Annotated in this window: 106 protein-coding genes (2 of these 106 cut by a window edge); 52 read left to right on the top strand and 54 right to left on the bottom strand. The window is 63.4% G+C overall.

The genetic code is table 11. From position 1 onward, the window contains the following. From AC1TXO_RS26620 to AC1TXO_RS26610, 3 genes are all read left to right on the top strand, one after another. Positions 1 to 502, top strand: partial view of a hypothetical protein gene (locus AC1TXO_RS26620; RefSeq protein ID WP_486404471.1) — the 3' portion only. Its footprint begins 239 nt before the window's first position; only the last 502 of its 741 coding nucleotides appear in the window; its start codon lies beyond the left edge, outside the window; it ends in the stop codon at positions 500 to 502. 72 nt (positions 503 to 574) lie between these two features. Then, positions 575 to 985, top strand: a complete 411-nt coding sequence (locus tag AC1TXO_RS26615; RefSeq protein ID WP_486404470.1) for a hypothetical protein — start codon at positions 575 to 577, stop codon at positions 983 to 985. 320 nt (positions 986 to 1,305) lie between these two features. Beyond that, positions 1,306 to 2,109 carry a GNAT family N-acetyltransferase gene (locus AC1TXO_RS26610; protein ID WP_486404469.1) on the top strand — a complete coding sequence of 268 codons (804 nt, stop codon included), beginning with the start codon at positions 1,306 to 1,308 and terminating at the stop codon, positions 2,107 to 2,109. Between the two features lie 295 nt (positions 2,110 to 2,404). On the opposite strand, the gene AC1TXO_RS26605 is transcribed toward AC1TXO_RS26610, so the two are convergent. Further along, positions 2,405 to 2,827 (bottom strand): hypothetical protein, encoded by a 423-nt coding sequence (locus AC1TXO_RS26605; protein WP_486404468.1) that lies wholly within the window; start codon positions 2,825 to 2,827, stop codon positions 2,405 to 2,407. A gap of 247 nt (positions 2,828 to 3,074) precedes the next feature. Between AC1TXO_RS26605 and tnpA the strand changes: the two genes are divergently transcribed. The 4 genes from tnpA (at position 3,075) to istB (ending at position 6,088) form a co-directional block, all read left to right on the top strand. Then, entirely contained in the window at positions 3,075 to 3,395 is a 321-nt protein-coding gene (gene tnpA / locus AC1TXO_RS26600) for an IS66-like element accessory protein TnpA (protein ID WP_486404467.1), read from the top strand. Further along, on the top strand, positions 3,392 to 3,700 hold the full coding sequence (gene tnpB, locus AC1TXO_RS26595; RefSeq protein WP_486404466.1) for an IS66 family insertion sequence element accessory protein TnpB: 309 nt from the start codon (positions 3,392 to 3,394) through the stop codon (positions 3,698 to 3,700). The genes tnpA and tnpB overlap by 4 nt, the downstream gene beginning before the upstream one ends. A gap of 92 nt (positions 3,701 to 3,792) precedes the next feature. Beyond that, complete coding sequence (istA, locus tag AC1TXO_RS26590; protein ID WP_486406806.1) at positions 3,793 to 5,292, top strand: IS21-like element ISPst3 family transposase; 1,500 nt, start codon at positions 3,793 to 3,795, stop codon at positions 5,290 to 5,292. After that, positions 5,285 to 6,088 carry an IS21-like element ISPst3 family helper ATPase IstB gene (gene istB, locus AC1TXO_RS26585; protein ID WP_486402275.1) on the top strand — a complete coding sequence of 268 codons (804 nt, stop codon included), beginning with the start codon at positions 5,285 to 5,287 and terminating at the stop codon, positions 6,086 to 6,088. Before istA ends, istB begins: the two co-directional genes overlap by 8 nt. 182 nt (positions 6,089 to 6,270) lie before the next feature. On the opposite strand, the gene AC1TXO_RS26580 is transcribed toward istB, so the two are convergent. Genes AC1TXO_RS26580 through AC1TXO_RS26570 form a run of 3 tightly spaced genes read right to left on the bottom strand, consistent with a single transcriptional unit; the run spans position 6,271 to position 11,426 of the window. Next, on the bottom strand, positions 6,271 to 8,949 hold the full coding sequence (locus AC1TXO_RS26580; RefSeq protein ID WP_486404465.1) for an AAA family ATPase: 2,679 nt from the start codon (positions 8,947 to 8,949) through the stop codon (positions 6,271 to 6,273). Between the two features lie 6 nt (positions 8,950 to 8,955). After that, positions 8,956 to 10,536, bottom strand: coding sequence for a hypothetical protein (locus AC1TXO_RS26575; protein ID WP_486404464.1), 1,581 nt, complete (start codon positions 10,534 to 10,536; stop codon positions 8,956 to 8,958). A gap of 17 nt (positions 10,537 to 10,553) precedes the next feature. After that, positions 10,554 to 11,426, bottom strand: coding sequence for a helix-turn-helix transcriptional regulator (locus AC1TXO_RS26570; protein WP_486404463.1), 873 nt, complete (start codon positions 11,424 to 11,426; stop codon positions 10,554 to 10,556). Between the two features lie 743 nt (positions 11,427 to 12,169). On the opposite strand from AC1TXO_RS26570, the gene AC1TXO_RS26565 reads away from it, so the two are divergent. Further along, positions 12,170 to 13,237 (top strand): NAD(P)/FAD-dependent oxidoreductase, encoded by a 1,068-nt coding sequence (locus AC1TXO_RS26565; protein WP_486404462.1) that lies wholly within the window; start codon positions 12,170 to 12,172, stop codon positions 13,235 to 13,237. 47 nt (positions 13,238 to 13,284) lie between these two features. Here AC1TXO_RS26565 and AC1TXO_RS26560 read toward each other — a convergent pair whose 3' ends face one another. Beyond that, positions 13,285 to 14,661, bottom strand: a complete 1,377-nt coding sequence (locus tag AC1TXO_RS26560) for an amino acid permease (RefSeq protein WP_486404461.1) — start codon at positions 14,659 to 14,661, stop codon at positions 13,285 to 13,287. Between the two features lie 375 nt (positions 14,662 to 15,036). On the opposite strand from AC1TXO_RS26560, the gene AC1TXO_RS26555 reads away from it, so the two are divergent. Continuing rightward, positions 15,037 to 15,297, top strand: coding sequence for a DUF2790 domain-containing protein (locus AC1TXO_RS26555; protein ID WP_486404460.1), 261 nt, complete (start codon positions 15,037 to 15,039; stop codon positions 15,295 to 15,297). 58 nt (positions 15,298 to 15,355) lie between these two features. Here AC1TXO_RS26555 and AC1TXO_RS26550 read toward each other — a convergent pair whose 3' ends face one another. Continuing rightward, the gene (locus AC1TXO_RS26550; RefSeq protein WP_486404459.1) at positions 15,356 to 16,306 is read right to left on the bottom strand and encodes an AraC family transcriptional regulator; all 951 of its coding nucleotides are present in this window, start codon (positions 16,304 to 16,306) and stop codon (positions 15,356 to 15,358) included. A 197-nt stretch (positions 16,307 to 16,503) separates the two neighbouring features. Between AC1TXO_RS26550 and rclC the strand changes: the two genes are divergently transcribed. The 4 genes from rclC (at position 16,504) to hcnC (ending at position 20,144) form a co-directional block, all read left to right on the top strand. Continuing rightward, complete coding sequence (gene rclC, locus AC1TXO_RS26545) at positions 16,504 to 17,076, top strand: reactive chlorine resistance membrane protein RclC (protein WP_486404458.1); 573 nt, start codon at positions 16,504 to 16,506, stop codon at positions 17,074 to 17,076. Positions 17,077 to 17,185: 109 nt separating this feature from the next. Further along, positions 17,186 to 17,500 carry a cyanide-forming glycine dehydrogenase subunit HcnA gene (gene hcnA / locus AC1TXO_RS26540; RefSeq protein ID WP_486404457.1) on the top strand — a complete coding sequence of 105 codons (315 nt, stop codon included), beginning with the start codon at positions 17,186 to 17,188 and terminating at the stop codon, positions 17,498 to 17,500. Beyond that, positions 17,497 to 18,891: a cyanide-forming glycine dehydrogenase subunit HcnB gene (gene hcnB / locus AC1TXO_RS26535; protein WP_486404456.1), complete on the top strand. Its 1,395-nt coding sequence runs from the start codon at positions 17,497 to 17,499 to the stop codon at positions 18,889 to 18,891. Before hcnA ends, hcnB begins: the two co-directional genes overlap by 4 nt. Before the next feature lie 2 nt (positions 18,892 to 18,893). Further along, the gene (gene hcnC / locus AC1TXO_RS26530; RefSeq protein ID WP_486404455.1) at positions 18,894 to 20,144 is read left to right on the top strand and encodes a cyanide-forming glycine dehydrogenase subunit HcnC; all 1,251 of its coding nucleotides are present in this window, start codon (positions 18,894 to 18,896) and stop codon (positions 20,142 to 20,144) included. 203 nt (positions 20,145 to 20,347) lie between these two features. Here the strand turns inward: hcnC and lpdA are convergent, their stop codons facing one another. Beyond that, positions 20,348 to 21,748, bottom strand: coding sequence for a dihydrolipoyl dehydrogenase (gene lpdA, locus AC1TXO_RS26525; RefSeq protein WP_486404454.1), 1,401 nt, complete (start codon positions 21,746 to 21,748; stop codon positions 20,348 to 20,350). 203 nt (positions 21,749 to 21,951) lie between these two features. Here lpdA and cfaB point away from each other — a divergent pair, with 203 nt between their 5' ends. After that, positions 21,952 to 23,136: a C17 cyclopropane fatty acid synthase CfaB gene (gene cfaB / locus AC1TXO_RS26520; RefSeq protein ID WP_486404453.1), complete on the top strand. Its 1,185-nt coding sequence runs from the start codon at positions 21,952 to 21,954 to the stop codon at positions 23,134 to 23,136. A gap of 40 nt (positions 23,137 to 23,176) precedes the next feature. On the opposite strand, the gene cls is transcribed toward cfaB, so the two are convergent. Then, positions 23,177 to 24,616 carry a cardiolipin synthase gene (cls, locus tag AC1TXO_RS26515; RefSeq protein WP_486406920.1) on the bottom strand — a complete coding sequence of 480 codons (1,440 nt, stop codon included), beginning with the start codon at positions 24,614 to 24,616 and terminating at the stop codon, positions 23,177 to 23,179. Between the two features lie 130 nt (positions 24,617 to 24,746). On the opposite strand from cls, the gene AC1TXO_RS26510 reads away from it, so the two are divergent. Beyond that, complete coding sequence (locus AC1TXO_RS26510; protein WP_486404452.1) at positions 24,747 to 25,277, top strand: DUF3617 domain-containing protein; 531 nt, start codon at positions 24,747 to 24,749, stop codon at positions 25,275 to 25,277. A 4-nt stretch (positions 25,278 to 25,281) separates the two neighbouring features. Here the strand turns inward: AC1TXO_RS26510 and folE2 are convergent, their stop codons facing one another. After that, positions 25,282 to 26,169 carry a GTP cyclohydrolase FolE2 gene (gene folE2, locus AC1TXO_RS26505; protein ID WP_486404451.1) on the bottom strand — a complete coding sequence of 296 codons (888 nt, stop codon included), beginning with the start codon at positions 26,167 to 26,169 and terminating at the stop codon, positions 25,282 to 25,284. 25 nt (positions 26,170 to 26,194) lie between these two features. Further along, positions 26,195 to 26,578, bottom strand: a complete 384-nt coding sequence (locus AC1TXO_RS26500) for a glutamine synthetase (protein WP_486404450.1) — start codon at positions 26,576 to 26,578, stop codon at positions 26,195 to 26,197. Positions 26,579 to 26,691: 113 nt separating this feature from the next. Between AC1TXO_RS26500 and zigA the strand changes: the two genes are divergently transcribed. From zigA to AC1TXO_RS26485, 3 genes are all read left to right on the top strand, one after another. After that, complete coding sequence (gene zigA / locus AC1TXO_RS26495; protein WP_486404449.1) at positions 26,692 to 27,900, top strand: zinc metallochaperone GTPase ZigA; 1,209 nt, start codon at positions 26,692 to 26,694, stop codon at positions 27,898 to 27,900. Further along, on the top strand, positions 27,897 to 28,529 hold the full coding sequence (locus AC1TXO_RS26490) for a DUF1826 domain-containing protein (protein ID WP_486404448.1): 633 nt from the start codon (positions 27,897 to 27,899) through the stop codon (positions 28,527 to 28,529). Before zigA ends, AC1TXO_RS26490 begins: the two co-directional genes overlap by 4 nt. 86 nt (positions 28,530 to 28,615) lie before the next feature. Beyond that, a complete protein-coding gene (locus AC1TXO_RS26485) occupies positions 28,616 to 29,590 on the top strand; it encodes a CobW family GTP-binding protein (protein WP_486404447.1) in 975 nt (324 codons plus the stop codon). Here AC1TXO_RS26485 and AC1TXO_RS26480 read toward each other — a convergent pair whose 3' ends face one another. Then, positions 29,591 to 29,983, bottom strand: a complete 393-nt coding sequence (locus tag AC1TXO_RS26480) for a DUF3301 domain-containing protein (protein ID WP_486404446.1) — start codon at positions 29,981 to 29,983, stop codon at positions 29,591 to 29,593. A gap of 120 nt (positions 29,984 to 30,103) precedes the next feature. On the opposite strand from AC1TXO_RS26480, the gene pdxY reads away from it, so the two are divergent. After that, a complete protein-coding gene (gene pdxY, locus AC1TXO_RS26475; RefSeq protein ID WP_486404445.1) occupies positions 30,104 to 30,976 on the top strand; it encodes a pyridoxal kinase PdxY in 873 nt (290 codons plus the stop codon). Position 30,977: 1 nt separating this feature from the next. On the opposite strand, the gene AC1TXO_RS26470 is transcribed toward pdxY, so the two are convergent. Then, positions 30,978 to 31,457, bottom strand: a complete 480-nt coding sequence (locus AC1TXO_RS26470) for an acyl-CoA thioesterase (RefSeq protein WP_486404444.1) — start codon at positions 31,455 to 31,457, stop codon at positions 30,978 to 30,980. Between the two features lie 326 nt (positions 31,458 to 31,783). On the opposite strand from AC1TXO_RS26470, the gene AC1TXO_RS26465 reads away from it, so the two are divergent. After that, a complete protein-coding gene (locus tag AC1TXO_RS26465) occupies positions 31,784 to 33,544 on the top strand; it encodes a cation:proton antiporter (RefSeq protein WP_486404443.1) in 1,761 nt (586 codons plus the stop codon). Positions 33,545 to 33,680: 136 nt separating this feature from the next. Here AC1TXO_RS26465 and AC1TXO_RS26460 read toward each other — a convergent pair whose 3' ends face one another. From AC1TXO_RS26460 to uvrD, 3 genes are all read right to left on the bottom strand, one after another. After that, positions 33,681 to 34,088, bottom strand: coding sequence for an SMI1/KNR4 family protein (locus tag AC1TXO_RS26460; RefSeq protein ID WP_486404442.1), 408 nt, complete (start codon positions 34,086 to 34,088; stop codon positions 33,681 to 33,683). A 117-nt stretch (positions 34,089 to 34,205) separates the two neighbouring features. Further along, positions 34,206 to 35,057 (bottom strand): Tim44 domain-containing protein, encoded by an 852-nt coding sequence (locus tag AC1TXO_RS26455; protein ID WP_486404441.1) that lies wholly within the window; start codon positions 35,055 to 35,057, stop codon positions 34,206 to 34,208. Between the two features lie 160 nt (positions 35,058 to 35,217). Beyond that, positions 35,218 to 37,401, bottom strand: a complete 2,184-nt coding sequence (uvrD, locus tag AC1TXO_RS26450; RefSeq protein ID WP_486404440.1) for a DNA helicase II — start codon at positions 37,399 to 37,401, stop codon at positions 35,218 to 35,220. A gap of 142 nt (positions 37,402 to 37,543) precedes the next feature. Between uvrD and AC1TXO_RS26445 the strand changes: the two genes are divergently transcribed. Continuing rightward, complete coding sequence (locus AC1TXO_RS26445; RefSeq protein WP_486404439.1) at positions 37,544 to 40,408, top strand: putative bifunctional diguanylate cyclase/phosphodiesterase; 2,865 nt, start codon at positions 37,544 to 37,546, stop codon at positions 40,406 to 40,408. A 33-nt stretch (positions 40,409 to 40,441) separates the two neighbouring features. Here the strand turns inward: AC1TXO_RS26445 and zwf are convergent, their stop codons facing one another. Next, positions 40,442 to 41,884 (bottom strand): glucose-6-phosphate dehydrogenase, encoded by a 1,443-nt coding sequence (zwf, locus tag AC1TXO_RS26440; RefSeq protein ID WP_486404438.1) that lies wholly within the window; start codon positions 41,882 to 41,884, stop codon positions 40,442 to 40,444. A 104-nt stretch (positions 41,885 to 41,988) separates the two neighbouring features. Between zwf and hexR the strand changes: the two genes are divergently transcribed. Both hexR and AC1TXO_RS26430 read left to right on the top strand, forming a co-directional pair. Continuing rightward, complete coding sequence (gene hexR / locus AC1TXO_RS26435; RefSeq protein WP_003253273.1) at positions 41,989 to 42,855, top strand: transcriptional regulator HexR; 867 nt, start codon at positions 41,989 to 41,991, stop codon at positions 42,853 to 42,855. Between the two features lie 157 nt (positions 42,856 to 43,012). Beyond that, positions 43,013 to 43,231 (top strand): PA3496 family putative envelope integrity protein, encoded by a 219-nt coding sequence (locus tag AC1TXO_RS26430; RefSeq protein WP_486404437.1) that lies wholly within the window; start codon positions 43,013 to 43,015, stop codon positions 43,229 to 43,231. On the opposite strand, the gene AC1TXO_RS26425 is transcribed toward AC1TXO_RS26430, so the two are convergent. Then, positions 43,173 to 44,135 (bottom strand): LysR family transcriptional regulator, encoded by a 963-nt coding sequence (locus AC1TXO_RS26425; protein WP_486404436.1) that lies wholly within the window; start codon positions 44,133 to 44,135, stop codon positions 43,173 to 43,175. The genes AC1TXO_RS26430 and AC1TXO_RS26425 overlap by 59 nt on opposite strands. A gap of 189 nt (positions 44,136 to 44,324) precedes the next feature. Here AC1TXO_RS26425 and AC1TXO_RS26420 point away from each other — a divergent pair, with 189 nt between their 5' ends. Both AC1TXO_RS26420 and oadA read left to right on the top strand, forming a co-directional pair. Beyond that, a complete protein-coding gene (locus tag AC1TXO_RS26420) occupies positions 44,325 to 45,740 on the top strand; it encodes an acetyl-CoA carboxylase biotin carboxylase subunit (RefSeq protein WP_402759951.1) in 1,416 nt (471 codons plus the stop codon). 11 nt (positions 45,741 to 45,751) lie between these two features. Next, entirely contained in the window at positions 45,752 to 47,560 is a 1,809-nt protein-coding gene (oadA, locus tag AC1TXO_RS26415; protein WP_486404435.1) for a sodium-extruding oxaloacetate decarboxylase subunit alpha, read from the top strand. A gap of 150 nt (positions 47,561 to 47,710) precedes the next feature. Here the strand turns inward: oadA and AC1TXO_RS26410 are convergent, their stop codons facing one another. From AC1TXO_RS26410 to AC1TXO_RS26400, 3 genes are read right to left on the bottom strand one after another with little or no spacing between them, the layout of a single operon-like run. Beyond that, the gene (locus AC1TXO_RS26410; RefSeq protein ID WP_486404434.1) at positions 47,711 to 48,376 is read right to left on the bottom strand and encodes a GNAT family N-acetyltransferase; all 666 of its coding nucleotides are present in this window, start codon (positions 48,374 to 48,376) and stop codon (positions 47,711 to 47,713) included. A 7-nt stretch (positions 48,377 to 48,383) separates the two neighbouring features. Then, complete coding sequence (locus tag AC1TXO_RS26405; protein WP_486404433.1) at positions 48,384 to 48,830, bottom strand: GNAT family N-acetyltransferase; 447 nt, start codon at positions 48,828 to 48,830, stop codon at positions 48,384 to 48,386. A gap of 11 nt (positions 48,831 to 48,841) precedes the next feature. Next, the gene (locus AC1TXO_RS26400) at positions 48,842 to 49,471 is read right to left on the bottom strand and encodes an FMN-binding negative transcriptional regulator (protein WP_486404432.1); all 630 of its coding nucleotides are present in this window, start codon (positions 49,469 to 49,471) and stop codon (positions 48,842 to 48,844) included. Positions 49,472 to 49,560: 89 nt separating this feature from the next. Between AC1TXO_RS26400 and pdxR the strand changes: the two genes are divergently transcribed. Next, positions 49,561 to 51,147 (top strand): MocR-like pyridoxine biosynthesis transcription factor PdxR, encoded by a 1,587-nt coding sequence (pdxR, locus tag AC1TXO_RS26395; protein WP_486404431.1) that lies wholly within the window; start codon positions 49,561 to 49,563, stop codon positions 51,145 to 51,147. A gap of 48 nt (positions 51,148 to 51,195) precedes the next feature. On the opposite strand, the gene AC1TXO_RS26390 is transcribed toward pdxR, so the two are convergent. The 4 genes from AC1TXO_RS26390 to aspA form a co-directional block, all read right to left on the bottom strand. Further along, positions 51,196 to 52,299 (bottom strand): extracellular solute-binding protein, encoded by a 1,104-nt coding sequence (locus AC1TXO_RS26390; protein ID WP_486404430.1) that lies wholly within the window; start codon positions 52,297 to 52,299, stop codon positions 51,196 to 51,198. 2 nt (positions 52,300 to 52,301) lie between these two features. Further along, positions 52,302 to 53,342, bottom strand: coding sequence for a histone deacetylase family protein (locus AC1TXO_RS26385; RefSeq protein WP_486404429.1), 1,041 nt, complete (start codon positions 53,340 to 53,342; stop codon positions 52,302 to 52,304). Between the two features lie 126 nt (positions 53,343 to 53,468). After that, on the bottom strand, positions 53,469 to 54,461 hold the full coding sequence (locus AC1TXO_RS26380) for an AraC family transcriptional regulator (RefSeq protein ID WP_486404428.1): 993 nt from the start codon (positions 54,459 to 54,461) through the stop codon (positions 53,469 to 53,471). 166 nt (positions 54,462 to 54,627) lie between these two features. Then, positions 54,628 to 56,052, bottom strand: a complete 1,425-nt coding sequence (aspA, locus tag AC1TXO_RS26375) for an aspartate ammonia-lyase (RefSeq protein ID WP_486404427.1) — start codon at positions 56,050 to 56,052, stop codon at positions 54,628 to 54,630. A gap of 181 nt (positions 56,053 to 56,233) precedes the next feature. On the opposite strand from aspA, the gene AC1TXO_RS26370 reads away from it, so the two are divergent. The 5 genes from AC1TXO_RS26370 (at position 56,234) to AC1TXO_RS26350 (ending at position 59,857) form a co-directional block, all read left to right on the top strand. Further along, a complete protein-coding gene (locus AC1TXO_RS26370; protein WP_486404426.1) occupies positions 56,234 to 57,175 on the top strand; it encodes a LysR substrate-binding domain-containing protein in 942 nt (313 codons plus the stop codon). 173 nt (positions 57,176 to 57,348) lie between these two features. Next, entirely contained in the window at positions 57,349 to 57,840 is a 492-nt protein-coding gene (gene purE / locus AC1TXO_RS26365; protein ID WP_486404425.1) for a 5-(carboxyamino)imidazole ribonucleotide mutase, read from the top strand. Positions 57,841 to 57,850: 10 nt separating this feature from the next. Continuing rightward, positions 57,851 to 58,933, top strand: coding sequence for a 5-(carboxyamino)imidazole ribonucleotide synthase (locus tag AC1TXO_RS26360; protein ID WP_486404424.1), 1,083 nt, complete (start codon positions 57,851 to 57,853; stop codon positions 58,931 to 58,933). Positions 58,934 to 59,029: 96 nt separating this feature from the next. Continuing rightward, a complete protein-coding gene (locus AC1TXO_RS26355; RefSeq protein WP_054892962.1) occupies positions 59,030 to 59,275 on the top strand; it encodes a GlsB/YeaQ/YmgE family stress response membrane protein in 246 nt (81 codons plus the stop codon). 48 nt (positions 59,276 to 59,323) lie between these two features. Beyond that, positions 59,324 to 59,857 carry a DUF3299 domain-containing protein gene (locus AC1TXO_RS26350; protein WP_486404423.1) on the top strand — a complete coding sequence of 178 codons (534 nt, stop codon included), beginning with the start codon at positions 59,324 to 59,326 and terminating at the stop codon, positions 59,855 to 59,857. A gap of 66 nt (positions 59,858 to 59,923) precedes the next feature. Here the strand turns inward: AC1TXO_RS26350 and AC1TXO_RS26345 are convergent, their stop codons facing one another. Further along, positions 59,924 to 60,820 carry a D-hexose-6-phosphate mutarotase gene (locus AC1TXO_RS26345; protein WP_486404422.1) on the bottom strand — a complete coding sequence of 299 codons (897 nt, stop codon included), beginning with the start codon at positions 60,818 to 60,820 and terminating at the stop codon, positions 59,924 to 59,926. A gap of 72 nt (positions 60,821 to 60,892) precedes the next feature. Then, a complete protein-coding gene (locus tag AC1TXO_RS26340; protein WP_003253317.1) occupies positions 60,893 to 61,291 on the bottom strand; it encodes an acyl-CoA thioesterase in 399 nt (132 codons plus the stop codon). 355 nt (positions 61,292 to 61,646) lie between these two features. Here AC1TXO_RS26340 and AC1TXO_RS26335 point away from each other — a divergent pair, with 355 nt between their 5' ends. From AC1TXO_RS26335 to AC1TXO_RS26300, 8 genes are all read left to right on the top strand, one after another. After that, complete coding sequence (locus AC1TXO_RS26335) at positions 61,647 to 62,936, top strand: MFS transporter (RefSeq protein WP_486404421.1); 1,290 nt, start codon at positions 61,647 to 61,649, stop codon at positions 62,934 to 62,936. A gap of 192 nt (positions 62,937 to 63,128) precedes the next feature. Continuing rightward, positions 63,129 to 64,109: a phosphate ABC transporter substrate-binding protein PstS gene (locus tag AC1TXO_RS26330; RefSeq protein WP_054892958.1), complete on the top strand. Its 981-nt coding sequence runs from the start codon at positions 63,129 to 63,131 to the stop codon at positions 64,107 to 64,109. A 144-nt stretch (positions 64,110 to 64,253) separates the two neighbouring features. Continuing rightward, complete coding sequence (locus AC1TXO_RS26325; protein ID WP_486404420.1) at positions 64,254 to 66,542, top strand: ABC transporter permease subunit; 2,289 nt, start codon at positions 64,254 to 64,256, stop codon at positions 66,540 to 66,542. Positions 66,543 to 66,559: 17 nt separating this feature from the next. Continuing rightward, the gene (gene pstA / locus AC1TXO_RS26320) at positions 66,560 to 68,230 is read left to right on the top strand and encodes a phosphate ABC transporter permease PstA (RefSeq protein WP_486404419.1); all 1,671 of its coding nucleotides are present in this window, start codon (positions 66,560 to 66,562) and stop codon (positions 68,228 to 68,230) included. Positions 68,231 to 68,280: 50 nt separating this feature from the next. Then, positions 68,281 to 69,114, top strand: a complete 834-nt coding sequence (gene pstB, locus AC1TXO_RS26315; RefSeq protein WP_486404418.1) for a phosphate ABC transporter ATP-binding protein PstB — start codon at positions 68,281 to 68,283, stop codon at positions 69,112 to 69,114. A gap of 61 nt (positions 69,115 to 69,175) precedes the next feature. Beyond that, entirely contained in the window at positions 69,176 to 69,946 is a 771-nt protein-coding gene (gene phoU / locus AC1TXO_RS26310) for a phosphate signaling complex protein PhoU (protein WP_486404417.1), read from the top strand. A gap of 162 nt (positions 69,947 to 70,108) precedes the next feature. Continuing rightward, on the top strand, positions 70,109 to 71,014 hold the full coding sequence (locus tag AC1TXO_RS26305; RefSeq protein ID WP_486404416.1) for a response regulator: 906 nt from the start codon (positions 70,109 to 70,111) through the stop codon (positions 71,012 to 71,014). A 152-nt stretch (positions 71,015 to 71,166) separates the two neighbouring features. Beyond that, complete coding sequence (locus AC1TXO_RS26300) at positions 71,167 to 72,057, top strand: M23 family metallopeptidase (RefSeq protein ID WP_486404415.1); 891 nt, start codon at positions 71,167 to 71,169, stop codon at positions 72,055 to 72,057. A 9-nt stretch (positions 72,058 to 72,066) separates the two neighbouring features. On the opposite strand, the gene AC1TXO_RS26295 is transcribed toward AC1TXO_RS26300, so the two are convergent. The 3 genes from AC1TXO_RS26295 to phoB form a co-directional block, all read right to left on the bottom strand. Then, complete coding sequence (locus AC1TXO_RS26295) at positions 72,067 to 73,407, bottom strand: hemolysin family protein (RefSeq protein WP_486404414.1); 1,341 nt, start codon at positions 73,405 to 73,407, stop codon at positions 72,067 to 72,069. 129 nt (positions 73,408 to 73,536) lie between these two features. Continuing rightward, positions 73,537 to 74,844: a phosphate regulon sensor histidine kinase PhoR gene (gene phoR / locus AC1TXO_RS26290; protein WP_486404413.1), complete on the bottom strand. Its 1,308-nt coding sequence runs from the start codon at positions 74,842 to 74,844 to the stop codon at positions 73,537 to 73,539. 45 nt (positions 74,845 to 74,889) lie between these two features. Continuing rightward, positions 74,890 to 75,579: a phosphate regulon transcriptional regulator PhoB gene (gene phoB / locus AC1TXO_RS26285; RefSeq protein ID WP_003253341.1), complete on the bottom strand. Its 690-nt coding sequence runs from the start codon at positions 75,577 to 75,579 to the stop codon at positions 74,890 to 74,892. A 170-nt stretch (positions 75,580 to 75,749) separates the two neighbouring features. Between phoB and AC1TXO_RS26280 the strand changes: the two genes are divergently transcribed. Then, entirely contained in the window at positions 75,750 to 76,121 is a 372-nt protein-coding gene (locus AC1TXO_RS26280) for a COG4315 family predicted lipoprotein (RefSeq protein ID WP_486404412.1), read from the top strand. Positions 76,122 to 76,166: 45 nt separating this feature from the next. Here the strand turns inward: AC1TXO_RS26280 and ubiA are convergent, their stop codons facing one another. Together ubiA and AC1TXO_RS26270 are read right to left on the bottom strand one after the other, a co-directional pair. Continuing rightward, positions 76,167 to 77,057, bottom strand: coding sequence for a 4-hydroxybenzoate octaprenyltransferase (gene ubiA / locus AC1TXO_RS26275; RefSeq protein ID WP_486404411.1), 891 nt, complete (start codon positions 77,055 to 77,057; stop codon positions 76,167 to 76,169). Continuing rightward, entirely contained in the window at positions 77,057 to 77,614 is a 558-nt protein-coding gene (locus AC1TXO_RS26270) for a chorismate--pyruvate lyase family protein (protein WP_486404410.1), read from the bottom strand. Before AC1TXO_RS26270 ends, ubiA begins: the two co-directional genes overlap by 1 nt. A gap of 176 nt (positions 77,615 to 77,790) precedes the next feature. On the opposite strand from AC1TXO_RS26270, the gene AC1TXO_RS26265 reads away from it, so the two are divergent. From AC1TXO_RS26265 to AC1TXO_RS26250, 4 genes are all read left to right on the top strand, one after another. After that, on the top strand, positions 77,791 to 77,958 hold the full coding sequence (locus AC1TXO_RS26265; protein WP_008091623.1) for a rubredoxin: 168 nt from the start codon (positions 77,791 to 77,793) through the stop codon (positions 77,956 to 77,958). Between the two features lie 31 nt (positions 77,959 to 77,989). Then, positions 77,990 to 79,138 (top strand): NAD(P)/FAD-dependent oxidoreductase, encoded by a 1,149-nt coding sequence (locus AC1TXO_RS26260; protein ID WP_486404409.1) that lies wholly within the window; start codon positions 77,990 to 77,992, stop codon positions 79,136 to 79,138. Between the two features lie 188 nt (positions 79,139 to 79,326). Next, positions 79,327 to 79,626, top strand: a complete 300-nt coding sequence (locus AC1TXO_RS26255) for an HU family DNA-binding protein (protein ID WP_016394014.1) — start codon at positions 79,327 to 79,329, stop codon at positions 79,624 to 79,626. A 152-nt stretch (positions 79,627 to 79,778) separates the two neighbouring features. Then, positions 79,779 to 80,156: a helicase gene (locus AC1TXO_RS26250; RefSeq protein ID WP_186670077.1), complete on the top strand. Its 378-nt coding sequence runs from the start codon at positions 79,779 to 79,781 to the stop codon at positions 80,154 to 80,156. Positions 80,157 to 80,168: 12 nt separating this feature from the next. Here AC1TXO_RS26250 and AC1TXO_RS26245 read toward each other — a convergent pair whose 3' ends face one another. From AC1TXO_RS26245 to exbB, 6 genes are all read right to left on the bottom strand, one after another. Then, positions 80,169 to 81,572 carry an HDOD domain-containing protein gene (locus AC1TXO_RS26245; protein WP_486404408.1) on the bottom strand — a complete coding sequence of 468 codons (1,404 nt, stop codon included), beginning with the start codon at positions 81,570 to 81,572 and terminating at the stop codon, positions 80,169 to 80,171. An 80-nt stretch (positions 81,573 to 81,652) separates the two neighbouring features. Next, the gene (gene recG / locus AC1TXO_RS26240) at positions 81,653 to 83,731 is read right to left on the bottom strand and encodes an ATP-dependent DNA helicase RecG (protein WP_486404407.1); all 2,079 of its coding nucleotides are present in this window, start codon (positions 83,729 to 83,731) and stop codon (positions 81,653 to 81,655) included. 4 nt (positions 83,732 to 83,735) lie between these two features. Beyond that, complete coding sequence (locus tag AC1TXO_RS26235) at positions 83,736 to 84,662, bottom strand: LysR substrate-binding domain-containing protein (RefSeq protein WP_486404406.1); 927 nt, start codon at positions 84,660 to 84,662, stop codon at positions 83,736 to 83,738. 93 nt (positions 84,663 to 84,755) lie between these two features. After that, the gene (locus tag AC1TXO_RS26230; protein ID WP_486404405.1) at positions 84,756 to 85,490 is read right to left on the bottom strand and encodes an energy transducer TonB; all 735 of its coding nucleotides are present in this window, start codon (positions 85,488 to 85,490) and stop codon (positions 84,756 to 84,758) included. Beyond that, a complete protein-coding gene (exbD, locus tag AC1TXO_RS26225; RefSeq protein ID WP_486404404.1) occupies positions 85,487 to 85,915 on the bottom strand; it encodes a TonB system transport protein ExbD in 429 nt (142 codons plus the stop codon). The genes AC1TXO_RS26230 and exbD overlap by 4 nt, the downstream gene beginning before the upstream one ends. A gap of 3 nt (positions 85,916 to 85,918) precedes the next feature. Further along, entirely contained in the window at positions 85,919 to 86,893 is a 975-nt protein-coding gene (exbB, locus tag AC1TXO_RS26220) for a tonB-system energizer ExbB (RefSeq protein ID WP_486404403.1), read from the bottom strand. A 192-nt stretch (positions 86,894 to 87,085) separates the two neighbouring features. Between exbB and AC1TXO_RS26215 the strand changes: the two genes are divergently transcribed. Then, positions 87,086 to 87,949, top strand: a complete 864-nt coding sequence (locus tag AC1TXO_RS26215; RefSeq protein ID WP_486404402.1) for an SDR family oxidoreductase — start codon at positions 87,086 to 87,088, stop codon at positions 87,947 to 87,949. A 68-nt stretch (positions 87,950 to 88,017) separates the two neighbouring features. Here the strand turns inward: AC1TXO_RS26215 and AC1TXO_RS26210 are convergent, their stop codons facing one another. From AC1TXO_RS26210 to AC1TXO_RS26190, 5 genes are all read right to left on the bottom strand, one after another. Then, positions 88,018 to 88,749: a hypothetical protein gene (locus AC1TXO_RS26210; RefSeq protein ID WP_486404401.1), complete on the bottom strand. Its 732-nt coding sequence runs from the start codon at positions 88,747 to 88,749 to the stop codon at positions 88,018 to 88,020. A gap of 55 nt (positions 88,750 to 88,804) precedes the next feature. After that, positions 88,805 to 89,185 (bottom strand): RidA family protein, encoded by a 381-nt coding sequence (locus AC1TXO_RS26205; RefSeq protein ID WP_029612280.1) that lies wholly within the window; start codon positions 89,183 to 89,185, stop codon positions 88,805 to 88,807. Between the two features lie 23 nt (positions 89,186 to 89,208). Next, positions 89,209 to 91,317, bottom strand: coding sequence for a bifunctional GTP diphosphokinase/guanosine-3',5'-bis pyrophosphate 3'-pyrophosphohydrolase (gene spoT / locus AC1TXO_RS26200; protein ID WP_486404400.1), 2,109 nt, complete (start codon positions 91,315 to 91,317; stop codon positions 89,209 to 89,211). Positions 91,318 to 91,376: 59 nt separating this feature from the next. After that, positions 91,377 to 91,640, bottom strand: coding sequence for a DNA-directed RNA polymerase subunit omega (gene rpoZ / locus AC1TXO_RS26195; protein WP_003253383.1), 264 nt, complete (start codon positions 91,638 to 91,640; stop codon positions 91,377 to 91,379). Between the two features lie 216 nt (positions 91,641 to 91,856). Further along, a complete protein-coding gene (locus AC1TXO_RS26190; RefSeq protein WP_486404399.1) occupies positions 91,857 to 92,729 on the bottom strand; it encodes a LysR family transcriptional regulator in 873 nt (290 codons plus the stop codon). 209 nt (positions 92,730 to 92,938) lie between these two features. Between AC1TXO_RS26190 and AC1TXO_RS26185 the strand changes: the two genes are divergently transcribed. The 3 genes from AC1TXO_RS26185 (at position 92,939) to AC1TXO_RS26175 (ending at position 96,759) form a co-directional block, all read left to right on the top strand. Next, the gene (locus AC1TXO_RS26185) at positions 92,939 to 94,321 is read left to right on the top strand and encodes a glutamine synthetase family protein (protein WP_486404398.1); all 1,383 of its coding nucleotides are present in this window, start codon (positions 92,939 to 92,941) and stop codon (positions 94,319 to 94,321) included. 4 nt (positions 94,322 to 94,325) lie between these two features. Then, entirely contained in the window at positions 94,326 to 95,099 is a 774-nt protein-coding gene (locus tag AC1TXO_RS26180; protein WP_486404397.1) for a gamma-glutamyl-gamma-aminobutyrate hydrolase family protein, read from the top strand. Positions 95,100 to 95,211: 112 nt separating this feature from the next. Beyond that, the gene (locus AC1TXO_RS26175) at positions 95,212 to 96,759 is read left to right on the top strand and encodes an APC family permease (RefSeq protein ID WP_486404396.1); all 1,548 of its coding nucleotides are present in this window, start codon (positions 95,212 to 95,214) and stop codon (positions 96,757 to 96,759) included. A 124-nt stretch (positions 96,760 to 96,883) separates the two neighbouring features. Here AC1TXO_RS26175 and gmk read toward each other — a convergent pair whose 3' ends face one another. Next, positions 96,884 to 97,504 (bottom strand): guanylate kinase, encoded by a 621-nt coding sequence (gene gmk, locus AC1TXO_RS26170; RefSeq protein ID WP_486404395.1) that lies wholly within the window; start codon positions 97,502 to 97,504, stop codon positions 96,884 to 96,886. Positions 97,505 to 97,516: 12 nt separating this feature from the next. Continuing rightward, positions 97,517 to 98,380 (bottom strand): YicC/YloC family endoribonuclease, encoded by an 864-nt coding sequence (locus AC1TXO_RS26165; RefSeq protein WP_486404394.1) that lies wholly within the window; start codon positions 98,378 to 98,380, stop codon positions 97,517 to 97,519. A 225-nt stretch (positions 98,381 to 98,605) separates the two neighbouring features. On the opposite strand from AC1TXO_RS26165, the gene rph reads away from it, so the two are divergent. Both rph and AC1TXO_RS26155 read left to right on the top strand, forming a co-directional pair. Then, positions 98,606 to 99,328, top strand: coding sequence for a ribonuclease PH (gene rph, locus AC1TXO_RS26160; RefSeq protein ID WP_486404393.1), 723 nt, complete (start codon positions 98,606 to 98,608; stop codon positions 99,326 to 99,328). A gap of 26 nt (positions 99,329 to 99,354) precedes the next feature. Continuing rightward, the gene (locus tag AC1TXO_RS26155) at positions 99,355 to 99,723 is read left to right on the top strand and encodes a DUF4870 domain-containing protein (RefSeq protein ID WP_486404392.1); all 369 of its coding nucleotides are present in this window, start codon (positions 99,355 to 99,357) and stop codon (positions 99,721 to 99,723) included. Positions 99,724 to 99,733: 10 nt separating this feature from the next. On the opposite strand, the gene AC1TXO_RS26150 is transcribed toward AC1TXO_RS26155, so the two are convergent. From AC1TXO_RS26150 to AC1TXO_RS26105, 10 genes are all read right to left on the bottom strand, one after another. Then, positions 99,734 to 101,692 (bottom strand): DUF7844 domain-containing protein, encoded by a 1,959-nt coding sequence (locus AC1TXO_RS26150; RefSeq protein ID WP_486404391.1) that lies wholly within the window; start codon positions 101,690 to 101,692, stop codon positions 99,734 to 99,736. Beyond that, positions 101,689 to 102,009: a DUF2388 domain-containing protein gene (locus tag AC1TXO_RS26145; protein WP_029612292.1), complete on the bottom strand. Its 321-nt coding sequence runs from the start codon at positions 102,007 to 102,009 to the stop codon at positions 101,689 to 101,691. The genes AC1TXO_RS26150 and AC1TXO_RS26145 overlap by 4 nt, the downstream gene beginning before the upstream one ends. Before the next feature lie 36 nt (positions 102,010 to 102,045). Next, complete coding sequence (locus AC1TXO_RS26140; protein ID WP_486404390.1) at positions 102,046 to 102,339, bottom strand: DUF2388 domain-containing protein; 294 nt, start codon at positions 102,337 to 102,339, stop codon at positions 102,046 to 102,048. Positions 102,340 to 102,422: 83 nt separating this feature from the next. Continuing rightward, positions 102,423 to 102,740, bottom strand: coding sequence for a DUF2388 domain-containing protein (locus AC1TXO_RS26135; protein ID WP_486404389.1), 318 nt, complete (start codon positions 102,738 to 102,740; stop codon positions 102,423 to 102,425). A gap of 310 nt (positions 102,741 to 103,050) precedes the next feature. After that, positions 103,051 to 103,263 carry a DUF1127 domain-containing protein gene (locus AC1TXO_RS26130; protein ID WP_054894859.1) on the bottom strand — a complete coding sequence of 71 codons (213 nt, stop codon included), beginning with the start codon at positions 103,261 to 103,263 and terminating at the stop codon, positions 103,051 to 103,053. A 364-nt stretch (positions 103,264 to 103,627) separates the two neighbouring features. Then, positions 103,628 to 105,121, bottom strand: a complete 1,494-nt coding sequence (gene scpC, locus AC1TXO_RS26125) for a succinyl-CoA:acetate CoA-transferase ScpC (RefSeq protein ID WP_402760035.1) — start codon at positions 105,119 to 105,121, stop codon at positions 103,628 to 103,630. Positions 105,122 to 105,310: 189 nt separating this feature from the next. Beyond that, positions 105,311 to 106,762, bottom strand: coding sequence for an NAD(P)(+) transhydrogenase (Re/Si-specific) subunit beta (locus AC1TXO_RS26120; RefSeq protein WP_486404388.1), 1,452 nt, complete (start codon positions 106,760 to 106,762; stop codon positions 105,311 to 105,313). After that, a complete protein-coding gene (locus AC1TXO_RS26115) occupies positions 106,759 to 107,079 on the bottom strand; it encodes an NAD(P) transhydrogenase subunit alpha part 2 (RefSeq protein ID WP_486404387.1) in 321 nt (106 codons plus the stop codon). Before AC1TXO_RS26115 ends, AC1TXO_RS26120 begins: the two co-directional genes overlap by 4 nt. A gap of 11 nt (positions 107,080 to 107,090) precedes the next feature. Further along, a complete protein-coding gene (locus tag AC1TXO_RS26110) occupies positions 107,091 to 108,212 on the bottom strand; it encodes a Re/Si-specific NAD(P)(+) transhydrogenase subunit alpha (RefSeq protein WP_486404386.1) in 1,122 nt (373 codons plus the stop codon). Between the two features lie 437 nt (positions 108,213 to 108,649). After that, positions 108,650 to 109,549, bottom strand: coding sequence for a LysR family transcriptional regulator (locus AC1TXO_RS26105; RefSeq protein WP_486404385.1), 900 nt, complete (start codon positions 109,547 to 109,549; stop codon positions 108,650 to 108,652). A gap of 165 nt (positions 109,550 to 109,714) precedes the next feature. On the opposite strand from AC1TXO_RS26105, the gene AC1TXO_RS26100 reads away from it, so the two are divergent. After that, positions 109,715 to 110,896, top strand: a complete 1,182-nt coding sequence (locus AC1TXO_RS26100) for an acyl-CoA dehydrogenase (RefSeq protein ID WP_486404384.1) — start codon at positions 109,715 to 109,717, stop codon at positions 110,894 to 110,896. A gap of 15 nt (positions 110,897 to 110,911) precedes the next feature. Beyond that, positions 110,912 to 111,903: the 5' portion of a CaiB/BaiF CoA transferase family protein gene (locus AC1TXO_RS26095; RefSeq protein WP_486404383.1), read on the top strand. It continues 229 nt past the right edge of the window; 992 of the gene's 1,221 nt are visible here — the first part of the coding sequence; it begins with the start codon at positions 110,912 to 110,914; its stop codon lies beyond the right edge, outside the window.

Raw genomic sequence — 111,903 nt, 5'->3', positions numbered from 1 at the left:
ATTTTGTGGGGGTTCATTCCAGCTCAGTCCGGCTCAAGTGCAAATTAATAATTATAGCGCCAGGTTGTCTGAAGATATTTCAGACACTGAAGCATTATCGGTCCTTGACACATTGAGGTATGCATTTTACTTGTTTGCCCGCAATGGACTTCATGAGCTGTTTACGTGCCAGGAAAATGTGGGGTGGTATCCCAAAGTAATTCTAAAAAAAGATTTAAGGCCGAACGACATTAGCGATCTGCCAAGCATGGTTACTCTATACAGAGGTACAGATATTGCCGAGCACAACACATCGAGCTATGGGCAGTCATGGACTACGTGCAAAGAGATAGCCCATCTTTTTGCTTTTAAGCATTACGTGGGCGAGCCTTCGTTTAAGGTTGGCAATAGAGTGATTTTGATAACAAGAATCTCAAAAGAGTATGCGTACTTTTCCAATCAATCCGGTGAGTTCGAGGTTGTTATAGACGTTGGAAAAATTTCATGCGTCGAAGTGGCCTAGTTATCATGCTCATCGCGTTGCCGTGAAAAAAGCCCGCGTCAGGAAGTTATTTTTATCGCAAGGAGGACTTTTATGAGTGGTATTGTTTCTCGAATCAATCAAGGAAGGTATGACTCTGAGCAGAGTCTACTGAATCTACGTGACAACGCCATTAAGAAGTGTAGAGTTGATGTTCTTGACTCGGTAAATCAGCGCCTTAAAAAATGCCATCCAAAAATCTACGAGCGACTCGTGGGGCCGCTTCATGAGCGCAATAGAGACAAGAAGTTCAAATGCTATTGTAATAATCCGCAGAGCCTGTACGAAATTTATCGAGATATCATAAATGACAACGTTCATTTTCATTCGTTAATGTGTGATGAGTGCTGGCAGAAAGATATTGCAAAAACTTGGGGTTACTATGGCTGGGCAAGCAAATTAATTCCACAGAAAACATGGGACGCTTTGTGTGAAAAACGTGCATATGAAAAGTTTGTTGAGTGAGTGTACCTAAATTTAGGTTTGGTTGAGCGACTTCTTCTGGCCGATAGCTGTCCCCCAACGAAGGGCAGAAATCGGTCAGAATTAGCCGGCCCTGCAGAGGTTTAAGATCCTTGATTTGGGGCCTGAAGGTATCTTGGTCATTCAGACGTGGAGATGTGTGGGACCAGAAGAACTCCCGGGTGGCGCAGTAACAGATCATAGAGTCTGGTCGAGGGGGAGACTATTCTTCCCACCACAACGAACGGTGATGCTTGTAAATAGCAACGCGTTACAACAGAACAGAGGTCCGCGCCTCTCTAACCCTTTGGATTTATTGAGTTATGACCAGCTCGACTGAACGATCAATAAAGAATCGACCAACTCAGCGCCGAGGCATACGAAAGGCTCGCAAGGATGACTTGCCGTTTATTAAGGAATGGCTTGCTCTAGAGGCTCGTGGTAGCCAAGGATTTATCCATAACTGGCGGATGATTGAGTCTGCCTGCGTTGAAGGTGAGATGCTGGTCTGGGTTGATAAAGAAGGCCCAGTCGGTTTCCTCACCCGAGGTATATCGCCAAGATCAATTCTCCAGGTTAAGACCGATCGGAAGCGGCATGGGATAGGCCGGGCACTAGTTCAGCGGGCGATAAAGATCGAAGAGGCACGAGACAATGCTGTCTTGATTGTCTTATGCGAACCCACTACTTCGATTGAGTTCTGGAAAAGCATGGGCTTTGAAACTCACCGAAATAGTCCGCATGACCGCGATGTATGGATGCAAAGGGTATCGACTAAACGCCACTCTCATGTCTCCGGGGATGAGATGGTCCTCATCACCATCCAAGTGTTCGCTGAGTGTGTCCTATACAACGAGAATGCACAGCGAGATGTCATCCCCGACCGCGTCTATCATGTGCATGGCCAATGCGATGAGAACACGTACGACATCGCCTTGGTCCACCGTGTCTCCATCAGCCACGAGCCAGCTCTCAAAGATCCGGTCGTTGAGATCAATATGGACGGTTTTGAGATCCTTCCCAAAATGAAGGTTAAGCGAGAAGCGGCCAAAGCTGCAGGGTTCATTAAAACTGATTACGGCTGGTACATTGACGTGATCAGGAGAACCGCTGAGCCAGAGGTGTAGGAAAGTTTATTGGGAAGGACAAACATGGTTGTGCTGCCAGAACACCGCAGTGAAGTGTCAGCTACCGGTCTGCTGACGTTGCTGACCATAGCCCTGGGTTTGATCTCGCAGAAACGGCGGAGGGCGTACACCTCTCCTCGTGCTAGCAATGCGCTGAGTAACTGAGCTACATGTTGAAGCGCCCGAACTCATTCGAAACGGGCGCTTCGCTTCATCTTTCAGCTAGTGATCGGTCAAAGTCGAGGTTTATTTGTGCTCGACATGTTATCCAGGTGATATGCGTTTGCGCCTGATTTTAGGAGCTCAGCTTCCTGACGCAACGCATCCAAACGCGCCGCTGCGCCTCAGCTGCAGCCCCTCGTATTTCAAGCTGCTTTTGGACTGTCTCAGCTTCAATCGTATCCATCTTCGCGTTTACCGCATCGTGCTTCGATTCGAAATAGTAGAACGATTGGTGAATAACGGTGCTCTGGTCGGCAATCAGAGGTCCCGGCGAGCGGAGCAACACAACCAATGCGAGAAATAGGATTCGGTTCGTTGGCGACGAAAACCGCAGAGCGGTTTTTGTAGCTGTTTTTTTTGCTTTGGTAGGCATACGTAAGATTCTCCTTGCACGTGACATGGCCTGATTCGTAAGCGCCATGACAAAGCGAATGCTCTGCAATGAGTATTTACAGTTTTGAATTTCAAGGTCTTTCGGTGTGTCTGAAGCGCTCAAGAACGCCACTTTTAACCCCTTCGATAGCTAATCGATCGTCCCAAACCGATGAGGAGAATCCAGCTCTGTTTCCCCTACGCTATGAATGTCATTCTCCGAATCGCTCGTTTCCAGCTCCAAAGGAGTTATCCCTCGCCCCAATAAAAGGTAAGCGTCCGGCGAACTCACCTTCCGAACTCCCGCTTTAAGGGCGATGGTGTCCGCGTATTTTTAAGCGGACGCGATCACCCTTATCGCCAGGATTTCCATGCGCCAACGAAGCTCTTATCCGAAACCGTTCAAAGCCCAGGTCGTTCAAGAATGCCTGCAACCTGGCGCATCCATTTCCAGTGTCGCCATCAGCCACGGCATCAATGCCAACGTCATCCGCAAATGGATGCCGCTCTATCGAGATCAGCCCGCAGCGACTTCACTGCCGGCATTCGTCCCGCTAAAAGCCGCACCTAAACGGCCAGTCGAAGCGTCAGTGACCATCGAGTTGCCCATGACTGGACAGCTGATCACGGTGAAATGGCCAGCCTCGGATCCCGAGGGCTGCGCGCAATTTATTCGGGCTGTCGCTCAATGATCCGCATCGATGCGATCTGGCTGGCCACCGAGCCGATGGACATGCGCGCCGGCACCGAAACGGCATTGGCCCGGGTGATTGCGGTGTTCGGTGCGGCGAAGCCGCACTGCGCTTATCTATTCGCCAATCGCCGGGCTAACCGGATGAAAGTGCTGGTGCACGATGGCGTCGGCGTCTGGCTCGCAGCGAGACGACTGAACCAAGGCAAGTTCCATTGGCCCGGCATGCGCCACGGCGGCGAGGTCGAACTCGACAGCGAACAACTCCAGGCTTTGGTACTGGTGTTGCCGCTGACCGAAAACTGACCCAGTAGAGGCTGTTCTGCCGACTGAAAACTGACCCAGGTGTTCAACTGCTTCTGCTCAATTTTTGAGCAGGAGAACACAGGGTGATCAGTATGGAAATGATGGGCAAAATCCGCCGGATGTATTTCCGCGACAAGCTGTCGCTGCATGAGATAGCCAAGCGCACCGGGTTGGCGCGCAACACGATTCGCAAGTGGGTCAGAGCACCTGAGGCCAAGCCGCCGGTCTACCAACGCCGCGCGATCTTCAACAAACTCAGCCCTTTTCACGCCACGCTGGAGCAGGCGCTAAAAGCCGATTCGCTGCGGCCCAAGCAACAGCGGCGCAGTGCCAAGGCGCTGTTGGCGCAAATCAAAGCCGAAGGTTATGACGGTGGCTACAGCCAGCTCACCGCGTTTATCCGTGCCTGGCGAGGGGGACAGGGCAAGGCGTCGCAGGCCTTTGTGCCGCTGACCTTTGCTCTTGGCGAGGCGTTTCAGTTTGACTGGAGCGAGGAAGGCTTGCTGGTCGGCGGCATTTACCGGCGTATGCAGGTGGCACATCTGAAGCTGTGTGCCAGCCGTGCGTTCTGGCTTGTGGCGTATCCGAGCCAGGGCCATGAGATGTTATTTGACGCCCATACACGCTCGTTCGGCTCCTTGGGCGGCGTGCCGCGCCGGGGCATCTACGACAACATGAAGACCGCCGTCGACAAGGTCAATAAGGGCAAAGGCCGGGCGGTGAATGCGCGCTTTGCGGTGATGTGCGCGCATTACCTGTTCGATCCGGACTTCTGCAACGTCGCCGCTGGTTGGGAAAAGGGCATCGTTGAAAAGAACGTGCAAGACAGCCGCAGGCGTATCTGGCTAGACGCCCAGGACTGCCAGTTTCACTCCTTCGAGGAACTCAATGCCTGGCTGGGCCAGCGCTGCCGCGCGCTTTGGAACGAGCTGACGCACCCTCAATACAGCGGTCTGAGTGTGGCCGAAGTGCTGGAGTTGGAGCGCGCTGAACTGATGCCTGTGCCAGCGCCATTCGACGGTTACGTCGAGCGGCCTGCGCGGGTCTCCAGCACCTGCCTGGTCAGCGTCGGGCGCAACCGCTACTCGGTGCCGTGTGAGTACGCGGGTAAGTGGGTCAGCAGCCGTTTGTATCCGACGCGAATCGAGGTGGTGGCTGACGACGCGCTGATCGCCAGCCATGTCCGCTTGCTGGATCGCGACCAGGTCAGCTATGACTGGCAGCACTACCTCCCGCTGATCGAACGCAAGCCCGGTGCGCTGCGCAACGGCGCGCCCTTTGCTGATCTGCCGGCGCCGCTGCGTCAGCTTAAGCACGGTCTGGGGCGTCATGCCGGCGGTGACCGGATCATGGCGCAAGTTCTGGCTGCCGTACCGGTCGCCGGGCTCGATGCGGTGCTGGTGGCTGTTGAGCTGGTACTGGAAAGCGGCAGCCTGAGCGCCGAACACATCCTCAATGTCGTGGCGCGCCTGGCCGCGACCGAACCACCACCCAGCGTCGAAACCCACTTGTTGCTCAAGGAAGCCCCCGTCGCTAACACGGCGCGCTACGACCGCCTGCGTGGCCAGACCGAGGAGGTCGGTCATGCGTGATTTGATGGCGGAACTCAAGGAGCTGCGCCTGCACGGCATGGCCACGGCCTGGGCGGAGTTAACTGCACAGGGTGAGTCGAACACAGCCTCGTCCAAGTGGCTGCTCGAACACCTGCTGGAACAAGAGCACACAGATCGCGCCATGCGCTCGGTGAGCCACCAGATGAACATGGCCAAGCTGCCGATGCACCGCGATCTGGCCAGCTTCGATTTCAACGCCTCTAGCGCCGACGCACGCCTGATCAGCGAGCTGGCCAGCCTGGCCTTTACCGGCACCGCGCAGAACGTGGTGCTGATCGGTGGGCCAGGCACCGGTAAAACCCACCTAGCCACCGCGCTGGCCGTGTCCGGCATCACCCGGCATGGCAAGCGCGTGCGCTTCTACTCCACGGTCGATCTGGTCAATCTGCTGGAGCGCGAAAAACACGACGGCAAAGCCGGGCGGATCGCCCAGGCACTGCTGCGCATGGATCTGGTCATCCTCGACGAACTGGGTTATCTGCCGTTCAGCCAGGCTGGCGGTGCGTTGCTGTTTCACCTGCTGTCCAAGCTGTACGAACACACCAGCGTGGTGATCACCACCAACCTGAGCTTCGCCGAATGGTCGAGCGTGTTCGGCGACGCCAAGATGACCACCGCCCTGCTGGATCGGCTGACCCACCACTGCCACATCGTCGAAACCGGTAACGAGTCCTATCGCCTGCAACACAGTAGCTTGGCGGCCCAGGCCAAGATCAAATCACGGGAGCGAAAGCGTAAGGGCGGCCAGGAACCGGAGGACGATGAGTCGTTCTGATTTCATGGCGACGACGGCCTGCTACATGGCTGCGTGTGGCAGGTCTTAAACAACTGAACTGGGCTAGCGAAGGAGTGGGGGCAACAGCAGCTGCGCTGGTAGACTTATCCACAGTTGCTGGTAACAAAATCAGCAATCCGCCCTGGGTCAAATTTCAATCGGCAGGGTGGGTCAATTTTCCATCAGCGCCAACAGTCTGTGGCCAGATGCCGCTGTACGCTCGGCGCGACCACATCGCGCCAGCGTACCAGGCGCTCGCGCACGTCGTCGTCCTCATCCTGCATCAGGGATTCAAGCAGGCTTTCGTCGAGGTTTTTGTTGCCTGCCAGGGCTTCGCGCACCTTGGCGCTGGGGTCCTTGACCAGCCGTGCCTGGACCTTGGCATTGAGCGAAGTGTTGCCTGCCAAGGCGACGCGCACCGGCTCGGACGGGTGCCGGCAGAGATCCATCTGCACTAAGGCAGATCCCAGGTGTTCATTGCCAGCCAGGCTGGACTGCACGGTGTCCTCGTCCGAAGTCAGGCATTGCAGCGCGGCGCTGGTGAGGTTCGGCTGTGCGGCCAGCACACGCCGTACTTCGGCACTGGAGTCGCGGGCCAGCAGCAACTGGGCGGGGGCACCGAGGTTGCCGTTACGGGCCAGGCACTCGCGCACCTCGGCATTGCATTTTACCAGTTCCAGCTGCACCGGGTCGGGCAGGGCGGTCGTGCCCGAGCGGCCAGCCAGGGCTTCGAGCACGTCCTGGTCTTCATCACGGGTCAGCAGCATCAGCACGGCTTCGCTCAAGTTATCCCGACGTGCGAGGCTTTCGCGCACTTCGTAGGATGTGTCGCGCGCCAGCAGTTCCTGTGCCTCGGGGTGGAGATTGTCATTGCTGACAAGGTAGTCGCGCACAGTCACGGCGGAGTCCTTGGCCAACTGCAACTGCAGGGCCTTGCCTACCGCCTTGTTGATCGCCAGCGCCCGGCGTACCTGTGGCTCCTGGTTGGCGTACAGGCGTTGCTGCAGCGACTCGTCGTCGGTCTTTCTCGCCAGCTGACGGCGCTGGTCGGCGTCCAGTTTCAGGCGTTCGAACTGCGCCGCGATGAGGTCGTGGGGCGCGTGGGCATGCAGGCAGGCCAGGTGCAGCAGCGCCAGGTCGAAGCCGGGCTGGCCTTCCTCGATGTTGATGCGCAGGGTCAGCAGCTTCTCCGGGCAATTGGGGTTGCCGTAGGCCGCCGTGCGCACCTTGCCGTCGGTGTCGCCGACCAGCTTGGCCAGCACATCGTCCGGGCAGTCTTCATGGCGGGCAACCTCCTCGCGGCGCAGGGCGTTGTGGCTGTCGGCCATCTGGATTATCTGCGCCACGCTCAGGCCGTCGCTGGCTGACGCTGGCTTGAGCTTGAGCTTTTCGAACAGCTCTTCGTACTTGGCCACCTGCTCGCGCAGGGTCTCGCGCAGCGGCACGGTCAGCTCGATGGCGGACTCAAGGTCTTCGAACTTGAGTGCGCGGTTGTCCAGGAAGGCCGCTTCCCGCGCTTCGTTGATCGCGTTCTGGATATCGGCGCCTGCGTAGTCACGGCACTGGGTGACCAGTTTGCTGCGCTGCGAGGTTTCCAGCTCCGCCTCGCCCTTGAGGTGGATGTCGAGGATGGCCGCGCGCTCCACGGCATTGGGGAAACCGACATAGAACACTTCGTCGAAGCGCCCCTTGCGCAGCAGTTCCGGGGGCAGGACAGTGATGTTGTTGGCGGTGGCGATGACGAACACGGCGCCGGTCTTTTCCTGCATCCAGGTCAGGAAGTAGCCGAACAGCCGCGACGACACTTCCGAGCCGCTGCCGCTGTTCATGCCGACAAAGGCTTTTTCCAGTTCGTCGATCCACAGGATGCACGGGCTGACCGACTCGGCCATGTTCAGGGCGCGGCGCATGTTGTGCTCGCTTTCGCCGACGTACTTGCCCAGCAGTGAGCCGATGTCCAGGCGCAGCAGCGGGAGCTGGAACAGGCCGGCGGCGGCCTTGGCCGTCAGCGACTTGCCGCAGCCTGGCATGCCGGCGATGAGCACACCTTTGGGCGCTTGCACTCGGGCTTCACGGGCTTCGCCAAGGCGCCGGAAGATCTGCGCGCGGCGGCCCAACCAAGCCTTGAGGTTTTCCAGCCCGCCGATGTCGGTGGCGTTTTCGTTGACTCGGAGCATTTCCAGGACGCCGCTCTTGGCGATGATCTGCTCCTTCTCGTGCTGGATCAGCGCAAGGGCGGCATCACTGATCTGCTCGTGCTGCTGGCGCACCATCGCCAGCGCCGAGCGGATCTCTTCCTGGTTCAGGCCGCTGCAAGCTGCGTGCAGGCGCTGGCGCAGCGCTTCCGGCACCAGCAGGTCGAGCGCCTGGCAGACCGCGTCGAGCTGGTTGCTGATTTCCTCGCCGCGAGGCAGCGGCAGGGGCAGCAGGGTAATCTGTGCTTCGATTTGAGCCGGTATATGCAAGGTCTCGGACACCAGCACCACGGCGGCCTTGCCGCGATGATGGCGTTGGATACGATTGAGCAACTGCTTCAGGCGGGCCACTGCCAGGGGCTGGTTTTCCAGCGCGCTGCGGGCATCCTTGATGATGAACAGCTTGTGGTCCAGGTCGTCGTCCAGCAGCGACGGCAGGCTGTCGGCCAGGTCGGTCTTGCCTGGCTGGCTGTCACGGGGTTGCTTGTGGAAGAAATCGACCCAGCCGTAGCCGAGGTTCCATTCCTTGGGGTGCAGCTGCAACTGTGCGGCCACATCCTGGAGCATGGCATCGACCCGAGCTTCTTCGGCCGACTGGATGAACAGCCCCGGGTAGCCGGCGCTGAGGTGGGATTTGATCTTGTCCTTGAGTTCGAGCAGGTTCATGGTCACTCACCACAATGAAAGCAGGCTGGAGGCGAAGTTGCTGATGCCGCGGCCGATCGACTCGACCGCGCGCCCCACGCCCTGTGCAACGTAGGCGACTGACTTGACGGCGGTCTTGGCCACCGATTTGCCGGCCTCGTACACCACTTCACCAATCTGCCCGCCGGCGATACCGCCCGCCACGCCGCCGACAAAGCCACCGATCACCGTGCCCACCGGGCCGAATACCGTCCCAATCGCGGCCCCCAGCGTGGCACCTTCAGTTGCGCCGGCGATGGCCATGGTGGTGGTCACCGTGGTGTTGCCGATGGCATCGAGGGCTTCCTCGCCGGTCAGTTCGCCCTTGCCGAACTTGTACAGTACCTTGGCGTTCTGCAGCCCGACGCAGGCGATATTGGTGATCAGCCCGGCGGGGGTGTTGCGCAGTGCCGCGCCGAGCCAGCCGTTTTTCACCGCCACCACCACGGCGCCGGACACGGCCACCTGCGCGGCGGTATTGGCACCGGCATGCAGCGCGCTTTCGAAGAACTCCTTGAGGTCGTCGTTGACGCTAGGGTTTTCACGGCCCTTGAGTTTGTTCCAGAAGCGCCGGGCCAGAATTCGCGTGCCCTGCATGCCCACCGCGATGCACGCGCCGATCACGGCCTGCTTGCCGATCTGCCGGGCGATGGTGGCGCGGTTGGTGTCGTTCCAGTCGTATTGGCGCGACTCGGCTTCCTGCTGAGCCTTGTCCTGGAGCCGCTTGGCCTCTTCCTTGGTCAGGGGGCGGGATTTCACCCCATCGGCTTCGATGACTTCCGCGCTGCCGGGCACGTCGGCGCCTTGCCCTTCGGGTACCAGCGGCTTCTGCCCTTGGTAATCGCCCTGTTTGAGCTGGCCGTTGGTGGCCTCGGCATCGGCACCGTATTTCGACTGGTACTGGCCGACCACCTTGCCGTTGCCGTCGACGATCTCGATATCCACCGAGTTCGCTTCCCGGGAGCCGACCACCCGTGCCCGATACGGGCTGCCCTTGCTGGCGGCGTCGATGTTGAATGTGTCGACATGGTGCTGTTCGGCGATCAGGCCGTCGAGGTTCGGGTTACGGTTGATGTCACCGTCGAGTCTGGTGACCATCTTTTGTGCGTTGCGCGTGGCATCGGCCAAAGCCTGGTCGATGCCGCCAGCATACTGTCCAACGTGTACCGAGCCGCTAAGCGCTGCGTTCTTCTCGATTTCCCTGGCCAGCCACGAGGCCTTACTGCGCCCCGTGTCCATGTAGGCTTGCAGCGATTCTCGGGACCGGTTGAAGGCTCCCGTGGAGGCCATCACTTGCTGGGTAGCCTCCAGCAACTCCTCTTCGCCGCTCCAAAGATCCGGATACTTGCGGAACTCGTCGCCCAGCCATTGCTCCAGCGGTTTGTCACCCCGTGCGTTGCAGGATTCGACGAAGGAGGCGACTACCGCCGTGGTCTTTTCGGCGTTGTTCTGGTCGCCGTCGAACAACTCGGCTTCGAAATACTCCGCCTGCTCTTTGCTGATTTGCTCGAAGTCGATGCTTTCGTTCTTGTCGTATTCGTCGCCCAAGGGCTTTTCCATTTCAGTCATGGCAGTCGTCCGGATGCTCAGTGCAGATAGGCGGTAAGTTCATCGTGCAGTCTCTGCCGCAACCAGCCAGGCTCAAGAATGCGGACATGGGGAATCCAGTAGCGGATGATCGGTAACAGCTGGTTCGGGTGGTTCGCCTGGCAGCGCAGCAGCAGGCTGCCGTCGGCCTGATGCTCGATCAGCTGTTGTTGCGGGAGTACATTACGTCGCAGGAAGTAATACGCATTGCAGGCGGCGACCTGGACGGTTGCCCCGAGCCGCTCTGCGCCAAACCAGATGTCATCGTCGTTCTCGATCTGCGCCCGGATCATGGCGTCGGGGACAAACGCTTCATCCAGTACGCGCAGGGCCGAGACGCGCGGCAAGGCAAAACTCTTCAGGCGGCTATCCTCGGTCGCGGCGAGGTACCAGATGCCCTTGTTGTGTATTAGCTGATAGGGTTCGATACGGCGTTGTTTGCCGGTGTAGTCGAACTGGCAGCGCAGGTTTTGTCCGATGGCCCTGCCCAGCTCATTGAAGTCGCGGCTGTGCGGGCGTTCGGTGGCGAAATGCCCATCGCGGATCAGGAAACGGTTCGGGCCGGTGTACAGCAAGTCCAGCCAGGAGCGGCGATCGCTGACCGGGAACAACCGCTCGACGCCGCTGAGGCGAGCAAAGTTTTGGAGGTCGGCGGGGGACAGTTTGCTGCGATATTGGCTGGCTAGCTGATAGGTTCCATCGACACCTGGTTCGACTACATCGCCAAGGCGGTTGAGGTCGCGGTAGATGGTACGTTCGCTGACCTTGAAGCGCTCGGCTAGCTGCAACCTCGTGGGGCTCTCGCCGTGTTGTAACACGCGCAGGATATCGGCCAGGCGCAGGGCTAGGGTGTCGTGGTCGTTGGCCGCCATGGCGGTTCCTTGTCAGTGGGCTTGGAGGCGACTCTAGCGAGGACGACTGACAGGGTGTGTCAGTGGCACTGACAAGGGTTCCAGCGTCCTGCCGAAAATGGTGACAATACCTTGAGCAGTGGCGTTAGGCCATAATTTCTATGCCTTTACTAGTTCAGTCAACCTGCTGCGACAACGCCTCGATCAGCGCCCAACGGTGCGACACTACCCACAAGTGTGATGCAAAGGATACTCGCCTACCTGCTGGCCACCCTGGACACCTGGAAGCAGATGACCTTAAGTACTTACGAGGTCGCGTTTAGCGGGCTTGTCACTGCTTGTGTCAAACTATGATTCGTCCCCAGCGATAGGTCTCAGCGCTGGAGGCCGCGAATTACAAGGGGCTCTGTGTCAAACTATATTGTGAGCACCCAGGCCTTGGATTCTGCGAACTGAATCTGTCGCTCCGTCATTAAATCTTTCGCGTATGAAGGGGGCCGTAATGGCTCCCTTCTTCCGCGCGGTCTTTCTGACTGCTCCGACCCTCGCGTGTGCTTCTGCACATTCAACCTGCTCAGTCGCGGATTTCGCATCCGTTTCAAAAATCTGGAAAAGGTCGGCGTCCTGCCGGTCATCGACCTTATCCCGGCCAAATCTGATAGCGCTAAGCTAGGTAGCCTTGAGACGCTTGCTCACAAGCGGTATGGAGCGCACATCGCTTGATAGACTGTGTGATGACATGAGGTCAACAGAACAGGTGGGAAATGGGACATCCGGGCAAACGAATCGTTATTGTCGGTGCAGGCATCGTGGGTGCGTCACTGGCGTATCACCTGGCAGGTAAAAACGCCAAAGTCACGTTGGTGGAGGCTGGAGATATAGCGTGCGGAGTGACTGGAAGCTCGTTTGCATGGATCAATTCCTCACACCCCGATCCAGACCCGATTGCACAACTTCGCGGTGCCGCAATCGAAGAGTACCACCGGCTCGAGACGCAACTGCCTGATCTTCGCATCCGCTGGACGGGCGCCTTATCCTATGGCGCAAGTGCAGATGAACTGCCAGCTTCAGATCACCCGGCGTTGGCAGGTCTCGTGTCCAGGTCGCAGATTCTGGAACTTGAGCCAAATCTGAAAAATCCGCCCCAGCATGCGCTGTATGTGGCTGCACAAGGGGCACTGGACGCAGTGGCAGCGACTTTCACGTTGATCGCAGCTGCCCGGAAAAATGGGGCGGAAATTCTCACCCAAACGCGCGTTCTCGGCATTACGACACGCGGCGAAGAGGTCACGGGCGTTGAAACCGCGAGGGGTAGTATTGATGCCGATATTGTCGTACTGGCGGCAGGTACAGGCATCACGGAGCTGACAAGCAAGCTGGGAGCGCTCCTTCCTATAGAAGCGTCACCCGCCATTCTCATCCGTTACAAGTCGCCACCCAATCTCGTGCACACCTTGATTTCAAGCCCGGAAATGGAAGTCAGGCAATGTTCGGACGGTGCGTTGCTAGCGGCCGAGGATTACCTGGATGACTCATTGCAAAACCAGCCAGCCGCTGTAGCACTGCGAACGGCCAGAGCAATCCAGAACGAACTGCACGGGGTTGTCTCCATTGAAACGGAAATGGCTTGCGTTGGTCTCAGACCGATGCCTGAGGATGGCATCCCCATCATTGGTTATTTACCAAAGATCGACGGCGTATACGTTTGTGCCATGCATCCAGGGGTTACTTTGGCGGCAGTGGTAGGCCGTCTTGTCAGTGAGGAAATCATCGACCACAGTGCCTCCTGTGCCCTTGCACCCTGCCGGCCCGATCGATTCTTCAAAGAGTGAGTATCCCCCTTTGATCCCAAAGGGCCGCATTGCGGCCCTTTTTCATCTCAGGTACGCACCATCTCCCGTGGCGAAGCACCCTGGCGCCGGCGCACCACGAAGTAGGCGGTGACGATCACCAGCAAGGTCGCGGCCACCAGCCAGAACTGGAAGCGCGTCGCCGGTTCGATGGCCTGGGTCGCCAGCACCGACACCAGCGCCAGCAGCGCAACGACGTTGGTCAGCGGGAAGCCCCAGGCCTTGAAGGCGGTAGAGTCCACGGCCTCATGCCGGGTCTTCAGGCGCATCGCGGCGTGGGCGAAGATGATGAAGATCCAGACGAAGATGATGAAGGCGCCGGTGCTGCGGGCCAGGGTCAGGAACAGGTCGCCGCCGCTGATGAAGTGCACCGCCAGGATCGTCACGCAAATGCTGAAGGCCAGCGCCAGCGCGTTGATCGGTACGCCCTTGGCGTTGGTCCGCCCGAACAGCGCCGGGGCGTGGCCGCGTTGGCTGAGCGAGAACATCATGCGCGAGTTGGAGAACATGAACGAGTTCATCACCGACATGAACGACACGAACAGCACCAGCTTCATGGCCACGGCTGCACCTTTGAATCCGGCGAGGGTGAACAGCGCGACATAGGGCGAGGCGAGGTTGGCCTTGTCGGTCCACGGCAGGCAGAGGACCAGGATGGACACGGAGCCGACGTAGAACAGCATCACCCGCACGATCACGCTCTTGATTGCGCGGATCACGTTCCGGCGCGGGTTCTCCGATTCGCCGGCGGCCACCGCGGCGATCTCGCTGCCGCCCAGCGAGAAGATCGCCACGATCACCCCGGCCATGACCGGCGACAGGCCGTTGGGCATGAAGCCGCCGTGGTCGGTGAGATTGACCAGGCCCGGCGCGGGGATGTTCTCCTGCCAACCCAGCAGGATGGAGGCACCGAGCAGCATGAAGATGAGGATGGTGATCACCTTCAGCGCCGCGAGCCAGTACTCCACCTCGGCGAAGGAGCGCACCGAGTAGGCGTTGCTGGCGATCAGGGTCACCAGCATGATGAAGGCCCCGACCCAGATCGGCAGCCAGGGCATGAAGTCGTTGAGGATCGCCCCCAGCAACACCGCTTCCAGGGTGATGGTCATCATCGACTTGAGCCAGTACAACCAGCCCACGGTGAACCCGGCCCAGTTGCCCAGGTAGCTGTTGGCGTAGGTCGAGAAGGAGCCGGCGTCGGGATTGCGCGAGGCCATCTCGCCGAGCATGAACATCACCAGGGTGACGATGATGCCGCCGATCACATAGGACAGAATCGCCGCCGGGCCTGCCGAGGCGATCAGGCTGCCGGAGCCGACGAACAGCCCGGCACCGATCACGCCGCCAAGCGCGATCATGGTGATATGCCGCTGCTTGAGGCTTTGCTTCAATCCGTTGTCTTGCATGTCCAGACATCTCTTATTATTGGAAGGAACCGGCGCGTCCTGCGAGCGGCAAGTGCTCGCGGATCCACCTGCACGGGGCGCTGCCATCGATCGAGGTATTGCCGGGGTACTACTCCCCGCGGGCAATGGCTTCACGATCCGCCACCTTGGGCAAAGCGGCGCCTCATCTCAAACGAATTCTGCGCACAACATCCTGCGGATTTTTCCTGAGGTCGTTTTTGGCGCCCCTACGCTTGAGACGATTGGTGAATAACTTGAGCTACCCGGAAGCGTCGTGACGAGGCGGTTTCCATAGCATGTTCCTCAACGGATCGAAACGATCCAACCCCCGGAACATGCGGCCTTCGCCGCGTACCAACGCAAACGGAGCTCATCATGAAAGCCATCATTCTTGCCCTTGCCCTGGCCACCCCTGCCGCCTTTGCCGCCACCCAGGCGACAGCCTCGATCCAGGACACCCATGCCTACAGCTACGGTGATCAACTGGATGTGGACAAGGTGCTCGAGGAAACCGTGACAGACGCGTCCTCTGCCACTGGCGGCCTGGAAACCGTCAAGCTGGTGTACCAGGACCATGCTGGCGCAGTGCACAGCTTCTCCTACAAGCGCCTTGCCCTGACCGGCCAGGACAATTGAGTCCTGTCTACGCTGCGTGATCCGGCCCGGCACAGGTTGCCGGGCCCACTGGCCCGTTTCAGGCCGACGCCGCGTCGTCGAGGGTCCGCTGCAGATCATCCGATTGGCGTTCGCGCCGATACTGCCCCGGCGTCTGCCCGAGGGTTTCCTTGAACGCCTTGCTGAACGAAGCCTGGGTCTGATAGCCGACCTGCAGGGCGATGTCGTTCAGGGCCTGTTCCGACTTCGCCAGCAGCATGCAGGCGACCTCCATCCTCACCTGCAGCACCAGCGCCCCGGGCGGACAGCCTGCCAGGCGGGTAAAGCTGCGCACGAAGCTGGCACGCGACATGTTCGCCATCTCTGCCATGCGCTCGACGCTCCACGGCTGTGACGGGTCTTCCAGCAGGGCGTGCCACACCTTGCTCAGGCGACGGTCGCCAAGCAGGCCCAGGCTGCTCTGCACCGGCGGGCTGGCGTCGAGCCAGGCGCGCAGTACCAGGGTGAACAGGGCGGTGGTCAGCCCGTTGATGATCGAACAGCCTCCCGGCTGGCTGGCCTCGGCTTCGCTGCGGATCAACGCGATCATGGCGGGGAGGGTAGTCGGGGAATGCGGATCGTCGATGTTGACGTGCAGGTGCTCCGGCAACGCGGCGAACAGCGACGAACCGGGCTGGTAGAGAAAGCGACCGCACAGCAGGTCGAGGGTCTCGCCTTCGCCGTTCAGGCGGTGCAGGGGCAGGACCCCGTGGCTGACCAGGTCGGGGCGGCTCGGTTGGGTATGGTCCGTGTCGCTCTGCAGCAGATGATCGCTGCCATGGGAGAACAGGAGGATATCGCCGGCCTTCAGGCGCACGGTCTGGCGGTCGGGCAGGCGCACGTGGCAATGCCCGGCGAGGACGATGTGATAACGCGCAGTACCGGGTTCGTCCGGTTCATGGTTGACCGCCCAGCGACCGCTGAACTGGCAACGAAGGTCCATGCTGCCACGCACATCGGCGAGGGAAATGAGCTTGTCCAACGGCGTCATGAGAGTTCTCTGCAAGTGGATGGGACGCTGCCTGTGCAGCTGAATAATGCCCCACTTCGGTGCCTTGGCAGATGAAATGGATGGCCTGGCAGCGTGCTTTGAGACGATGGCAAAAAAAGCTGAGCCGAACCGACGCATGCGCAGCAGCCGGGATCCCTAGCATGGGCTCATTCTCATGACCTCAAGGAGTCACACCGATGAACCCGCGTAACCTGCTTCTCACTGCCAGCCGCCTGGATGTGCTGGGCGTTCATTTGCTGCGCTTTGCCGTGGCGATCGTGTTCCTGTGGATCGGCGCCCTGAAGTTCGTGCCCTACGAGGCCGACAGCATCACCCCGTTCGTGGCCAACAGCCCGTTCTTCTCCTTCCTCTACGCCCATCCCGAAGCGTATCGCGAGCATTTCACCCATGAAGGGCAACTGGACCTGGTACAACGGGCCTGGCAGACGGCCAACCATACCTATGCCTTCTCCAATGGGCTGGGCGTGGTGGAGATCAGCATAGGCTTGCTGGTGCTGGCGTACCTGTTCTCGCCGAAGCTGGGGCTGGTGGGTTCGATCATGGCTTTCCTGACGCCGGTGGTGACCCTGTCATTCCTGATCACCACGCCCGAGGCCTGGGTGGCGAACCTGGGCGATGCACAGTACGGATTCCCCTACCTGTCCGGTGCCGGGCGGCTGGTGCTCAAGGATGTGTTGATGCTGGCAGGGGCCGTGGTGATGATTGCCGACTCTGCGCGACGGATACTGAATCAGAAAAAGATCAGGTAAATCGCTTACAAAATCCTAGGAAGATTCCTTCAATTCCTACGGCTTAGGTCAATATCTCCTCACAGTGATCTGTCGTACCGTCCAGTGCTCTTCAACAAGGACGAAGCCGATGCAATCACTGGAACGAGTGCTCGACATACAGCCTGTCGCACAGGCTGACATCACCCTTCATCTCAATGGCCAGGCGGTACAGGCCGCAGAAGGCGAGACGGTATTGAGCGTGCTCAATGCCGTCGGCCTGCGTCAGCTGGCGCGCAATGACCACGGCCAGGGTGCCGGGGCGTTCTGTGGCATGGGCGTGTGCCACTGCTGCCTGGTGGCGATCGACGGACGACCCAAGCGCCGCGCCTGCCAGACCGTGGTCCGCCAGGGGATGCGCGTGGAGACCGGGGTCAACCGCCTGGCCATGGAGGCGCAGTCATGAGCCTGCGCCCGGTCATCGTGGGCGGCGGCTCGGCCGGTATGGCAGCGGCCATCGAACTGGCCGAGCATGGCGTCGGTTGCCTGCTGTTCGATGAAGCCTCGCGCCCCGGTGGCGTGGTCTATCGCGGGCCGTTGCGCGCCGGTGTCGACCTCGGCTACCTGGGGGCGCGCTACAGCAAGGCCTTGCACAAGCTGCACGAAGACTTCGCAGCCTGCGCCGCGCATGTCGACGTGCGCCTGAACAACCGGGTGGTCGGCGGTGATCACGAGCGCCTCATGGTGCTCGATGCCGACGAGCGCCTGCACGAGATCGATTATGCCCACCTGCTGCTGTCTGCCGGCTGCCATGAGCGCAACGTACCCTTTCCGGGCTGGACGCTGCCCGGCGTGATGCTGCTCGGTGGTTTGCAACTGCAGATCAAGAGCGGCGTGGTCAGGCCACTGGGCAGCACGCTGATCGCCGGTACCGGGCCTCTGCTGCCGCTGGTGGCGTGCCAGCTGCATGCCGCAGGAGCGAAGGTTGCGGGCGTCTACGAGGCATGTGCGTTCAATCGTATCGCCAGGGAAAGCCTGGCGCTGATGAACAAGCCCCAGCTGTTCCTCGACGGCCTGAGCATGCTGGCGTACATGAAGCTCAACGGTATCCCGATGCACTACGGTTGGGGCGTGGTCGCGGCTGATGGCGACGACGAACTGCAGCACGTCAGCGTCGCGCCCTATGACAAGGACTGGAAGGCCGACATGAGCCGGGTGCAGCGCGAGTCGGTGCAGACTCTGGCGGTCGGCTACGGCTTCATCCCGCGTACCCAGCTCAGCCAGCAGTTGGGCCTGGCGCACGGATTCAGCGATGACGGCTACCTGCGCGCCGAGTGCAACGTCTGGCAGCAGAGCAGCCAGGCGCACATCCACCTGGCTGGCGACATGGGTGGAATCCGCGGCGGGGAGGCGGCGATGCTGACCGGCCGTATCGCGGCAGTGTCGATCCTGCAGCAACTCGCCGTGCTGGAGCCGGCCCAGGCCATCGAACGGCGCGAGCTGTACCTGGGCAAGCTGGCAGCGATCTCGCGCTTTCGCTCCGGCGTCGAGCGCTATACCAGCCGCGGCGCGGCGCAGATCGAGCTTGCCCAGGCCGATACCGTGATCTGCCGCTGCGAGCATGTCACCCGCAGTGATATCGACCTGGCGCTGGAGCAGGGTGTGCAGGACATCGCCAGCCTGAAGATGCGCACCCGCGTGAGCATGGGCGACTGCCAGGGGCGCATGTGCGTGGGCTACTGCAGCGATCGCCTGCGCGCCAGCACCGGTCGCGCCGATGTCGGCTGGCTGCGGCCGCGCTTCCCGGTGGACCCGATTCCGTTTTCTGCATTCCAGCAGTTGGCCACGGAGGCCTGAGCATGAACAAGACCTATGACATCGTCATCGCCGGTGGCGGCGTGATCGGCGCGTCCTGCGCCTACCAGTTGTCCAGGCGCAAGGGCCTGAAAATTGCCCTGATCGACAGCAAGCGCCCGGGCAATGCCACGCGCGCTTCTGCCGGCGGCCTGTGGGCGATTGGCGAATCAGTGGGCCTGGGTTGCGGGGTGATTTTCTTTCGCATGATGTCTTCACGCAACAAGCGCGAAGCCCATGGTGCCGCCGTGGCAGTGGATGCGAGCACGCCGCATATCCTGCCGCAGTGCTTCTTCGACCTCGCCTTGCAGTCGAACGCACTTTATCCACAGCTGCACCAGGAGCTGATCGAACGGCACGGCATGGACTTCAAGTTCGAGCGCACGGGCTTGAAATACATCATCCAGGACGATGAGGACCAGTCGTACGCCGAGCACATCGTGGCGCAGATCCCGCACCTGGCCGACCAGGTGCGCTGGCTGGACCGCGAGACCCTGCGCAGGACCGAACCGGCCGTGACCCTGCAGGCCAAGGGTGCGCTGGAGTTTCTCTGCGACCACCAGGTGAGCCCGTTCCGCCTGGGCGATGCCTATCTGGAAGCGGCCCGGCAGAACGGCGTCGACCTGTACCTGAACACCAACATCACCGGCGTGCTGCACGAGAACTCGCGGATCAAGGGCGTACGCACGGCCGAGTCAGGTGTCTTCCATTGCCACACCTTGCTCAACGCCGCCGGGGCCTGGGCCGGTGAGCTCAGCGAATGGGCGACGGGCAGCTCGATTCCGGTCAAGCCGGTGAAAGGGCAGATCGTGCTCACCGAGCGCTTGCCCAAATTGCTCGATGGCTGCCTGACCACCAGCGATTGCTATATGGCGCAGAAGGATAATGGCGAGGTGCTGATCGGCAGCACGACGGAAGACAAGGGCTTCGATGTCAGCAACACCTTCCCGGAAATTGCCGGGTTGGTGCAGGGCGCAGTGCGGTGTGTGCCTGAGCTGGCGCAGGTGAGCCTCAAGCGCACCTGGGCGGGATTGCGCCCGGGGTCACCCGATGAACTGCCGATCCTCGGGCCTGTGGATGACACGCCTGGATACTTCAATGCCTGTGGACACTTTCGCACCGGGATCCTCACTTCGGCAATCACCGGCGTGCTGCTCGACAAGGTTATCCACAACGAGCTACTGCCGCTGGATCTCACGCCTTTCCTGGCGAGACGTTTCGGGCAGGCTGTGGATAAGAACTGGGCGGTGGGGTAGGGCATTGACGGCCGCACCTGCAGGACTTGGTAGCCGCTGCAGGAGCAACTGTCTTGTCCAAAATCCAAAGGTCAGCCCAATCCCTGTAGGAGCGGGCTTACCCGCGAACACGGGCGTAGCCCGTGCCAGGCAGCGCGGTGTCCTTTTCGCGGGTAAACCCGCTCCTACAGGGGCCTGCGCTGCTTTTTTGGAGCGGCCTTGTCTTAGATCTGCATCGCCATCCCATCGACGTTCATCGCCGCCTGGCGCAATGCCTCGGAGCGGGTCGGATGCGGATGGCAGGTCAGGGCGATATCCTCGGCCGACGCGCTGAACTCCATGGCCACGCAGAATTCACCGATCATCTCGCTGACGCTCGGGCCGACCAGGTGCACACCCAGCACCTCGTCGGTCTCGGCATCGGCCAGCACCTTGGCGAAACCTTCGGTCTCATGGTTGATCTTCGCCCGGCTGTTGGCGGTGAAGGGAAACTTGCCGACCTTGTAGGCGCGACCTTCGGCTTTGAGCTGCTCTTCGGTCTTGCCGACACTGGCCAGTTCCGGGCGGGTGTAGATAACCCCCGGAATCAGGTTGTAGTTGACCTCATGGGCCTTGCCGGCGATGCGTTCGATGCATGAGACCGCTTCGTCCTCGGCCTTGTGCGCGAGCATTGGCCCCGAGGTGACGTCGCCGATGACCCAGATGCCTGGCACCGGGGAACGGTGGTGGTCATTGGCGAGCATGCCGCGCTTGTCGGTCTGCAGGCCGACACTCTCCAGGTTCAGGCCCTCGGTGTAGGGACGGCGGCCGATGGCGACCAGCACGTAGTCGGCTTCGAGCGTTTGCGCCTCGCCACCGGCCGCAGGCTCCAGCGTCAGGCTGACGCTGTTCGCCGTCGGCGTAGCCTGGGTCACCTTGCTGCCCAGCCTGAAGGCCATGCCTTGTTTGGCCAGGGCCTTCTGCAAGGTCCTGGCGGTTTCCTCATCAGTGCCTGGGCAGATGCGATCCAGGTACTCGATCACCGTGACCTCGGCACCCAGGCGCCGCCAGACCGAACCCAGCTCCAGGCCGATCACGCCCGCGCCGATGACCACCAGGTGCCTGGGCACCTGGGGCAGCGACAGGGCACCGGTGGAATCGATGATGCGCTGGTTGTCGAGGGTCACACCGGGCAGGGGCGTGGGCTCCGAACCGGTAGCGATGACGATGTCCTTGGCCTGCAAGGTGGTTTCGCTGCCATCCTCGGCCTTGACGATGACCTTGCCAACACCATCGAGGCGGCCCCAGCCCTTGACCCAGTCGACCTTGTTCTTGCGGAACAGGTACTCGATACCCTTGGTCAGGCCAGCCACGCTTTCGTCTTTCTGCTTCATCATCTGCGAAAGGTTCAGGGTCGGCTTGACCTCGATCCCCAGGTGCGCGAACTCGCTGCCGCTGGCCGCTTCATAGAGTTCCGAGGCATGCAGCAGTGCCTTGGAAGGCATGCAGCCGACATTCAGGCAAGTGCCGCCGAGTGTCGAGCGGCCTTCGACACAGGCCACGCTCAGGCCCAGCTGACCGGCCCGAATGGCCGCGTTATAGCCGCCAGGGCCACCGCCAATGATCACCACATCGTAGGATTTCATGGGATTCACTCCAGGAAGAAGGTGCGCGAGAGGGCCACAAGGTTAGTCGCAGAATCGAATATTGTATACAATCTGTTGGTCACGTAATGGCTGATAGCCTTGGACTATGGTCGCGATACAAGGAAACTTCCGATGAATGAACTACCCTCATCCGGTGGCGCTCGAATCCTTGTACGGCGTCCGTAATTGAAAGGGGGTCTTTCATGCTTGCGCAACTTCCACCTGCGTTGCAGAGCCTGCACTTGCCTTTACGCCTCAAGCTGTGGGACGGCAACCAGTTCGATCTAGGGCCTAGCCCGCAGGTCACCATCCTGGTCAAGGAGCCCCAGCTGATCTCCCAGCTGACGCATCCGAGCATGGATGAGCTGGGCACGGCCTTTGTCGAGGGCAAGCTGGAGCTCGAAGGCGATATCGGCGAAGTCATCCGGGTTTGCGATGAACTCAGCGAGGCTTTGCTCAAAGACGAAGAAGATGTAGTTCCGGTGCGCACCGCGCACGACAAGAACACCGACGCCGAAGCCATTTCCTACCACTACGACCTGTCCAACGAGTTCTACCAGCTGTGGCTCGACCCGGACATGGCCTACTCCTGCGCCTATTTCAAGGAGCCGGACAATACCCTGGCCCAGGCCCAGCAGGACAAGTTCGACCACCTGTGCCGCAAGCTGCGCCTGCAGGCTGGCGACTACCTGCTCGATGTCGGCTGTGGGTGGGGCGGGCTGGCGCGTTTTGCTGCGCGTGAGTATGGCGCCAAGGTCTTTGGCATCACGCTGAGCAAGGAGCAGTTGGCGTTGGGTCGTCAGCGCGTCGAGGCCGAGGGCCTGGCCGACAAGGTCGACCTGCAGATCCTCGACTATCGCGACCTGCCGCAGGACGGCCGTTTCGACAAGGCGGTCAGCGTCGGCATGTTCGAGCATGTCGGTCATGCCAACCTCGAACTCTACTGCCAGAGGCTGTTCGGTGCCGTGCGCGAAGGTGGCCTGGTGATGAACCATGGCATCACCGCCAAGCATGTCGATGGCCGACCGGTGGGGCGAGGTGCCGGAGACTTCATCGATCGCTACGTGTTCCCCCACGGCGAGCTGCCGCACATTTCGATGATCACCGCGCGCATCTGCGAGGCGAGGCTCGAAGTGGTGGACGTGGAGAGCCTGCGCCTGCACTACGCCAAGACGCTCAACCACTGGAGCGAGAACCTGGAGAACCAGCTGCACCGCGCTGCGGCGCTGGTGCCGGAGAAGACCCTGCGCATCTGGCGGCTGTACCTGGCAGGCTGCGCCTACGCCTTCACCAAGGGCTGGATCAACCTGCACCAGATCCTGGCAGTGAAGCCCTACGCGGACGGTCACCACGACTTGCCGTGGACGCGGGAAGATCTGTACCGCTGATTCACAGACGGGGCCGCTTCTGCGGCCCCGCTGCTTTCAGCTAGAGAATGGGCGAAATCAATCGCGCGATGCGCATCCCCAACTGCTGCAGCCTGTGGGTCGTCTGGCTGTCTTCGGCGGTGATCTCCCGTGACTGTTCGAAGTCGCACAGCAACATGGCTTCTACCTGATCGGCGAAGGTCCGGTCGATGGTCAGCAGGGTGATCTCGAAATTCAGCCGGAACGAGCGGTTGTCCATGTTGGCGCTGCCGATGGCGCTGACATCGTCGTCCACCAGAATCACCTTCTGGTGCAGGAACCCCGGTTGGTAGCGGAAAATCCGCACGCCGGCACGCACCGCTTCGAAGGCGAACAGGCTGGAGGCGGCGTACACGACACGGTGATCGGGCCGCGAAGGGATCAGGATGCGCACATCGACGCCGCGCAGCACTGCCAGGCGCAGGGCGGCGAACACGGCCTCGTCCGGGATGAAGTAGGGGCTGGTGATCCAGATGCGCCGGGTTGCCGACTGGATCGCTTCGACGAAGAACAGTTGGCAGGTCTCCTGAGGGTCTGCCGGCCCGCTGGCGAGCACCTGGCAGAGCACGCCGTCCTCCGGATAGGCGTCGGGGAGGATCAACGGCGGCAGGGCACGAGTGGCCCAGTACCAGTCTTCGGCAAAGGACTCCTGCAGGCAGGCCAGCACCGGACCGCTGACCTGCACGTGAGTGTCGCGCCAGGGCGACAGCCGAGGATGCCCGCCCATGTACTCATCGCCCACGTTGTGTCCGCCGACGAAGCCCACCAAGCCATCGACCACCACGATCTTGCGGTGGTTGCGGAAGTTGACCTGGAAGCGGTTGAACCAGCCACGTCGCGAGGAGAACGCCTGGATCTGCACTCCACCCTCACGCAGAACCTGGCTGTAGCGCGTCGGCAGGGCGTGGCTGCCGACCTGGTCGAACAGCACGTACACCTTCACCCCTTCGGCGGCCTTGCGCAGCAGCAGCTGTTGCAGCTCGTGGCCGATGGCATCGTCGTGGATGATGAAGAACTGTACCAGTACCGTATCCCGCGCCTGGGCGATGGCCGCGAAAATGGCATCGAAGGTTGCGGTGCCGTCGATCAACAATTTCACCTGGTTGTTGGCCAGGCAGGGCATCCGTCCCAGCTTGGGCATGGCGCGCAGCGCGACATAGCTTTGCGACTCACGGGCCGCCAACGCTTCCTCCACCCAGGGACGCCAGTTGAGGTCGGCCATCGCCACGTGCATTTCCTGGTTGGCTTGGCGCCGCGCCTGGATATAGGCGTAAAAGGAGCGGGCGCCGAACACCAGGTAGGGGATCAGGGTGAAGTAGGGGATGAAGAACAACGACATTGCCCACGCGATCGCGCCCTGGGCGGTGCGGACGGTGAACACCGCGTGCAGCGCCGCGACGATGCCGAGGACGTGGATCAGGCCAAGCAGGTAACCGAAGAAATAGGGGCTGTGGTAATCCATACGCATCATGCATTCCAAGAGCATTGCTGCCTAACAGAGCATGTTCACGGGGCCGCTTGCAACCCGCAGGCAAAAAAGACGTCTAAGCCTCTGTCCGGCCCGGAGCCGGTATTTCGAGGAGCATTGATCCATGAAGATTCGTCTGCCACTGATTGCCCTGGCACTGGGCCTGGGTAGCCCGCTGCTGGCGCAAGCGCAGATGCTGCAACCCGGTCTGTGGGAATTGACCACCAGCAACATGCAGGTCGATGGGAAACCGCTGCCGGACATGGAGTTCATGCTCGGCCAGTTGAAGAATCTGCCGCCTGAGCAGCGCGCCATGATGGAAGGCGCATTGGCCAAGCAGGGCATTACCGTAGGCGGCAAGGGTGTGCGCTCGTGCCTGACGCCAGAGCAGGTCGCGACCAACGACATTCCGCTGCAGGATCCGCAGTCAGGCTGCACGCAGAAGATCACCGACCGCCAGGGCAACGTCTGGAAGTTCCAGTTCAGCTGTCCCAAGGCTCAGGGCACAGGGCAGGCAACCTTCCTCAGCGACCGCGAGTTCACCACCCAGGTCAGCGGCACGTTCAATGCTTCGGGCGTTCAGCAGCAGGGCAGCATGAACACCCGGGCGGTCTGGCTGGGCAACGATTGCGGCAGCGTGAAGCCTCGCAGCTGAGGCTTCACCACTGCCACTGACTGGCAGCCACGGCATCGTGGGCATGCAGGCTCTCTGCATGTTCCACGCGCAGGTCGAAGCCGGTGGCCCATTCCAGCCCGCGCAACGCCTGGTGCAGACGGCGGGCGGCGTCTTCGCAGAACATCAGGTTCTGACCATTGGCCAGGGCGAATGCCTGTTCATCGGCGCGCTTTACGGCCGTTTGCACCGCAGTGCCCAAGGCGCGCTCCACGGTATCGATCAGCTCACTGATTGGCAGCGTGCTCAGGCTGTCTCTCAGACGTACCTTGATGAATGCCTGACTGCGTTGGCTGTGGGGGGTTGCGACGATCCCGGCGCTGCTGCCCAGCCACTGCAGGATGGCTTGTGCATCGAGCGTCCGGTTGGCGAAGTCCGTGAGGAACTGTTGCTGGATCAATTGACGGGCCAGCGCTGCCGAGCAGGGGCAGGTGGATGAATAGGGGATTTCCACATGTTGTTCCACGTGGAACATCTCGTTTTCGATCCGCGCGTCGAGAGTCACCGGATAACGTTTCCAGCCTTCGAGCGGGCTGACCAAGGCCGGACGTTTGAGCAGGTGATCGAACTTCAGCCTTAGGTAGGCGCTCGACGACAGGCCTTCGTGGCTATCGAGAAAACGGGCGAGCAGCTGGCGCAGCACCAGGGGCGTGAGTTCGGTGTGCTCCAGTGTTTCCAGGGCCAGGTACAAGCGTGACATGTGAATGCCACGAGACTCACCGTCGTCCAGGCTCACGCCGGCGTCGGCCCAGGCGCTTAGGCTGCGCCCATTCAGTTGCAGCGGCAGGGCGATGCCGCGCATGCCCACCCAGTCGAGGGGCTGGAGCTTGTGGCTGGTTTGTGCGGCGATGTCGGGAAGCGTCAGGCTGGTCATCGATAGATTCCATGAAGAAAGAGCGTCAGCGGCAACCTCCGATCAGGCTGCAATGCAGGTCGAAGCGTTGGCCGCTGGAGCTGGAAACGCGGTTCAGGGTGGTCCAGCCCACGCGTCGGCTGTAGCCCACCCAGGCTTCGCCGTCGCTGGCCAGGCCGGTGAAAAAGGTCATCTGTCCGTAGCGGCTGTTGGTCTGCGCCCAGAGGCGACGGGTACTGCTGTCGTACCCGCGCAGATGAAAGTCGCGCCCTTCGGTGCGCACGCTGTAGTAATTGCCTTTGCTGTCTTCACAGGCGAGCAGCGTGGCGCTACGGGTGCACAGGGCCAGCCCGGGCCGTGGAACGGAGGCGTACAGCGCCTCGGGCATGAGGAGCATCAGCAACAGCAGGGCGAGCTTCGAGCGATTCATGTTCATTCTCTCGGGTAGCCGTTCGACAGACGCGGCTTGGCGAAATTGTATTGTTATATTATAACGTTGTGCAATGCATCGTTTCGAATGCGCTTTGCCCGATGAGGTTCACCATGACCAACCGCCTTCCCGTCACCGTGCTTTCCGGCTTCCTGGGGGCCGGCAAGAGCACGCTGCTCAACCATGTGCTGCGCAATCGCGACAACCTGCGGGTTGCAGTGATCGTCAACGACATGAGCGAAATCAACATCGATGCCAGCGAGGTCCAGCGTAACGTCAGCCTCAACCGCGCCGAAGAAAAACTCGTCGAGATGAGCAACGGCTGCATCTGCTGCACCCTGCGCGAAGACCTGCTCGAAGAAGTGGCGCGTCTCGCCGATGAAGGCCGCTTCGACTACCTGCTGATCGAGTCCACTGGCATCTCCGAACCGCTGCCGGTGGCCGAAACCTTCACCTTCCGCGACGAGCAGGGCCGCAGCCTGTCCGACATGGCGCGCCTGGACACCATGGTGACCGTGGTCGATGGCCTCAACTTCCTGCGTGACTACCAGGCTGCCGACAGCCTGGCCAGCCGTGGCGAAACCCTGGGCGAGCAGGACGAGCGCTCGATCAGCGACCTGTTGATCGAGCAGATCGAGTTCGCCGATGTGCTGTTGCTGAGCAAGATCGACCTCATCAGCCAGCATGAGCGCGAAGAGCTGACCGCCATCCTGCGCAGCCTCAACGCCCGCGCGCAGATCGTGCCCATGGTGATGGGCGAGGTGGCGCTGTCGCGTATCCTCGATACCGGCCTGTTCGACTTCGAGCAAGCTTCCCAGGCGCCTGGCTGGTTGAAGGAGCTGCGTGGCGAGCATGTGCCGGAGACCGAGGAATACGGCATTGCCGCCACCACCTGGCAGGCGCGCAGGCCTTTCCATCCACAGCGCTTTTTCGACTTTATCCACAATAGCTGGAGCAACGGTCGGCTGCTGCGTTCCAAAGGTTTCTTCTGGCTGGCGAGCAAGTACCAGGAAGCCGGCAGCTGGTCGCAGGCGGGCGGCATGATGCGCCATGGCCTGGCCGGACGCTGGTGGCGCTTCGTGCCGCGCGAGCAGTGGCCGCAGGATGAGGAAAACCTCGAAGCGATCCTCAAGCAGTGGACGGTCGAGACCGGCGACTGCCGTCAGGAACTGGTGTTCATCGGGCAGAACATCGACTTCGCGCGGTTATCCACAGAGCTCGATGCGTGCCTGCTGACAGACGAGGAGATGGAGCTGGGGCCGATGGCCTGGCTGCGCCTGCCCGATCCGTTCGGGCCTTGGTTCGACGAGGCGGCAGCATGAAACCACTGTCCAGGGCTGTGGATATCCGCCAGGCGTTCGGGGAGTCGCCACAGGTGATGACCGAGATTCTCCACGATGGCGTCAACCTGGCGGTATGGCAGCGACAGTTGCCGGCGCAGGTCGAGGATTTCGCAGCGCTGGTGCTCACTCTTGGCCAACCGATGTCGGACGAGCGCGTGCTGGACGTGGATGAGCGCGAGGCGCCGGTACTGCGCGGCTTGCTGGCCGAGGCAGCGGACCTGCATGGCTATGAAGGCTTCGTTGCCGATGTCTCGTGGCTGGTGGCGGCGTATACCTGCCTGCTGGGCGCGCGCCGTGTCGGGCTGCGGCTGCGGGTGCTGGAGGGGGCGATGTGTCCACGCTTTCATGTGGACCACGTACCCCTGCGCCTGTTGACCACTTATGCCGGCGCGGGCAGTGAATGGCTCGAGGAAGGCGTGATCGACCGTAGCCGCCTGCACCTGGCTGACGCACCTGTGGATAAGATTCGACGCTTGCAGGTGGGCGAGGTGGCGTTGCTCAAGGGAGAGAAGTGGCTGGGCAATGAAGGCGCCGGGCTGGTGCACCGGTCTCCCGCGACAGCGCGGGGTGAAAAGCGCTTGTTGGTGAGTCTTGACTGGTTGGCCTGAGGGTTTTCCTGTCCGCGCGAGTCCAGTGGAGGCAACGGATTGCAAGCCACGCTAGACTGGCCGCACTTTCCCCTAGATATTGAACCATGCTGCGCCACATCCCCACCCATGTCATCGCCGGCCCGTTGGGCGCTGGCAAGACCAGCCTGATACGCCACCTGCTGAGCCAGCGCCCGGCACATGAGTGCTGGGCGGTGCTGGTGAACGAGTTCGGCCAGATCGGCCTCGACGCTGCGCTGCTTGGCAGCGACGAAGCGGGGATCGCCATCGGCGAAGTGGCGGGCGGTTGCCTGTGCTGCGTCAACGGCGCGCCGTTTCAGGTCGGCCTGGGCCGTCTGCTGCGCAAGGCCAGGCCCGACAGGCTGTTCATCGAGCCGTCCGGCCTAGGCCACCCCGTGCAACTGCTGGAACAGTTGCGGCAAGCGCCCTGGACCGGGGTGCTGGAGGTACAGCCACTGTCGATGGTGCTGGATTGCCTGGCCCTGGCGCGAGGCGAACCGTTGCCCGAAGCTCAGCAGCAGGCGCTGGTCGAGGCAGGGTTGTGGATATTCAACAAGTCGGCGGCTGTGGATGAGGCGCAGCGGCTGTTGATAACTGCGCGGCTCGGCAGCACCAGGGCGCTCTGGACCGATCAGGGCGTCGTGGCCCTGGATGAGCTACCGGTGTTGTCCACAGAGGCTGCACCCTCGGCTGATCTTTCCAGCCTTCCTGTGGACAACGCGCCGGCCGGTTTGCCGACACTGTGGACAGATCCGCGCCAGCCCATCTGCCTGGCACAGCAAGGCGAGGGCGGCTGGAGCGTTGGCTGGCGCTGGCATCCGAGCCAGCGTTTCGACGAGGACGCGTTGCGCAGCGTCCTGGCACACTGGACGTGGCGCCGGGCCAAAGGAGTTATCCACAGTAGCCGGGGTTGGCAATCGTTCAATGGTCTGGCGCCCGGCGTGGCGCAATGGCGCTCGAGCGAATGGCGCAAGGACTCGCGCATCGAACTGATCTTCGACCAGCCCCAGCCGCTGCCGGCCCTGCAGGCGGCGATCGAAGGCTGCCGCATGGACAGCTGATCAATTGCGCCAGCGATTGTGCTCCTGACGCCACTGCTGCATCTCGATGACGTTGTCGTTGGGCGGCGGTGTCTTGATTTCGAACGGGTAGGGCGCAAGCTCGATCTGTACGGTATGGGCACCGAATTGGGTGACGGTGCCGGGGTGACGTTGCTCGCCGGTCACGGTGAACTCGAAGGCGTAAACCCGTGCCAGGCGCTTGCGCCCCTTGGCATCGCGCACGAAAGCGATACGCTTGAGCGCCACGGCGTCGTCGAGCAGCTCCAGGTCGAGCTTGGCGCAATGCTGCTTGACCCGTTCCAGCGCCTTTTCCCGCAGACCGTGGTTGTGCCACAGCCAGGCGCCAGCCGTCGCCAGCAACATCAGGACGAACAGGTTCTCCAGGGTCAACATTTGCATATGCTCCAGACAGGTGGCTTCAGCTTAACTGCGTCCCTGGCCTGTCGTACAGGTGGCTTTCGGGTTCATACTGCTCGGCCTTCACTTATTCACACAGCTTCGGAAATCTCCTGCATGAAACGTACGCCGCACTTGCTCGCCATCCAGTCCCACGTGGTCTTTGGCCATGCCGGAAACAGTGCGGCGGTGTTTCCCATGCAGCGCATCGGGGTCAATGTCTGGCCGCTCAACACCGTGCAGTTCTCCAATCACACCCAGTATGGCCAGTGGGCCGGGGAAGTGCTTGCGCCGGCACAAATTCCTGCGTTGGTGGAAGGCATTTCCAACATCGGTGAACTGGGGCACTGCGATGCGGTGCTCTCGGGCTATCTGGGCAGTGCCGAGCAAGGCCGGGCGATTCTTGCGGGCGTCGAGCGGATCAAGGCGGTCAACCCGCGCGCCTTGTACCTGTGCGACCCGGTGATGGGGCACCCGGAAAAGGGCTGCATCGTACCGCAGGAGGTCAGCGACTTCCTGCTCGACCAGGCGACTGCTGTGGCGGACATTCTCTGCCCGAACCAGCTCGAGCTCGACAGCTTCTGTGGCCGGCCTGCGCAATCGCTGCAGGATTGCGTCGCGATGGCGCGCAGCCTGCTGGAACGCGGGCCACAGGCGGTGCTGGTCAAGCACCTGTCCTACCCGGGCCGTGCCGAGGATGCCTTCGAGATGTTGCTGGTGACCCGCGAGCAGACCTGGCACCTGCGCCGTCCGCTGCTGGCCTTCCCGCGTCAGCCGGTCGGGGTCGGTGACCTGACCTCGGGGCTGTTCCTGGCACGGGTGCTGCTGGGTGATACCTGGCAGCAGGCCTTCGAGTTCACCGCGGCCGCGGTGCATGAAGTGCTGCTGGAAACCCAGGCCTGCGCCAGCTACGAACTGCAACTGGTGCGGGCGCAGGATCGTATCGCCCATCCGCGGGTACGGTTCGAGGCGCAGGCGCTGGCGTTCTAGATCACTCGGTCTTCAGATCCTGATAGCGCTTCTCCAGCTCCTGGCGGATCTGGCGGCGCTGCTGGCCCTGCAGGAAGCGGCGCTTCTCTTCGCTGTTCTGCGGCTGGCGGGGCGGCACGGCAACCGGGCGGCGGTTGTCGTCGACCGCGACCATGGTGAAGAAGCAGCTGTTGGAGTGGCGCACCGAGCGTTCACGGATGTTTTCGGTCACCACCTTGATGCCCACTTCCATGGAGGTATTGCCGGTGTAGTTGACCGAGGCCAGGAAGGTCACCAGCTCGCCGACATGCACCGGCTCACGGAAGATCACCTGGTCGACCGAGAGGGTCACCACGTAGCTGCCGGCATAGCGGCTGGCGCAGGCATAGGCGACTTCGTCGAGGTACTTCAGCAGGGTGCCGCCATGTACGTTGCCAGAGAAGTTGGCCATGTCCGGAGTCATCAGGACGGTCATGGTCAGCTGGGCGTTTCCGGGTTCCATAGTGTGCTCACGGTGAGGTTGCGCTGAAACGGGGCGGGTATCTGCAGACACTTCTAATCCCCCTCTGTTGAGGTTTGCCATCCTGGAAACGGACGTCGTTCGACATTCCTTCGTCACGCCGATCATGCCATTAGCCTGTGCGGTTTTGCCGATCTGTTTCTACATATTGCACCGGCGTTTGACGAGCGGACGCGATGTTACCCTGAGTACGCCCATGCAACATGGGCGCATCTTCATTCAACACAATCTGTACTTGCTGCTCGATCGGGGGTCCCTGGCAGAGGAGCGGTCTGCCCCCCGTGCGTAGAGAAAAGGAGTGCCACGCCATGCATGCCATAAGCTTCATCCAGGATCTGGCCGTGATCATGCTGGTGGCAGGGGTGGTAACCATTCTTTTCCACAGGCTGCGCCAGCCCGTGGTGCTGGGCTATATCGTCGCCGGCTTCATCATCGGTCCGCACACGCCGCCGTTCGGGCTCATCCACGACGAAGACACGATCAAGACCCTGGCCGAGCTCGGGGTGATCTTCCTGATGTTCTGCCTGGGCCTGGAGTTCAGCCTGCGCAAGCTGTTCAAGGTAGGGGCGACGGCGTTCATCGCGGCGTTCCTCGAGATCGTGCTGATGATTTGGATCGGCTTCGAGATCGGTCGCTGGTTTGGCTGGAATACCATGGACTCGCTGTTCCTCGGCGCGATCCTGGCGATTTCCTCGACCACCATCATCGTCAAGGCGCTCAACGACCTGAAGATGAAGAACGAGCGCTTCGCCCAGCTGATCTTCGGTGTGCTGATCGTCGAGGACATCCTCGGCATCGGCATCATCGCCCTGCTTTCCGGGATCGCGGTCAGTGGTTCGGTCAGCTCCGGCGAGGTGTTCTCCACCGTCGGCAAGCTGTCGCTGTTCATGATCGTGGCGCTGGTGATCGGGATTCTGCTGGTGCCGCGGCTGCTGGCCTATGTGGCGAAGTTCGAGAGCAACGAGATGTTGCTGATCACCGTGCTGGGGCTGTGTTTCGGTTTCTGCCTGCTGGTGGTCAAGCTGGAATACAGCATGGTGCTGGGGGCGTTCCTGATCGGGGCGATCATGGCTGAATCGCGGCAGCTGCTGAAGATCGAGCGGCTGATCGAGCCGGTACGCGACCTGTTCAGTGCCATCTTCTTCGTCGCCATTGGCCTGATGATCGATCCGCAGGTGCTGATCGACTACGCCTGGCCGATCGTGGTGATCACCCTGGCTGTGGTGCTGGGCAAGATGCTCTCCTGCGGCATGGGCGCCTTTATTGCGGGTAACGATGGACGCACCTCACTGCGTGTAGGGATGGGGCTTTCGCAGATTGGCGAATTCTCCTTCATCATCGCGGCCCTGGGCATGACCTTGCAGGTCACCAGCGACTTCCTCTATCCGGTCGCGGTGGCGGTTTCCGCCATCACCACGCTGCTGACCCCCTACCTGATCCGCGCGGCCGACCCCTTGTCGATTCGTCTGGGCAAGGTGGTGCCGCAGCGCCTGTCGCGGGTACTGTCGCTGTATGGCGAGTGGCTGCGCAATATCCAGCCCCAGGGCGAGGGCGCCATGCTGGCGGCGATGATCCGGCGCATCCTGCTGCAGGTTGGCGTCAACCTGGCGCTGGTGATCGCGATCTTCTTCAGCGGCGGCTATTTCGCCGTGCGTATCGGCGCCTGGCTGAGCGAATGGATCGGTGATGTCGGGCAGCAGAAGGCGGTGATCTGGGGGGCGGCGTTGCTGTTGTCGCTACCGTTCCTGATTGCCGCCTATCGCAAGCTCAAGGCTTTGTCGATGCTGCTAGCGGAGATGGGGGTCAAGCCGGAAATGGCCGGGCGCCATACCCAACGTGTGCGTCGGGTGATTGCCGAGGTGATCCCGGTGCTGTCGCTGCTGGTGATCTTCCTGCTGCTGTCGGCGCTGTCGGCGAGCATCCTGCCGACCAACGAACTGCTGCTGATCATCGCCGTGGTAGCGGCGGTGGTGGTGGCCGTGCTCTGGCGCTGGTTCGTGCGGGTGCACACGCGCATGCAGATCGCACTGCTGGAGACGTTGGAGAACAGTCGCGATCACTCGCACTGAGCGGCAGAACGCTGTCTGCGCCGGAGCTCATCGCAGTCCGAGGGGATCAGGCGGTAGCGATGTCGCCAGGCGCAGAAAGCCTGGCGATTCTACGGGTGGTTAGTGGCAAAACGCTATTGTTTTGGCCTGGACTGTTTCAGCTTTCCAGCCAGACATCCCGCGCCCAGTGCCACACCGATTCCCAGCTGTCTTCTCCGACGATCTCTTCCTCGGCATCCCACAGCACTACGGTGCCGTCTTCCTCGACGCAGTAGTAATTGTCGCCGTCCTTGCACAGCGGAATCAGTTCACGCGGTACGCCGGCATCCCAGGCGTTGGCTGCGACCTCCGGCAGGTAGGTGTGCGATTGCGGATCGGTGACGGTAACGGGCTCCAGGGAACCGTAGATCACATCACTGACGGTCAGCAGGAACTCCTTGAAGACAAAGGGAATGTTGATGAACAGTTGCTCCTCGATCTCGACCAGCTGATCTTCGTCGGGAAGCTCCAGGGGCACCGGTACCGGTTCGTTGGCTTCACGGAGTTGTTCGATCACTTCTTCCACGGTTCACTTCCTCTGACCTGTATGACAAGGCTGCGCGTTATACCCTAGTAGCCCAGTGTGGCAAAAGCAAAAACCCCGGGACACAGGCCCGGGGTTTTTCTGTGAAGCGCGTCAGGATCAGCCGTTCTGGCGGATACCGGCGAGCATCCAGGGCTGATTTTCACCCTGCGCACGCTCCATGTGCCAGCTTTCGCTGAAGGCTTCGCCCTGGTCGAAGCGCGAGTTCTTCGACACACCACGGAAGGTCAGGGTGGCGATGGTCTTGTCGGCACGGTCTTCGACGCCTTCCAGTTGCACGTCGAGGTCGTCGATGTAGGTGGACTGGAAGCCCTCGCCCTGTTCGGCGCGCTCGCGCTTGAGGAACTCGAGCATTTGCGGGGTGACGAACTCGGCGATCTTGTCCATCTCGTTCGCGTCCCAGTGCTGCTGAAGCGTCTGGAAGTGGTTGCGCGCAGCAGCCAGGAAGCTCTGCTCGTTGAACCAGGCCGGAGCGTTGATGACCGGTGCGGCGGCAACAGGTGCTGCCGAACCACCGAAGATCGACTGTGCAGGCTGCTGAGGCACTTCACGCTGGTAAGGGGCGTGACCGGCAGCGGCGGCAGCTTGCGGCTGCTGCTGGCGACGGCGCGCGGCGATGAAGCGGAAGACCAGGAAGGCGATCAGGCCCATGATCAGGAAGTCGAGGATCTGCATGCCCTGGAAGCCGTCGCCCATGAACATGGAGGCCAGCAGGCCACCGGCGGCGAGGCCGGCCAGAGGGCCCAGCCAGCGCGAAGCACCGCTGGCAGCGGCCGGCGCGCGGCCAGGAGCGGTCGGCGTGGCGGCAGGCGTGGTTGGGGAGGCCTGGCGGGTCTGGTGCATGGGCGCAGCGCCCGAGCTCTTGCCGCCGCCGAAGCGCTTGGCGTTGGCGTCGAGGCTCAGCGTCAGGCCGACGCAGAGCGCCAGTGCGATGCTAAGAAAACGTTGCATAAGATGGGATTTCCCGTTTTGTGGATTGCACGCGCGTCATGGTGCACATGAACCAAGAGACATGGCTAGCGCAAGAATGTTTCGAGCTTTTGCCTGATCCTGTAGGCGGCATCTGAATCTGGTGTCTGAAAGGGGATCGCGGCCTGGGCCGCGATGGCCCTCAGATCGCTTCCAGCTTGGCATACCCCAGCATCAGCCACTTGCTGCCTTCATCGAAGTTCACCTGCACCCGTGCCTGGGCTCCGGAGCCTTCGAAGTTGAGGATGACGCCCTCGCCGAACACCGAATGCTGCACGCGCTGGCCGAGGCTGAAGGCGGTCTGCGGGATGCTGGCGTTGGCGAACAGGCTGCTGGCCTGGGTCTGTGCGCCGCCGAACGGGCGGCTGACCGAGTTGGACAGGCGCACTTCCTGGACCAGGCCTGCCGGGATTTCCCGTACGAAGCGCGACACCTTGTTATAGGTTTCGCTGCCATACAGACGACGGGTCTCGGCGTAGGTCATGACCAGCTGGCGCATGGCCCGGGTGATGCCGACATAGGCCAGGCGACGCTCTTCTTCCAGGCGCCCCGGCTCCTCCAGGCTCATCTTGTGCGGGAACAGGCCCTCTTCCATGCCGACCAGGAACACGTAGGGGAACTCCAGGCCCTTGGCGCTGTGCAGGGTCATCAGCTGGACGCTGTCCTCGTGTTCGTCGGCCTGGGCGTCACCGGCCTCGAGCGAGGCATGGCCGAGAAACGCCGACAGCGGCGACAGGTCGGCGTCTTCTTCGCTGGATTCGAAGTTGCGCGCCGCGCTGACCAATTCCTCAAGGTTTTCCACCCGTGCCTGACCCTTTTCACCTTTTTCTTCCTGGTGATAGAGAATCAGCCCGGACTGCTCAATGACGGTCTGGGTCATCAGGTGCAGTGGCATTTCGCTGACCTTGGCCGCGAGGTTTTCCATCAGCTCGATGAACCCGCCCAGGGCGCTGGCCGCACGGCCCTTGAGCGCCTTGGCGGCGAGCAGCTGGCACATGGCGTCCCACATCGACAGCTGGCTGTGGCGGGCATGTTCGCGGATCGCTTCGACGGTCTTCTCGCCGATGCCGCGTGGTGGCACGTTGATGACCCGCTCCAGTGCCGCGTCGTTGCCGCGCCCTTCGAGCAGGCGCAGGTAGGCCATTGCGTTCTTGATCTCGGCGCGTTCGAAGAAGCGCTGTCCGCCGTAGATGCGATAGGGAATGCGCTCGCGCAGCAGCGCCTCTTCAAGTACGCGCGACTGGGCGTTGGAGCGATAGAGGATGGCGATGTCGCTGCGCGCATTGCCGTCCTTGATCACCCGCTCGATGCTTTCCACCACGTAGCGCGCTTCGTCGTGTTCGTTGTAGGCCGCGTACAGGGTGAGGGGTTCGCCCTCGCCCAGATCGGTCCACAACTCCTTGCCCAGCCGCCCGCTGTTGTTGGCGATCAGGGCGTTGGCCGCCTTGAGGATGCCACCGGTGGAGCGGTAGTTCTGCTCCAGGCGGATCAGCTCGGCGTCGGGGAAGTCGGCGGTGTACTGGTGGATGTTCTCGATCTTCGCGCCGCGCCAGCCGTAGATCGACTGGTCGTCGTCGCCTACCGCCATCAGGCTTTCGCCGCCGCCGGCGAGCAGGCGCAACCAGGCGTACTGCACGGCGTTGGTGTCCTGGAACTCGTCCACCAGCAAGTGGCGGAAGCGGCGCTGGTAGTGCTCCAGCAGGCCGGGGTGGTCGCGCCACAGGTCCAGGGCGCGCAGCAGCAGTTCGGAGAAATCGATGACCCCGGCGCGTTCGCAGGCCTGCTCGTAGGCCTCGTAGATGCCGCGCATGGTGGCCAGGAACAGGTCGCCGCTGGCCTGGATGTGCTGTGGACGCAGGCCCTCGTCCTTCTGCCCGTTGATGAACCACTGGGCCTGGCGCGCCGGCCAGCGCTGCTCGTCGAGGCCCATCTCGCGGATCACCCGCTTGACCAGACGCTGCTGGTCGTCGCCGTCGAGGATCTGGAAGTTCTGCACCAGGCGCGCTTCCTGCCAATGGGCGCGCAGCAGGCGGTGGGCCAGGCCGTGGAACGTGCCGACCCACATGCCGGCCGGGTTGATGCCCAGCAACTGCTCGATGCGGTGGCGCATCTCTGCCGCCGCCTTGTTGGTAAAGGTTACCGACAGGATCGAGTGCGGCGAGGCCTGCTCGACCTGGATCAGCCAGGCGATACGGTGCACCAGCACGCGGGTCTTGCCGGAGCCGGCGCCGGCAAGCACCAGTTGACGCCCGCGCGGGGCTGCTACGGCCTGGCGCTGGGCGTCGTTGAGGGAGTTGAGCAGGAGGGAGAGGTCATCAGTGTGCATGCCGCCATTCTAGGGTGGCGCGGGGGCTGCGGGCAAATGCGCGGGCATTTGTGAAATCATGACGCGCAGCAGTTTGGCCTGGCGTTGCGCTTGTGTATGCTCCGTGCACGTTCGCGGCTGACCATTATAAGAACACTGCCATATGACCCAGAATTGCGTGGTGATCGACGCATCACCCGAATCGACAAGGAGCGTTCGCAGGCAATTCGCAACCCAGCTCTCCATCGAGCGGACCCGCCTGCTTTACCAGGGCTCCCTGCTGCCCACCCTGTTCATGTTGCTCAACGGCCTGCTCAGTGCCTGGCTGCTGTGGAGCCCTGCGCGCTACCTGCTGGTCGCTGTGTGGCTGGTCTGGCTGCTGGCGCTGGTGGCCTTGCGCGTGATCCAGGTGGCGGCTTTCGATGCGGCGCCGCCGGCGCGCCAGGCCAAGGCCAGCTGGTGGCGCATGTTTCTTGGCGGCTCGGCCTTCAGTGGCCTGACCCTGGCCTGCGCTGCGGTGGCCCTGGTGCCCGTGGACAGTTTCGTCCAGCAGGCCTGGGTATTCGGCCTGCTGGGGGCGGCGGCGCTGTCGGCGAGCGTTGCCTACGCGGTCAGTCTTCCGGCCTTTCTCAGCTTCGTGCTGCCTGGGCTGCTGCCGCCGATCGGTTTTCTGTTCCTTTATCAGGACGGCCTGCAGCGAGGTTGGGGCTGGTTGGGCCTGATCCTGCTCGGCGCCTTGATGGTGGTGGCCTGGCAGGTCAATCGGCTGATCGAACGCGGCCTGCTGCGGCGCTTCCAGAACCAGGCGCTGATCGAGCACCTGCAGGGCGCGCAGCGCCATGGTGAACAGCTGAACCTGGCCCTGAGCGCGGAAATCCGCCAGCGCCGCCATGCCGAAGAGCAACTGCGTCAGGCCCATGCAGGTCTCGAACAACGTGTGAGCGAGCGTGGCCGTGAGCTGGACCTGGCCAACCAGGCCCTGGGCACCAGCGAGCAGCGCCTGGCGCTGGCGCTCGAAGCCAGTGAGTTGGGCTTGTGGGACTGGGACCTGCAGACCGACGAAGTCCACCACACCCAGCTGCACGCGTTATTCGGGCTGGACCCGGGGCAGGTGCGCTCGGTGCGCGCCGACCTCAAGCCGCGGCTGCATCCGGACGACCTGCCGTTGCTGCGGCGCACCCTGGTCGAGCACCTCAAGGGGCGGACCGACGACTACCGTGTCGAGTATCGGGTACGCCACACCCAGGGACGCTGGTGCTGGATCGAGGACCGCGGCAGGGCGGTCGAGCGTGACGCAGCCGGCAAGGTGCTGCGCATGCTCGGTACCCGCCGCGACATCACCGCGCGCAAGGAGCAGGAAGAGCAGCAACGGCTGGCCGCCACGGTGTTCGAGGCGGCCAGCGAAGGCATCGCCATTCTCGACGCCGACTTCCAGCTGCTGGCGGTCAACCAGACCTTCTGCAACCTCACCGGCCATGGCCGTGAAGACCTGATCCTGCGCAACCTGCTGGAGCTTTCCTGCAGCCGTGATGCGCGGCGGCACAGCCAGGCGATCCACCAGGCCCTGGAGCAGCAGGGACGCTGGCAGGGCGAGCTGGTCGAGGCGCGGCGCAGCGGCGAGCTCTATCCGCAGTGGCTGCAACTCAATGGCGTGCGCGATGGTCGGGGCAACATCAGCAATATCGTCGCCTTTTTCACCGACCTGTCGGCGCGGCGCGAGTCGGAGGAGCGTCTGCGCTACCTGGCCCACTACGACGAGCTCACCGGCCTGGCCAACCGTGCATTGTTCCGCCTGCGCCTGCACGAGGCGCAGCAGCGCGTGCGCCTGAACGGGCGCAGCCTGGCCCTGCTGCACGTCGACCTGGACCGCTTCAAGCTGCTCAATGAAAGCCTCGGGCATGAGCTGGCCGACCAACTGCTGAAGAAGATGGCCCAGCGCCTGGCCAATGCCGTGCCGGAGGCTGATACCGTGGCGCGGATTTCCGGCGACGAGTTCGCCGTGCTGTTCGATGGCTACAGCAACCTCTCCAGCCTGGTGCGGGTGACCACGCGCCTGCTCGACAAACTGCGCGTGCCGCAGCGGGTGGACGGGCACGAAGTGGTGATCAGCGCTTCGGTGGGCATCAGTGTGCTGTCGGATGCCGGTTGCGACCTCAACGCATTGGTCAGCCAGGCCGACATGGCCAAGCAGCACGCCAAGCACCTGGGGGGTGACAGTTTCCAGTTCTACACCGAGAGCCTGCGTGCCAGCACCCTGGAGCGCCTGCAACTGGAGAACCACCTGCGCAAGGCGCTCGACGACAACCAGCTGCTGGTCTACTACCAGCCCAAGCTGTGCCTGCGCAGTGGCCGCCTGCATGCCGCCGAGGCGCTGGTGCGCTGGCTGCACCCGCAGTGGGGCATGGTGCCGCCGGGCGAGTTCATCGGGCTGGCCGAAGAAACCGGGCTGATCGCACCGATGGGCGAGTTCGTCTTGCGCCAGGCCTGCTGGCAGGCTTGCGAATGGCTGCGCCAGGGCCTGGAGGTGCGCGTCTCGGTCAACCTGTCGGTGTACCAGCTGCGCCAGGGCAAGGTGGTCAGCCTGGTTCGCCAGGTGCTCCAGGAGACCGGCCTTGCACCGCATCTGCTGGAGCTGGAACTGACCGAAAGCCAGTTGCTCGATAACGTCGAGCACATCATCGCCACCTTCCAGCAGCTGCATGCGCTGGGGGTAAAGCTTGCAATCGACGATTTCGGCACCGGTTATTCATCGCTGAGTTACCTCAAGCGCTTCCCGGTGGACTACGTGAAGATCGATCAGGCTTTCATTCGCGGTCTGCACGAGGGCAGCCAGGATGCCGCGATCATCCGGGCGATCATCGCCATGGCCAAGAGCATGTCCCTTGAGGTGGTGGCCGAGGGGGTGGAAACCCAGGAACAGCTGGCGTTCCTGCGCGAGCAGGGGTGTGACGAGGCCCAGGGTTACCTGATCAGCCGGCCGATCGATGGCGCAGCGTTCAAGGCCCTGCTGGAACGCTCGCGAAGATGAACATCGCCCCCGCTACGGGCGCGGGGGCGGTATTCAGAGGTGCCAGTGCCGGCCCTGATGGGCCAGCAGGCTGTTGGCCTGCTCGGGGCCATTGCTCCCTGCCGGGTAGGGTTTCGGCGCCTGGAAGTGTTCCTCCCAGCCCTTGAGGATCGGATCGATCCAGGCCCACGCGGCCTCCACTTCGTCGCGGCGCATGAACAGCGTCGAGTCGCCGTCCAGCACGTCCAGCAGCAGGCGCTCGTATGCCTCCCAGCGACGGGTCTGGGCGAAGGCCTGGGCCAGGTTCAAGTCGAGCTCGACCGGCGCCAGGTGCATGCCTCGACCGGGGCTCTTGGTCATCATGCGCAGGCTGATGTGCTCGTCGGGCTGCAACTGGATCAGCAACTGATTGACCTGCCCGCCCGCGAACAGCTCGTGAGGCACCGGTTTGAACTGGATGACGATCTGCGACGAGCGCCGTGCCATGCGCTTGCCAGTGCGCAGGTAGAACGGCACGCCCGCCCAGCGCCAGTTCTCGATGTGGGCCTGCACGGCGACGAAGGTCTCGGTGTCGGTGTCGTTGTCGACGTCTTTCTCGAAATAGTAGGCGGGCACTTCCTGGCCGCCGATCTTGCCGGCGCTGTACTGGCCGCGCACGGTCTTGTCCTGCACGTCCTGGTCGCGGATCGGCTTGAGGGCACGCAGGATCTTGACCTTCTCGTCGCGCACCGCTTCGGCCTCGAACTGCGCTGGCGGCTCCATGGCCACCAGGCACAGCAGCTGCAGCAGGTGGTTCTGCAGCATGTCGCGGGTGGCGCCGGCGCGGTCGTAGTAGGCGCCGCGGTTCTCGACTCCCAGGGTTTCGCAGACGCTGATCTGCACGTGATCGACCTGGCTGTTGCGCCACACGGGCTCGAGCAGGGCGTTGGCAAAGCGCAGGGCCATGAGGTTCTGCACGGTCTCCTTGCCCAGGTAGTGGTCGATGCGAAACACCTGGGACTCGTCGAACACCGCGCCGATGGCTTCGTTGATCGCCGTGGCCGACTCCAGCGAGTGGCCGATGGGTTTTTCCAGGACGATGCGCGCTTCGCTGTCGGCCAGACCGGCCAGGCGCAGGTTGTTGGCGATGGGCACGAAAAGGTTGGGTGCGGTGGCCAGGTAGAAGATCCGTGTCAGCCCGCCGGGTTCGCCGAGGTAACGGGCCAGGCGGGCGAAATCGGCGCCCTGGGAGGCGTCCATGGCGAAGTAGTCCAGGCGCGCCGAGAAGCGTTGCCAGACCTCCTCGTCGAAGTCGTTGCGGGCGATCTGCGCCCGGCAGTGACGCTCGGCGAGCCTGAGGTAGTCGTTGCGCGGCAGGGGGCGGCGGGCCAGGGCGATGATGCGCACGGCGTTGTGCAGGCGGGCCTCGCGGTACAGCTGATAGAGCGCCGGCAGCAGCTTGTGCAGGGCCAGGTCGCCCGTGCCGCCGAAAACCAGGATGTCGCAGGGGATACTCAAGCCAACACTCTCCCACGTTCGTTTAGCTGGGCGGTTTGCCGGTCATGTAGTATAACTACAAGATAGCTACATCCCGGCCAGTCGATCATAACCGAGTCCAGCCTGTGAATCTGTTGCAACATATCGCTCAATCGCGCCACCTGCTGCGCAAATCGGAACTGAAAGTGGCCGACCACGTGCTGCTCGATCCGGCTGCCGTCATGCACAGCTCGATGGCCGATCTTGCCCACAGTGTTGGCATCAGCGAACCGACCATCGTGCGTTTCTGCCGTGCGATCGGCTGTTCGGGCTTCCAGGACCTCAAGCTCAAGCTGGCGCAAAGCCTGGCTGCAGGGGCGAGCTTCGGCCAGTTCGCCATCCATGAAGACGACTCGGTAGCCGACTACAGCCTGAAGATCTTCGACACCACCCTGCACACGCTGATGGAGGTGCGCGAGCACCTCGACCCGCAGGCGTTGCAGCAGGCGGTGAGCGCCATGGCCCAGGCCCAGCGTGTGGAGTTCTACGGTTTCGGGGCCTCAGGCGCGGTCGCCGCCGATGCCCAGCACAAGTTCTTCCGCTTGCTGCTCAGCGCCGCGGCCTATTCCGACCCGCACATGCAGGCGATGTCGGCGGTCACGCTCAAGCCGGGTGATGTCGCCGTGTGTATCTCGCAGTCGGGACGTTCGAAAGACCTGCTGATCACCGCCAATCTGGTGCGCGAGAGCGGTGCCAACCTCATCACCCTGTGCCCGAGCCAGACGCCGCTGGCGGAGCTGTCGACCGTCAACCTGGCGATCGACGTGCATGAAGACACGGAAATCTACACTCCGCTGACCTCGCGCATCGCCCACCTGGTGGTGATCGACGTGCTGGCGATGGGTGTTGCCATGGCGCGTGGCCCGAGCCTGGTCAACCACCTCAAGAGCGTCAAGCGCAGCTTGCGCAGCCTGCGACTGTCGCCCAAGTCGATCAAGGCGACCGACGACTGATCGCGCTGCTACCGCACCGGCCTCTGTGGGAGCGGGTTTACCCGCGAAAGGGCCGGTACGGGCAATGAAAATTCACGATTCTGTCACCATTTATCAGCCAAACCGTAAACCCCTGCAGCCAACCTGAAACTCCCGCACCCGATCTGGGAGACAGGCAATGGCAAACGATCATTTCGGTTCGTACCAACCCAACGCCAAGGCTCGCAAGCAGGCCGAGAAGGACCAGCGTCGCATGGAATACCGCCGTGCGATCGAAAGCTACTGCGACCAGCGTCAGCTCTTGCGTGATATCACCGACTACCCCGAACTGCAAGACATCACGGTGTGGCAGGTGGCGCCGGCAGCTTCCCAGAAAATCGCTCCACAAGCCCGCTGATCTTCGCTCGTTCGCTGCGAATGAAAGCTAGAAACGCCAAGGCCACCGGTGATTGCCGCTTGGCCTTGGACTGCACCACGCACCAGCTGCGGTACAGCGGCAGCTCCTCGACAGGCAACTCCCTGAGCAGTCCGGTGGCCAGTTCCATGTTGACGGCATGGCGCGTCAGCAGGGCGATGCCCAGGCCTGCGATCACGCACTCGCGCTGGGCGTCGGCCGAGGCCACTTCCAGGGTCTGGGTGAAGTGCACGCGCTTGTCCTTGAAGTATTCCTCGCAGGCCTTGCGTGTGCCCGAGCCTTGTTCGCGGATGAGCAGGGTATGAGGCTCCAGGTCTTGCAGGCGCAGGCGTTCGAGCTTGCACAGCGGATGTTCCGGTGGCGCCACGGCAATGATCGGGTTGTTGAGAAACGGCAGGAAGTCCAGGCCCATGTCCTGGGGCACCATCGACATGATGATCAGGTCGTCGCGGTTGTCGGACAGGCGCCGAATGGCCTGGGCGCGATTGACCACGGTCAGGGTGAGGTTGACCTCCGGGTGTCGCTGCTTGAAGGCGGCGAACAGGTGTGGCACGAAGTACTTCGCGCTGGATTCGATCGCCAGCTTCAGCTGCCCCTGCAGTGAGCCCTGCATGTCCGACAGCTGCATGTCGAGGTTTTCCAGGCGCCCGAAGATATCGCGGCTGGCGCGTTGCAAGGCTTCTGCGGCCTCGGTCAGGTAGAGCTTCTTGCCGACGTACTCGAACAGCGGCTGGCCGACCAGTTCTTCGAGCTGGCGGATCTGTAGACTTACGGCGGGTTGCGTCAGCGCCATCTCCTCCGCTGCACGGCTGTACGAGCGCAAATCACACACTTCGTTGAAGATCTGCAGTTGACGCAAAGTCATACGCATCAAGGACTTACGCATTTATCCCCAGGCCCCGGCAAAACCTTGTTACCCAACTATAAGCTTTTGCTAATACAGGCCCTAACAAATATTGATTTTTGTTTATCGACCGGTAGCGCTAGTTTGAATGTGCGACTGGCCAGCGACGTCTGGTCACGCGCCGACCGGTAAAACCGGATCGTCTGTTCCTACGGCTTTGGGAAGACTCCAGTGATAAAAAAAATCCTGATCGCCAACCGGGGTGAAATCGCAGTTCGGATCGTGCGTGCCTGCGCCGAAATGGGCATTCGCTCCGTGGCGATCTTTTCCGACGCCGACCGTCACGCCTTGCACGTCAAGCGCGCAGATGAGGCCTACAGCATCGGTGCCGAGCCCCTGGCCGGTTACCTGAACCCGCGCAAGCTGGTGAACCTGGCTGTGGAAACCGGCTGTGACGCCCTGCACCCGGGCTACGGTTTCCTGTCGGAAAACGCCGAACTCGCAGAAATCTGCGCCGAGCGTGGCATCAAGTTCATCGGCCCTGCCGCCGAGGTCATTCGCCGTATGGGCGACAAGACCGAGGCGCGCCGTACCATGATCCAGGCCGGTGTGCCGGTGACACCGGGCACCGAAGGCAACGTCGCGGATATCCACGAAGCCCTGAGCGAAGGCGAGCGCATCGGTTACCCGGTGATGCTCAAGGCCACCTCCGGTGGTGGCGGCCGGGGTATCCGTCGCTGCAACAGCCGCGAGGAACTGGAACAGAACTTCCCACGGGTGATTTCCGAAGCCACCAAGGCGTTCGGGTCGGCCGAGGTGTTTCTCGAGAAATGCATCGTCAACCCCAAGCACATCGAAGCGCAGATCCTCGGTGACAGCTTCGGCAACGTGGTGCACCTGTTCGAGCGCGACTGCTCGATCCAGCGCCGCAACCAGAAGCTCATCGAAATCGCCCCGAGCCCGCAGTTGACCCCGGAGCAGCGCGCCTACATCGGCGACCTGGCCGTGCGCGCCGCCAAGGCGGTCAACTACGAGAACGCCGGTACCGTGGAGTTCCTGCTCGCCGATGGCGAGGTGTACTTCATGGAGATGAACACCCGGGTGCAGGTGGAACACACCATCACCGAGGAAATCACCGGCATCGATGTGGTGCGCGAGCAGATCCGCATCGCCTCGGGCCTGCCGCTGTCGGTCAAGCAGGAAGACATCCAGCATCGCGGCTACGCGTTGCAGTTCCGCATCAACGCCGAAGACCCGAAGAACAACTTCCTGCCCAGCTTCGGCAAGATCACCCGCTACTACGCTCCCGGCGGCCCGGGCGTGCGCACCGACACGGCGATCTATACCGGCTACACCATTCCGCCGTTCTACGACTCGATGTGCCTGAAGCTGGTGGTCTGGGCGCTGACCTGGGAGGAAGCCATGGACCGCGGCCTGCGAGCCCTGGACGACATGCGCCTGCAAGGGGTCAAGACCACCGCCGCGTACTACCAGGAAATCCTGCGCAACCCGGAATTCCGTAGCGGCCAGTTCAACACCAGCTTCGTGGAAAGCCATCCGGAACTGACCAACTACTCGATCAAGCGCAAACCCGAAGAGCTGGCCCTGGCCATCGCCGCCGCCATCGCCGCCCACGCAGGCCTGTGAGGAATAGAACAATGTCCAAGAAAATCCATGTAACCGACACGATCCTGCGCGACGCCCATCAGTCCCTGCTGGCTACCCGCATGCGCACCGAAGACATGCTGCCGATCTGCGAAAAGCTCGACAAGGTCGGCTACTGGTCGCTGGAAGTCTGGGGCGGTGCGACCTTCGACGCCTGCGTGCGCTTCCTCAAGGAAGACCCGTGGGAGCGCCTGCGCCAACTGCGCGCAGCGCTGCCCAACACCCGCCTGCAGATGCTGCTGCGCGGTCAGAACCTGCTGGGCTACCGGCACTACAGCGACGATGTGGTCAAGGCCTTCGTGGCCAAGGCAGCGGTCAACGGTATCGACGTGTTCCGCATCTTCGACGCCATGAACGATGTGCGTAACCTGCGTGTGGCGATCGAGGCAGTGAAGGCCGCCGGCAAGCACGCCCAGGGCACCATCGCCTACACCACCAGCCCCGTGCACACCATCGAGGCCTTCGTGAACCAGGCCAGGCAGATGGAGGCCATGGGCTGCGACTCGGTGGCGATCAAGGACATGGCCGGCCTGCTGACCCCGTTCGCCACCGGCGAGCTGGTCAAGGCGCTGAAGGCCGAGCAGTCGCTGCCGGTGTTCATCCACTCCCACGATACCGCCGGCCTGGCTGCCATGTGCCAGCTCAAGGCCGTTGAAAACGGTGCCGATCATATCGACACCGCTATCTCCAGCTTTGCCTGGGGCACCAGCCACCCGGGTACCGAGTCGATGGTTGCCGCGCTCAAGGGCAGCGAGTTCGACACCGGGCTTGACCTGGAGCTGCTGCAGGAGATCGGCCTGTACTTCTACGCCGTGCGCAAGAAGTACCACCAGTTCGAAAGCGAGTTCACCGCCGTGGACACTCGCGTGCAGGTCAACCAGGTGCCGGGCGGGATGATTTCCAACCTGGCCAACCAGCTCAAGGAGCAGGGCGCCCTCAACCGCATGAACGAAGTGCTGGCGGAGATCCCGCGGGTACGCGAAGACCTCGGTTTCCCGCCGCTGGTCACCCCGACCTCGCAGATCGTCGGCACCCAGGCGTTCTTCAACGTGCTGGCCGGTGAGCGCTACAAGACCATCACCAACGAAGTGAAGCTGTACCTGCAGGGCGGCTACGGCAAGGCGCCAGGTGTGGTCGACGAGAAGCTGCGCCGCCAGGCGATCGGCAGCGAAGAGGTCATCGACGTACGTCCGGCCGACTTGCTCAAGCCGGAAATGGCCAAGCTGCGCGCCGAGATCGGCAGCCTGGCCCATAGCGAGGAAGACGTACTGACCTTCGCCATGTTCCCGGACATCGGGCGCAAGTTCCTCGAGGAACGCGAGGCCGGCACCCTCAAGCCGGAAGCCCTGTTGCCGATCCCGGAAGCCGGCGCTGCGGCCTCGGTGGGCGGTGAAGGCGTACCGACCGAGTTCGTCATCGACGTGCACGGCGAAACCTACCGCGTCGACATCACCGGCGTGGGCGTCAAGGCCGAAGGCAAGCGGCACTTCTACCTGTCCATCGACGGCATGCCGGAAGAGGTGGTGTTCGAGCCGCTCAACGACTTCGTCGGCGGCGGCAGCAGCAAGCGCAAGCAGGCCAGCGCGCCGGGCCATGTCAGCACCACCATGCCGGGCAACATCGTCGATGTGCTGGTCAAGGAAGGTGACGTGGTCAAGGCCGGGCAGGCGGTGCTGATCACCGAGGCGATGAAGATGGAGACCGAAGTCCAGGCGGCCATCGCCGGCAAGGTCGTGGCCATCCATGTGGCCAAGGGCGACCGGGTGACCCCGGGCGAGATCCTGATCGAGATCGAAGGCTGATCGACAGCCTTCGACTGACAAGTGGTTTACCTCATGGGGAGCGGGTGCTCCCCTTTTTTTATGCTGGGTTTCAAGGCCCTGTCGTGAGGCATTCCACGGGTTCTGGAGTTGACGGGATGCCCATGGGAGCGGGCTTGCCCCGCGATTGCGTCAGGCCAGGCGACACGCCTCGAGGGTCTTCACCTGGCCTTCAGGTCGCTGGTTCTCCACGCTCAACCAGCGCTCGAACCCCACCGCCACCGCTGGCCACTCGCCGTCGGTGATCGAATACCAGGCCGTGTCGCGGTTCTGGTCTTTCACCACCATGTGCTGGCGGAACACGCCTTCGAAGACGAAACCGAATCGCAGCGCCGCGCGTTTGGAGCGGGCGTTGGCATCGTTGCATTTCCACTCCAGTCGGCGGTTGCCCAGCTCGAAGCCGAGCTTGCCCAGCAGGTACACCGCCTCCGTGCCCTTGGGGGTGCGCTGCATGGCGGCGCCGAAGGCGATGTGGCCGATCTCGAAGCGCCCTTGCTCCGGCACGATCGACATGTAGCTGAGGATGCCCTGCACCTGGCCGTTAACCTTGTCGATGACGCTGTAGAACAGAGGATCGCGACTGGCGGCGTTGCCTTGCAGCCAGCGGTCGAAGCTGGCGCGCTCGCTGAACGGGCCATAGGGCAGGTAGTCCCACAGCACCGGGTCAGACCCCGGGCCTTGCAGGACTTCCCACAGGTCGTCGCCATGGCGCGCCGGGTCGAGTTTCTCCAGGCGGATGAAACGGCCTTCGAGGGAGGAGGCATCCGGTGTTGCAGCGGGTTTCCAGTTCAGGGTCATGATCGGCCTACAGTGCTTTGCGAAATTGAATGAAGCCCGGGCGCTCGGCCACCTGTTCATAGAGGCTGATGGCGGTGGCGTTGGTTTCGTGGGTCAGCCAGTGCACCTTGACGCAGCCAGCGGCCTTGGCAGTGGCGTAGACGTGCTCGATCAGCTGGCGACCTATGCCCAGGCCGCGCTGCGCGCCGTCGACGTAGAGATCCTGCAGGTAGCAGGAGTTCTCGATGCTCCAGTTGGAACGGTGGTAGATGTAGTTGACCATCCCCACTGCCTTGCCATCGACCCAGGCCAGCGCCGAGTGGGTGGGCTCGCTGGGGTCGAGCAGGCGTTGCCAGGTATTGGCCGTGACTTCCTCGGCGAGGGTGGTCTGGTAGAAACGCAGGTAGGCCTGCCACAGGGGCAACCAGGCGGCGTGGTCTTCGAGGGTGACCGGGCGCAGAGTAACGTTGGACATGCAGGTTTCCTTCAGAGCGGGCGCATCTGCGCCGCGAGTTGGTTGTCGAGTGGATCGGCGCTGCCGGCCAGGCCGTCACGTACGCCCTGCATATCCTCGGCGCTGCGATTCTGGCTGAGCTTGCGCGCGCCCTGGATACGGCTGATGGGCAGGCGGATGCCGACGATGGCGCGCAGCATGCCGTCGATGTAGTCGGCGGGGGCGTCGGCGACTTTCCAGGGCTCGGTGCGGCCCTGCTCATGTCGGTCGGTCAGGCGGCTGACGATCTCGAGCAGAGGGCCGGCATCGTGGATGACCTCGACCGGGCCATGGGCATGCACCGCGACGTAGTTCCAGGTGGGCACCACCTTGGGGTTCTCGAGTTTGCTCGGGTAGTAGCCGGGGCTGACGTAGGCATCGGCGCCCTGGAACACCAGCAGGGCTTCGCCGCCTTGTGCGAGGTCCTGCCATTGGCGGTTGGCCCGCGCCAGGTGGCCGTAGACCGTGCCGTACTCGCCCTCGTGGGTGTCAACCAGTACCGGCAGATGGGTGGCCAGCAGGCCATGTTCGCCGTGGCTGATCAAGGTGGCGAGGCGAGTTTGCAGCATCTGCTGGTGCAGGCGCTGCAAGTCGTGTTCCTGGTGCGGCTTGGCGTTGTACATGGCGAAGTCCTTGTGTGATGCCACCATCCTAGGCAGGCTATTGGTTCCGGGTAAGAGCCATTTGCAGCTGATTTGAAAGGTCCAATGCCATGAGTGAGCGCCCCCTCGTTTTGCCTTTCGACCCCGCCGGGATCGTGCTGGACCGCCGCCGTGGCCTCAGCCAGCAGCTCTATCAGGCGCTGCGTGCGCGGGTGCTGGACGGGCGCCTGAGCAGCGGCACACGACTGCCGGCCACCCGCGACCTGGCCTCGATGCTGGCGCTGTCGCGTAACAGCGTAGTTCGGGCCTACGACCAGCTGTACGCCGAGGGCTTCATTGAAAGCCGGGTCGGGGACGGCACCTATGTGAGTCGGCTGGCGAAACTATCCACACAGTTATCAACAAGGTTATCCCTGGGGTTACCAACAGACTTATCCACATTTTCGTCAGTTGATACTGAGGATTTATCCAGCTCGACTCGTTCCAGTGCGCCTCTGGAGCGTCTGAAATCTCACCATCTTTCGCCACCCAGGACGGGGGCACCGAAGGCTTTCCGGGTCGGCATTCCAGCCTTCGATCTGTTCCCGTTCGAGGTGTGGGCCAAGCTGCATGCGGGTTTCTGGCGTAATCCCGATCCTGCACTGCTGGGCTATGGAGACCCGGCCGGTGAGCCGATGCTGCGCGAGCTGATCGCGGCCTACATGCGCCGCTCGCGCGGGTTGTCCTGCACGGCTGAGCAAATTGTGATCACCAGTGGTGCGCAGCAGGCCATAAGCCTTTGTGCACAGTTGCTGTTGCAGCCGGGGGAGGAGGTGGCTGTGGAAAACCCAGGCTATCGCGCTGCCGGACATGCCTTCGCCCTGGCCGGGGCGATGGTTCGCGGCGTGCCGCTGGACGACGAGGGGCTGGACTGCGCACGCCTTGCCCAGTTGCCCGCCTGCCGCCTGGCCTACGTGACACCGGCGCACCAGTACCCCACCGGCGTCACCATGAGCCTGGCGCGGCGCCTGCAACTGCTGGCCTGGGCCGAGCGCCAGGACGGCTGGATCATCGAGGACGACTACGACGGCGAGTACCGCTACAGCGGCGCACCGCTGGCCCCTCTTGCGGCACTGGACCGGCAGGGGCGGGTGATCTATGTCGGGACCTTCGGCAAGATCGCCTTTCCCGCACTACGCCTGGGCTACCTGGTACTGCCGCCGCGCCTGGTTCAGGCGTTCAGCCAGGGTCGGGCGCTGGCGGTGCGCCATTCCGAGGTCGGCACGCAATGTGTGATGGCGCAGTTCATGGCCCAAGGACATTTCCAGCGGCACATCCGTCGTATGCGCCGCGCCGCGCTGGCGCGGCGCAATGTCCTCAAGGCTGGTTGGCCGCTGGATATTCCGGGGCTGGGGGCCATGCCGGAGGTGGCAGCGGGGCTTCACGTGAAGGTGGATGTGGATAACTTGGCCCGGGAGCAGGCGCTGGTGGCCCAGGCAGAGGCAGTGGGGGTGGAGATTCACCCACTGAGCAGCTACTGGCTGGAGGACAGTGAGCTGCCTGTGGATAAGCGGGCGGGGCTGGTGCTGGGGTTTGCGGCCGTGCCTGAAGAAGAGATTGCCGAGGCCTTGATGCGTTTGCGCAAGGCCTGGCGGCCTCTTCGCGAGGCAAGTCGCAGCGGCGAGCCGTCGCTCCCACAAGAACCGCGTCGCCCCTGAATCCGGCGAAATACTTGTAGGAGCGGGCTTGCCCGCGAAGCAGGCGACTCAAGTCCCCGACTTGATCCGGGTCCAGGCCCGCGTCCGCGCCCGCTCGGCCTCTTTGCTGAGCGGCTTGAGGGTGTACAGTTTGGCCATCGCCTCGGCCGTGGGATACAGGTTCGGGTTGTTGCGAATCTGCGCGCTCACTTTCTCGGTCGCGTCCTTGTTCGGGTTCGGGTAGCCGACGAAATCGCTGATCGGCGCGATCACTTCAGGGCGCAGCAGGTAGTTGATGAAGGTATGGGCATCGTCCGGATTCGCTGCGTTCTTCGGAATCGCCAGCATGTCGAACCAGATCGGTGCGCCTTCCTTGGGCAGGCGCATGTCCACCACCACGCCGTTGTTCGCCTCGCGCGCGCGGTTGGCCGCCTGCGAGAAGCTGCCCGAATAGCCTACCGCCACGCAGATGTCGCCGTTGGCGATATCGGCCATGTACTTGGAGGAATGGAAGTAGGTGATCGACGGCCTGATCTTCATCAGCAGTGCCTCGGCCTTCTTGTAGTCGGCAGGCTTGTCGCTGTTGGGCGACAGGCCAAGGTACTGCAGGGCCAACGGCAGGATCTCCGACGGGGAGTCGAGCAGCGCCACGCCACACTGCTTGAGCTTGGCGAGGTTCTCTTCCTTGAAGATCAGGTTCCAGCTGTCCACCGGCGCGTCGGCACCCAGCGCCGCCTTGACCTTGGCCGGGTTGAAGCCGATCAGGATGGTGCCGTACATGTAGGGTACGGCGAACTTGTTGCCCGGGTCGTTGGCTTCGATCAGCTTCATCAGCGCCGGGTCCAGGTGCTGCCAGTTGGGCAGCTTGCTGCGGTCCAGGGGCTGGAACACCCCGGCTTCGATCTGCTTGGCCAGGAACACGTTGGACGGCACCACCACGTCATAGCCGGAGTTGCCGGTCAGCAGCTTGGCCTCCAGTGCTTCGTTGGTGTCGAAGATGTCGTAGATCAGCTTGACCTGGGCGTCCTTCTGGAAGTCGACCAGGGTCTGCGGGGTGATGTAGTCGAACCAGTTGTAGACCCGCAGGGTGCGTTGTTCGGCATGGGCCTGAATGCCGCTGGCCAGCAGGCTGGCGGCGACGAGCGGGGCGAGCAGACGCTTGAATGACCGCATGATCAGGCTCCTTGTTGTGCGTGCTGGAAACCCTCCAGCACGTTGACCGCGTTGATGCCGATTTCCTCGACGGCGTAGCCGCCCTCCATCACGAACAGCGTCGGCTTGCCGAGTTGGGCGATGCGCTTGCCCATCTCCAGGTAGTCCGGGCTGTCGAGCTTGAACTGGGAGATCGGGTCATCCTTGAAGGTGTCCACGCCGAGGGAGATCACCAGCACGTCGGCGTCGAAGGCGGCGATACGCTGGCAGGCGTCTTCGAGCGCAGCGCTCCAGGTCGTCCAGTCGCTGCCTGCAGGGAGGGGATAGTTGACGTTGCAGCCTTCGCCCGCGCCTTCGCCGGTCTCGTCGGCATAACCGAGGAAGAACGGGAACTCGTCGGTCGGATCGCCATGGATCGAGGCGAAGAACACGTCGTTGCGGTCGTAGAAGATATCCTGGGTGCCGTTGCCGTGGTGGTAGTCGACATCGAGGATCGCCACCTTGCGTCGGCCCTGGTCGAGAAAGGCCTGGGCTGCGATGGCTGCGTTGTTCAGGTAGCAGTAGCCGCCCATCACTTCGGCGGCAGCGTGATGCCCTGGCGGGCGGCACAAGGCAAAGGCGGCATGGGCGCCGTTCTGGATCGCGGCCTGGCCGGTCAGCGCGACCTGTGCGGCGCTGTAGGCGGCCTGCCAGGTGCCGGCGGTGATCGGCGCTCCGCCGTCGAAGCTGTAGTAGCCCAGTTCGCCATGCAGGCCGGTGGGTTTGATCTGGCGCAGGGTCCGGGCAGGCCAGGTGAACGGCAGCAGGTCGCCCTCCTGGTTCATCGCCGCCCAGCGCGCCCAGGCGCCTTCGAAGAAGTCCAGGTAGGCGGCGCTGTGGATGCGCAGCAGTGGCGCTCGGCCGAAATCGGTCGGGCCAACGACCGGACCGAGATCGCGGTGCTGGACGCGGGCAAGCACATGGTCGGCGCGAGAGGGCATCTCGAAGCACGGCATCAGCTTGCCGTCGATCAGCTCGCAGCGGCCGTGGTGCAGGCGATGGTCATCGGAATAGATCGTCAGCATTTTTTGTTCTCTGGGAAGGTGACTGGCGTAGGTCCATTGTGGTGGCCGGGCCAGATCGGGAGAACGTTGCAAACGGCCAAAAGGGGATCGATATGGCCAACGGGCGGTTGTGCGGGCCGCTACCGACTACCCGCGATAATGACTGGGCGCCACGCCGCTCCAGCGCTGAAAGGCATGGCGGAAGCTGGCCGTCTCGCTGAACCCCAGGGTTTCTGCGATCCGGTAGATCGGCATCTGGTCTTCGGCGAGCAACTGCTTGGCTCGTTCGAAGCGCAGCTCATCGAGCAGCTGTTGATAACTGCTGCCCAAGGCCTGCAGGTGCCGGCGCAGGGTGCGCGACGAGCAGTTCATCTGCCGTGCCAGGCCTTCGAGCCCCGGCGCGGCGTCGAGTTGCTGCATCAGCAGTTGGCGAATGCGCCCCAGCCACGCCTGGCGCCCGGTAAACTCGAGGTTCAGGTGCCGGCAGCGCTCGGCCATGGCCTTGTGGGTAATCGGGTCGGCCAGCGGCAGTGGCATGTCGAGCCAGCGCCGTTCGAAGGCAAAGGCGTTGTCCCGTGATTCGAACCCCAGCGGGCACTGGAATGCACCGGCGTAGAGCGGGTGATAGCCCGGGCGGGCGTGTTCGAAGCGTGCCGCCAGCAGCGGCAGCGGACGACCCAGCAGGTCGTCGCAGATGACCTTCAGCGAGACCAGGCAGAATTCGGCATTGAAGGCCGCCAGCGCCGGGCTTTCGTGGGAATCGCTGGCGCTCAGCCATACGCGCTGGCCGTCATCGACCAGGCGCAGCTGGAAGATTGTTCCCAGCAGTGCCGGATAGCGCAGCGCCAGGCGCAGGGCGTCACCCAAAGTGGCACTCGAGAGCAGGGCGTAACCGAGCATGCCGTAGCACGACACATGCATCCGTCGGCCCAGCTCCAGGCCGATCTCTTCGCGTCGGGCCACGGCATTGGCGCACACCTGCAATTCCTGCTGGGTGGTGATGCGCGCATCGGGATGGCCCAGGTCTGCCGGGCCTATGCCGCTGCCGGCCAGCAACTGCGAGGCGGTGCAGCCCTCTTCCTGGAAGACGTTGAGAATCAACGAAACCGCGTTGAGGGTGGTGAGGTGGCTGTGCAGCATGCCTGGCATCCCATGGGGTGAGAAGCTTTGACCAGCAAGTTGTGTGCCGGTGGCGCGTGTGGGCGGGCTGCGCATAAAAAAAGGGCCCGGAGCGTGCGCTCGGGCCCTTGAAAGGTTGAGAGGTGTCTAGTCCCTCGACCTGGTGAGACAGGTTGCAGCGGTCGGGTTACGCCTTCAGCGGAACCAGACGTGGAGCGATCATGTTTTCCGGACGCAGGATGTCGTTGAGCATCGCTTCGTCCAGCAGCTTCTCTTCACGCACCAGTTCCAGAACACCGCGGCCGGTTTCCAGGGCGACGCGGGCGATACGGGTGGCGTTTTCATAGCCGATGTACGGGTTCAGGGCGGTGACCAGGCCGATCGAGTGCTCGACCAGTTCACGGCAGCGCTGTTCGTTGGCGGTGATGCCGACGATGCAGTGTTCGCGCAGCATGTCCATGGCGCGTTGCAGCAGGCGGATCGAGTCGAAGATCTTGTAGGCGATCAGCGGCTCCATCACGTTCAACTGCAGCTGGCCACCTTCGGCGGCGACAGTCAGGGCCAGGTCGTTGCCCATGATGGCAAAGGCCACCTGGTTGACCGCTTCCGGGATAACCGGGTTGACCTTGCCTGGCATGATCGAGCTGCCTGGCTGGCGCGCCGGCAGGTTGATCTCGTTGATGCCGGTGCGCGGGCCGCTGGACAGCAGGCGCAGGTCGTTGCAGATCTTCGACAGCTTGACCGCGGTACGCTTGAGCATGCCGGAGAACAGCACGAAGGCGCCCATGTCGGAGGTGGCTTCGATCAGGTCGGCAGCGGGTACCAGCGGCTGGCCGCTGATGGTCGCCAGGCGCTGTACGGCCAGGGCCTGGTAGCCCGGGTCGGCGTTGATGCCGGTGCCGATGGCGGTACCGCCCAGGTTGATTTCGGTGAGCAGTTCCGGTGCCAGCGAACGCAGACGGTTGAGGTCTTCGGTCATGGTGGTGGCGAAGGCGCGGAATTCCTGGCCCAGGGTCATCGGCACGGCGTCCTGCAGCTGGGTGCGGCCCATCTTCAGTACGTGGCTGAATTCCTCACCCTTGGCAGCGAAGGCCTGGATCAGGCTGTCGAGGCTGGCCAGCAGGGCGTCGTGGCCCAGCAGCAGGCCCAGGCGGATGGCAGTCGGGTAGGCGTCGTTGGTCGACTGCGCCATGTTCACATCGTTGTTGGGGTGCAGGTACTGGTACTCACCCTTCTGGTGACCCATGGCCTCCAGCGCGATGTTGGCGATGACTTCGTTGGCGTTCATGTTGGTCGAAGTACCAGCACCGCCCTGGATCATGTCCACCACGAACTGCTCGTGGTAGTCACCGCGGATCAGGCGGGCACAAGCCTCGCTGATGGCGGCGTGCTTGGCATCGCTCAGGTGCCCCAGCTCGCGGTTGGCGTCGGCAGCAGCCTGCTTGACCATCGCCAGGCCGACTACCAGTTTCGGGTAGTGCGACAGCGGAACGCCGGAGAGGTGGAAGTTGTTGGCAGCGCGCAGGGTCTGGATGCCGTAGTAGGCATCGGCAGGGACTTCAAGGGTACCAAGCAGGTCTTTTTCGACGCGGAACGATGCAGCGGAGGACATGACGGATATCATCTCGATTTAAACCCGGCACCAGCCGGAATGCCGCCAATCCTAGGCCTCGGCAGATTTTGCGGCCAATGCTGTTAGGCGCTAACCTATGCACAAACGGCATACGGTTTGATGTGACGCCGATTGACAATCGAGCGTGTTCCATTTTGGTGCACGCCTGCGGAGCTTCTCGATGAACCTTGAAAGCAAGTGGCTGGAAGACTTCAGTGCCCTGGCCTCGACACGCAGTTTTTCCCAGGCGGCCGAGCGCCGCTTCGTGACCCAGCCCGCCTTCAGCCGACGCATACGCAGCCTCGAGGCAGCGCTCGGTCTGACCCTGGTGAATCGTTCCCGCACACCCATAGAACTGACCGAGGCGGGTCAGCTGTTTCTCGTCACCGCGCGTACAGTTGTCGACCAGTTGGGCGAAGTTCTCCGCCATTTGCATCACCTCGAGGGCGGCCAGGGCGAAGTGGTCCAGGTCGCCGCGGCGCACTCGCTGGCGTCCGGCTTTTTCCCGCGCTGGGTGGCGCAGTTGCGCAACGACGGCATGAACATCGCCACCCGTCTGGTGGCCACCAACGTTGGCGACGCGGTGCATGCCTTGCGGGAGGGAGGCTGCGACCTGATGCTGGCCTTCTACGATCCTGACGCCGCCCTGCAGATGGATGCCGAGATCTTCCCGTCGCTGCACATGGGCACCACCGAAATGCTCCCGGTCTGCGCGGTGGGTGGCGACGGCAAGCCGCTGTTCGACCTCGAAGGCGAGGGCAGTGTGCCGCTTCTGGCCTACAGCGCAGGGGCATTCCTGGGCCGGTCGGTGAACCTGTTGTTGCGCCAGCGCAACCTGCGCTACACCACGGTGTACGAGACGGCGATGGCCGACAGTCTCAAGAGCATGGCGCTCGAAGGGATGGGCATCGCCTGGGTGCCGCGTCTGTCGATGCGCGGTGAACTGGAGCGCGGCGAACTGGTGATCTGTGGTGGCAGCCAATGGCACGTGCCGCTGGAAATCCGTCTCTACCGCTGCGCCCTGGTGCGCAAGGCGAATGTGCGCCTGCTGTGGCGCAAGCTCGAGGGCGGCGGCATGCCGGGCGCAGTTGACTCGAAAGTCAGTCAAGGCCCCGAAAAATAAGGGCGACAGTTGGTCGCCGGGGTGCCTTTAACGCGCCGCGTTACGGTATACTGCGCGGCCCCTTGACCGGATGCGTTTCCGGTCGTGATCAGCAAACAAGCCACGCCGGTCGTCCCGCGTGGCTTGTTGTTTTTTGACGGCGCCCAAGGGCGCACAAGCGAAGAGGCTCGACGATGAGTGCACTGGTTGGCGTGATCATGGGCTCCAAGTCCGATTGGTCCACCCTTAGCCACACCGCCGATATGCTGGAAAAACTCGGCATTCCCTACGAGGTGAAGGTGGTGTCCGCCCACCGGACCCCGGACCTGCTGTTCCAGTACGCCGACGAGGCCGAAGGCCGCGGCATCGAGGTGATCATCGCCGGCGCCGGCGGTGCTGCGCACCTGCCGGGCATGTGTGCCGCCAAGACCCACCTGCCGGTGCTGGGCGTGCCGGTGCAGTCGTCGATGCTGTCGGGTGTCGATTCGCTGCTGTCGATCGTGCAGATGCCGGCCGGCATCCCGGTCGCCACCCTGGCCATCGGCAAGGCCGGGGCGATCAACGCCGCACTGCTGTCGGCGAGCATCCTGGGCGCCAAGTACCCGCAGTATCATGCGGCGCTCAAGCAGTTCCGCACGGAGCAGACCGAAACCGTGCTGGACAACCCGGACCCACGCCAGGCTTGAGGCTGACGACATGAAGATCGGTGTAATCGGTGGCGGCCAGTTGGGTCGCATGCTGGCCCTGGCGGGGACTCCGCTGGGCATGAACTTCGCCTTCCTCGACCCTGCGCCGGACGCCTGTGCAGCGCCGCTGGGCGAGCACCTGCGGGCCGACTACGGCGACCAGGACCACCTGCGCCAGCTGGCCGACGAAGTCGACCTGGTGACCTTCGAGTTCGAAAGCGTCCCGGCCGAGACCGTGGCCTTCCTCTCGCAGTTCGTGCCGGTCTACCCGAGCGCCGAAGCCCTGCGCATCGCGCGCGACCGCCTGTTCGAGAAGAGCATGTTCCGCGACCTGGGGATCCCGACCCCGGCCTTCGCCGACATCCTCTCGCAGGACGACCTCGACGCCGCCGTGGCCAGCATCGGCCTGCCGGCCGTGCTCAAGACCCGCACCCTGGGTTACGACGGCAAGGGCCAGAAGGTCCTGCGCACCCCAGAAGACGTGGTCGATACCTTCGCCGAGCTGGGCAGCGTCCCTTGCCTGCTCGAAGGCTTCGTGCCATTCACCGGCGAAGTGTCGCTGGTTGCCGTGCGCGCCCGCGACGGCGAGACGCGCTTCTACCCGCTGGTGCACAACACCCACGACAGTGGCATCCTGCGCCTGTCGGTGGCGAGCGCCGCGCATCCGCTGCAGGCGTTGGCCGAAGACTACGTAGGCCGGGTGCTGCACAAGCTCGACTACGTCGGCGTGATGGCTTTCGAATTCTTCGAGGTCGACGGTGGCCTCAAGGCCAACGAAATCGCGCCGCGGGTGCACAACTCCGGGCACTGGACCATCGAAGGCGCCGAGTGCAGCCAGTTCGAGAACCACCTGCGGGCAGTCGCCGGCCTGCCGCTGGGCTCGACCGCCAAGGTCGGCGAGAGCGCCATGCTCAACTTCATCGGCGAAGTGCCGGCGGTGGACAAGGTCGTGGCCATCGACGACTGCCACCTGCATCACTATGGCAAGGCGTTCAAGGTGGGCCGCAAGGTCGGTCACGCCACCCTGCGCTGCAAGGACATGGCCACCCTCGAGGCCAAGATCGCCGAAGTAGAGGCGTTGATCGCCGGCTGATCGAACTTCTGCCCGCTGCGTGCCCTCTGACATGGCAACACGCCAAAGCGCTGTCTAGGCTTTGGCGTGTTCCATCTTCACTGCAGAGGGATTGCCATGGGCATCATCGGAACCATCTTCATCGGCCTGATCGTCGGCTTGCTGGCGCGTTTCCTGAAACCCGGGGACGACAGCATGGGCTGGATCATGACCATCCTCCTCGGCATCGCCGGCTCGCTGGTCGCCACCTACGGCGGACAGGCCCTGGGGATCTACCAGGCCGGGCAGGCTGCGGGCTTCTTCGGTGCCCTGGTCGGTGCCATCGTGCTGCTGGTGATCTACGGATTCATCAAGAAGCGCTGAACACAGGCTAGAATGCGCGGCAATTCACTTGAGTTGCCGAGCATTGCCATGCGTGCGTTCTTCCTCCTTCCCCTGTTGCTGGCCAGCGCCCTGGCCCATGCCGAGCTGCGCGAAACCGACTGGCTGGAGCTGATGCCCAAGTCGGACCAGAAGGCCCTCGAGCAGATGCCCGAGATCGACCACAACTCCCCCGAAGCCATGGGCACCTTCACCGCCAAGGGCGGCCTGAAGCAGAGCAAGGGCCTGCCGGCGGTGATGTATTCGACCAAGACCGTGGCGGCCATGAACGGCAAGCAGATCCGCCTGGGCGGTTACCCGGTGCCGCTGGAGAGCGATGCCAAGGGCAACAGCACGCTGTTCTTCCTCGTGCCCTATCCGGGCGCCTGTATCCACGTGCCGCCGCCGCCGCCGAACCAGCTGGTGCTGGTGCGTTACCCGAAGGGCTTGAAGATCGCCGATATCTACACGCCGCTGTGGGTGACCGGGACGCTGAAGATCGAGAAGGTCAGCAACGACCTGGCCGATGCCGCCTATGCACTGGAAGCGGGCAAGGTGAGGGTGGTCGAGGACGCCGATCTGTGAGCCCGACCCGGTTCTTGTAGGCGCGGGGCAAGCCCGCTCCTACAGGGGCTGCGGTGTCCTGTCGAATCAGAGCGCTTCGTGGCCAATCACCACCCGCAGCACGTGGCTGGCTCCAGGCTTGAGCTCCACCACGTCATCCCACACATTCGCCGTCTCCACGCACAGCATCCGCTGCCAGCCATCGTCGGCCATGTCGGGCAAATCGCGGGCGCGTTCGGTCCAGGGGTTCCAGATCACCGCGCTGCGTGAGCCGGTGGCGTGCAGGGTGATGCGCCGCTTCCATTGCGGATCGACGATCGTCAGGTGTTCGGGAGCGTTCAGGTAGATGCGGTCGGTTTCGCCGGCGAAGTCCAGTGGCCCTTGCTGGGTGCGCTGCTCCCAATTCTCCAGGGTCTCGATGTAAGGCAGACCCTCGACGCCTTCCACCTGCACCTGGCGCACGTCGCTGACGGCAAAATAGCTATGCAGTGCCTGACTGAGCGTGACGCTGGCATCGTCCAGGTTGCGGCTGCAAAGCGAGACCTGCAAGTGCTCGCCCAGCTCGACCACCAGGCGTAGCTCGACCTTGTGTGGCCAGCCGGGCAGTTGGCCCTGAGCCTCGGGCAGGTCGAACTCGATACGCAGGTTTTCACCGACTTCCTCGACACCAAGCAACTGCCAGTCACGCCCGCGCACCAGGCCGTGGGCGGGTGCCTCACTGCCGTGATACATGGCCTTGACCGAGTCGGGGTTGCGCTGGAAGTTGCTGAACCAAGGCCAGCAAACCGGCACGCCCGCGCGTACCGACTTGCCCTGGCGCAAGATGGCCTGGTCGCTGAGCCACAGTACGGGTTCTTCGCCGATACGCTGGTAGCTGAGGATCTGCGCGCCCTGCTGGGCAATCAGGAGTTCGGCGTGCTGGCTGGTGATGCGCCAGCAGTTGAGTTCGCCATGTTGCTCGGTGTCGACCTTGAAGGTAGCCATGCGCTCGTCTCGTGGATTGCAGGTGAGGCCGTTGGACCTCGAAGCCTGCAACGAGTTTACCGCGCGCCAGGCTCAGCGACGAGGGACAGAGCGGGTGCGGCCACTGCCGTCGATGGCCACGAAGACGAACACCGCTTCGGTGACCTTGCGCCATTCGCTCGACAGCGGGTCGTCGCTCCAGACTTCGACCATCATCTGGATCGAGCTGCGGCCGATCTCCAGGGTCTGGGTGTAGAACGACAGTTGCGCGCCCACGGCCACCGGCACCAGGAAGGCCATGCGGTCGATCGCAACAGTGGCGACGCGGCCACCGGCGACACGGCTGGCCATGGCGGTGCCGGCCAGGTCCATCTGGGCGACCAGCCAGCCGCCGAAGATGTCACCGAAGCCGTTGGTTTCACGCGGCAGGGCGGTGATCTGAAGGGCCAGGTCGCCCTGCGGGATAGGATCTTCTTGTTCGAGCTCAATCATGTCGTGGGGCCTCTGACCCGTGACGCTTCGTTGGTTGGCGCGGTGACGGACGCCCTGAAAAACGATTCAGCCGGAAACATACTACGCTGATTTCGCTGCGGTTGGCGGCCAAAGGGAAACTCTGCGAAACCGCCTGCACATAAAGACCGGCGTTTTCGCACAACATCCCACATCGTAAGCAACCTTTTCCTACGAAGAGCGCAGTATATAGACGCTATCGATCAGCGACGACCGCACATTGGTGAATATCTGTAGCGTTTTTGTACCTCTATGAGCCATGCGCGGCAATTTGGTATCTTGCCCACTCCCGCGCCACAAGCCGCAGCACAAGCGGCCTGCCTACAAGAGACGATCCATGACCTCCGTGCCGAGCAGTATCGAGCAGCCCTCGCGGCCGCTGACCCGCAGTGACTACAAGACCCTCTCACTGTCCGCCCTGGGCGGAGCCCTGGAGTTCTACGACTTCATCATCTTCGTGTTCTTCGCCACGGTGGTGGGCAAGCTGTTCTTCCCCGCCGACATGCCCGAATGGCTGCGCCTGATGCAGACCTTCGGCATCTTTGCCGCAGGTTACCTGGCGCGCCCGCTGGGCGGCATCATCATGGCCCACTTCGGTGACCTGCTCGGGCGCAAGAAGATGTTCACCCTGAGCATCTTCATGATGGCGCTGCCGACCCTGATCATGGGCCTGTTGCCGACTTATGCACAGGTCGGCCTGTGGGCGCCGATCCTGCTGCTGTTGATGCGGGTGGTGCAGGGCGCCGCCATCGGTGGCGAGGTGCCGGGCGCCTGGGTGTTCGTGTCCGAGCACGTGCCGGCGCGCAACACCGGCTATGCCTGCGGCACCCTGACTGCAGGCCTGACCGCCGGGATCCTGCTGGGCTCGCTGGTGGCGACCCTGATCAACACGGTCTACAGCCCTGAAGAAGTGGCCGACTATGCCTGGCGGATTCCCTTCCTGCTCGGCGGTGTGTTCGGCCTGTTCGCCGTGTACCTGCGTCGCTGGCTGCACGAAACCCCGGTGTTCGCCGAAATGCAGCAGCGCAAGGCGCTGGCCGAGGAGCTGCCGCTGCGCGCGGTGCTGCGCGACCACCGTGGCGCGATCATCCTGTCGATGCTGCTGACCTGGCTGTTGTCGGCGGGCATCGTGGTGGTGATCCTGATGACTCCGGCGTTACTGCAGAGCCTCTATCACGTCAGTCCCACCGACTCGCTCAAGGCCAACAGCCTGGCCATCGTCCTGCTCAGCGTGGGGTGCATCGGCGCTGGCAGCCTGGCCGACCGCTTCGGCGCGGGCCGCGTGTTCGTGATCGGCAGCCTGGCGCTGCTGGCCTCGTCGTGGGCGTTCTACCACAGCCTGCCGACCCGGCCCGACCTGCTGTTCCCGCTGTACGCCATTACCGGTCTGTTCGTCGGCCTGGTAGGAGCGGTGCCCTATGTGATGGTCAAGGCGTTCCCCGCCGTGGTGCGCTTCAGTGGGCTGTCGTTCTCCTACAACGTCGCCTATGCCATCTTCGGTGGGCTGACGCCGATGGTGGTGACGGCGTTGCTCAAGTTCAGCCCGATGGCGCCGGCCTACTATGTGGCCGGCCTTTGCGCCGTGGGCTTTGGCGTAGGCCTGTACCTGCTGGTCAACAAGCGCTGACCTGACCGACGCCGCAGTGGTTGTTGCGAGAGCGCCGCATCGCGTCCCTCTCGCAATGGCAGGGCGCGTCTCCCCTAGCAATGATGGCCTTTCATCCATTTGTCATAATTGGGTCATATCGTGTTCATGCGGCCTGCAGATACTGGGCCCCGTTCCATCCAACACACCCAATATTCCTGCTAGGAGCAAGGCATGAAACTGAAGCGTTTGATGGCGGCCCTCACCTTTGCCGCCGCTGGCGTCGCTGCCGCCAACGCGGTCGCCGCTGTCGACCCTGCTATCCCGACCTACACCAAGACCACTGGCGTATCGGGCAACCTCTCCAGCGTCGGTTCCGACACTCTCGCGAACCTGATGACTCTGTGGGCCGAGGCCTACAAGAAGGAATATCCGAACGTAAACATCCAGATCCAGGCTGCCGGTTCTTCCACCGCGCCGCCCGCGCTGACCGAGGGTACCGCCAACCTCGGCCCGATGAGCCGCAAGATGAAGGACGTCGAGCTGCAGGCCTTCGAGCAGAAGTACGGCTACAAGCCGACCGCCATCCCGGTCGCCGTCGACGCCCTGGCCGTGTTCGTGCACAAGGATAACCCGATCAAGGGCCTGACCATGGCTCAGGTCGACGCCATCTTCTCCTCCACCCGCCTGTGCGGTGGCAAGGCCGAGATCAAGACCTGGGGCGACGTCGGCGTGACCGGCGATCTGGCCAACAAGCCGATCCAGCTGTTCGGCCGCAACTCGGTGTCGGGCACCTACGGCTACTTCAAGGAAGAAGCCCTGTGCAAAGGCGACTTCAAGCCTAACGTCAACGAACAGCCTGGCTCGGCCTCGGTCGTACAGTCGATCAGCTCCTCGCTGAACGGCATTGGCTACTCGGGCATCGGCTACAAGACCGCCAGCGTCAAGACCGTAGCCCTGGCCAAGAAGGAAGGCGGCGAGTTCATCGAAGACAACGAAGCCAACGCCCTGAACGGCACCTACCCGCTGTCCCGCTTCCTGTACGTCTACGTCAACAAGGCACCGAACAAGCCTCTGGCCCCGCTGGAAGCCGAGTTCGTGAAACTGGTCCTGTCGCAGGCAGGCCAGCAGGTCGTGGTGAAGGATGGCTACATCCCGCTGCCGGCCAAAGTGGTCGAGAAGACCCTGGGTGACCTGGGCCTGTCCCACAAGTAAGCAGTGTTACCCGGAAGGGGGCGGCCACAGGGCTGGCCCCTTCCATGACTTTCCCCAGTCCGAAGCCAGGTCCCCTGAGCGGCGGGCTTTGTCGCGTCACTGTACTGTCATGTTTCTGTCATACGGGACCGCTAGGGTGTGCGCATGAATGATCTGGCCAATTCCACAATGACCCCGAACTCCCCTCCCGTGCGCATTGATTTCAATACGCCCGAGCTGCAACGCAAGCGCCGCCTGCGCGTGTTGAAGGACCGCCTGACCCGCTGGTATGTCCTGGTGGGCGGGCTTGCCGTACTGGCAGCCATCACCCTGATCTTCTTCTACCTGGCCTACGTGGTGCTGCCGCTGTTCCAGGGCGCCGAGCTGACCAGCAAGAAAGCCCTGGAGCCGACCTGGCTGCAACAGGATGCCGGCAAGCCGCTGATGATCGCCCTCGAGGAGCAGAACCTCGTGGGCATGCGCGTTTCCGACAAGGGCCAGGCGCTGTTCTTCGACACCCGCAGCGGTGCCGAACTCAAGCGCGTCGACCTGCCTTTGCCGGCAGGTGCCACGGTCAGTTCGATCGGTACCGACCAGCCGGGCAGCCCGCTGGTGGTGCTGGGGTTGTCCAATGGCCAGGCGCTGGTGTTCCACCACACCTACAAGATCACCTACCCGGACAACAAGAAGACCATCAATGCGGGTATCGACTACCCCTATGGCCAGGAGCCGTTCCTGCTCGACGAACAGGGCCGTGCGCTGGAGCATGTGAGCGTCAACCTCAATGGCGACACCCTGTTGCTGGCCGGCTCCACCGGCGCGCAACTGCAGGTGATGGAGCTGTCGCGCACTGAGAACATGATGACCGGCGACGTCACCACCGAGCAGAACCGCATCGCTCTGCCACAGATGACCCAGACGGTGAAGAACATCTTCATCGACCCGCGCCAGCAGTGGCTGTACGTGGTCAACGGACGCGCCACCGCCGATGTCTTCAGCCTGCGCGACAAGAGCCTCAACGGTCGCTACAAGCTGCTCGAGGACGGCAACGCCGAGATCACCGCCAGTGGCCAGCTGGTGGGTGGTATCTCGCTGATCTTCGGTGACTCCAAGGGCGGGCTGAGCCAGTGGTTCATGGCCCGCGACCCGGATGGCGAGTCGCGCTTCAAACTGATCCGCAGCTTCCAGCTGGGCAAGGCGCCCATCGCCCAGATCGATGCCGAGGAGCGTCGCAAGGGCTTCATTGCCCTGGACAGCGAAGGCAAGCTCGGGGTGTTCCACAGCACCGCGCACCGCACCCTGCTGGTCGAGCCGGTCGCCGAGGGCGCCGGTGTGCTGGCCCTGTCGCCGCGCGCCAACCGCATCATGATCGAGCAAGGCGGCAAGCTGCTGCCGCTGAGCCTGCGCAACCCGCACCCTGAAGTGTCCTTCAGTGCGCTGTGGGGCAAGGTCTGGTACGAGAACTACGACGAACCCAAGTACGTCTGGCAGTCCACTGCTTCGAACACCGACTTCGAGCCCAAGCTGAGCCTCTCGCCGCTGACCTTCGGTACGCTCAAGGCCGCGTTCTACGCGATGATCCTCGCAGCGCCGCTGGCGATCGCCGCAGCTATCTACACCGCCTATTTCATGGCACCGGGCATGCGCCGCAAGGTCAAGCCGGTGATCGAGCTGATGGAGGCGATGCCGACGGTGATCCTCGGCTTCTTCGCCGGCCTGTTCCTGGCGCCGTATCTCGAAGGCCACCTGCCAGGGGTGTTCAGCCTGCTGCTGATCCTGCCGATCGGCATCCTGGTGGCGGGTTTCGCGTGGAGCCGCCTGCCGGAGTCGATCCGCCTGCGCATCCCGGATGGCTGGGAGGCGGCGATCCTGATCCCGGTGATCCTGGCGATCGGCTGGTTCGCCCTGTACATGAGCCCGTACCTGGAAAGCTGGTTCTTCGGCGGCGACATGCGCCTGTGGATCAGCCACGACCTGAAAATCACCTACGACCAGCGCAACGCCCTGGTGGTCGGTATTGCCATGGGCTTCGCGGTCATCCCGAACATCTATTCGATTGCCGAAGACGCCGTGTTCAGTGTGCCGCGCAGTCTCACGCTGGGCTCGCTGGCGCTGGGTGCGACGCCCTGGCAGACCCTGACCCGCGTGGTCATCCTCACCGCCAGCCCGGGTATCTTCTCGGCGCTGATGATCGGCATGGGCCGGGCGGTGGGCGAGACCATGATCGTGCTGATGGCCACCGGCAACACCCCGGTGATGGAGCTGAACCTGTTCGAGGGCATGCGCACCCTGGCGGCCAACGTGGCCGTGGAAATGCCCGAATCGGAAGTCGGCGGCAGCCACTATCGTGTGCTGTTCCTCGCCGCCCTCGTGCTGCTGATGTTCACCTTCATCATGAACACCTTGGCCGAGCTGATTCGCCAGCGTCTGCGCAAGAAATACTCGTCGCTTTGATAGAAAGGTAGAGATCCGTGAAAAAGGATTCCCTCAGCAGCTGGTTCAAGAGCGGTGCGCCCGGCGTGTGGATCAGCGGTGGCGCGGTCGCCATGGCGGTGATCATGACCGTCGGCCTGCTCGCCGTGATCGCTGTTCGCGGCCTGGGCCACTTCTGGCCGGCCGACCTGGTCCAGGCCACCTACAAGGTGCCTGGCCAGGCCGATCATGTGATCGTCGGCGAAGTGGTACAGAAGGAAGAAGTACCCCGCGAGCGCCTCAAGAGCGCCGGCCTGCCGGTGCCTGACCAAGGCCCCGAGTTCATGACCCGGGAGCTGGTCAAGGTCGGCAACCGCGACCTCAATGGCAGCGACTTCACCTGGCTGGTCGGCGAGTGGCTGGTGGACCAGCGCAAGCCCGCCGACCTGATCGCCCTGGAGCGCCGCGAGTGGGGCAACTTCTACGGCTACCTGGTCAGCGTCAAGGAAGAGGGCCGTGTGGTCGCCGAAGGCCCCAGCGCCTGGAATGAACTGCAAAATCGTCTCAAGCGCGCCAGCGACCTGAATGATCAACTGGTATCGCTCGAGAAGAAAGACATCGGCTCGATCAACCACGGCCTCGAGCGCCTGCGCCTGCACAGCCGCAAGCTGGAGTTGCAGGGCAAGCTGGATGCCGCAGCCCAGGCCGATATCGAGTCTGAACGCGCCGAGCTGAACAGCCGCTACAAGACCATCGAGGATCGCCTGACCGGCCTGCACCAGGCCTTCGCCCGTGACAGCCTGGTGGCGCGTGATGCCAACGGCCGCCAGGTTGAGATCAACCTGAGCAAGGTGGTGCATGCCATCCAGCCGAACGGCATGTCGGCGATGACCAAGATGGGCGCCTACTTCAGCAAGGTCTGGGAATTCCTCAGTGACGACCCGCGCGAGGCCAACACCGAGGGCGGGATCTTCCCGGCGATCTTCGGTACCGTGATGATGACCCTGATCATGGCCGTGATCGTCACTCCGTTCGGTGTGCTGGCAGCGGTGTACCTGCGTGAATACGCCAGGCAAGGGCCGGTGACCCGGCTGATCCGCATCGCGGTGAACAACCTGGCCGGCGTTCCGGCGATCGTCTACGGCGTGTTTGGCCTGGGCTTCTTCGTCTATGTGCTGGGGGGCTCGATCGACCGGCTGTTCTTCCCCGAGTCGCTGCCGGCGCCGACCCTGGGCACGCCCGGGCTGCTGTGGGCGTCGCTGACCCTGGCGCTGCTGGCCGTGCCGGTGGTGATCGTCGCCACCGAGGAAGGCCTGGCGCGGATCCCGCGGACCGTGCGCGAAGGTTCGCTGGCGCTCGGGGCGACCAAGGCCGAGACGCTGTGGAAGATCGTCCTGCCGATGGCCAGCCCGGCCATGATGACCGGCATGATCCTGGCCGTGGCCCGCGCCGCAGGCGAGGTGGCGCCGCTGATGCTGGTGGGTGTGGTGAAACTGGCGCCATCGCTGCCGGTGGATGGCAACTACCCTTACCTGCACCTTGACCAGAAGATCATGCACCTGGGCTTCCACATCTACGACGTCGGCTTCCAGAGCCCCAACGTCGAAGCCGCACGGCCGCTGGTGTACGCCACGGCGCTGTTGCTGGTGCTGGTAATCGCGACCCTCAACCTCTCGGCGGTGTGGATCCGTAACCACCTGCGCGAGAAGTACAAGGCGCTCGACAGCTGATCCTGACTGGGCAGCCTTTTGAAACGAATTGATAGCGTATGGAGTTGACCATGCAGCACGAATCCCACTCCCACGGCATCGATATGTCGGCCCTGGGTCGCGACAAGCAGAGCCTGCGCCTGGCCGAAGAAACCGTGGCCATCGAAGTGCCCGGCCTGTCGCTGTTCTACGGCGACAAGCAGGCACTGTTCGATGTGCAGATGAACATCCCCAAGCAGCGCGTGACTGCCTTCATCGGCCCGTCCGGCTGCGGCAAGTCGACCCTGCTGCGCACCTTCAACCGCATGAACGACCTGGTCGATGGCTGCCGGGTGGAAGGCGCCATCAACCTGTACGGCAACAACATCTACCGCAAGGGCGAGGACGTGGCCGAGCTGCGTCGCCGCGTGGGCATGGTGTTCCAGAAGCCCAACCCGTTCCCCAAGACCATCTACGAAAACGTGGTCTATGGCCTGCGTATCCAGGGCATCAACAAGAAGCGCGTGCTCGACGAGGCGGTGGAGTGGGCGCTCAAGGGCGCAGCGCTGTGGGACGAGGTCAAGGACCGCCTGCACGACTCGGCACTGGGCCTGTCCGGTGGTCAGCAGCAGCGCCTGGTGATCGCCCGTACCATCGCGGTCGAGCCTGAAGTCCTGCTGCTCGACGAGCCTTGCTCGGCGCTGGACCCGATCTCGACGCTGAAGGTCGAAGAGTTGATCTACGAGCTGAAGTCCAAGTACACCATCGTCATCGTCACCCACAACATGCAGCAGGCGGCGCGCGTCTCGGACTACACCGCCTTCATGTACATGGGCAAGCTGATCGAGTTCGGTGATACCGACACGCTGTTCACCAACCCGGCGAAGAAGCAGACCGAAGACTACATTACCGGGCGTTACGGCTAGCAGCGCGGTGGTTTGGCGCCCCGACAAGCCCGCTCCTACAGGATTCAGGGATCAAAGAACGATGATCAACAAAGAAAGCCTTACCCACCACATCTCCCAGCAGTTCAACGCCGAGCTCGAGGAAGTGCGCAGCCACCTGCTGGCGATGGGTGGGCTGGTGGAGAAGCAGGTCAACGACGCAGTCACCGCGCTGATCGAGGCCGATTCGGGCCTGGCCCAGCAAGTGCGCGAAGTCGATGAGCAGATCAACCAGATGGAGCGCAACATCGATGAGGAGTGCGTACGTATCCTCGCCCGTCGCCAGCCGGCGGCGTCGGACCTGCGCCTGATCATCAGCATCTCCAAGTCGGTGATCGACCTGGAGCGCATCGGCGACGAATCGACCAAGATCGCCCGTCGCGCCATCCAGCTGTGCGAGGAGGGCGAGTCGCCGCGTGGCTATGTAGAGGTCAGGCACATCGGTGACCAGGTGCGCAACATGGTCCGTGACGCGCTGGACGCCTTCGCCCGTTTCGATGCCGAGCTGGCGCTGTCGGTGGCGCAATACGACAAGACCATCGACCGCGAGTACAAGACCGCCCTGCGCGAGCTGGTGACCTACATGATGGAAGATCCGCGCTCGATCTCGCGGGTGCTGAGCGTCATCTGGGCGCTGCGTTCGCTGGAGCGTATCGGCGATCACGCACGCAACATTTCGGCGCTGGTGATCTACCTGGTGCGGGGTACCGACGTGCGCCACATGGGCCTCAAACGCATGAAGGCCGAGGTGGAGGGCGACATCGCCGAGATTCTCGAAAAGGCTAATGTTCCGAGCGAACCGGACGATAAGTAGTATTGCTCCCGAGCATCAACGCCCGGCCTCGTCCGGGCGTTTTCGTTTGTGGCAGATACAGCAGGCACCCGCGAACATGCTTCAGACGTCCCGGCGTGACCAGTGGTTTGGCAAATTGCCATCAGTCGGCGGTATGCTAGTCGGGATTCAAGAGGAGTATCGATGAGTAAAGTCAATGTGCTGGTCGTGGACGATGCGCCGTTCATCCGCGATCTGGTGAGGAAGTGCTTGCGCAATGCCTTCCCGGGCATGGTCATCGAAGACGCGGTCAACGGCCGCAAGGCCATGGCCATGCTGAGCAAGGAACGTTTCGACCTGGTCCTGTGCGACTGGGAGATGCCGGAGATGTCCGGCCTCGAGCTGCTGACCTGGTGCCGCCAGCAGGAAGAGATGAAAGCCCTGCAGTTCATCATGGTGACCAGCCGTGGTGACAAGGAGAACGTGATCCAGGCCATTCAGGCCGGCGTCTCCGACTTCGTCGGCAAGCCGTTCACCAATGAACAGCTGCTGACCAAGGTTAAGAAGTCCCTGACCAAGATCGGCAAGCTCGAGGCCCTGGTGGCCGGTGCGCCGGCACGGGTCAATTCGGCGTTCGCCAACGACTCGCTGAGCGCCCTGACCGGCGGCAAGCCGGAGGCTGTGAAGGTGGCGCCGACGCCTGCGCCGAGCGCCGCTGCCAAGCCACTGATCAGTGCGCCGGCGCCGCAGAGTGCTGCCGCGGCAGCCCAGTCCGGGCGCGGACAGGGGCAGTTGCGCCTGTCCAGCGGGATCCAGCCCTGCGTGATCAAGGCCCTGAGCCTCAAGGAAGCGTTGCTGGTGGTGCGCCGCAGCGCGGCCCTGCCGCAGGTGCTCGAAGGCGCGGTGCTCGACCTTGAGCAGGGCGAGAACGCCGAGGTGGCGCGGTTGAACGGCTACCTGCATGCCATCGCTGCGCTCGAGCCCAAGCCGGAGAGCGACTGGTTGCAACTGACGTTCAAGTTCGTCGACCAGGATGCGCAGAAGCTCGACTACCTGTCGCGGCTGATTGCCCGCGGGACTGCCCAGAAGCACTTCACGCCGGGCGGTTGATCCACTGCGTCCGGCCTCCAGGAGCGGCACAAGGTCGCTCCTGCAGATGTCGGGTCAGATTCGAAGCGACACGATCACCCGACCAACTGTCATTCCCCTGCCAAAACCCGCTGCTAGGCTCAAGGCATAACAACTGTCAAAAAGCCACCATCATGCGCGCCTGCCTGCTGCTGTCCCTGCTCCTGGCTTCGGCACCGGGCATGGGCATGACCCTCTACAGCACCACCGACACCTTCGGCGTAGCGTCGTACTCCTACATACCGAGCCCTGGCGCACGAGCCATGGCCCTGCGCGAGCCGATGGTCGAACGCCTCGACGATCAGGTTCGCCTGCAGCCCGAGCCCTTCGCTGCAGGCGTACGTTTTCTGGCACGTAACGACCTGTTCGCTCCGGTGGAGGTTGAGTTGCGTCTCGATGGCCTGGCCAACGCGCGTGACGGCAATGCACCGCGCATCGTCCGGCGGGTGCTGGCGCCACGCTCTACTCAAGTACTCAGTGTCGTCATGGCGCGACCGGGTGGCCAGCTCAAGTACCGGGCCAAGCTGCGCCATGCCCTGGGCGACCCCGCTCAACGGCCACAAGCCTTTCGCTACCCCTTCCCCTGGCGTGGTGGCCCGTTCCGGTTGAGCCAGGGACCCAACGGCCGCTTCAGCCATTTTGGTGCCAAGGGTCGCTATGCCATGGATATCGCCATGCCCGAGGGCACGCCGATCATTGCTGCGCGAGGAGGGGTCGTAGTCAAGGTGGAAAACCGCCAGAGCGGACGTGGCAACAACCCTTCCGGCAACTTCGTGCGCATCCTCCACGCAGACGGCACCATGGGGGTGTACCTGCACCTGATGCGGGGCTCCGTGGTGGTGGCCGAGGGGCAGCGAGTAGGGCAGGGTGAGATGCTGGGCAAGTCCGGCAACACCGGCAACAGCAGCGGGCCGCACCTGCATTTCGTGGTGCAGCGCAATGTGGGGCTGGCGCTGGAGTCGATTCCCTACCGCTTCGACCGCCCGATTGGCGGGCTACCGGACTTCACGGCAGGGAATCCTTGAACAGCGCCGTCAATCGAGCTTCAGCACCTTGGCCAGCACGATCTTCGGCCCTTTCATCTTCTTGATGATGATGCGCAGGCCTTCGACTTCCAGCACTTCCTCTTCCTCGGGCACGCGCTTGAGCGATTCATACACAAGCCCTGCCAGGGTTTCCGCTTCGATGTGATCGAGGTCCACCCCCAGCAGGCGCTCGACCTTGAACAGCGGGGTATCGCCGCGCACCAGCAGCTTGCCCGGCTGGTAGGCGAGGATGCCGCGCTCGGCCTTGCGGTGTTCGTCCTGGATGTCACCGACCAGCACTTCCAGCACGTCTTCCATGGTCAGGTAGCCGATCACCTTGCCGTCGGCTTCCTCGACCAGCACGAAGTGCGCACCGCCCTTGCGGAACTGCTCGAGCAGCTGCGACAGCGGCATGTGCCGCGACACCCGCTCGAGCGGTCGTGCCAGGTCTTCGAGGTCGATGCTTTCGGGCAGGTGATCCAGCTCGGCCAGCTCCAGCAACAGGTCCTTGATGTGCAGCAGGCCGGTGAACTCCTCGCGTTCGGCGTCGTACACCGGGTAGCGACTGAACTTGTGCCGGCGGAACATCGCCAGGATGTTCTTCAGCGGCGCCTTGGCATCGAGTACCACCATGTCCTCGCGCGAGTTGGCCCAGTCGACCACCTCCAGCTCGCCCATTTCCACGGCCGAGGCGAGCACGCGCATGCCCTGGTCGCTCGGGTCCTGGCCCCGGCTGGAGTGCAGGATCAGCTTGAGTTCCTCGCGGCTGTAGTGGTGCTCGTGGTGCGGGCCGGGCTCGCCCTGGCCAGCGATGCGCAGGATGGTGTTGGCGCTGGCATTGAGCAGGTAGATGGCCGGGTACATCAGCCAGTAGAACAGGTACAGCGGCACCGCCGTCCACAGCGACAGCAGCTCGGGCTTGCGAATCGCCCAGGACTTGGGCGCCAGCTCGCCGACCACGATGTGCAGGTAGGAGATCACGAAGAAGGCGACGAAGAACGACACGGCCTTGATCAGTTCCGGGCTGTCGACGCCCAGGTAGGCGAGCAGGGGCTCGAGCAGGTGGGCGAAGGCCGGCTCACCGACCCAGCCCAGGCCGAGCGAGGCCAGGGTGATCCCCAGCTGGCAGGCCGAGAGGTAGGCGTCGAGCTGGTTGTGCACCTTGCGCAGGATGCTGCCGCGCCAGCCGTGCAGTTCGGCGATGGACTCGACGCGGGTGGAGCGCAGCTTGACCATGGCGAACTCGGCGGCAACGAAGAAACCGTTGAGCACGACCAGGAACAAGGCAAAGAGAATCATGCCGAAATCGGCGAATACAGAGGCGAGGCTGATACCAGGGGAAGGGTCCATGATGGAGTTTTTACGGGGTCCGTCTTTGAAATAGGGAGAAAAAAAGTGCCAGCTCAAGCTGGCACGGGGGATCCAATGTAGCGGCTGGGACCGCAAAAGCAAAGGGGATGCTTGTGCGGGTGAAGATTGTCAGCCCCGGTGGGTGGCCAATTGTGCCGGCGCAAAATGACAGGTGAACGTGCTGCCATGTCCCGGCACGCTGCTGATTTCCAGCTTTGCGCGATGACGCATCAGCACGTGCTTGACGATCGCCAGGCCCAGGCCGGTGCCGCCGGTATTGGACGCACGGCTGGAGTCTACCCGGTAGAAACGCTCGGTCAGGCGTGGCAGGTGCTTGGCATCGATGCCCACGCCCGAATCCTGCACGCTCAGGTGAGCACCCTGCTCGTCGGCCCACCAGCGGATGCGGATGGTGCCTTCTTCCTGGGTGTACTTCACGGCGTTGAACACCAGGTTGGAGAAGGCGCTGCGCAGCTCCGACTCGCTGCCCTTCAGGCGCAGGCCGGCAGCGGCTTCCAGGGTGATGTGCTGGCGCTTGGGGCCGGACAGGGCCTGGGCGTCGCCCTTGATCGACTGCAGCAGGGTGTCGACTGCCACCGGCTGGTTGTCCGAGGGGTAGTCGGTGGCCTCCAGCTTGGCCAGCAACAGCAGGTCGTTGAGCAGCGTCTGCATGCGCGAGCCTTGCTGGCTCATCTGCTGCAGGGCACGGGCCCAGCGCGGGTTCACGTCCTCGACGTTGTCCAGCAGGGTTTCCAGGTAACCGGCGATCACCGTCAGCGGGGTGCGCAGTTCGTGGGAGACGTTGGCGACGAAGTCCTTGCGCATCTGCTCCAGCTGATGGATGCGGGTCACGTCGCGCACCAGCATCAGGTGCTCGTTGTTGCCGTAGCGGGTGATGTGCAGCTGCACGCGCAGGCGGTCGTTGATCGGTGAGGGGATTTCCAGCGGCTCGACGTAGTTTTCCGCTTCGAAGTATTCCTTGAAGCGGGGATGGCGGACCAGGTTGGTCACCGGTTGGCCACCATCCTGAGGGGTCTTGAAGCCCAGCAGGGTCTCGGCGGCGCGGTTCCACCACTCCAGGTTGCCGTCGCTGTCGAGCATGATCACCGCATCGCGCAGTGCCGCAGTGGACTCCTGCACCCGGTCGATCACCGCCTGCAGGCGCCCGCGCACGCGCTGGTCGCGGCGCTGCAGGTGATAGATGCTGTCGAACACTTCACCCCACAGGCCATAGCCGTCGGGCGGTGCTTCGTCGGGCTGGTGGTTGCGCAGCCAGTCGTGCAGGCGCAGCAGTTGCTTGAGCGTCCAGCCCAGGTAGAGCGCAAGGCCGATGGCCAGGCTCCAGCCATACTGGCCGCTGACCAGCCCGCCGAGCAGGCAGACGGTGATCAGCAGCAGCAGGTGGCGAATCAGGGTCGCGTGCCAGTTCTGGTTCAATTGACAGTCCTTGTACAGCGGCTTGCAGCGAAACGTGCGGGCGCGTCAGCTCTTGGTAGAGAAACGGTAGCCGGTGCCGCGGACGGTTTGTACCAGATTTTCGTAGGCTTCACCCAGCGCTTTGCGCAGGCGACGGATGTGCACGTCGACGGTGCGTTCCTCGACATAGACGTTGCCGCCCCAGACCTGGTCGAGCAACTGGCCGCGGGTGTAGGCACGTTCCTGGTGGGTCATGAAGAACTGCAGCAGGCGGTACTCGGTCGGGCCCATCTCGGCGGGCTTGCCGTCGATGGTCACGCGGTGGCTGATCGGGTCGAGCAGCAGGCCGCCGACTTCGATCGGTGCCTCGCTGTCGCTCGGGCCGGTGCGGCGCAGCACGGCCTTGAGACGGGCGACCAGTTCGCGCGGGGAGAACGGCTTGGTGATGTAGTCGTCGGCGCCGACTTCCAGGCCCTGGATCTTGTTGTCCTCTTCGCCCTTGGCGGTGAGCATGATGATCGGGATGTCCCCGGTCAGCTCGTCGCGCTTGAGGCGGCGGGCCAGCTCGATGCCGGACGTGCCGGGCAGCATCCAGTCGAGCAGGATCAGGTCCGGCTTGCGGTCGACGATGATGGCGTGGGCCTGCTGGGAGTTCTCTGCCTCGAGGCAGTCGTAGCCGGCCATTTCCAGTGCAACGGCGATCATCTCGCGAATAGGCGCTTCGTCGTCGACGATCAGGATGTTCCTGCCAACCATGCTCAAAACTCTCCCATCTATGATGTCTTGGCCCGCATTAGATAACGGAATTATTGCAGCTGTGTGACAAGGCGTTGGCCGTTCTGGCGACATTGCGTGACTGGGCTAGGCTTCACAGGGCCGCTGCGGCGGTGCGACAACCCCTTTCCTGCAACCCCATGGTGAGTCCAATGACACGACATACGCTGAGCTGGATGGCCCTTTTCACTGCGCTGGCATTGCCGGGGGTGGCGTCGGCGCACCACGCGATGGAGAAGGACGGCATGTGGGTCGACCATGCCGGCATGACCCTGTACACCTTCGACAAGGACACCGGGGGCAAGTCGATGTGCAGCGGGGAGTGCGCGACCAACTGGCCGCCGCTGCTGGTCAAGGCCGAGGACGAAGCGGCCAAGGGCAAGTGGACGGTGATCGAGCGCGACGATGGCAAGAAGCAGTGGGCCTACGATGGCAAGCCGCTGTACACCTTCATCAAGGACAAGAAGGCCGGAGACAAGACCGGTGATGGCGTGAAGGACGTCTGGCATATCGCCAAGCCCTGAAGCGTGCGCGGCCTCTGCAGGAGCGGCGAACCGTCGCTCCTGCCTTCAGCGCAACGCATAGTCCAGCACCACCCCGATGAAGATCAGCATCCCTGCCCAGTGATTGTGCAGGAACGCCTTGAAGCAGGCATCACGGTCCAGCGTGCGAGTCGACCAGAACTCCCAGGCGAAGCACGCCAGCGCGCCGAGCAGCCCCAGGTGGAACCAGCCGCCCAGCTCGAAGTGGTTGCCGGCCAGCAGCAGGCTGCCGAGCGACATCAACTGCAAGGTGAGGATGATCACCCGGTCGGCCTCGCCGAACAGGATGGCGGTGGATTTCACGCCTATCTTCAGATCGTCGTCGCGATCGACCATGGCGTAGTAGGTATCGAAGGCCACCGTCCACAGCAGGTTTGCGATGTAGAGCAGCCAGGCTGCGGCCGGCAGCTCGCCGCCCGCCGCAGTGAAGGCCATGGGAATGCCCCACGAATAGGCCGCACCCAGTACCACCTGCGGGTAGTAGGTGTAGCGCTTCATGAATGGATAGCAGAACGCCAGGGCCACCCCGCCAAACGACAGCCACACGGTGCTGGCGTTGGTGCACAGCACCAGCAGGAAACTGATCGCGGTAAGGACGGCGAACAGCACCACGGCCTCGCGCGGCTTCACCCGGCCGCTGGCCAGTGGCCGGTCGGCCGTGCGCTTGACGTGGCCGTCGACCTTGCGGTCGGCGAAGTCGTTGATCGCGCAACCCGCCGCGCGCATCAGGGCCACGCCAAGGCCGAAGATCAGCACGTTGGCCAGGGTCGGCGCGCCCTTGGCCGCGATCCACACCGCTGTCAGGGTGGGCCACAGCAGCAGGTAGATGCCGATGGGGCGGTCCAGCCGGCTGAGCTGGACGAAGTCCCAGGCCCTTGGGTGCAGGCGGTTCAGCGACTTGAGCAGGTTCAGGTACATCAGCGCGATACCTCCTTGTCTGCGTGCCACAGGGCTGGCAGGAACACTTCGGCGACCAGCAGCGCCAGGCCATCGCGCTCGAAGCGCGAGCGCCGGCCCCAGAGGTCCGCGCCGGCAGTTTGTGCGGGCAGCCAGGCCTGTGGATAACGGCACACTTCGATGGGCTGGCGAACGAAAGCCTGGTCGCAGAACAGCAACTCGCCCAGCGAGCGGCTGCCAAGGGTTTCCAGGTCAAGGCCGCCGCGCTCCAGCGCCGCGCGGCTGGCAACGCTGCGGGCGAACACCCAGGGCTGGTCGTGACCGAGCAGGTGGACTTCCCGCACCCAGCCCTGTGCGCCGGGCGCGAGGCCCAGGGCGGCGCATTCGTCGTCGCGCAGCGCCTGCCAGCCTTCGAACAGCGGGGTCACGCGGAAATGGTCGTGGGAGAGACGGGTCAGGCGACGGGTCAGGGAGCCTTCGTCGAACAGCCAGTCGAGGGTGCGCTGGTCGAGATCGCTCGCCAGTTGTGAATACGCCAGCCACGCGACAGCGGCTGCTTGCGGGGATTCGTACGACACGTCGGTATGCTTGTTACATCCAGAGAGGCGGCGAGCTTAGCATGATTGCCGGGTTTGCTTGCATACTGCCGGCCGGGCCAGTACAAAGCCCGTCAAGAATTGCGCGGTGAGTCCTTCGCAGGTGACCCTGCGAAGAGGCCTCCAGCAGCAACACAACGCCTGACCGAGGACCCCTGATGAAGAAGTGGCAATGCATTGTCTGTGGCCTGATCTACGACGAGGCCGAGGGTTGGCCGGATGATGGAATCGCCCCAGGCACCCGCTGGGAAGATGTACCGCAGGACTGGCTGTGCCCGGATTGCGGTGTCGGCAAGAGCGACTTCGAAATGATCGCCATCGGCTGATCGACACCCCCTGTTGAAGAGGAAGCACGACATGACGTCCCCCGTGGTGATCATCGGAACCGGCCTTGCGGGCTACAACCTGGCCCGCGAGTTTCGCAAGCTCGATGGCGAAACGCCGCTGTTGCTGATCACCGCCGACGACGGTCGCTCCTACTCCAAGCCCATGCTCTCCACCGGCTTCGCCAAGAACAAAGACGCCGACGGCCTGTGCATGGCCGAGCCGGGCGCGATGGCCGAGCAGCTCAAGGCTGAGGTCCGCACCCATACCCGTATCAGTGGTATCGACCCGGGCCACAAGCGCCTGTGGATCGGCGAGGAAGCGGTGCACTACCGCGACCTGGTACTGGCCTGGGGGGCGCAGACGGTGCAGGTGCCGATCGAGGGTGACGGCGCCGACCTGGTGTTCCCGATCAACGACCTGGAGGACTACGCGCGCTTTCGCGCCGCCGCTGCGGGCAAGCAGCGTGTGCTGGTGCTGGGCGCGGGTTTGATCGGCTGCGAGTTCGCCAACGACCTGACCCTCGGCGGCTATCAGTGCGAGGTGGTGGCGCCGTGCGAGCAGGTGATGCCGACCCTGCTGCATCCGGCCGCGGCTGCTGCCGTGCAGGCCGGGCTGCAAGCGTTGGGTGTGCGCTTTCACCTGGGGCCGGTGCTGACCCGCCTGCAGCGCGCGGGTGAGGGTCTGCAGGCGCATCTGTCCGACGGCAACGTGATCGCCTGCGACCTGGTGGTCTCGGCCATCGGCCTGCGGCCGCGCACCGACCTTGCGGCCGCCGCCGGGCTGCGGATCAACCGTGGCGTGGTGGTCGATCGCCAGTTGCGCACCTCCCACGCCAATATCTACGCCCTGGGCGATTGCGCAGAGGTCGATGGCATCAACCTGCTGTATGTCATGCCGCTGATGACCTGTGCCCGGGCGCTGGCGCAAACCCTGGCGGGCAAGCCGACAGGCGTGAGCTATGGCCCCATGCCGGTCACGGTGAAGACGCCGGCGTGCCCACTGGTCGTCTCGCCTCCACCGGCGGGCCTGGAGGGCACCTGGCAGGTCGAAGGGCAGGGCGGCGACCTGAAAGTGCTGTGCTACAGCGCCGACGGCCAGTTGCTGGGCTATGCCCTTACCGGTTCGGCGGTGATGGAAAAGCTGGCGCTGAATCGACAGCTCCCGGCGCTTCTGGCGTAAACGTCACTCGATCTGTCGCCTATGTCCTGTCCTTGTGGCGACAATGGCCGCTCAGACACTGGCGCGGCCCCGGTGAGCGTGCCATTCTCACTTGCGTCTGCCGCAGATTAGAGCCTGCGGCGCCTTGAGCGCTGCTTTCGCAGGCAGCACGGCATAACAACAAAAAATCCCGTCAAAGAGGCTTCACTATGCGTAAACCAGAACTCGCCGCCGTCATTGCCGAAAAGGCTGATCTGACCAAGGAAAAGGCCAATCAGGTGCTGAATGCGATTCTCGACAGCATCACTGGCGCGCTCGACAAGGATACCGTCACCCTGGTTGGTTTCGGCACCTTCGAGAAGCGTCACCGCGGGGCGCGTACCGGCAAGAATCCACAGACCGGTCAACCGGTGAAGATCAAGGCCAGCAACACTGTCGCCTTCAAGCCTGGCAAGAACCTGCGCGACAGCGTCAACGCTCCCGCCAAACCGGCCAAGAAAGGCAAGTGATCGATTCCTGACACCCCAGTGTCATCCGAACGGGCGCCCCAGGGCGCCCGTTGTGCTTTCCGGCCGGGCGAAACATTGCTGCAAGCTGGCGTAAAAAGTTCAGGAAAAGGATAAACTGCGCGCTTCAGTCATTTTTCAATCGAGGCGCGTTGATGAAGTTTCGCTTTCTTCTCTGGGCCATGGGGCTGTTGATGGCCAGGGCCAGCCGCAACAACCCGGCTTTCCAGCAGCAACTGCGGGACAAGGACCTGGTGTTCCAGATGCAGACCCTGGACGGCAAGGTCGCCCGGCATTTCACCGTGAGTGGTGAGCGCATCAGCAGCAAGGGTGGCCTGCACCCGCAGCCGGCCTTTGCCATTGCGTTCAAGGACGCCGCGTTCGGCTTCGCCACGCTGCAGGCGGGCAACAAGCAACTGGCGTTCATGCAGGGGATTCAGGACAAGAACATCCAGATCAAGGGCAACCCGGCCCTGGTGATCTGGTTCCAGGGCCTGATGAAGTACCTCAAGCCGCGCAAGAAGAAGGGCTGATTTCCCTGCAGGTCAGTGCGGCGCCTGGAACTGTGAGGCCAGCTCGCGCAGCAGCGCTTCGGCTTCGAGCACCTTGTTCACCACCTCCTCGGCCTTGTCGCGGGTCAGGCCCAGGCGCTCGAGCAAGGCATCCGGAATGTCCTCCTGCGGCCCCGAGCCGATGCCGCGCGAGCGCAGCAGCGAGGTGGCCAGGCACACCAGGTTCGGGTAGGCCGCGTACTCGCCCTCATAGCTCGGATCGTGCTGGAAGCGCAGGGCCGCAGCCAGCTCGTCCGGCATGTCCCACAGCTTCATCAGCCAGGCGCCGATCTGCTCGCGGCTGATGCCCAGCAGGTGCTGCTCGACATAGCTGTGGTACAGGTGCGGGTTGACCTCCAGATGACGGCAGATCAACGAGAAGTGTGGCGGGAACACGTGCGCCAGCAGCAGATAGCCGAAGTTGTGCAGCAGCCCGGCCAGGTAGGTGAGGCCCGCTTCGGGGCGCTCGGCGCGTGGCATCGCGCGGGTCAGGCCTTCGATGACTGCGGCGGTGTAGATCGACTGCTGCCAGTAGGGCGTGGCTTGCTGGGGGTGATCCTTCGGCAGGCTGAGGGTCTTGCCCAGCGCCAGGCCCAGGGCCAGATTGATCACCAGGTCGAAGCCCAGTACCCGGACGATGGCATCCTCGACCGAACGGATCTTGCCGGGTGAGGCGTAGTAGGGCGAGGCCGCCCAGCTGACCACTTGCGCCGCCAGGGCCGGGTCGGTCTCGACCACCCCGGTGATGTCGTCGACGCTGGCGTTGGGATCGACCCGCAGCTTGATGATCTTCTGCGCGGTGTCGGCCAGCGGCGGGATCTCGATGGTCTGTTCCAGGCGTTGCTGGATGCGCCTTGCGGTAAAGGCCTGGACCGCGTTGGAGATTTCCCGGGTGTCGTCGTGGGGACGGTCGAGGTTGCGCTGGATACCGTCCACCTCGAGCCCGAAACTGCCAGCGCTGGCCTTGCTCAGCATGCGCCGGAAATCGTCTCGGGCAATCTCGAGCAGCAGTCCAGCCTCGCCGGACTGGATCAGCAGCGTTTCGGCCTTGAGCAGGCGCTCGTCGTACAGGCACGGTGAGCTGGTCAGGGCCGGGATCGCCGGCAGCGCCTTGAGTTGGTGCTTGTCGAGCATCTTCTTCAGACGCTCCAGCGGCACCGCCTTGAGCTTGCGACCTGTGAGTTCTTCCAGCCGCTGCAGGTCCAGCAGGTAGCTCTGTGGAAACAGCACCATGAGGGCACCGACTTCGTCGTCCAGCAGAACGGCCTGGACGCGCGAGTTCGCGGGCAGCCGCGGGTGTTCGGACACCTCGCGATAGGCTACGCCGAGCTTTTCCAGCAGCAGTCGGATGACCGACGGAGCGTGCGGGGTTGCGGTATCCAGGGCCACTTCAGTCATGGTCTGTTTCCAAAGGTTTCTTTTCAAACGCGGAGTATAACCATCCTGAGCCCCGAACTGGGGCACGAATGGGACCGGCGTCACACTTGGCCGTATTGTTGGCCGTGTCGCAGCCAGCGATCCAGCAGCGGGCTGACATGATCGGGCCAGCGCGCCAGCAGGGCCTGCGCTGCATCCCGCACGGCGGGCAGCAGGTCGGCGTCGCGCATCAGGTCGGCGACCTTGAACTGCAACAGGCCGGTCTGGCGGGTGCCGAGCATTTCGCCCGGGCCGCGCAGCTCCAGATCTTTCTCGGCGATGACGAACCCGTCGTTGGTTTCGCGCATGATGCCGAGGCGCTCGCGGCCGATCTGCGACAGCGGCGGATGATAGAGCAGCACGCAGTGGCTGACCGCGCTGCCCCGACCGACGCGGCCGCGCAACTGGTGAAGCTGGGCCAGGCCCAGGCGCTCGGGGTTCTCGATGATCATCAGGCTTGCATTGGGTACGTCGACGCCAACCTCGATCACCGTGGTCGCCACCAGCAGCTGCAGGTGGCCGGCCTTGAACTCGGCCATCACCGCGGCTTTTTCCGCAGGCTTCATGCGCCCGTGGATCAAGCCCACGCGCAACTCGCCCAACGCGCTGCCCAGCTCTTCGAAGGTGCTTTCCGCGGCCTGGCAGGTCAGCTCTTCGGACTCTTCGATCAGGGTGCATACCCAATACGCCTGGCGCCCTTCGGCACAGGCGGCGCGCACGCGCTCGACCACTTCGAAACGGCGACTGTCGGCCACCAGCACGGTGTTGACCGGTGTACGGCCGGGCGGCAGTTCGTCGAGGATCGAGGTGTCGAGGTCGGCGTAGGCGCTCATGGCCAGGGTGCGAGGGATCGGCGTCGCGGTCATGATCAACTGGTGCGGGCACAGCATGCCATTCACGCCCTTCTTGCGCAGGGCCAGGCGCTGCTGCACGCCGAAGCGGTGCTGTTCGTCGATGATCGCCAGGGCCAGGTGACGGAACTTCACCTCTTCCTGGAACAGCGCGTGGGTGCCGACCACCATGGGCGCGCCACTGGCGATCTGCTCAAGGGCGCTGGCGCGGGCCTTGCCCTTGAGTTTGCCGGCCAGCCAGGCGACTTCGATGCCCAGCGGCTCGAGCCAGCGCTTGAAGGTGATGTAGTGCTGTTCGGCAAGGATCTCGGTCGGTGCCATCAGCGCAACCTGGTAGCCCGCTTCCAGCGCCTGCAGGGCCGCCAGGGCGGCGACCACGGTCTTGCCGGCGCCGACGTCGCCCTGGACCAGGCGCATCATCGGTTCGGGCTGGCTGAGGTCGTAGGCGATTTCGTTGCCGACGCGCTGCTGGGCGCCAGTGGGGGCGAACCCCAGGTTGGCCAGGTACTGCGCCGGCAGCCGGCTGGCCTTGGGCAGCACCGGTGCACGCAAGGCGCGCAGGCTCTCGCGCAGGCGTTGCTGGGAGAGCTGGTGGGTGAGCAGTTCCTCGAACGCGAGGCGATGCTGTGCCCAGTGCTGGCCTTCGGCGAGTTCGTCGAGGTCGGCGTCGGCGGGCGGGTTGTGCAGGTAGCGAATGGCGTCGTCCAGGGGCGCCAGGTGATAGTCGCGTGCCAGCTCGTCGGGCAGCCAGTCGGGCAGGCTGCGGGGGCCGAGCTTGCCCAGGCTGAGCTGGCAGAGCAGGCGCAGGCGCTGCTGGGTGAGGCCTTCGGTGGTCGGGTAGATCGGCGTGAGGGTCTGCTCGACCGGTGGCGGCGGCTCGTCACCGTTCAGCGCACGGTACTCCGGGTGGTAGATCTCCAGGCCCGAGGCGCCGGGGCGGGCTTCGCCATAGCAGCGCAGGTGGGTGCCGCGCTTGAGACCCTCTTTCTGCGCATTGCTGAAGTGGTAGAAGCGCAGGCTCAGCACACCCGTGCCATCGCCCAGGCGCACCACCAAGCTGCGGCGCTTGCCCATGGTCACGTCGGCACCGCTGACCACGCCTTCGATCACGGCATCCTGGCCCGGGCGCAGCGCCCCGATGGGCACGACGCGAGTGCGATCCTGATAGCGCAGCGGCAGGTGGAACAGCAGGTCCTGCAGGTTCTCCAGGCCGACCTTGGCGAGTTTTTCCGCCATGGCCTCACCGACGCCCTTGAGCTCGGTGACCGGGACCTTCGACAACTCGGTCATGGCATCAGGCCGGCTGCGGCGCAGGTGCCTTGGCGACCGAGCAGAGGCGGATCGAGTCGGCAAGGATCTCGATGGCCTTCGGCCGCGGGAAGCTGGCGCGCCAGGCAATGGCCACGGTGCGGAACGGCGCGGGCGCCGTCAGCGGGCGGACTTCGATCACACCCGGTGCGTAGTGATGGCTGTGCACGGCCGACAGCGGCAGGATCGACACGCCCAGCCCCGAGGCGACCATATGGCGGATGGTTTCCAGCGAGCTGGATTCGACCGTGGTGTGCTTGGATGCATCGCTGCCCTTGTTCAGCGTCGGGCAGGCCTCGAGCACCTGGTCGCGGAAGCAGTGACCCTCGCCCAGCAGCAACAGGCTCTTGTCGTTGAGCAGGGCGGTGTCGATGGTCTTCTTGGCGGTCCAGGGGTGGTCGGCCGGCATCAGTGCGCAGAACGGCTCGTCGTACAGCGGCAGGGTCAGCACGTCGGCCTCGTTGAACGGCAGGGCGATGATCACCGCGTCCAGCTCGCCGTTGCGCAGCTTTTCGCGCAGCACGTGAGTGAAGTTTTCCTCGATGTACAACGGCATCTGCGGGGCGACCCGGTGCAGTTGCGGGATCAGGTGCGGGAACAGGTAGGGGCCGACGGTATAGATGGCGCCGACCTTGAGCGGTGCGGTGAGCTGGTTCTTGCCGGCCTGGGCCAGTTCGCGGATGCCCTGGGCCTGCTCGAGCACCTTCTGCGCCTGGGCGACGATGCTTTCGCCGACCGGGGTCAGGCGCACCGCGCTCTTGCTGCGTTCGAAGATCAGCACGCCCAGCTCGTCCTCAAGCTTCTTCACCCCGACCGACAGGGTCGGCTGGCTGACGTGGCAGCGCTCGGCAGCGTGGCCGAAGTGCTGCTCCTGGGCGAGTGTGACGATGTAGCGGAGTTCAGTGAGGGTCATAACGTGCGTCCATGAAGTTGCGGCCCCAGCATAGCGGGTGCAATCGATAGACGCACGTTATCAGACTTGCGGTTTTGTGACAGAACCAATGTATCAGCGCTTGTCCAGCGAGTAGACGAAGGGCGCCACCACCTCGATCGTGCCATTGTTCAACAGTTCGGCCGGCGGCTTGGGCACGGTACCGGCGCGGCGGATCATGTCCATCGTCGCACGATCCAGTGCGGCGCTGCCCGAGCCTCCTGCCAGCGAGTACGACACCACCTTGCCTTCGGCATCGACCACGAAGCGCAGTCGGTTGATGCCTTGCAGGCCACGGCGACGCGCGTCCTCCGGGTACTTCTTGTACTTCGCCAGGTGCCGCAGCAGGTCGCTTTGCCAGGTCGGCAGGGCGTTGCTGTTGGAGGCGATACTGGGCTGCGGTGCGGCCGATTTCTGCGGCGGCGCATTGCTTGGCGGCGTATCGGCTACCTGTTCCTTGGCCGGTGGTTCATCCTTCGGCGGCTCAGGCTTCTTCTCAGGCTTGGGCGGCTGGGGCTTGACCTTCGGCTTGGGCGGCTTGGGGATGGCGATCTTCGGTTTCGGAGCTTCCACCAGCTTGGGCAGTGGTGGCTCTTCGACCGGCGCCGGCGGCTGTGGGGCGGCTTTCGGTGGCGGCGGTGGCGCAGGCTCGGGCAGCGGTGCCAGTTCGACCATCATCGCTGCCGGTGGCAGCTCGATGGCCTGGGGCACCGACCAGTTGAGCGTCAGCACCACGGCGATCACGTGCACACTCAGCACGGCCGCCAGGCTTACACCGTAGCGCGCCAGGTTGGAGCGCTTGTTCGTCATTTCTTGGCTGCCGTCTCGAGTCCGACCAGACCGACCTTGAGATAGCCGGCCGCGCGCATGGTGTTCATCACTTCCATCAGGTCGCCGTAGTCGACGCCCTTGTCAGCCTGGAAGAAGATGGTGGTTTCCTTGTCGCCTTTGGTCTTGGCATCGAGCATCGCGCCAAGCTGGTCGGGCTGGGCCACCTGGTCATCGCCGATGTACAGCTTCTTGTCGGCCTTGACGCTGACGAACACCGGTTTTTCCGGTCTCGGCGCCGGCTTGGCGGTCGAGGCCGGGAGGTCGACCTTGATGTCGACCGTCGCCAGCGGAGCGGCAACCATGAAGATGATCAGCAGTACCAGCATCACGTCGATGAACGGCGTGACGTTGATTTCGTGGTTTTCGGCGAGGTCGTCGCCACCTTCGTTGAGATGCAGGCCCATGGCTTACCCCACTTTCACCATGTGCGGGGCGGCGCGCTCGCCAGCCTGGTGGTCGAGGTCACGGCTGACCAGCAGCAGAACCTGCGCCGATGCGTCGGACACCTGCGCCTTGTAGCCGGCGATGGAGCGGGCGAAGACGTTGTAGATGACCACGGCCGGAATCGCTGCGACCAGGCCCAGGGCGGTGGCCAGCAGGGCTTCGGCAATGCCTGGGGCAACCACGGCGAGGTTGGTGGTCTGGGTCTTGGCGATGCCGATGAAGCTGTTCATGATGCCCCATACGGTACCGAACAGGCCGACGAAGGGCGCGGTGGAGCCGATGGTGGCCAGCACGCCGGTGCCGCTGCTCATGTTGCGGCCGCTGGCGGCAACCAGGCGCTCCAGGCGGAAGCTGACGCGTTCCTTGATGCCTTCCTTCTCGCGGGCGTTGGCCGACAGGCGCATTTCCTCGAGGGCATCGTGGACCAGGGTGTGGGCCAGGGTGCCTTCCTTGTCGGTCGCGGTGCTGGCCTCTTTCAGGCTGGCGGACTTCTTCAGCAGGGCGATTTCGCCACGCAGGCGGCGCTTGGCGCCCATCAGCTCGAAGCCCTTGGCGATCCAGATGGTCCAGGTGATGATGGAGGCGATGGCCAGGCCGATCATCACCGCTTTCACGACGATATCGGCGTTCTTGTACATGCCCCAGGGGGACAGGTCGTGGGCCATGCCCAGCGAGGTGTCTTCGACCAGTGCCTGGACGTTCTCGTCTGCCGGGGCCTGTGCGTCGGCTGGCGCGGCGGTGTCTGCCGGCGCCTGGCCGGTGGCGGCAGGTTCAGCCGGGGTCGCCGGGGCGACGGCGGCAGCCGGGGCGGTAGCGCCGTTGGCGGCAGGCTCTTCAGCCATGGCGGCCGGGGCCAGCACCAGGCTGAACATCAGCGCGGCGATGGCGCGCCATGCGCGCGACGTGGTTGGCGAAGCGGAAGGTTGAGTACGAGTCATGCTGGCCGGACCTGATGAAGAAAAATGAGTTGGTGTTCTCCATGGCCTCGAGGCGGGCCGAGAACTGATCAGGGCGCCATTATTGCAAGTAATTCTTGTTAACAAAAGTAATAGAGTATCTTTTTTTACGCTTTGGATAGCCGCTGATCGTCTAATACGGCTAGCCTGGGCCTTTGGTTGTGGAGTTAAGTGATGTCGGATCTGTCTGCGATGATCGTAGGTTGTGGTGATGTAGGCAGCCGCCTGGCCCGGCAACTGCTCGCCCGTGGCTGGCAGGTGCATGGCTTGCGCCGCTCCGTGGGGCAACTGCCGCCCGGTGTGCTGCCGGTGGCGGCGGACCTGTCCGACCCCGTCATTCCTGCAGCCTGGCCTGAGCGTTCGCCGGACTACCTGGTGTATTGCGTGGCCGCCAGCCAGCACGACGAGGCAGGCTATCGCGCCGCCTATGTCGAGGGCCTGCGCAATGTGCTGGCCTGGCTGGCGCAGAAGGGGCAGCGTCCGCGTCGCCTGCTGTTCGTGTCCAGCAGCAGCGTCTACGCGCAGAAGGAGGGCGAATGGATCGAGGAAGGTGCCGCCACCGAACCTGAGGGCTACTCGGGCAAGGTCATGCTGGAGGCCGAACGCGTGGCGCTCGGCAGTACGATCCCTGCCAGCCTGGTGCGTCTGACGGGAATCTATGGCCCTGGCCGTGAATGGCTGCTGAGCCAGGTGCGCCAAGGCTATCGGGTAGCCGAGGAACCGCCGCTGTACGGCAACCGCATCCACGCAGAAGACGCAGCGGGCCTGCTGGCCTTCCTGCTGCAGGCCGATGCCGACGGGGTCGCGTTGCAGGACTGCTACATCGGTGTCGACGACGACCCGGCGCCACTGGCCGAGGTGGTGGCCTGGCTGCGCGAGTACATGGGCGTCAGCCAGTGGTCGGATGAGCAGCGCGTGCGCCGCACCGGCAGCAAGCGCTGCAGCAATGCCCGGTCGCGGGCGCTGGGTTGGGCGCCGCAGTATGCGAGCTACAAGGAAGGGTATGCGGCCATCCTGGCCGGCACCCCAAAGGCCTGACGCTTCGCAAGGACTGAGCGGGCTTGTGGATGTTGCACGAGCCCGCTGCTGCTATTGCGGCGTACCGATCAGTCGCGCTCCAGCAGCCATTGGCGTTTGCCGGGAGCCAGTTGCGGTTTCTCGTCAGGCTGGGCCTGGTTCACGGCCTGCATGATCTCGAGTTGGTCACCCTCGCGCTTGAAGATCCACGGCGAGCCGCGCTCGTTATGCTCCAGCCACAGGCTGTCGTTCGCGCCGCCCATGTCCGCACAGTCGCCTGCCAGGCACACTGCATAGCGGTCCAGGCCGGGCAGGCCGATGACGCTGCCATTTTCGGCGAAGCGCACCACGCCACCCTGGCCAGGGCCTTCGACGATCTTCCACTCGCCGCCGAAATACGCCCGGTAAAGGGCCTGCTCGAAGCTGCTGCCCAGTGGCGCGGTAGCCGCTGATGGCTCCTTGCTGCGCTCGAATCGCTGTTTACCGACCTCCGGGTCGTTGGTGGTCAAGGTGTCGCCGGAGAAGCCGAGTTGCTGGCCTTGATCACCGGAAAACCTGACTTCCCAAGGCTCCTTGGCGGTTACCAGATGGCCGTCAACGGCTTCGAACCCGTTGGTATAACTGGCAGCCTGCTTGGCCACATCCAGCTTCCATTCCAGGGCGAGGCCTTGTTTGTTCAGGGTCTGGGTGATTCGGCCGCTCTTGACGGCGGAGTCGATGGCGTCCTGGTTGATCCAGGTGCCGTCGAGGTCTTCAGGTTTGTGGCTGGCGCAGCCGCCCAGGATCAGGGCTGCCAGCGCGAGGGGCAGGGCATGACGCATGGTGGGGACCTTCAGGCAGGAAAGGCGGCAGGCAGGGCGCCGGCCGCCTGGGGCATCACTCGATGACGAGGATGGCGTCCATCTCGACTTGCGAGCCCTTCGGCAGGGCTGCCACGCCGATGGCGGCGCGGGCTGGATAGGGCTGCTCGAAGTAGCGCCCCATGACTTCGTTGACCTTGGCGAAGTGGCTCAGGTCGGTGAGGAAGATGTTCAGCTTGACGATATCCTTGAACGAACCGCCAGCGGCTTCAGCCACGGCCTTGAGGTTTTCGAAGACCTGTACGGTCTGGGCTTCGAAGCCTTCGACCAGTTCCATGGTCTTGGGGTCCAGCGGGATCTGGCCCGACATGTAGACGGTGTTGCCGGCCTTGATCGCCTGGGAGTAGGTGCCGATGGCGGCTGGGGCCTTGTCGCTGTTGATGACGGTCTTGGTCATGTTGACTCCTTGCGGTTGACGGACTACGCACGCATCCGGGTGATGCGGACCACGCCGGTCAGGGTGCGCAGCTTCTTGATCACACGCGCCAGGTGCACGCGGTCGCGCACGCTGACCACCAGTTGGATCACGCTGACGCGACCGTCGCGCTCATCCATGCTGATCTTCTCGATGTTGCCGTCGGCGGCGTTGACGCTGCTGGCCAGCAGCGCAATCAGGCCGCGCTGGTGCTCCAGTTCGACACGCAGTTCGACGTTGAACTCGCCAGTGACGTCCTTGGCCCATGACAGCTGCAGGCACTTTTCAGGGTTGTGTCGGATTTCACTGATGTTGCGGCAATCTTCAAGGTGCACGACCATGCCCTTGCCCGCCGAGAGGTGGCCGACGATCGGGTCGCCCGGGATCGGCGTGCAGCACTTGGCGTAGCTGAGCACCAGGCCTTCGGTGCCGCGGATCGCCAGTGGGCCTTCAGGCGAGGGCAGTTGTTCGCCCTCGGCCGACAGCAGGCGGCGTGCGACCACGTAGGCCATGCGGTTGCCCAGGCCGATGTCCTCGAGCAGGTCCTCGACCAGCTCCAGGCGGTATTCGGTGAGAATGGCCTGGACGCGCTCCGCCGGGATCTTGTCCAGGCTGCTATCGAAGCCGGTCAGTACCTTGTTCAGCAGGCGCTCGCCGAGGCTGATCGACTCGGAGCGGCGCTGTTGCTTGAGCGCATGGCGAATGTGCGTACGTGCCTTGCCGGTGACCACGAAGTTGAGCCAGGCCGGGTTCGGGCGTGCGCCCGGGGCGCTGACGATCTCCACCGTCGAGCCGCTCTGCAGCGGCTCGGAGAGCGGCGCCAGGCGTCGGTTGATGCGGCAGGCGATGCAGCTGTTGCCCACGTCGGTGTGCACTGCATAGGCGAAGTCGACCGCCGTGGAGCCCTTGGGCAGCTCCATGATCCGGCCTTTGGGGGTGAAGACATAGACCTCGTCGGGGAACAGGTCGATCTTCACGCTCTCGATGAATTCCAGCGAGTTGCCGGCACGCTGCTGCAGTTCGAGGATGCCCTTGACCCACTGGCGGGCGCGGGCATGGCTGCCCTTGGGCTGCTCTTCCTCGTTCGACTTGTACAGCCAGTGCGCGGCGATGCCGTTGTTGGCCATCTCTTCCATTTCGCGGGTGCGGATCTGGATCTCGATGGGTACGCCATGCATGCCGAACAACGTGGTGTGCAACGACTGGTAGCCGTTGGCCTTGGGAATCGCGATGTAGTCCTTGAAGCGTCCGGGCAGCGGCTTGTACAGGTTGTGCACGGCGCCGAGCACGCGGTAGCAGGTGTCGACCTTGTCGACGATGATGCGGAAGGCGTACACGTCCATGATCTCGGTGAAGGCGCGGCGCTTGCCGCGCATCTTCTTGTAGATGCCATAGAGGTGTTTCTGCCGCCCGCTGACCTCACCCTCGATGCCGTCAGCAGCCAGGCAGTTGGACAGCGAGGTTTCGATCTTGGCGACGATTTCCTTGCGGTTGCCACGCGCGCTCTTCACCGCCCGGTGAATGAGCGAGGAGCGCATCGGGTGCATGGCCTTGAAGCCAAGGTCCTCGAACTCCACGCGCACGGTGTGCATGCCCAGGCGGTTGGCGATGGGCGCGTAGATCTCGAGGGTTTCCTTGGCGATGCGCCGGCGCTTTTCGCCGGACAGCACTTCCAGGGTGCGCATGTTGTGCAGGCGGTCGGCGAGCTTGACCAGGATCACGCGAATGTCGCGTGCCATGGCCATGGCCATCTTCTGGAAGTTCTCGGCTTGCGCCTCGGCCTTGGTCTCGAAGTTCATCTGGGTCAGCTTGCTGACCCCGTCGACCAGCTCGGCGACGGTTTCGCCGAATTGCTGGCTGAGGGCTTCCTTGGCGATGCCGGTGTCTTCGATCACGTCGTGCAGCATGGCCGCCATCAGGCTCTGATGGTCCATGTGCATGTCGGCGAGGATGCCGGCGACGGCCAGCGGATGCGTCACGTAGGGCTCGCCACTGCGGCGGCGTTGCCCATCGTGTGCCTGTTCGGCATAGAAATAGGCCCGACGGACAAGATTGACCTGTTCGGGGCCCAGATAGGTCGACAGCCGCTCGGCCAGGGCTTCTATACCCGCCATGGTTTCACCTCTTGTCGGGGAAGAGGATCTTGTGCCGCGCGACGTCGACCGGGCATGAATCAGACGGCCTCGTTGTTCTCGTCCTCGAACGCGGCGAACACCGGATCCTCGGTGACGATCTCTTCGGCGGCGATGAATTCATTGGTCACGATGCCTTCGGCGATTTCGCGCAGGGCGACGACGGTTGGCTTGTCGTTTTCCCACGCCACGCGTGGTTCCTTGCCGCCGGTGGCCAGTTGGCGGGCGCGCTTGGTCGAGAGCATGACCAGCTCGAAGCGGTTATCCACGTGTTCCAGGCAGTCTTCAACAGTTACGCGGGCCATGGTCTTCCTCAGTAGCAGATGCGATTAGCGTGCAGCCCAGAATGGGCAGGCGGACTCGATAGTTTAAAAAATCACCAGCCAATAGGGAAGGACTGTTTTGTCCGGCGATCCGTGTCGCCTGCTTGTGGGAGCGGGCTCGCCCGCGAAATGGCCGTAGCAGACAGCCTCTTGCCTGAATCCGACGATAACGCTTCCCGCCCCGCAAACACAACAGCTTCAAAGCATCGCGTCACGCAACCGCGGGGTCAGCTCCTCGAACAGCGTCTGCACCGAGCGCAGGGCGCGGCAGTCGGGGCGGGTCAGCAGCCATAGCTGGGTGTCGCAGCCGGGCAGGGGGCCGCTCAGGGCCTCGACCCCAGGCAGCGCATCGACCATGTAGTCGGCCAGGGCTGCCACGCCCATGCCGGTGCTGACCAGTTGCGCGATGGTCGACATGCCGCTGCACTGGTAGCGCGGGATCAGGTCGGGGTGTTGCTGGTTGCGCCAGACCACCGTCGGGTGGTCCTGCATGGCGTCGTCCGGTGCGATCCACGGCACGCTGTTCGGCGACTCGGCCAGACGCTCGCGAAACTCGGGGCGCCCGCAGATCACATAGGAGGTCGAGCCCAGGCAGCGGCCGACCAGGTGCTCCGGCGGTGTGTTGGTCAGGCGCAGGGCGATGTCGGCATCGCGTCGGCTGAGGTTGGCGAAGGTGTTGGAGGTGCCCATTTCCAGCGACAGCGCCGGGTAGTTGGGCATGAATTCGGCCAGCGCCGGCAGCAGCAGGCTGTGCAGCACGGCCTCGGTGCAGGTCAGGCGCACCGTGCCGCTGACCACCTGCTCACCGCTGGTCAGGGCGATGCGCGCAGCGTCCAGCGCTTGCTCGGCACGCTCGGCCTGTTCGGCCAGGGCCTGCGCGGTGTCGGTGGGCAGGTAGCCTTTGCGGCTCTTGACGAACAGCGCGGTGCCCAGCGCCGATTCCAGCCTGCGGATCGAGCGGAACACCGTCGAAACGTCGACCTTGAGCAGTTCGGCGGCCTTGGCCAGCGAGCGACCGCGTTCCAGGGCCAGGACCAGGGCGAGGTCCGCGTGATTGATCTGATATTGCATTTGTGCACGCTCTGCTTGCCGATTTGCCAATGTCTGTTGCACTGGAGCCCACTTTATAGTGGAACGGCCCCCGGGAATCAATGCACCCGGCGAGCGACATAATTCCCCCACGATGGGGCAGTGAAAAGAACAACAGCAGCAACCATCGTCGCCCTCGAGGCGCCAGCCGTATCCCCACATCGCCGCTTCGAATCAAAGGATGTACAGCCATGACGTCGGTCTCCCCGTGCGCCCGTTCTTCCCGCGAGATGAATGAATTCCTGGAAGCCCACCCGGACACGCAGTACGTCGACCTGCTGATCTCCGACATGAACGGCGTGGTGCGCGGCAAGCGCATCGAACGTGCCAGCCTGCACAAGGTGTACGAGAAGGGCATCAACCTGCCGGCCTCGCTGTTCGCCCTGGACATCAATGGTTCGACCGTCGAAAGCACGGGCCTTGGCCTGGACATCGGCGACGCCGACCGCATCTGCTATCCGATCCCGGGCTCGCTCTCCAACGAACCCTGGCAGAAGCGCCCGACCGCACAGCTGCTGATGACCATGCACGAGATCGAAGGGCAGCCGTTCTTCGCCGACCCGCGCGAAGTGCTGCGCCAGGTGGTGAGCAAGTTCGATGCGCTGGGCCTGGATATCTGCGCGGCGTTCGAGCTGGAGTTCTACCTGATCGACCAGGACAACCTCAACGGCCGCCCGCAGCCGCCGCGTTCGCCGATCTCGGGCAAGCGCCCGCAGTCGACCCAGGTCTACCTGATCGATGACCTGGACGAGTACGCCGACTGCCTGCAGGACATGCTCGAGGCGGCCAAGGAGCAGGGGCTGCCGGCCGATGCGATCGTCAAGGAAAGCGCGCCGGCGCAGTTCGAGGTCAACCTGCACCACGTCGCCGACCCGCTCAAGGCCTGCGACTACGCGATCCTGCTCAAGCGCCTGATCAAGAACATCGCCTACGACCATGAGATGGACTCCACCTTCATGGCCAAGCCCTACCCGGGCCAGGCGGGCAACGGCCTGCACGTGCACATCTCGCTGCTGGACAAGAAGACCGGCAAGAACATCTTCGCCAATGACGATGCGCTGCAGAGCGAGACCCTGCGCCATGCCATCGGCGGTGTGCTGGAAACAATGCCGGCATCGATGGCTTTCCTCTGCCCGAACATCAACTCCTATCGCCGTTTCGGCGCGCAGTTCTACGTGCCCAACGCGCCGAGCTGGGGCCTGGACAACCGCACCGTGGCCCTGCGCGTGCCGACCGACAGCAGCGACAACCTGCGTATCGAGCACCGCGTCGCCGGTGCCGATGCCAACCCCTACCTGATGCTTGCCGCGATTCTTGCCGGTATTCACCACGGCCTGACCAACAAGGTCGAGCCGGGTGAGCCGATCGAGGGCAACTCGTACGAGCAACTGGAGCAGAGCCTGCCGAACAACCTGCGCGATGCCCTGCGTGCGCTGGATGACAGCGAAGTCCTCAACCAATACATCAGCCCGGAGTACATCGATATCTTCGTCGCCTGCAAGGAGAGCGAGCTGGCGGAGTTCGAGGTGTCGATCTCCGACCTCGAATACAACTGGTACCTGCACACGGTGTAAGCCCATGAGCGCAATCGCGGTTCCCTTGATCGGTGTCAGCGCCTGCCGCCAGCAGGTGGGGAAGAACTCGTCGCACACGGTGGGCGACAAGTATGTCGAGGCAGCGGGCTTTGCCGGGATGCCGCTGATCCTGCCGGCGCGTGATGCGGGCAGTGACCCGCAGCGGCTGCTTGCGCACCTGGACGGCATTCTTTTTACCGGCTCGCCTTCAAATGTCGAGCCGCATCATTACAATGGCGCCCCCAGCGTGGACGGGACCCGGCACGACGCTGCGCGTGACCGCCTGACCTTGCCGCTGCTGCAGGCTGCCATTGCCGCCGGCGTGCCGGTGTTGTGCATCTGCCGTGGTTTCCAGGAACTCAATGTGGCCCTGGGCGGCACCTTGCACCAGTGTGTGCAGGAACTGCCCGGCTACCTGGACCACCGCGAACCCGAGGACGCACCCCTGGAGGTGCAATACGGGCCTCGGCACTCGGTCGGCATTGCGCCGGGCGGGCTGTTCGAGCGCCTGGGCCTGGCGGTGCAGTTCGAGGTCAACTCGCTGCACAGCCAGGGCATCGACCGCCTGGCCCCGGGCCTGCGTGTCGAGGCACGGGCCCCGGACGGCCTGGTCGAAGCGGTGTCGATGCCCGCTGCACCGGGCTTCGTGCTCGGCGTGCAATGGCACCCGGAGTGGCGTTTCGCTGAAAACCCGGTCTCGTTGCGTCTGTTCCAGGCGTTTCGCGAGGCCTGCATTGCCCATGCTGCACGGGAGGGTTCGCGCCAGAAGGCATTCTGACGTCACCCGAAGGTCTCGGATGACTCATCCCCAGCAGCAAGCTTTCAATGAGTGAAAGCGGGCCTTTCCGCAAGGCCTGTGAAAACAATACCAATAGCAATGGCAAATACTCATGAGCGAATACACAGATACCGGCCGCCCCCCCGACGTGGTGGCCGACACGGGCAGCAACACCCAGCGTGCCGGCAAAGGCCTGGCCAAAGGGCGCCTGGGCCTGCTGGCCAGCGTGGTGCTGGGCATCTCCACCATCGCCCCGGTCTATACCCTGACCGGCGCCCTCGGCCCCACCGTGCGTGAGGTCGGTGCGCACCTTCCGGCGGTGTTCATCGTCGGCTTCCTGCCGATGCTGCTGGTTGCCCTCGGCTATCGCGAGCTGAACGCGGCCGAGCCGGACAGCGGCACGTCCTTCACCTGGTCGGCGCGGGCTTTCGGCCCGATGATCGGCTGGATCGGTGGCTGGGGGCTGGTCGTCGCCACCACCATCGTGCTGTCGAACCTGGCCGGCGTGGCGGTCGACTTCTTCTACCTGTTCATCGGCCAGATCACCGGCCATCACGAATACGCCGCGCTGGCGGACAACCTGCTGATCAACATCTGCACCTGCTGTGCATTCATCGCCCTGGCGGTGTGGATCTGCTGCCGGGGCATGGGCACCACCATGACCGTGCAGTATGGTCTGGTGGCCCTGCAGTTGCTGGTGCTGGTGGGCTTTGGCTTCGCCGCGTTCGGCGAGACCACGGCACCGCCACCGCTGGCGTTCGATTTCGCCTGGTTCAACCCGTTCGGGGTTGAATCCTTCTCGGCCTTCGCCGCCGGGTTGTCATTGTCGATCTTCATCTTCTGGGGCTGGGACGTGTGCCTGACCGTCAGCGAAGAATCCATCGGCAGCGACGAGGTGCCGGGCAAGGCGGCGACCTGGACCGTGCTGCTGATCCTGGGGCTGTACCTGTTCACCGCCATTGCCACCCTGCAGTTCGCCGGCATCAGCGACAGCGGTCTGGGCCTGGGCAATCCGCGTATCCAGGAGAACGTCTTCGCCCACCTGGCTGGCCCGGTCATGGGGCCGCTGGCGATCCTGATGTCGATTGCGGTACTGGCCAGTACGGCGGCATCGCTGCAGTCGACCTTCGTCTCGCCGGCGCGCACCCTGCTCGCCATGGGCTATTACGGCGCCGTGCCGCAACGCTTCGCCAGCGTCTGCCCGCGTTCGCAGACGCCGCGCTACGCGACCATCTGCGCGGGCCTGGCGGCCGCATTGTTCTACGTGACCATGCGCAGCCTGAGCGAGAACGTGCTGGCCGACACCATCACCGCGCTGGGGATGATGATCTGCTTCTACTACTCGCTGACCGCCTTTGCCTGCGTCTGGTATTTCCGCGACAGCCTGTTCGGCAGCCTGCGCCACTTCTTCATGCGTGGCCTGTGCCCGCTGGTGGGAGGGGTGATCCTGTCGGTGATCTTCGTGCGTACCGCGATCGACAGCGCTTCGCCGGACTTCGGCAGCGGCTCGCATGTCGGGGGGCTGGGGCTGGTGTTCGTGATCGCGGCGATCATCTCGGTGCTGGGAATCGTGCTGATGATGCTGTCGCGGTTGCGGGCACCGGCTTACTTCCTCGGTGCGACCTTGCAGCAGCAGGCGAAACTGCAGTTGCAGGAATAAGGTGCAAGGGGGCTGCCGTGCAGCCCAATCGCGGGGCAAGCCCGCTTCCACAGGCTCCGCGCTGCATTCAAGACAGCGGCGAATGTGGGAGCGGGCTGGCCCCGCGCTGGTTTCAGGGCGGGGTTCAGCCGACCAGCTGCTTCAACAGCGCACCATGGCGTTGCTGCTGCTTCTTGAGCAGCAACCGATTCGAACGGAACACCGACTTCAGGTCTTCGAGCGCGTCTTCGAAGTCGTCGTTGACGATGACGTAGTCGAATTCGTTGTAATGCACCATCTCGCTGACCGCTTCCTTCATGCGCCCGGCGATGATTTCCTCGCTGTCCTGGCCACGGCCGTCCAGGCGCTGGCGCAGGGCTTCCTGGCTCGGTGGCAGGATGAAGATCGACAGCGCCTCGGGCATCAGCTTGCGCACTTGCTGGGCGCCCTGCCAGTCGATTTCCAGGATCAGGTCGAAGCCCTTGTCGAGGGTTTCCTGCAGCGCGCTACGGGAGGTGCCGTAGTAGTTGCCGAACACCTCGGCGTGCTCGAGGAAGTCACCCTGGGCGATCAGCGCCTTGAACTCCTCGTGAACCACGAAGTGATAGTTCACCCCGTGCGCCTCGCCCGGGCGCATGGCGCGGGTGGTGTGGGAAACCGAGACACGGATCTGCCGGTCTTGCGTGGTCAGGGCGCTGACCAGGCTGGTCTTGCCGGCGCCGGAAGGGGCCGAAACGATGTAGAGGGTGCCGCTGCTGTGGTTCATGGTGGGGTGGCCTTACTCGATATTCTGTACTTGTTCGCGCATCTGTTCGATCAGCACCTTCAGGTTGACCGCCGCCTGGGTGCTGCGCGGGTCGAAGGCCTTTGAGCCGAGCGTATTCGCCTCGCGGTTCAGCTCCTGCATCAGGAAGTCCAGGCGCCGGCCGGCGGCGCCGCCGGACTTGAGCACCCGGCGTACCTCGGTGACGTGGGTGCTGAGGCGGTCGAGCTCTTCGGCGACGTCGCTTTTCTGTGCCAGCAGGACCATTTCCTGCTCCAGGCGCTGCGGGTCGAGTTCGGCCTGCAGGTCGCTGAAACGATCGACGATACGCTGGCGCTGGGCGGCCAGCATCTGTGGAACCAGGGCGCGCAGGGTGGCGACTTCGGTGGTCATGGCGTCCAGGCGCTCGTTGATCAGCCGGGCCAGCTCCTGGCCTTCGCGCAGGCGCCCGGCCTTGAGCTCGGCCAGCGCTTCGTCGAACAGCGCCATGGCTTCGGCGTTCAGCGCCTGCGGGTCGGCGGCATCGGCCACCAGCACTCCGGGCCAGGCGAGGACTTCGAGTGGGTTGAGCGGTGCTGGCTGGTTGATCAGCCCGGCCACGGCCTCGGCGGCGGCGACCAGTTGCGCGGCGCGCTCACGATCGACCTGCAGCGGCTTGCCGGTGCTGTCGTCGGACAGGCGCAGGGTGCATTCGACCTTGCCGCGTGACAGCCCCTGGCGCAGGCCTTCGCGTACTGCGCCCTCGAGATCGCGCAGGGCCTCGGGCAGGCGCAGGTGCGGTTCGAGGTAGCGGTGATTGACCGAGCGCAGCTCCCAGGCCAGGGTGCCCTGGCTGCCGGCGCGCTCGACGCGGGCAAAGGCGGTCATGCTGTGCACCATGGGGAGTACCTCGCGAATTCGGTTTGAACGGGAAGCCTTTCGGCTGCAAGGCGCAGGATTGTAGCGCAGTGCGGCGATGGCGCCCAATCGAACCATGCTACAGGGCGTCGCAGCTTGATGTGGGAAAAGTCGACCGGTTGCCTGGCCACGACGATAGGCATGTCCTCACGGGACGCGCGGCTCTATAATGGCCGCCTGATTCGAATTCCGGTACAGGTATCCCAGATGAAACGTCCAAGTGGTCGCGCTGCCGATCAGCTCCGCTCGATCCGCATCACCCGCAACTACACCAAGCACGCCGAGGGGTCGGTACTGGTCGAGTTCGGTGACACCAAGGTCATCTGCACGGTCAGCGTCGAAAACGGCGTACCGCGCTTCCTCAAGGGCCAGGGCCAGGGTTGGCTGACCGCCGAGTACGGCATGCTGCCGCGCTCCACCGGCGAGCGTAACCAGCGCGAGGCCAGCCGCGGCAAGCAGGGCGGCCGCACCCTGGAAATCCAGCGCCTGATCGGCCGCTCGCTGCGCGCTGCGCTGGACATGAGCAAGCTGGGCGACATCACCCTGTACGTCGACTGCGACGTGATCCAGGCCGACGGCGGCACCCGTACCGCGTCGATCACCGGTGCCATGGTCGCCCTGTGCGATGCCCTGGCGGTGATCAAGAAGCGCGGCGGCCTCAAGGGCGGCAACCCGCTCAAGCACATGATCGCCGCGGTGTCGGTGGGCATGTACCAGGGTGAGGCGGTGCTGGACCTCGACTACCTCGAGGACTCCGCTGCAGAAACCGACCTCAACGTGGTCATGACCAGCGCCGGTGGCTTCATCGAGGTCCAGGGCACCGCCGAAGGCGCGCCGTTCCAGCCAGAAGACTTCAACGCCATGCTGGCGCTGGCACAGAAGGGCATGAGCGAAATCTTCGAACTGCAGAAGGCCGCACTGGCCGACTGAGCATCCGCCAAGGAGGCGAACGCATCATGAGCGATCCGAACCTGCCGATCGAAACGCCCAGCGCCGAAGTCCGGCAATGGGCGATGTTCTGCCACTTCAGTGGGCTGCTCGGGCTGGTGATGCCGCTCGGGCATCTGCTCGGACCGCTGGTGATGTGGATCTGGAAGCGCGAAGTCGATCCTTTCGTCGATGCCCAGGGCAAGGAGGCGCTGAACTTCCAGATCAGCGTCACCATCGCCGGCTTCATCTGCTTCCTGCTGATGTTCGTGGTGATCGGCATCGTGCTGTTCGCCATCCTTGCCGTGGCGGTGCTGATCCTGATCATCCTGGCGGGGGTTCGGGCCAATGAAGGCAAGCCTTACCGCTATCCGCTGATCTGGCGGCCGATCAAGTAGCACCCCGCATTCAAGGCAGCTGCAGACCGCCGGCTGCCTTGTGCAGGGCACGCAGGTGTTCACCGATCTGCTTGACGTTGGCTTCGATTGCCGCAATTTCCTTCGCCCGCGCCGGCTCCAGCAGCGCACGCACTTCCTTGTCCAGATCGGTACTCAGGCGCAGCAACTGCGCCTGCCGCTCGCTGCTGACCTTTTCCAGGTGTACCCGCTCCTGGAGTTGCGGCAAGCCATAGCCCTCGGCCTCGAGCAGCTCGGCCGGGCGGCTCAGGAAACCGCTGTTGGCAAGCATCTGCTGCAGGGTGGCGTTGGCCTTGTCGATACTGCCATCCTTGAGGGCGGCGGCGTTGAGATAGCGCTGCTTCACCTCGTCCTGGGCCAGCAGCAGCTGGCGGCGCAGGCTGGCCTGCTCGAGCAGGAGCAGCGCCGCGCTGGTGCGCAGGTCGGCCTGGGCGAACCAGGGTCGGCGCTGTTCGGCATCCTGGGCCAACCAGTCTTCCACGGCGCTCTGCTTGATCGGCAGCTGCTTGCGCAGCACCTCGAACATGGCCTGGTAACGGTCGCGGTAGGAGTCGAAGCGATAGCCCAGGCGCAGGGCCTCGCGTGGGTCGTCGAGCACGCTGGTGTCGGCCAGGCCCCGCCCTTTGAGCACCTCGAGCAAACCGTTGGGCATGATCGCATCGAGATCGGCGAAGCGCGGGTCGGCAGTACCGCTGCGCATCAACTTGAGGGTTTCCACCGCGCAGTTGTTGGACAGGAAGTAATAGTTGCCGTCGTAGCTCCAGTGCATCTCGGCGGCCTGGCGCACCAGGTCCTCGATCTGCTGGCGGTCGAGCTTGAGGGGTACCGAGGCCAGGCTGCGCAGTTCGGTCTTGGTGTATTCGTCGATCACCTGGCCCAGCGGCAGCACGAAAAGGCGTGATGGGTAGGCACCGGTCAGCCCGTCCCAGCTGGACAACTGCACGTCGTTGACGAAGGCGCGGTACGACAGCACCAGATGGCGGTCGAGGTCCAACCGGCAGTCCGGTCCGCGCGGGCGACCCGGCGCACAGATCACCAGGCGCAGCATGCTGTGGCCCCAGCGGCTGACCCAGTTCTGGTTGGCCTCGGCAAGCAGGTAATCGACCTCGTAGACCCTTTCCGGGTCGATCTCGCCCAGTGGCTCGCGGGCAAAGTCGCTGCCGGCATTGAGGAAGGGCAGGCCCTTGGCGCAGGTATCCTGCTGCGGCGCCCAGCCAAAGTGTTCGCGCAGGTACTGGTTCAGGGCCGGGCGGCGGCAGCCATAGCTCGGGTCGAGGAGAAAGTACTCCATGTTGACCGCGATGAATTCCTTGGGGCTGCTCAACTCGTAGCTGTCCGGGGTGCGCACCAGCTGGCCGTTGTGCTGCTCGCGCTCACCGCGGCGGCCGACGTATTGTGGCCAGCCGGCGAGGTCGAGCAGGCGCGGGTCGTCGCTGAGGGTGAAGCGGCGTTCGGCCTGGCCGCGGCACTGCTGGGGCAGGCCGATCTGGCCAAGTGTGCCCAGCTGGCGCTTGCAGCGGGCGAGCAGCGAACGCTCGGCGCCAGGCCACAGGCGTGCGCGATCATAGATGTGGGTCAGCTCGTGCAGCACGGTAGCCAGCAGTTCTTCGCGTACGGTGCCGTGGGGGCGATGGGTCCTTTGTGTGGCGGCGCTGCCATCGGTGAGCCCTGGCAGCAGGCGGCTGTTGAGCTCCAGGCTGGAAACCGGCGAAGCCTGGCCGTAGGCGTCGGCAGGCATCTTGTCGGTCCAGCCGACCTGAATGCGGCGGTCCAGGCGCTGCCTGAACGATGGTGGAAGCTTCGCCAGCGCCTCGTCCAGCAGTTGCTGCGAGGCTTGCTGCTGTCGAGCGTCGAGGCCGTCCGCCTGCAGCTCCAGCTGCAGGTCGGCCAGGGCGGGCGTGCCGAGCAGCGTCAGGACGCAGCCGAGCAGCCAGGCACGCGCGCGCTTCACAGCGAGAGAATGGCTTCGGCCAGTACCTGGTCGCTGGCGTCGCGCGCTTCCGGCACGCGGTCGCGCAGAGTGTCGAAGGCGGCCTCGAGCTGCGCGCCGCGAATGTCGCCGTTGCTGGCGACGAAGCTGGCGGCGTCATCGCGGGCCTCGCGCACAACCTTGGAGTCGCGGATCGAGGTGGTGGTGTCGGATGTGAAATCGATCGACCGGCCGAAGGCGCGAACGATGATATTGCTGGTGGCTACCAACGTCTGCGCCTGGGCCAGGTCGGCCAGCAGCAGCATGCCGAGGGTGGCGGCGATCAGCGGTTTACGCATGGAGCATCTCCGAAAGATTCAGGGAGTCAGGTGTGATCATTGGACGAGAATTGCTTCTGCCAGTTCAAGGTCGCCGACGGTCTGACGCGGGTAGGCATGTCGCAGGTCGGCCAGCGCAGCCTGCAGGCGCGCACTGCGGATCCTGCCGTCGCTGGCAATGAATGCGGCGGCGTCGTCACGGGCCATGCCGACGATCTTGCGGTCGAACGGCGCGGTGGTCACCTGGCTGGTGACATAGCCGGTCATGACCGGGAACTGGGTCGTGACATCCATGGCTTGGGCGCTTCCCGTTCCGGCGAAGACGAACAGCAAGGGCATCAGGTATCGCATGGGCGTGGGTAACACTCGATCGGCTTGGCGATGACTACCTCACAAGCAGCGGCGAGCCGCTGCTTGTGAGTGCGGCGGCTGGCTCAGAGGGCCAGGATGGCCTGTGCCAGTTGGGCGTCGCTGGCCTGCAGCGCGGGCATCTGCTGGCGAATGTGGACGAAGGCGCTTTCCAGCTTCGCGCCGCGGATCTGGCCCTGGCTGCCGACGAAGCTTGCGGCGTCGTCACGGGCGGCCTTGACGATCTTGTCGTCGCGCAGCGAAGACGACACGTCGGAAGTGGCGTCGGTGGACGCAGCCACGGCACCGACCACGGCATCGGTGGTCACGACGAAGCTGGTGGCGTGTGCGGTGCCGGCAAGGGCCAGCAGCACGGCGGCGCCGAGCAGGTGGTTACGGAACATGATAGGGACTCCTGCGGGGGTAGTTCTGGTTATTCGGACGCTCGCACTGCTCGTCACGCTACATCAACGACGGCAGCTCGCTTCACCAAACTAACAGGCCGCCTTTGCAAGCGTATCACGCGGCACTGTTTCCAGATGTGAAGGATCACGCTCGACAGAACTGTTATGGTTATATTTTGGTTTGGTGATAATTGTACTGGTATTGCGCTGGACCGCTCAACTGCGCGGGTTGGAAACAAAAAACCCGTCGCAGTTCCCTGCGACGGGTTTTCGGAATTCACGGTGCCGGCGAAGGCCGGCGAGCCGGAGCTTAGCGCCAGAAAGGCTTGCTCAGCTCTTGGTAGCGCTGGGATTCGCTGATACCGGCGTCGGCCAGCAGGCGAGCATCCAGGCGAGCCAGTTGACGGCGGCTGGCGATGCGACGCTGCCACAGCAGCAGGGTCGACAGGGCGCGCAGAGGAGCCGAGGCTTTGGATTCAACGTTGTTTTCGAAAACCAGACCGGAACTGAGGGTACGTTCCATGATGTGTCATCCTTCCGCTTGTGGCGGGATTAGGTAGTGATTTAACTGATGCCAATGATCCTCCTCTGCTGTCCATAACAGTAGATACAGTTCAACAGTAATGCGATGCTCCAGTTAACTGTTAAACGGTACTGTTGCACTCGAAATAGGCGCAACTGTACTGGTCTGCACTGTTTTTGTGCGTTTTTATGTTTTTTGAAAAAAGTGGCGGGAAGAAGGCGGGGTTTTTAGCGGTACAGTAGTACAGTTTTTGATTGATTCATCTTCAACTGTTTGAGTGTGTTCTATGCAACTGCGGGGCGAGCCCGCTCCCACAGTCAATCTGCAGGAGGGGCTTGCCGCGCGATGAGCTGGTACTAGCGGATCACCCCGCCAGCATCCGCCCGCTTTCTTCCAGGTTCTCGTGCCAGCTCAGCGCTTCGCGCAGGATATGCGGGGTGTGCCCGCCGCGCTGGCAGGCGCGGTCGAAATAGTCGTTGAGTGCGGCGCGGTAGTCCGGGTGCACGCAGTTGTCGATGATCGCGCGAGCACGTTCGCGGGGTGCAAGGCCGCGCAGGTCGGCCAGACCCTGTTCGGTGACGAGGATGTCCACGTCGTGCTCGGTGTGGTCGACATGGCTGACCATCGGCACCACGCTGGAAATCGCCCCGCCCTTGGCGATCGACTTGGTCACGAACACCGCCAGATGGGCGTTGCGGGCGAAGTCGCCGGAGCCGCCGATGCCGTTCATCATCCGTGTGCCGCACACGTGGGTGGAGTTGACGTTGCCGTAGATGTCGAACTCCAGCGCCGTGTTGATGCCAATGATGCCGAGGCGGCGCACCACTTCCGGATGGTTGGAGATTTCCTGCGGACGCAGCACCAACTTGTCCTTGTAGCGCTCGAGGTTGCCGAACACGTCGGCGTTGCGGCGGGTCGACAGGGTGATCGAGCTGCCCGAGGCGAAGCGCAGCTTGCCGGCGTCGATCAGGTCGAAGGTCGAATCCTGCAGCACTTCGGAGTACATGGTAAGGTCTTCGAACGGCGACTCGATCAGGCCGCACATCACGGCGTTGGCAATGCTGCCGATCCCCGCCTGCAGCGGGCCGAGGCTGTTGCTCATGCGTCCTGCGTCAACTTCCTGCTTGAGGAAACCGATCAGGTGGTCGGCGATGGCCTGGGTTTCGTGATCCGGCGGCAGGACGGTGGACGGCGAATCCGGTTGGTCGCTGATGACGATACCGACGATCTTTGCCGGATCGATCGGAATCGCGGTGCTGCCGATGCGGTCGTCGACCTTCACCAGCGGGATGGGTGTGCGGGTCGGGCGGTAGGTCGGGATATAGATGTCGTGCAGCCCTTCGAGGTTGGGGTTGTGCGACAGGTTGATCTCGACGATGACCTGCTTGGCGAAGATCGCGAAGCTGGCCGAATTGCCAACCGAGGTGGTCGGCACGATATGGCCCTGTTCGGTGATCGCCACCGCCTCGATGACGGCGATGTCGGGCAGGGTCAGCTGCTTGTTGCGCAGTTGTTCCACGGTTTCCGACAAGTGCTGGTCGATGAACATCACCTGGCCGTCGTTGATGGCCTTGCGCAGGGTGCTGTCGACCTGGAACGGCATGCGCCGGGCCAGCACACCGGCCTCGGTCAGTTGCTTGTCCAGGTCGTTGCCCAGGCTGGCGCCGGTCATCAGGCTGATCTTCAGCGGCGACTGCCTGGCGCGCTCGGCCAGTGCGTGCGGCACGGCCTTGGCTTCGCCGGCGCGGGTGAAGCCGCTCATGCCGACGGTCATGCCATCCTCGATCAGGCCAGCGGCATCAGCCGCACTCATTACCTTGCTGTGCAGGGAGGACAAGCGGATACGATCACGGTACATGGATTGTTATCTCGGGCTACTTGGGCTACTGCAGCGCAGTCTAGAGATTTCGCCCGGGGCCGTCCCGCGACCATGGTCGTATGAGAAGCCCGGAAATAGAGCCGTTGATCTGGATCAGCAAAACGACGAGGCCCCAGGAGAAATCTCTCTGGGGCCTCGTTCATATCGACGGGTTTGCTCGGAAAAGACCTACTCGACCGCCTTGACCATGTCCTCGATGACCTTCTTCGCGTCGCCGAACACCATCATGGTCTTGTCCAGGTAGAACAGCTCGTTGTCGAGCCCGGCGTAGCCGCTGGCCATGGAGCGTTTGTTGACGATGATGGTCTTGGCCTTGAAGGCTTCGAGGATCGGCATGCCGGCGATCGGCGACTTCGGATCGTTCTTCGCCGCCGGGTTGACCACGTCGTTGGCGCCGAGCACCAGCACAACGTCGGCCTGGCCGAACTCGGCGTTGATGTCCTCCATCTCGAACACCTGGTCGTACGGCACCTCGGCCTCGGCCAGCAGCACGTTCATGTGCCCTGGCATGCGCCCGGCGACCGGGTGGATGGCGTACTTCACGGTCACGCCGTTGTGGGTCAGCTTCTCGGTCAGCTCCTTGAGCGCATGCTGGGCACGGGCAACCGCCAGGCCGTAGCCGGGGACGATGATCACGCTGTCGGCGTTGCTCAGCAGGAAGGTGGCGTCGTCGGCCGAGCCGGACTTCACCGGGCGCTGCTCCTTGCTGCCGGTCGCAGCGCCAGCGTCGGTGTCGCCACCGAAACCGCCGAGGATGACGTTGAAGAACGAGCGGTTCATCGCCTTGCACATGATGTACGAGAGGATCGCACCGCTGGAGCCGACCAGCGAGCCGGCAATGATCAGCATCGAGTTGTTCAGCGAGAAGCCGATGCCCGCTGCCGCCCAGCCCGAATAGCTGTTGAGCATCGACACCACCACCGGCATGTCGGCGCCGCCGATCGGGATGATGATCAGCACGCCCATGATGAAGGCGAGGACCAGCATCAGGGTGAAGGCGCTGTAGTGCCCGGTGAAGGTGAACAGCAGGCCCAGGGCGAGGGTGGTGATGCCCAGGATCAGGTTCAGCTTGTGCTGCCCGACGAACTGGACCGGCGCGCCCTGGAACAGGCGGAACTTGTACTTGCCCGACAGCTTGCCGAAGGCGATCACCGAGCCGGAGAAGGTGACGGCACCGATCGCTGCACCGAGGAACAGTTCCAGGCGGTTGCCGGTGGGGATCGGGTCGCTGATGCTGGCGACGATGCCCAGCGACTGCGGCTCGAGTACCGCGGCGATGGCGATGAACACCGCCGCCAGGCCGATCATGCTGTGCATGAAGGCGACCAGCTCGGGCATCTTGGTCATCTCCACGCGCTTGGCCATGACCGACCCTGCGGTGCCGCCGATCAGCAGGCCGACGATCACGTAGCCGATGCCGGCAGTGGCGCCGCCGCTGCCCACCGACAGCGCCGCAAGCTTGTAGATGAGGCCGATGGTGGTGAGCATCGCGATGCCCATGCCGATCATGCCGAACAGGTTGCCGCGCCGGGAGGTGGTCGGGTGCGACAGCCCCTTGAGGGCCTGGATGAAGCAGACCGAGGCAACCAGGTAGAGAAGGGTGACCAGATTCATGCTCATGGTTGTTTCTGCCCCTCGTTCTTGGTTTTCTTCTTGAACATTTCCAGCATGCGGCGGGTGACCAGGAAGCCACCGAACACATTGACCGCAGCCAGGGCCACGGCCAGGGTGCCCATCAGCTTGCCGGCCGGGGTCACGGTCAGCGCCGCCGCCAGCATGGCGCCGACGATGACGATCGCGGAGATGGCGTTGGTCACCGCCATCAGCGGAGTGTGCAGCGCAGGGGTGACGTTCCAGACCACGTGATAGCCAACATAGATGGCCAGCACGAAGATGATCAGGTTGTAGATCCCGTGGGAAATCAGCATGTCTTCCATTGTCGTGCTCCTCAGCCGTTCTTGCGCACGACCTGGCCGTCGCGGCACATCAGGCACGCGGCGACGATGTCGTCTTCGAGGTTGATCGTCAGGGCGCCGTCCTTGTCGAACAGCAGCTTCATGAAGTCCAGCAGGTTGCGTGCGTACAGCGCCGAGGCATCCGCGGCCAGCTGGGCGGGCAGGTTGGTCGGGCCGACGAGGGTTACGCCATGCGCCGTCACTACCTGGTCGGCGACGGTCAGTGGGCAGTTGCCGCCCTGGGCGGCGGCGAGGTCGATGACCACCGAGCCTGGCTTCATCTGCGCCACGGTCTCGGCACTGAGCAGCGTCGGGGCCTTGCGTCCGGGGATCAGCGCGGTGGTGATGACGATATCGGCCTGCCTGGCACGTTCATGCACGGCCTGGGCCTGGCGTTGCATCCAGCTGGCCGGCATCGGCCGGGCGTAGCCGCCGACACCTTCGGCGCACTCGCGTTCTTCATCGGTCTCGTAGGGGACATCGATGAACTTGGCGCCGAGCGATTCGATCTGTTCCTTCACGGCAGGGCGCACGTCGGACGCTTCGATCACCGCGCCGAGGCGCTTGGCGGTAGCGATGGCCTGAAGGCCTGCGACACCGGCACCGAGGATCAGCACGCGGGCAGCCTTTACCGTGCCGGCGGCGGTCATCAGCATGGGCATGAAGCGCGGATAGTGATGGGCTGCGAGCAGCACAGCCTTGTAGCCGGCGATGTTGGCCTGCGACGACAGTACATCCAGGCTCTGCGCCCGCGACGTGCGCGGCGCCGCTTCGAGGGCGAAGGCGGTGATGCCGCGTTCGGCCATCCGCGCGATCAGTTCGCTGTTGAACGGGTTGAGCATGCCCACCAGGACACTGCCGGGGTTGATCCGCGCCAGTTCCTGATCACTGGGCGCTACCACCTTGAGTATCAGTTGCGCGCCCAGGGCATCGGCGGCACCACCCAGCGAAGCACCTGCTGCCTCGAAGGCGCTGTCCGGAATGCTGGCCTTGAGGCCGGCGCCCCGTTCGACGGTGACCTGGTGGCCCTGGCCTACCAGTTTCTTGAGGGTTTCCGGGGTCGCGGCGACCCTTGTCTCACCCGGCTGCGTCTCGAGAGGAACACCAATGTGCACGACTTTGTCTCCTGCGGTGACCTTTTGTCATTGTTGATTCCGGTGCACTCGGGTGGTGCTGCCGGAGCGGTCGTAGAGCAATGCATACCGCCGGTTCCGGGGCGGGCGAGGCATTTTGCAGACGAACCGCAGGTCCATCAACCGGTTCTGGAGCGAAACGAAGTCAAAACTACAAGTCACCCTGTGACCACGTGTCGCAACGCTCCGCTTCCAGGCCGTCAAGAACGGGCTATTGGCAGCTTAGGAGAAAAAAACAAAAAAATTCTGACGTTTTCGTCTTTAGCGTGATGGATGTCGTAAAAAACCGGGCAAACCCGCGTAGTTACTAGGGTTGATACGGTTTTTAGGCGCAGCGGAACAGATTACGGATTTGCGACAAATCCATATATCTGTAGGTGTTCAAAATAATTGACTACGAAGTCAGCTTTTCCGAAGTATCAGGCCTGTGCAGCGTAGTCGCGGGCCTGGAGTACCAGCCAGTCGCGGAAGGCGCGCAGTGAAGCCGACTCGACCTTGCGCTCGGGGATCATCAGATAGTAGGCCTTGTCGCTCGCCAGGGCATGCCTGTTAGCGACCAACAGCCTGCCGTCCGCCAGCTCCCGATGGATCAGGAAAGGCGGGATCAGCGCGATGCCCATCTCGTGCATGGCTGCCTGGGCAAGCATGGAGAACAGTTCATAGCGAGGGCCGGTCATGTCCCTTTCCACACTCATGGCCAGGCCGTCGAACCATTGCCGCCAGGCGTAGGGGCGGGTGGTCTGCTGCAGCAGCGGCAATTCGGCGATGCGTGTGGCATCCAGAATCTCCTGGCCGTCCAGCCAGCGCGGGCTGCACACCGGTACCGGGTTCTCGCCCATCAAGCGGTGCGACTGGGTGCCCGACCAGTCGGCGTCACCGAAATAGATCGCGGCGTCGAAGGCGGTGTCGGCGAACAGGAAGGGGCGGGTGCGGTTGGTCAGGTTGACCGTCACCTCGGGGTGGCGCTGCTGGAAGTCCTTCAGGCGCGGCAGCAGCCACTGGGTGCCGAAGGTCGGCACCACGGCCAGTTCGATCACGTTGGCCCCCTGCTGGCGCATGACCGACAGGGTGTCGCGTTCTACCGCATCGAGCTGCGCGGCGACCTGGCGACTGTAGGACAGGCCCGCTTCGGTCAGCTTCACGCCCCTGCGCGAGCGTCGGAACAGTTCGACGTTGAGAAAGCTCTCCAGGCTGCCGATTTGCCGACAGACGGCGCCCTGGGTCAGGGCCAGCTCGTGCGCAGCCTTGGTAAAGCTCTCGTGGCGGGCTGCGGCCTCGAAGCAGACCAGGGCCGCTGTACTGGGGATCTTGCGCCGCATGTACGCCTACCTCACTTGTATCGGGCCAGGAGTGCCGATTTGGCAATTCTCGAAGTGAGAAAATAGCACTAATCGGTGCGTAATCCTCGTTTGTCCCCAGGCAGGTTCCGGCCTAGGATCAAGGCAACCGGAAATTTCGTCGGACATCTTTCGAGGACTCTGCCCATGGCTGGTAAAGCAAGCTTCAACTGGATCGACCCGCTGCTGCTGGATCAGCAGCTCACTGAAGAAGAGCGCATGGTGCGTGACAGCGCTTATCAGTTCGCCCAGGACAAGCTGGCGCCACGGGTGGTCGAGGCGTTCCGTCACGAGCAGACCGACCCTGCGATCTTCCGCGAGATGGGCGAGGTCGGCCTGCTGGGCGCGACCATTCCGGTGGAGTACGGCGGTAGCGGGCTGAATTACGTGTGCTACGGGCTGATCGCCCGTGAAGTGGAGCGCATCGACTCCGGCTATCGCTCGATGATGAGTGTGCAATCGTCGTTGGTCATGGTGCCGATCAACGAGTTCGGCACTGAAGCGCAAAAACAGAAGTACCTGCCCAAGCTCGCCAGCGGTGAATGGATTGGCTGTTTCGGCCTCACCGAACCCAACCATGGCTCCGATCCGGGGGCGATGATCACTCGGGCGCGCAAGGTCGAGGGTGGTTATAGCCTGACCGGCAGCAAGATGTGGATCACCAACAGCCCAATCGCCGATGTGTTCGTGGTCTGGGCCAAGGACGATGCCGGCGACATTCGCGGCTTTATCCTCGAGAAGGGCTGGAAAGGTCTGAGCGCTCCGGCTATCCATGGCAAGGTCGGACTGCGCGCGTCGATCACCGGCGAGATCGTCATGGATGGTGTGTTCGTGCCGGAGGAGAACATCTTCCCTGAGGTTCGCGGCCTGAAGGGTCCGTTCACCTGCCTGAACTCGGCGCGCTACGGTATTTCCTGGGGCGCGCTGGGGGCGGCGGAAGCCTGCTGGCACACTGCACGCCAGTACACCCTGGACCGCAAGCAGTTCGGTCGCCCGCTGGCGGCCAACCAGCTGATCCAGAAGAAACTCGCCGACATGCAGACCGAGATCACCCTGGGTCTGCAGGGCTGCCTGCGGTTGGGGCGGATGAAGGACGAAGGCACTGCCGCGGTGGAAATCACCTCGATCATGAAGCGCAACTCTTGCGGCAAGGCCCTGGAGATTGCGCGCCTGGCGCGCGACATGCTGGGTGGCAACGGCATCTCCGACGAGTTCGGCGTGGCCCGTCATCTGGTCAACCTCGAGGTGGTCAACACCTATGAGGGCACCCACGATATCCATGCGTTGATCCTCGGTCGCGCGCAGACCGGCATCCAGGCGTTCTATTAATAGAGGAGCGCGGCCATGGGAGCGCTTTCACATCTGCGGGTGCTGGATCTGTCGCGCGTGCTGGCCGGGCCGTGGTCCGGTCAGATTCTTGCCGACCTGGGTGCCGATGTGATCAAGGTCGAGCGTCCGGGCAGCGGCGATGACACCCGCGCCTGGGGTCCGCCCTTTCTCAAGGACATCCAGGGCGAGAATACCAGTGAGGCCGCCTACTACCTGTCGGCCAACCGCAACAAGCGCTCGGTGACCATCGATTTCACCCAGCCCGAAGGCCAGCGCCTGGTACGTGAGCTGGCGGCCAAGTCGGATATCGTCATCGAGAACTTCAAGGTCGGAGGGCTGGCGAGCTACGGGCTGGACTACGCGAGCCTGAAGGCGATCAACCCAAGGCTCATCTATTGTTCGATCACCGGGTTTGGCCAGACTGGGCCTTATGCCAGGCGCGCGGGCTACGATTTCATGATCCAGGGATTGGGCGGGCTCATGAGCCTGACCGGACGGCCGGAGGGAGAGCAGGGTGCTGGACCCATGAAGGTGGGGGTGGCGCTGACCGATATCCTCACCGGGCTGTATTCCACGGTGGCGATCCTCGCAGCACTGGCGCACCGCGATCAGTCGGGAGAGGGCCAGCATATCGATATGGCCCTGTTGGATGTGCAGGTGGCGTGTCTTGCCAACCAGGCGATGAACTACCTGACCACGGGGACATCGCCCAAGCGACTGGGCAATGCGCATCCGAACATCGTCCCGTACCAGGACTTCCCGACGGCTGATGGCGATTTCATTCTTACCGTGGGCAACGACGGGCAGTTCCGCAAGTTCGCCGAAGTGGCCGGGCATCCGCAGTGGGCCGATGACCCGCGCTTTGCCACCAACAAGCAGCGGGTTGCGCATCGCGCCGAGCTTATTCCACTGATTCGCCAGGCAACGGTGTTCAAGACGACGGCCGAGTGGGTGAGCCTGCTGGAGCAGGCCGGGGTGCCATGTGGGCCGATCAACGACCTGGCGCA

It is taken from the genome of Pseudomonas sp. FA117, from assembly GCF_057370475.1.
This window is presented reverse-complemented; position numbering and strand designations above follow the sequence as displayed.

Coding starts and splice junctions, on each gene's coding strand:
- tnpA (WP_486404467.1), top strand. CDS start 3,075: ATGCGCCAACGAAGCTCTTATCCGAAACCGTTCAAAGCCCAGGTCGTT.
- AC1TXO_RS26425 (WP_486404436.1), bottom strand. CDS start 44,135: ATGCGTAAGTCCTTGATGCGTATGACTTTGCGTCAACTGCAGATCTTC.
- AC1TXO_RS26380 (WP_486404428.1), bottom strand. CDS start 54,461: ATGCTGCACAGCCACCTCACCACCCTCAACGCGGTTTCGTTGATTCTC.
- AC1TXO_RS26580 (WP_486404465.1), bottom strand. CDS start 8,949: ATGAACCTGCTCGAACTCAAGGACAAGATCAAATCCCACCTCAGCGCC.
- rclC (WP_486404458.1), top strand. CDS start 16,504: ATGAACCCGCGTAACCTGCTTCTCACTGCCAGCCGCCTGGATGTGCTG.
- AC1TXO_RS26490 (WP_486404448.1), top strand. CDS start 27,897: ATGAAACCACTGTCCAGGGCTGTGGATATCCGCCAGGCGTTCGGGGAG.
- AC1TXO_RS26105 (WP_486404385.1), bottom strand. CDS start 109,549: ATGCGGCGCAAGATCCCCAGTACAGCGGCCCTGGTCTGCTTCGAGGCC.
- AC1TXO_RS26185 (WP_486404398.1), top strand. CDS start 92,939: ATGACGTCGGTCTCCCCGTGCGCCCGTTCTTCCCGCGAGATGAATGAA.
- ubiA (WP_486404411.1), bottom strand. CDS start 77,057: ATGTACCTGAACCTGCTCAAGTCGCTGAACCGCCTGCACCCAAGGGCC.
- AC1TXO_RS26400 (WP_486404432.1), bottom strand. CDS start 49,471: ATGTACAACGCCAAGCCGCACCAGGAACACGACTTGCAGCGCCTGCAC.
- AC1TXO_RS26155 (WP_486404392.1), top strand. CDS start 99,355: ATGAGCGATCCGAACCTGCCGATCGAAACGCCCAGCGCCGAAGTCCGG.
- AC1TXO_RS26555 (WP_486404460.1), top strand. CDS start 15,037: ATGAAAGCCATCATTCTTGCCCTTGCCCTGGCCACCCCTGCCGCCTTT.
- AC1TXO_RS26325 (WP_486404420.1), top strand. CDS start 64,254: ATGAATGATCTGGCCAATTCCACAATGACCCCGAACTCCCCTCCCGTG.
- pdxY (WP_486404445.1), top strand. CDS start 30,104: ATGAAACGTACGCCGCACTTGCTCGCCATCCAGTCCCACGTGGTCTTT.
- AC1TXO_RS26565 (WP_486404462.1), top strand. CDS start 12,170: ATGGGACATCCGGGCAAACGAATCGTTATTGTCGGTGCAGGCATCGTG.
- AC1TXO_RS26210 (WP_486404401.1), bottom strand. CDS start 88,749: ATGCGTCATGCCCTGCCCCTCGCGCTGGCAGCCCTGATCCTGGGCGGC.
- AC1TXO_RS26245 (WP_486404408.1), bottom strand. CDS start 81,572: ATGACTGAAGTGGCCCTGGATACCGCAACCCCGCACGCTCCGTCGGTC.
- AC1TXO_RS26100 (WP_486404384.1), top strand. CDS start 109,715: ATGGCTGGTAAAGCAAGCTTCAACTGGATCGACCCGCTGCTGCTGGAT.
- purE (WP_486404425.1), top strand. CDS start 57,349: ATGAGTGCACTGGTTGGCGTGATCATGGGCTCCAAGTCCGATTGGTCC.
- AC1TXO_RS26610 (WP_486404469.1), top strand. CDS start 1,306: ATGACCAGCTCGACTGAACGATCAATAAAGAATCGACCAACTCAGCGC.
- pstB (WP_486404418.1), top strand. CDS start 68,281: ATGCAGCACGAATCCCACTCCCACGGCATCGATATGTCGGCCCTGGGT.
- AC1TXO_RS26260 (WP_486404409.1), top strand. CDS start 77,990: ATGACGTCCCCCGTGGTGATCATCGGAACCGGCCTTGCGGGCTACAAC.
- AC1TXO_RS26370 (WP_486404426.1), top strand. CDS start 56,234: ATGAACCTTGAAAGCAAGTGGCTGGAAGACTTCAGTGCCCTGGCCTCG.
- AC1TXO_RS26430 (WP_486404437.1), top strand. CDS start 43,013: ATGGCAAACGATCATTTCGGTTCGTACCAACCCAACGCCAAGGCTCGC.
- AC1TXO_RS26255 (WP_016394014.1), top strand. CDS start 79,327: ATGCGTAAACCAGAACTCGCCGCCGTCATTGCCGAAAAGGCTGATCTG.
- istB (WP_486402275.1), top strand. CDS start 5,285: ATGCGTGATTTGATGGCGGAACTCAAGGAGCTGCGCCTGCACGGCATG.
- AC1TXO_RS26265 (WP_008091623.1), top strand. CDS start 77,791: ATGAAGAAGTGGCAATGCATTGTCTGTGGCCTGATCTACGACGAGGCC.
- AC1TXO_RS26205 (WP_029612280.1), bottom strand. CDS start 89,185: ATGACCAAGACCGTCATCAACAGCGACAAGGCCCCAGCCGCCATCGGC.
- AC1TXO_RS26340 (WP_003253317.1), bottom strand. CDS start 61,291: ATGATTGAGCTCGAACAAGAAGATCCTATCCCGCAGGGCGACCTGGCC.
- AC1TXO_RS26410 (WP_486404434.1), bottom strand. CDS start 48,376: ATGACCCTGAACTGGAAACCCGCTGCAACACCGGATGCCTCCTCCCTC.
- AC1TXO_RS26130 (WP_054894859.1), bottom strand. CDS start 103,263: ATGGAACGTACCCTCAGTTCCGGTCTGGTTTTCGAAAACAACGTTGAA.
- phoB (WP_003253341.1), bottom strand. CDS start 75,579: ATGGTTGGCAGGAACATCCTGATCGTCGACGACGAAGCGCCTATTCGC.
- AC1TXO_RS26250 (WP_186670077.1), top strand. CDS start 79,779: ATGAAGTTTCGCTTTCTTCTCTGGGCCATGGGGCTGTTGATGGCCAGG.
- exbD (WP_486404404.1), bottom strand. CDS start 85,915: ATGGGCCTGCATCTCAACGAAGGTGGCGACGACCTCGCCGAAAACCAC.
- oadA (WP_486404435.1), top strand. CDS start 45,752: ATGTCCAAGAAAATCCATGTAACCGACACGATCCTGCGCGACGCCCAT.
- AC1TXO_RS26115 (WP_486404387.1), bottom strand. CDS start 107,079: ATGGAAGACATGCTGATTTCCCACGGGATCTACAACCTGATCATCTTC.
- AC1TXO_RS26485 (WP_486404447.1), top strand. CDS start 28,616: ATGCTGCGCCACATCCCCACCCATGTCATCGCCGGCCCGTTGGGCGCT.
- spoT (WP_486404400.1), bottom strand. CDS start 91,317: ATGGCGGGTATAGAAGCCCTGGCCGAGCGGCTGTCGACCTATCTGGGC.
- AC1TXO_RS26295 (WP_486404414.1), bottom strand. CDS start 73,407: ATGGACCCTTCCCCTGGTATCAGCCTCGCCTCTGTATTCGCCGATTTC.
- hcnC (WP_486404455.1), top strand. CDS start 18,894: ATGAACAAGACCTATGACATCGTCATCGCCGGTGGCGGCGTGATCGGC.
- folE2 (WP_486404451.1), bottom strand. CDS start 26,169: ATGACCAGCCTGACGCTTCCCGACATCGCCGCACAAACCAGCCACAAG.
- AC1TXO_RS26510 (WP_486404452.1), top strand. CDS start 24,747: ATGAAGATTCGTCTGCCACTGATTGCCCTGGCACTGGGCCTGGGTAGC.
- AC1TXO_RS26280 (WP_486404412.1), top strand. CDS start 75,750: ATGACACGACATACGCTGAGCTGGATGGCCCTTTTCACTGCGCTGGCA.
- cls (WP_486406920.1), bottom strand. CDS start 24,616: ATGGATTACCACAGCCCCTATTTCTTCGGTTACCTGCTTGGCCTGATC.
- AC1TXO_RS26145 (WP_029612292.1), bottom strand. CDS start 102,009: ATGCGTAAACCGCTGATCGCCGCCACCCTCGGCATGCTGCTGCTGGCC.
- AC1TXO_RS26345 (WP_486404422.1), bottom strand. CDS start 60,820: ATGGCTACCTTCAAGGTCGACACCGAGCAACATGGCGAACTCAACTGC.
- AC1TXO_RS26390 (WP_486404430.1), bottom strand. CDS start 52,299: ATGCGGTCATTCAAGCGTCTGCTCGCCCCGCTCGTCGCCGCCAGCCTG.
- lpdA (WP_486404454.1), bottom strand. CDS start 21,748: ATGAAATCCTACGATGTGGTGATCATTGGCGGTGGCCCTGGCGGCTAT.
- istA (WP_486406806.1), top strand. CDS start 3,793: ATGGAAATGATGGGCAAAATCCGCCGGATGTATTTCCGCGACAAGCTG.
- AC1TXO_RS26190 (WP_486404399.1), bottom strand. CDS start 92,729: ATGCAATATCAGATCAATCACGCGGACCTCGCCCTGGTCCTGGCCCTG.
- AC1TXO_RS26300 (WP_486404415.1), top strand. CDS start 71,167: ATGCGCGCCTGCCTGCTGCTGTCCCTGCTCCTGGCTTCGGCACCGGGC.
- AC1TXO_RS26180 (WP_486404397.1), top strand. CDS start 94,326: ATGAGCGCAATCGCGGTTCCCTTGATCGGTGTCAGCGCCTGCCGCCAG.
- scpC (WP_402760035.1), bottom strand. CDS start 105,121: ATGTACCGTGATCGTATCCGCTTGTCCTCCCTGCACAGCAAGGTAATG.
- AC1TXO_RS26480 (WP_486404446.1), bottom strand. CDS start 29,983: ATGTTGACCCTGGAGAACCTGTTCGTCCTGATGTTGCTGGCGACGGCT.
- AC1TXO_RS26500 (WP_486404450.1), bottom strand. CDS start 26,578: ATGAATCGCTCGAAGCTCGCCCTGCTGTTGCTGATGCTCCTCATGCCC.
- AC1TXO_RS26445 (WP_486404439.1), top strand. CDS start 37,544: ATGACCCAGAATTGCGTGGTGATCGACGCATCACCCGAATCGACAAGG.
- AC1TXO_RS26550 (WP_486404459.1), bottom strand. CDS start 16,306: ATGACGCCGTTGGACAAGCTCATTTCCCTCGCCGATGTGCGTGGCAGC.
- pdxR (WP_486404431.1), top strand. CDS start 49,561: ATGAGTGAGCGCCCCCTCGTTTTGCCTTTCGACCCCGCCGGGATCGTG.
- AC1TXO_RS26560 (WP_486404461.1), bottom strand. CDS start 14,661: ATGCAAGACAACGGATTGAAGCAAAGCCTCAAGCAGCGGCATATCACC.
- rpoZ (WP_003253383.1), bottom strand. CDS start 91,640: ATGGCCCGCGTAACTGTTGAAGACTGCCTGGAACACGTGGATAACCGC.
- rph (WP_486404393.1), top strand. CDS start 98,606: ATGAAACGTCCAAGTGGTCGCGCTGCCGATCAGCTCCGCTCGATCCGC.
- AC1TXO_RS26335 (WP_486404421.1), top strand. CDS start 61,647: ATGACCTCCGTGCCGAGCAGTATCGAGCAGCCCTCGCGGCCGCTGACC.
- AC1TXO_RS26355 (WP_054892962.1), top strand. CDS start 59,030: ATGGGCATCATCGGAACCATCTTCATCGGCCTGATCGTCGGCTTGCTG.
- AC1TXO_RS26215 (WP_486404402.1), top strand. CDS start 87,086: ATGTCGGATCTGTCTGCGATGATCGTAGGTTGTGGTGATGTAGGCAGC.
- gmk (WP_486404395.1), bottom strand. CDS start 97,504: ATGAACCACAGCAGCGGCACCCTCTACATCGTTTCGGCCCCTTCCGGC.
- AC1TXO_RS26350 (WP_486404423.1), top strand. CDS start 59,324: ATGCGTGCGTTCTTCCTCCTTCCCCTGTTGCTGGCCAGCGCCCTGGCC.
- AC1TXO_RS26455 (WP_486404441.1), bottom strand. CDS start 35,057: ATGCAACGTTTTCTTAGCATCGCACTGGCGCTCTGCGTCGGCCTGACG.
- aspA (WP_486404427.1), bottom strand. CDS start 56,052: ATGTCCTCCGCTGCATCGTTCCGCGTCGAAAAAGACCTGCTTGGTACC.
- AC1TXO_RS26615 (WP_486404470.1), top strand. CDS start 575: ATGAGTGGTATTGTTTCTCGAATCAATCAAGGAAGGTATGACTCTGAG.
- zigA (WP_486404449.1), top strand. CDS start 26,692: ATGACCAACCGCCTTCCCGTCACCGTGCTTTCCGGCTTCCTGGGGGCC.
- AC1TXO_RS26135 (WP_486404389.1), bottom strand. CDS start 102,740: ATGTTCCGTAACCACCTGCTCGGCGCCGCCGTGCTGCTGGCCCTTGCC.
- AC1TXO_RS26575 (WP_486404464.1), bottom strand. CDS start 10,536: ATGACTGAAATGGAAAAGCCCTTGGGCGACGAATACGACAAGAACGAA.
- AC1TXO_RS26140 (WP_486404390.1), bottom strand. CDS start 102,339: ATGCGATACCTGATGCCCTTGCTGTTCGTCTTCGCCGGAACGGGAAGC.
- AC1TXO_RS26120 (WP_486404388.1), bottom strand. CDS start 106,762: ATGAGCATGAATCTGGTCACCCTTCTCTACCTGGTTGCCTCGGTCTGC.
- AC1TXO_RS26360 (WP_486404424.1), top strand. CDS start 57,851: ATGAAGATCGGTGTAATCGGTGGCGGCCAGTTGGGTCGCATGCTGGCC.
- AC1TXO_RS26385 (WP_486404429.1), bottom strand. CDS start 53,342: ATGCTGACGATCTATTCCGATGACCATCGCCTGCACCACGGCCGCTGC.
- AC1TXO_RS26235 (WP_486404406.1), bottom strand. CDS start 84,662: ATGACCCTCACTGAACTCCGCTACATCGTCACACTCGCCCAGGAGCAG.
- AC1TXO_RS26230 (WP_486404405.1), bottom strand. CDS start 85,490: ATGACGAACAAGCGCTCCAACCTGGCGCGCTACGGTGTAAGCCTGGCG.
- uvrD (WP_486404440.1), bottom strand. CDS start 37,401: ATGCACACTGATGACCTCTCCCTCCTGCTCAACTCCCTCAACGACGCC.
- tnpB (WP_486404466.1), top strand. CDS start 3,392: ATGATCCGCATCGATGCGATCTGGCTGGCCACCGAGCCGATGGACATG.
- hcnA (WP_486404457.1), top strand. CDS start 17,186: ATGCAATCACTGGAACGAGTGCTCGACATACAGCCTGTCGCACAGGCT.
- AC1TXO_RS26570 (WP_486404463.1), bottom strand. CDS start 11,426: ATGGCGGCCAACGACCACGACACCCTAGCCCTGCGCCTGGCCGATATC.
- AC1TXO_RS26330 (WP_054892958.1), top strand. CDS start 63,129: ATGAAACTGAAGCGTTTGATGGCGGCCCTCACCTTTGCCGCCGCTGGC.
- AC1TXO_RS26305 (WP_486404416.1), top strand. CDS start 70,109: ATGAGTAAAGTCAATGTGCTGGTCGTGGACGATGCGCCGTTCATCCGC.
- exbB (WP_486404403.1), bottom strand. CDS start 86,893: ATGACTCGTACTCAACCTTCCGCTTCGCCAACCACGTCGCGCGCATGG.
- AC1TXO_RS26175 (WP_486404396.1), top strand. CDS start 95,212: ATGAGCGAATACACAGATACCGGCCGCCCCCCCGACGTGGTGGCCGAC.
- hcnB (WP_486404456.1), top strand. CDS start 17,497: ATGAGCCTGCGCCCGGTCATCGTGGGCGGCGGCTCGGCCGGTATGGCA.
- recG (WP_486404407.1), bottom strand. CDS start 83,731: ATGACCGAGTTGTCGAAGGTCCCGGTCACCGAGCTCAAGGGCGTCGGT.
- cfaB (WP_486404453.1), top strand. CDS start 21,952: ATGCTTGCGCAACTTCCACCTGCGTTGCAGAGCCTGCACTTGCCTTTA.
- AC1TXO_RS26165 (WP_486404394.1), bottom strand. CDS start 98,380: ATGGTGCACAGCATGACCGCCTTTGCCCGCGTCGAGCGCGCCGGCAGC.
- AC1TXO_RS26405 (WP_486404433.1), bottom strand. CDS start 48,830: ATGTCCAACGTTACTCTGCGCCCGGTCACCCTCGAAGACCACGCCGCC.
- AC1TXO_RS26470 (WP_486404444.1), bottom strand. CDS start 31,457: ATGGAACCCGGAAACGCCCAGCTGACCATGACCGTCCTGATGACTCCG.
- phoU (WP_486404417.1), top strand. CDS start 69,176: ATGATCAACAAAGAAAGCCTTACCCACCACATCTCCCAGCAGTTCAAC.
- AC1TXO_RS26465 (WP_486404443.1), top strand. CDS start 31,784: ATGCATGCCATAAGCTTCATCCAGGATCTGGCCGTGATCATGCTGGTG.